The organism is Providencia sp. PROV210, from assembly GCF_028479445.1.
GTDB lineage: Bacteria > Pseudomonadota > Gammaproteobacteria > Enterobacterales > Enterobacteriaceae > Providencia > Providencia rustigianii.
The window spans coordinates 115344-226769 of sequence record NZ_JAMPNQ010000004.1 but is presented as its reverse complement, the minus strand read 5'-3'; the positions used below and the strand labels follow the sequence as shown (position 1 = coordinate 226769).

Below are 111426 nucleotides of genomic sequence, written 5' to 3'. Positions count from 1 at the left end.
ATTCCTACTATCCCATCTAGTGCTAATCAGGCTTCAGTGAGTGGTTTTCTGTTTTTTCAGGTATACTGCATCCCATAATGATCACGAAAAAGTGATTGCAGAAAAATCGCAAACAGGAAGAAACTCATGAACGAATTCTCAATCGTCTGTCGCATTTTAGGTACGTTATTCCAGCGTTCTCCAGACGATGCTCTTGTGAAACCATTGCTTGATATCATTGCGCAAGACAAGCTGAAGGCGTCTTGGCCTCTTGAACAGGATGATCAGTGGGAGAAAATGGCAAAGGCGGTCGATATCAAAGCTATTACGGCGGATTACCAAAGCATGTTTGGTAGTGAACTAACGGTTCCTCCATTCGCTCATCGTTATGATGAAGAGATCACCGAAGCGGAAATTCGTGAATTTCTCACCTCAAGAGGCATGCCCTTAACAGATGCACCAACGGATACTTTTGGGGCATTATTATTAGCGACTTCTTGGTTAGAAGACCAAGCCGCAGAGGATGAAACAGCCGCACAAACTGAACTACTCGATAGCTATATTTTACCTTGGTACGGTTCATTCCTTGGTAAAGTTGAAGCTCATGCCACAACGCCGTTTTATCGTATTTTAGCGCAAATTACGCGAGATGCAGTGATAGCATTACGTGATGAGTTAGAGTCTGAGGGCGATAGTGAATAAGTGACAGTGTCACTTAATTACTGTCCCATAAAATAGCTTAATAATATGGGTTGCTTTATATCTGTTTTTTAGAGTTTAAAAACGCATAATGCCCAGTAATGTCATTCTTCGTGAGATGTATTTTATAATTGCTAGTTTATCAACGTCAGGTAAATGGCTTTCAGTATAAGTATCGGTGATTAATTGGTGACTTTTAATCACTCTCAATAGTAATTTTTTAGCCAATTCGTTACGAATCCCTATACCTTGAGCAAGTAGAATAAAATCAGCCCCAGTATATTCTCCATACTGTGAATTAAGGCCAGGAGCAATATCAGAGTCATTCTCTTCTAGTTCAAGTAGTGGCAATGCTAAATATTCAGTAAATACAGATGGGTAAGGGACGATGCTCACAAAATCATAGATTGGTGCTAAAGAAGGTTTTTTATTTTGTGGAAGTAAAATGCTGATATTTCGAAGATGATAATCATTGTTGCCTAGTACATAAGCATAAATAATTCGAAGGAATAAATCTCGCTTACTTGCCAACGAGTCATCCACATTTTCAATAATAAACTTAGCGGCTTTTTCATAACTCACCGATTTAGTTCCATCAACATTACCATATTTGTCATTGATTCCCATTGCACCATCTAGCTGTTCTTGATGTAGCTTTTGGACATCATTACCCAAGCGGTCATAACGTTGAATGATAAACGCAAATTCTTTAGGCTTATCAAGGGAGCTTTGGAAAGGAATTAAACCAAAGGGAGGTGTAGGAAACTTTAGTCGCTTCATTACGGTCATTGTGGCATGCTCGTTTTCAGCGAGAAATGGGTAAGCTTCGGGGGAAGGTTTTAGGATGAATGTCCCTTTGTTATTAGCAACATATAATGAGCCATTTTCTAGACGTAAGGATAGTTTGGGCTGAAAGCCTGAAATACTCATTCCAGTTTGGTTTGCTGGTTGATCTTGAATAAACTGGCTACGAGTGAAAGGGAGCTCAAGAGTGAGGCTATTTTTGCCAAAAAGTTCGTTAATCCCTGCTTGAGAATAGCCGAATTCAAGTTCTTCGTTATTAAGCTTTTTAAGATTAATTAGGCAGTGTTTTTCATTCATGAGCGATCTCTTTAAATGTGATAGCACCTAATAAATCATTGCCATTTTGTATGAGCATACCAAATAAATCGTTGGGATCGATTTTTTGCAATTCGGAATAACGTTTTTTTAACCACCCTTCAGGTGCTAGCCCCTTAAAAAATGGATGTAATTCATCACATAAATAAGGTTCACTCCTGACGCCCATGCTTAAAGATACACTTTGACCATCATAATGTTGGTAGTATTGAAATGAGTAGCCATTAGTAACTTCAGCTAAGATACCAACAGGAATATTGTAAAGCCAAACTTCTACCTTTCGAGACATAATTCAAAACCTAATTCTTTAAGTAATAAATGTAAGTTTATTGCTTTGGTTGATAATGGATTTGCTACAATGCGTTTAAATGTTGCAATAGATACCCCAATCTGTAGCGCCATCTCTTCATAGGTAATTCTCTGTTTTTTTAGCTCTTGACTAATCAATTGGCTAAATTCACTTTGTTGAATTTGAGTTAGGTAGATAGTTTGCTTATCGTTGTTAGAGTGTGGTTTCATAATGTTATCAAGGTTCACTTTTGATACTTTTTTAGGGATAACGCATTTTTTTCATGCATAATAGTCTGAGTGTAGATCAAAAGTATCATAGTTGATACTTTTGTTTGTTATTTATACGCACTGTTATATTTAGAGGCTATAGAGGTGATTAAAGTATCAAAAATGACACTTTTTAGTTTGGAGAAAAAAGCAACCTGTAGCGAAGGTTGCTTTTTTATTTTTAGATTTATCAATCAAAAATATTTATGGTCACTAATCGACCATTGGGATAACCAGCTTTCCGGGCTTAATTTCTAATCCTTTGGCTAGCTTTTTAGCCGTAGCTTCAGCCGCACTGTTTTCAGGATTCAAAACATAGACGGGTTGATGCTCGAAGAAGGTTTCTAGAGAGCTATTTAAATAAGGAATGACGGCAGAGATAGCTGTATCCATATTTTGAGGTGTAATCGTATATTTGGTAATTTTAAGCTCTTTCAGATAGATAGAGCCAGAACTTACATCAAAAACAGGACGTGCGGTTAACGTCAACGCAATCTTTGCATCAGCAGCGCCAATGAATGAATTCAGTTTCACATTAGACTCGCCATTTAGGGTGATAATTCCTGGCTCACTACGTCCAATCTCAGTGGTTAAGTTACTTAATGTGATATCCGCATCAGCAACGCCGGAGACACCAATATTGTTTTCATATTTTACTTTGCTAGCTAAATAGCTATTAATTTGCGATTCGCTAATCGTAAACTCGGTTAATTTGTCACAACCCGTAAGAATAAATAAAAATCCAAATAGAGATGCCAATAAAATATTTTTCATAACCACTCCTTCATACAGTAATGGTGCAAGTGTAGCGTATTACTGTCCGCTCAACATGACTGTTTCAATTTTTTTACGATTAAACTGCTTATGAAGGGCCCATAAAGTGATGAATCCGATGATGCCAAGAAGGAACCAAGGTAATTGCGGCATATTCCACTGGTGCCCGATGTCATACATCCAGCCACCACCCGTGTAACCAACTGCACCACCGAGGGCTAATCCTAGACGGCTAAAGCCCATATAGCTGCCTCGGGCTCTCGGGTCAGCCAGTGATGCACTCAAGGTTTCTCGGGCTGGATCGGCGGTAACCGTGCCTAAATAAAATAGGCAGATTAAAGCAAATAACATATTCACTGAGGTTGTCATGCCAATCGGGAACATGCTGAGGCTCATCAGAAATAACCCCGCCATAAGACGTTGTTCTAAGCGGAAATGTTTTTCACTCCAGCGGGCAATAGGGTAGAGCAAAGTCAAAGAAATAGCGGCTTCTATGGCATACATCCACTTCACGGCTGCGGGGCTGCCTGCTAGTTCATTGACCACAATAGGGAACATTAACATCACTTGTACCGACAACATAAAATAGCCGGAAAGGGTGATCACGTAGGTAACGAAGCGCTTATCTTTTAATACGCGGCTCATTCCTTCACGAATTGGCGTTCTTACCGTAGAAATTCGGTATGCAGGAAGCAACCAAGCATTACAAATAGCCGTAATAATGAAAACACATGCACCAGCCCAACACACGTAATGGAAATCATATTGTAGTAACCAGCTACCAATAAGTGCGCCAATAACTGCGCCAGCGCTATCTTGCATCAATAGCAGGGAATAAAAACGGCCCCGCTCATAAGGGCGAGTAAGCTTAATGACTAATGCGGTTCGTGGTGGGTCAAATAAGGTTCCACCTAATGCTGAAAGTACACAGGATAGCCATAACACCCAAGGGTCATAGGCTAATGCCATCAAAACGAAACCAGCAGCACGCAATAACATACCAATGACTATCATGGGCTTAGCGCCGAAACGGTCAGCGATTGCTCCGCCAAAGATGCCTAAACCTTGTTGGACTAATTGTCTAAGGCCAAGCGCAAAGCCAACGACGACCGCAGCCCAACCAAGTTGGTCGACAAAGCGAATAGAGATCAGTGGAAAAACGACGAAAAAGCCTAGAACAACCAACATATTGTCTAGTAAAAGAAAGTATTTGCCGAGGCTTCTAGCCCGTGACACCTGCGCCATGCGACACCATCAAAAAAGTAGTAACGGAAGGAGTGATTCTTTATTAATAGTATCAGGGAATTAGGTGGTGTGTATGATGATATTTTTTTATCGATATCTTCTTCATATTTCAAACCACAGCGTTGTTGGCTACATTCCTGAATCCTAGTCACATACTTATGTATGCTCCTAGGAATTCACTCATTTTGCCGCCTAGCTGTGATATTGAACTATTTTGAAGATAAAACTTCTCCATATTTCAAACCACAGCGTTGTTGGCTACATTCCTGAATCCTAGTCACATACTTATGTATGCTCCTAGGAATTCACTCATTTTGCCGCCTAGCTGTGATATGAACTATTAAATTCAATTGATAATTAATTCTTCAGCATTCTCAATAATGGAAACATTTCCTTGTCAATATCGCTTAGGGGATCAAGAATGGCGATTTAATCGAGTTGGTAAAGGATAAGATATGGCACAAGGATTTTTTTTACGTGTAGGCGATAAAACAACGTGCGGTGGACAAATTTTAACGGGTGACCAGTCCATGCAATGGTATGGGGTTGCAGGGGCTCGAGAAGGTGATTTAGTCAGCTGTGGTAAGCACTCCGGGTCATATCGAATTCTCGGTGGCGTTAATAATATGTGGCTGGAGGATAGAAAACATGCTGGGTCATTAGAAAGTTTTAGCTCTTGCCCCTGCAAAGCTCGCTTTATACCATCTATTCCTGATAATTATGTGCCATCTAATGGTAATGAATCGTCAGCCTATTCTGAATATCAAAATAACACTAAAGACAATGACGATAGTGATGAACTGACGCATTGGATTGAATGTCTCCTTGTTGATGAACAGGGGAAGCCTTTAGTGGAAATGCCTTACACGTTGAAAGTGGGCAATGATATCGTTAGACACGGTGTAACAAGTGCTAATGGCTATTTTCGGCAAGAAAAATTGCCTCGCACTCGCGCAACACTAACCGCTTCCGCCCAAACGCTCACCGATGAAATGGAAAATCGCCTATTACGAACGTTGAGGGGGGAAGCGCATTCCCTCGTCAAACTGCAGGCAGAAGCTAATGGTTATCACTATCGTTACGCTGTGATTGGTGAGTTATGTGACAAAGCGCCGGATATTGTACGATGGGAGCAAGCGAAATTTGGGCTGCCATATTACCACTTTCCAAAGGAAGATGAATTTAATGGATTAGCATTTAATAATGTGCATTTTAATCAATGTAATGTGATTGAAGTTTGTCCTTTTAGGGCGTGGTCTTTAGTGCTTAACCATACGCCAGATTATGATATGGTCAATGCGTATAATTTAGGGTTAATGTCATTGCTAGTGTATAAAAATGAGGTCATGGTTGACCCCGATGAAGTCGAGGATATGCGTGAATTTATCCAGACACAGGATACGACGACGTCATTTTTCTATCAGCAGTGTTTTGATTTATCCCAAGCCCCCGAAATTAATGATGCTTCAGTTTATCCTGCGATTGTTACCGACGTACCGTTTGGCGCCCGTTATCGCCCGGCTATTTTTTTAGACGTTCAACAAGCCGATGGGGTTGATAAATTCGAGCATGACACGCAAATGTTTTTTGTGGAAAACAATACCCAAATTATTGCCGCATGGCGAGGTACTGCTAGTGCGAGAGATGCACTTACCGATGGAACCTATCGACCTATTCCTTGCCCAGAAAATATTATTTCCGCCGGAAAAGCGAAAGTGCATAAAGGGTTTTTAGAAGGATATCAGTGTATTGAAAAATACTTTCCAACTAAGATTACTGATGTTAAAAATAAGTCTGCAAATAAACAATTATTTATTACCGGACACAGTTTAGGAGGGGCTTTAGCCTTATTACATGCCTCAGAGCTAAGAAATAATAATCCTCTCCTTTATACGTATGGTAGCCCGCGTGTTTTTACCGGCAGCGGCGTTAAAGCGTTATCATCACTCAATCATTTCCGCCATGTTAATGATGCCGATACGGTCACCAGTGTCCCATTTGATACCAATATGGACAATTGGTTATTTGACGCTTATGGACTACTCGGCACGATTTTTGGGTTTAGCTGGACATTAGCAACATTGCCCACAATTCCATTGCAAAAAACGCTTCCCGATATTGGTGAAGTTTACTATCACCATGGTAATACGGTGAGTTTTTTTGAGGCCAGACAAATTGGTGACGAACAATTGCGTAGCCATACTGGCGCAACACTAGGTCATAAACGCTGGCGTATGAATGGGAGTTATAAGTTTTATTTGGTGCCTAGCCTAGCTAATACCTTAGATAAGGGACTGGAAAAAGAACAACAATCTTATGTGCAATCAATCAAAGGGGATACGGATATCATCAATGAAATTTTTCCGCAGTGGAACAACCCAACATTAGATACGATTGTCACCATGGCGACAGACCATTTTATGGGTATTAAGTATCAAGCAATCATTAATAACCAATTGCTCAGTGCATTAGCACCTTTAAAAACACCAATATTGGTCACATCCAGACAACGATTTAGTCAGTTAATCCATCATGAGGATGCTTACAAACTGAATGCTCAACGAAATATGACATTTATTGAACTCGAGAATGTTTTACATAATAGCTTGGCAAAAAATGTCAATCAAAATGAAGCAGTAATACAGGCATTGCTGCGATACAAGGAGAGTACCCATGAAATTTCTTTATCTTAAAACGGCGTTAGTTTCATTATTTAGTCTGTTGATTTTACAGGGATGCGCGAAAAGCCGCTCATTTTCACCGCCATTACATGGAGAGAGTGTTCATTTTGCTGCCACCGTTCCCAATGCATTAGAGGTTTTGCCCATTTCAGCAACTTATCGCTCTAAAATTTGTCGTAAGGAGCGAAGAAACGCTAATGGAGGATCGTACACTATCCCTGGAGTTCATCGAGCTATGTATCCGCTATCAATAGGGCAGCCAAATCAAGTAAAAGTCAGTATTCCTGAATTGGGTGGAGGTCAATGTGATTGGAAACTGAGTAATATAAAGTTTGAAGTGAAACTCAAAGACCCCTCTAAAATAGACCCTTTAATTACTGAAAATTTTGGTGTGGAAGCTACATTCGTATTTGATAATAATGCACCTCAAGTTTTTGATGGTGGGTATGAGAAGAAATCAGGAAATATTAATGAAACATTAATTTTATTTCCTTTAATTAGCGAATTTTTTTTAAATGGATATGTTAAACAATTTAGATTAATAGCAAAAAATGAAACCATAACTTATAAAGTAAAAAATGCGAAAAATATTAATATATTTGTAGATTATAAATCTAGTATGACCAGTTATTTTATTGGTGTGAAAAAGAAAGAGAATGATAAAATGGCAACGCTTATCTATCCTAATGGCAAAAAAGAGTACACCAGAGAAATTTTTCCAGACTACAAAAAACTGCTCGAAATATCAGAATCAAACAATATGAAATAATATATTACTCTCGCTATTTTTACGTCGATAAGCGTCATTTACTATGTTAAACGGGCTAGTTATATTGAAAATAGCCCGTATATTACAATTAAAAATAGTCATATCTGAGACAAATATAGGGATTGGGTGAGCTAATTCATCATGAGAATGCTTACAAACTGAATTCCAATCGAAACACGCACTGTTGCGTTATAGGGAGAGTATCAGTGAAATTTCCGCGTCTTAAATCAGCGCCGTCATTCCAACTGCATTGGAAGCCTTGCCCATTTCTGTCATGTATCGTTTTAAAATTTGTCGTATACAGTTTCTGAGCACGAATCACGCATCAATCAGTCAAACCCCAGCGTTGTTGGCTACATTCCTGAATCCTAGTCACATGCTGATGTATGCTCCTAGATACTTATTTATATTAATCGTCCAAAAAATAACTCAATTACGCTGAGAATTGAATTAGTTAAGCGATAAATTTGAGTTATACTTTAGGCTTCGAAAGTGGCGATATTATTAAATATAGATTAAGGGCTACGATGTTTGGTTATCGTTCAAATGAACCCAAAGTGCGTCTAATTACTGACCGAATGATTATCCGCTTAGCCTATGAGCGTGATAATTATCGACTCGCAGATTATTACATATTAAATAAAGACTTTTTGACGCCATGGGAGCCAACCCGCGACAATTCCCACTTTAACCCCTCAGGATGGAACAATCGACTGCATGCGATGAGCGAAATGCATCGCCAAGGTAGTGCATTTCATTTTCTACTACTCGATAAAGATGAGAATGAAGTTATTGGCGTCGCTAATTTCAGTAATATCTTGCGAGGGTCATTCCATGCCTGCTATCTAGGTTATTCATTGGGTGAAAAATGGCAGGGGCAAGGACTGATGTATGAGGGATTAACCCAAACCATTCGTTATATGCAAAAGCATCAAGGAATGCACCGTATTATGGCGAATTATATGCCTCATAATTTACGCAGTGGAAACCTACTCACTCGCCTTGGTTTTGAACGAGAAGGGTATGCAAAACAGTTTTTGCAAATTAACGGGGAATGGCGGGATCATGTCTTAACCGCGTTGACGGACGATACTTGGAAGCCGACCAAAGCCTAAAAACATTTACCTATCAATCGTAGTCAGTCAGGCTATCCGCTGCTAAACTGCTACGATTGTTTTCTTCTAGTCTAATTATCATGAATTTATTGAAATCCTTAGCCGCGATAAGCTCCATGACTATGATGTCTCGGGTGCTGGGCTTTATCCGCGATGCTATTATTGCCCGAGTATTTGGGGCTGGCGCTTCTGCTGATGCCTTCTTTGTGGCGTTTAAACTCCCTAATTTATTGCGTCGGATTTTTGCTGAGGGGGCTTTTTCTCAAGCCTTTGTTCCCATTTTAGCGGAATATAAAAATCAGCAAGGTGAAGAGGCGACTCGCACGTTTATTGCCTATATTTCAGGGATGCTGACGCTTGCACTCGCGATAGTGACTATCGCTGGGATGCTGGCAGCACCATGGGTGATTTATGTCACTGCACCAGGCTTTACTGATGATGCTGATAAATTTGCGTTAACCACCAATTTATTGCGTGTCACTTTCCCTTATATTTTCTTGATATCATTAGCTTCTCTTGCTGGTGCGATTCTGAATACATGGAACCGTTTCTCTGTTCCCGCATTTGCACCAACGCTATTAAATGTCAGCATGATTTTATTTGCTGCATTTGCTGCTCCATATTTCGATCCTCCGATTATGTCCTTGGCTTGGGCGGTATTAGTTGGCGGACTTTTACAGTTGGTTTATCAACTTCCTCATTTAAAAAAAATTGGCATGCTGGTTTTACCGCGCCTATCTTTCCGTGACAGTGGCGTATGGCGTGTGATGAGAATGATGGGGCCGGCCATTATTGGGGTATCTGTCGCACAAATTTCTTTGATTATTAATACGATTTTCGCCTCTTTTCTTCAATCGGGCTCAGTTTCGTGGATGTATTATGCTGACCGCTTGATGGAGCTCCCATCAGGGGTTTTAGGGGTTGCTCTCGGGACGATTTTATTGCCATCCCTTGCCAAAAGTTTTACTAGCGGTAATCACCAAGAGTATCGTCATTTAATGGATTGGGGATTGCGTTTGTGCTTATTGCTGGCTTTACCATGTGCGGTAGGATTGGCGATTTTATCTGAAGCCTTGACGGTATCTCTGTTCCAATACGGTAATTTTACCGCTCACGATTCATTAATGACGCAATATGCTTTAATGGCGTATTGCGTAGGCTTGACGGGAATGATTTTAGTGAAAATTTTGGCACCTGGTTTTTATTCTCGCCAAAATATTCGAACCCCAGTAAAAATTGCTATTGTGACCTTAATACTGACTCAGCTAATGAACTTAGCGTTTATTGGACCTCTGCAACATGCCGGTTTGGCCTTATCAATAGGTGTGGCAGCCTGTTTCAATGCGGGAGTGCTTTATTGGCAGCTACGCAAACAAGATATTTTCCAACCTTTAGCGGGATGGAAAGGTTTTATTTTTAAATTACTGATTGCGGTTGTTGTTATGGCTGCGGTGTTATTCGGTGTCTTGCACTTTATGCCTGATTGGCAACAAGGTAATATGCTGATGCGTATGTTGCGTTTAATGGGCGTTGTCATCGTTGGGGCTGGTAGTTATTTTATTGCCTTATATTTATTAGGTTTCCGTCCCCGTGATTTTATGAAACGTAGCATCGCGTAATTGATAAACAATCAAACTCCCCCCTCAATAGAGGGGGAGTAGACAACTACTGGTGATAAGCACTTTCACCATGGGACGTTAAATCCAAGCCATCGCATTCCTCTTCAGGGGAAACACGTAATCCCACCAATTTATCCGCCAATTTGAAGGCAATATAGGCCACAACACCCGACCAGATAATGGTAACCACGACGCTAAATAACTGAATAGAGACTTGATGGAGTAAAGTAACGCCTTCTTTATACCCGAGACCGCCGAGTAAAGCAGAAGTAAAGACTCCAGTTAGTAGGCAGCCAATGATGCCACAAGTTCCGTGAATACCAAAAACATCACAAACGTCATCTGCTTTTAACCAACGTTTTAATGTTACCACTCCCCACAGACCTACCACTCCACCCACGACGCCAATAACAAGCGCACCTATCGGACCTACCGTACCTGCTGCTGGTGTGATAGCGACGAGACCGGATATACAGCCTGAGCAACTACCTAACATAGAAGGCTTCCCACGAACAACCCATTCAGTGAATGTCCACGACAATATTGCACCCGCGGTAGCAATTACGGTATTGATCAAGGCTAGTGCAGCAATATTATTGGCACTACCTGCTGAGCCTGCGTTGAAACCAAACCAGCCCACATACAGCACCGCAGTGCCCATAAAGACCATCGGTAAGTTATGGGGTTTTAAGACTATTTGGCTATAATCGCTTCGTTTGCCTAGCAGATAAGCACCCACCAAAGCCGCGACGGCTGCATTGATGTGGACAACGGTTCCTCCTGCGAAGTCGATAGCGCCGTCATTAGCTAACCAGCCACCTTCGCCCCATACCATATGTGCGATAGGCACGTAGGAAAAGGTAAACCAAATTACCGTAAAGATCAGCAAGGCAGAGAAGCGAATACGTTCACCTAGCGCACCCACGATCAGTGCTACGGTGATCACCGCAAATGAACCTTGGAAGGCGACATGAATATATTGGCTGATCGAGCCAGATAAGTCCTCTAACGACATCGAATTTAGTAAAGTCAGTGAACCACCGCCAAAAAATTTATTGCCAGCGGTGAACGCTAAACTATAACCAAATAGCAGCCATAGAATGATCACGATACTGAAAATAAGCATCACTTGGGTAATCAATGACAATACGTTTTTGCTACGTAATAGCCCGCCATAAAATAGGGCAATTCCGGGGATGGTCATAAAGAAAACCAAAACGGTACAGATTAGCATAAAGGCGTTATCGGCTTTATCCGCGATGACTAGCTCAGAGGCATATGCGGGTAACGCGAAGCTGCTAATAGCTAAGAGTACAAAACTTAACAATCGTCGTTTCATGTTATTTTCTCCCTTATAGAGCGTCTTCGCCAGATTCGCCAGTGCGAATACGGACTGCTTGTAATAATTCGAACACAAACAATTTTCCATCGCCGACTTTGCCTGTTTCGGCTGTATTGGTAATTGCCTCTAGTACGGGCTCAAGTTGGTCGTCGCTAATGGCTAGCTCTATTTTGACTTTAGGCAGAAAATTCACTTCATACTCTGCACCTCGATAAAGTTCAGCATGACCTTTTTGCCTACCATAGCCTTTGACTTCACAGATAGTCATTCCCTGAATACCGAGCTCAGAGAGTGATTCTCGAACATCTTCTAACTTAAATGGCTTAATGATTGCGATAATGTACTTCATAAATCCCCCTGTCTTTTTGTAAAGGCAAAGAGATCAAAGCAAAAGGCGTGCCAAATGTTAATGTCTTGTTATGGCACGAAATAGCGGCGATAAGTGGTCAATTATGTGATGTATCTCACCAAATTAGTGCAATAAACAGCGTGGTTTTTCTTGATGGTGCAAAACAGTGCAGCATGAGGATGGGGTTCAGATGTAAAAAGCCCACTAAAAAAGTGGGCTAATAAGTAGGATGGGAAGAGCAAAAAATTACATTCTTTCGACTGTTTCGATACCTAACGTATCCAAACCTACTTTTAAAGTTTTCTGTGTCAGTAATGCTAGTTTCAGGCGGCTTTGGCGCTGAGCATCATTATCTGCGGACAGAATAGGGCAATGTTCATAGAAGCTAGAGAATAGACCAGCTAAGTCATATAGGTAAGCACACATTACATGTGGGGTACCATCACGGGCTACGGTTAGAATAGTTTCTTCAAACTGCATTAAACGGGTTGCTAGCACGATTTCGTGTGGTGCTTCAAGAACGATTGGCAGGGTTAAATCTGCTTCAGTAATATTCGCTTTTTTGAAGATGGAGGCAACGCGGGTATAGGCATATTGCATATACGGTGCAGTGTTACCTTCAAAGGCGAGCATATTATCCCAATCGAAAATATAGTCTGTCGTCCGGTTTTTAGACAGATCCGCATACTTCACTGCACCAATCCCAACGACATTCGCCAGATTCAATAATTCATCTTCTGGCATGTCAGGATTCTTTTCGCGGATCAGTGTTTGCGCTCGTTCAACTGCTTCATCCAACAAATCAGACAGACGAACAGTACCACCAGAACGCGTTTTGAATGGTTTGCCATCTTTACCTAACATCATGCCAAACATATGGTGCTCAAGCGCCATTGATTCTGGGATGTAACCGGCTTTACGGACGATGGTCCAAGCTTGCATTAAATGTTGATGCTGGCGGGAGTCGATATAATACAGGGAACGATCCGCATGCAGCGTTTCATAACGGTATTTAGCGCAGGCAATATCCGTTGTGGTATAAAGGTAACCGCCATCTTTTTTCTGGACGATAACTCCCATCGGTTCGCCTTCCTTGTTTTTAAATTCATCAAGGAAAACAACGGTAGCACCTTCACTTTCAACGGCTAAACCTTTCGCTTTAAGATCAGCAACAATTCCCGGTAGCATGCTGTTATACAGGCTTTCACCCATCACATCATCTTCAGTTAATGTGACATTTAAGCGGTGATAAGTTTCTTGGTTTTGTTGCATGGTGATGTCGACCAATTTACGCCACATTTTACGGCAGTATTCATCACCAGATTGTAATTTCACTACATAGCCGCGAGCGCGGACGGCGAAATCTTCATCTTCATCATAATGTTTTTTTGCTTCACGGTAGAACGCTTCGAGATCAGCCAGTGCCATATCGCTAGCATCTTCATTCTGGACTTTCTCTAGGTAAGCAATCAGCATACCGAACTGCGTACCCCAGTCACCAACGTGGTTAGCACGGATAACTTTATGGCCTAAAAACTCTTGGGTACGTGCGGCAGCATCACCAATAATGGTCGAGCGTAGGTGGCCGACATGCATCTGTTTTGCAACGTTCGGTGCAGAGTAATCAATGACGATAGTTTCTGGCTTAACTGGCGCGATACCTAGACGATCACTGGTCAACGCTTGCTCTGCATATGTAGCAACCCAAGTCGGGTCGATAAAAATATTGATGAAACCGGGACCGGCGATTTCAACTTTCGTTGCAATACCTTCAAGATCTAAATGGCTAACAATTTGCTCGGCCAGTTGTCGGGGAGGCATACCCATTTTTTTCGCTGCGCCCATCACACCATTGGCCTGATAGTCACCGAATTGCGCTTTAGCTGATTGACGCACAAGGGCATCACAGCCTTCTGGAGCTCCCGCTGCTAGCATTGCAGCACTCACTTTATCTGAAAGAATAGCCTGAATATTCACCGGATTACCTTAAATAACGAACATAGTTACCACATTGTGCCATCACATGCGCTGAACTAAAAGGTGGAAGAGAAAAATCGGCTGGTTTTATACCATATTTTGGGGGAGTCGTGCTACAGTCGGGGGAGTTTGTTTTCTTTTATTATTATCATTTCACTTGTTCTTAATGAGACAAATGATTTTGGCAGAGTAATTTTTAATGTTAGATTTCGATAAAATTCCCCAGTTGCAAGATCTTCAGCAGGACCTTCCACATTTTGAACGCAAGCTAACCAGTATGGCTCAAGCGTTAAATCTCTCTTTAACCGATTATTGCATCGATCATATTTCCGTACGTTGTCACCACATTGCAACCGCAGAACGTTGGCATGAAGGGCTCTTGCAATGCGCAGAGTTACTTTCGGATAATCTTATCAATGGGCGCCCAATCCGTTTATATGATTTGAAAAAGCCAATTCAAGTGGCGGGGCAGGATGTTTTTATTATCGAGTTACCATTTCCAAAGGATAAAATCTATCCCCAAGAGAGTTGGGAGCATATTGAAATGGTGATTGAGGTTGAGCCGGAAGTGTTAGAAAAAACAGCGCGATCTCTACTGCCGGAACCTTTGCCAGAAGGTTATTATTGTAAAGTCAGCCAGCCTAAAGGTCAGCAAGAAAGACTACCTAATCCTACATTAGCAGTGACAAATAACCTAATTACTATCAAATATCACCCATTTTCCCTTAGAAACATCGTTGAAAGCGAAAAATAAGTGATGGAATTAACGTTATTGATAATTACTTTTCGTTAACTCACCTACGGTGTGATGTTGCGCAGATAACATTTAACAAAAAGTGGCATATTAGCTGAATCGTTAATCGTAGAGTTATTTTTTGTAGTGACATTATTGGGTATTTTTAAGGAAGTGATCCTTACCACATTTTGGAGGTCTTCATGGCAAAACTGGAAATTTGCTGTTTTGGAATAGAGTGCGCACAAGTGGCTCAAGAATATGGTGCTGACCGTATTGAACTTTGCTCTGGAGCCGCAGATGGCGGGCTCACGCCGAGTTATGGATATTTAAAACTGGCTAGAGAAAAATTGCATATTCCAGTTCACCCGATCATCCGTCCTCGTGGCGGGGATTTTTGCTATAACATGAGCGAGTTCGATGCAATTCGCGAAGATTTGCTGATGATCAAGCAGATGGGGTTTCCCGGTGCGGTGATCGGATTGCTAGACCCTGAAGGGCGTATTGATATCGGAAGGATGCAGATCCTCATGGAAATTGCTGAAGGCATGGAAATCACGTTCCATCGTGCATTTGATATGTGCATTAATCCGTTACTCGCATTAGAGCAACTGAAAAACTTGGGCGTTGCACGTATTTTAACGTCAGGTCAGCAGCAAAGCGCTGAATTGGGTTTACCGCTATTGAAAGAGTTGCATGAAAAAAGCCGTGAAATTAATGGTCCCATTATTATGGCTGGAGCAGGGGTTCGCTTAGCGAATTTGACCAAGTTTATGGAGATTGGTTTAACCGAAGTGCATAGCTCGGCAGGAAAAACTGTACCATCGAGTATGAACTACCGCAAAGTAGGTGTCACAATGGCATCAAATAGTGAAAGTGATGAGTTTACGCATTATTGTGTGGATGGGTTGACGGTTGAAGCGATGAAAGGCTTTATTTCGATTACGGAAAAAGTATCGGCTTAAAAGGTAAATTCAGAATAGGACTGGCTGAATTTACAATAGAGAGCGTTAAAATTGAGGAAGGCTAAATTGTCTCCCTCATTTTTAAGACTATTTCGTTATTAGTCGATAAAAATACCGCAGTAAATTTTAAGGAAAAAATTATGTTGAAGAAAATTGTGTTAGCAACCTCCCTCTTTTTTATAACCACATCGACATTTGCTTTTTCACTAGCAGAAAAAGAAAAACACCAAAAAATTGAAACTGAAGTGGCTGCACAGGTTGAATTCGTCAATAAAATATGTGGGTCAAAAATTCAAGCCAGTTTTGATTGGGCAACGTTTTCAAAAGAACAGCTAGAAACTATAGGTATTGATGGTTATAGCAATGAAATGCTAAAGGGCATTACAAAGGTGTGTGAACGTTCAGAGTTAGCAAAACAATCGGTGAGCGAAAAAATTAAAAATATTACTTACTCATATGCGCAGCCTAGAGCCATTGAATTGAAAGAGGGAACGTTATATTTAGGTATTGATTTTGATGCAGCAAATGATGCGAAAGCAGTAGAAGAATATTTATTGAATAATTTGTAGTGAATTGTAGTGAATTGTAGTGAAAATCAAAAAAACGCCCATAATATTGGGCGTTCTCGTTTTTACGCTAATCCCTCAAATTAAGGTTTTTTCGCAATTAATATCGCTCTTAATGGTGCAGGATAACCTTCAATGGTTTTTGTTCCATCATTAGGATCTAAAAACTCAGCTAAAGACTCTGTTTTCATCCAGTCAGTACGGCGTTGTTCTTCTAATGAGGTCACCGCTTGGTCAACGATACGTACATCCACAAAACCACATTTCTCTAGCCAAACTTTTAGCATTTTAGCGGATGGAATAAAGTAAACATTGCGCATCTGGGCATAGCGGTCACCGGGGATCAAACATTGAAATTCATCACCTTCAACGACCAAGCTCTCTAACACTAATTCGCCTTCACTCACTAACTGATCTTTTAATTGATATAAATGGTCGAGTGGCGAACGGCGATGGTACAGAACTCCCATCGAAAAGACCGTATCAAAGGCTTTTAATGCAGGTAATTGCTCAATTCCTAAAGGTAACAAATGGGCGCGTTGATTATCGCCTAACAGTTTTCTTACGGCTTCAAATTGGCATAAAAACAGTTCTGTCGGGTCAATCCCCACCACAAATTCAGCCTGTTCACCGAGCATGCGCCACATATGGTAACCACTTCCACAGCCCACATCTAATACATAGCGGCCTTTAAGTGGCGAAATATGTGGCAGAACACGATCCCATTTCCAATCTGATCGCCATTCAGTATCGATATTCACGCCATACAGGGAAAATGGGCCTTTACGCCATGGTTTTAGCTGACCCAAAATATTATTTAGGCAGCGAGTTTCGCCGGAGGTTAGCTCAGGATCACGGGTTGCGGTAACACTGTTTTTTAAATCTAAATGGGTCGGGGTCATTGCTGGAAGGTTATCGAGCATTTTTTCCCATGAAGAGAACCCACCGTGCAGGCCTTGTTTTTTCCATTCAGCGAGTTGTGAAGGCAAGGTTTCTAGCCAGTGACTTAAAGGACCGATAGCAATTTGTTGATAGAAACGACCGAAATCTATCATGATTGACTCTCTTTTAACGCTAATAACGAACCAAAATTAAAACATTGGAACCAAACTTCACAATGGGCAAAACCAGCGCGCTTCAGACGGGCTTTGTGGGCTTCGACAGAGTCTGTCAGCATCACATTTTCCAACATACTGCGTTTTTGGCTAATTTCTAATTCGCTGTAGCCATTTGCCCGTTTAAAATCATGGTGCATATTGAACAGTAACTCGCCAATTTGTTGGTCTTCAAAATTAAATTTCTCCGAGAGAACTAAAATCCCACCCGGTAATAAACCTTGATAAATTTTAGCCAGCAACTGCTCGCGATCATCAGGATTCAAAAACTGTAATGTGAAGTTAAGGATAACCATTGACGCATTTTCAATATGAATATCGCGAATATCACCTTCGATTACATCCACGGGAGTTTGTGCTTTGTAAGCATCAATATGGCGGCGGCAGCGCTCGACCATAGCGGGGGAGTTATCGACAGAGATAATCTTACAGTTATCTACAGAAATATTGCGGCGTACCGATAAGGTTGCGGCACCGAGGGAACACCCGAGATCATAAACGTGACTATTGGGTGTGACAAAACGATCCGCAAGCATCCCAATCATGGTGATGATATTGGAGTAACCCGGTACAGAACGCTGGATCATATCGGGGAAGACTTCAGCCACTTTTTCATCAAAACTCCAATCACCTAAATTGGCAATTGGTGCAGAGAAAAGGCTATCTTTATGGTTTGGATCCTGACTTGACATATGATTTGTATTAAATAAGTAAAACAAAAGTAGTGGCGGATTGTAGCAGAAATCATCATGACCTGAAAACCAATCCGCACTGAGGGGAAAATTAAAGGGTAAAAGAGATCATTTGGACCCAAGGAAGATAGTAAGCATTGGCAATAATCATTAATGCCATTGAAAGATAAGTTCCAATCATGCCCATTCGACGATAGCTAACATCGTGGTTTTTAAGGCCATAAGAGTGCAGTAAACGACCAGCAATCAGAATAATGCCACACACATGGATCATCCAGACTTGCGCGCCATTCATCTCCATCAGTAGCAATAAAATAAGTGAGATTGGGATGTATTCAATGGCATTGCCATGTACCCGGATGGCTGTCTGCAATTCGTAAAAACCACCATCACCATAAGCCACACGGTACTGTGTCCGTAGCTTTACTACATTTAAAGATAATCTTAATAGCAGTAAGGCACCTAGTACAGCGTATAAGGAGCTGACCATTTTTTACACCATCCTCAAACATTTCAAAAAGTGAAAATGACTGAACATGTCGGTTATCGTAATGGATATAAATGACATTTCTTAAATTCTAAAACCTAATAGGTAAATCTACAAATGAAAATATGTATTTGCTTATTGTTTATCAGCGAATTATTCAATCAAACCATCGTTCTTTAACTGCGTTAAAATGGTTACCGCTGTTGATGAACAGCGTGAAAAATCTTGAGTTCCTAACCAAGCCAATTCAGCGATTTCAGCCGCGGGCTGAGGAGCACCTTGATAGTCGGCAAAATAGCAACGAATACGCACTTGAGTGCCATCTTGCTTACCATCGGCTAGCCCAGTGAATTCGCCATAAAAACGTAATGTTTCGGGGAGTAATACCAGCATCAATTCTTCATCAATTTCACGACAAAGTGCCTGTTGGTCGGTTTCATTTTGCTCACGTTTACCGCCCGGAATATAAAACAGGGTTTTATTGTGAGACCGCACCATAGCAACTTTACCGCCAGATAGCGTAATCAATCCTAATTTATCAATAATTTTAGCGTTCATAATCAATACCTTGCGATGGTCGTAAAAGAGCAGGTGCTGAACACCTGCTTATAGACTATTTTTTCTCGATGATTTTGACCAATTCATAGCGAACGCTAGGTGCATCTGCGGGAGGGTTTGGTACATCAAACTGTTGAACTTCTAGGACGTAATTATAGCCTGGCTCATAAGTGAAACCTTGAATAGAACCATAAAAATATTGCCAATCATCAGCAGGTTTTTCTTTCACTTTCATGCATTTCATTGGTGCAACGCCGACACAATCAGCAAGAGATGAGTCCACATAAAATGTTTTATTGTTGGTAGTAGGCTTCATTGTGTTGGTTGAGGCTCCAGTTTGGCATCCTGCAAGCAGAAAGATGACCGATGACGCGAGTAGCAGTTTTTTCATATAATTTCCTTTGGTTTCAGGCGATAAATGTCTGAATCGGAATAATTATAGCAAAGAGGACAGGGTAATAACTCCGAAAGAGGATAATAATTTAATAATCATTAAAATTTGATAATAAAAATTGATGTGGCCTATTTTATTGGATCATTTTCGCGGTTAAGCTACATAGCCAACTGTTTGTCTAGCAGAATTTCCTGTATAATGTCTGCCTTTTTTGACATTCTGAATTTTCAGCTAAATGTTCAGCAAAATGCCAAATTCCCGCAGCAAGCAAAAGCACAACAAGCTGAGTAAAAAGGATATTGTATGCGTACTAATTATTGTGGGCAGTTAAACATTGCTCATGAAGGCCAGAAGGTCACTCTTTGTGGATGGGTAAACCGCCGTCGTGACTTGGGTGGTTTGATTTTTATCGATATGCGTGACCGTGAAGGTATCGTTCAGGTTTTCTTCGATCCAGAGCGTAAAGACATATTTGAAAAAGCTTCAGAACTGCGTAATGAGTTCTGTATCCAAATCACAGGTACTGTACGCGCTCGCCCAGATAGCCAGAAAAATAAAGATATGGCGACGGGTGAAATTGAAGTCTTTGCTGAAGATCTGTTTGTCTTTAACAAATCCGAACCTCTGCCGTTAGATAGCAACCAAACCAATACGGAAGAGCGTCGTTTAAAATATCGCTATTTAGATTTACGTCGTCCTGACATGTCTGAACGGCTGCGTACTCGTGCGAAAATCACCAGTTTTGTTCGTAACTTTATGGACAACGAAGGTTTCCTGGATGTTGAAACGCCAATGCTGACTAAAGCGACACCAGAAGGTGCTCGTGACTACTTAGTACCAAGCCGTGTGCATAAAGGTAAATTTTATGCGCTGCCACAATCACCACAGCTGTTCAAACAGTTGCTGATGATGTCGGGTGTTGACCGTTATTATCAAATCGTAAAATGCTTCCGAGATGAAGATTTACGTGCTGACCGCCAACCTGAATTCACCCAGATCGATGTGGAAACTTCATTCATGAGCGCGGAACAAGTTCGCGAAGTGATGGAGCGCATGATCCGCAATTTGTGGCTTGAAGTGAAAGGTGTAGATCTAGGCAACTTCCCAATCATGACCTTTGCTGAAGCAATGCGCCGTTACGGTTCAGATAAACCTGACCTGCGTAACCCAATGGAACTGGTTGATGTTGCGGATATCGTGAAAAATGTCGAGTTCGCCGTGTTCTCTGGTCCAGCTAATGATCCTAAAGGTCGTGTTGCTGCCCTGAAAGTGCCGGGCGGTGCTGCAATGACCCGTAAACAAATTGATGAATACGGTAGCTTTGTTGGCATCTACGGCGCGAAAGGCTTAGCGTGGATGAAAGTTAACGAGCGTGCGAAAGGTTTAGAAGGTATTCAAAGCCCAGTTGCTAAGTTCCTTAGTTTAGACGTTATTGAGCAACTGCTGGAGCGTACAGGTGCCGCTGATGGCGATATCATTCTGTTTGGTGCCGGTGCGAAAAATGTGGTGACTGACTCAATGGGTGCACTCCGCTTGAAAGTTGGACGTGATTTCGAACTGACCAACTTGAATAGCTGGCAGCCTCTGTGGGTTATCGATTTCCCAATGTTTGAAGAAAACGGTGAAGGCGGCTTAACCGCAATGCACCACCCATTCACTTCACCAAAAGATTTATCACCTGAAGATCTGGCAAAAAATCCAGAAGATGCAGTGGCAAATGCCTATGATATGGTAATCAATGGTTATGAAGTCGGTGGGGGATCTGTACGTATTCACCGTGGTGAAATGCAGCAAACTGTCTTTGGGATTTTAGGTATTACTGAAGAAGAACAACGTGAGAAGTTCGGCTTCCTGTTAGATGCTCTGAAATATGGTACACCGCCACATGCTGGTTTAGCATTCGGTCTTGACCGCTTAGTTATGTTGTTAACAGGAACAGATAACATCCGTGATGTTATTGCATTCCCTAAAACAACCGCTGCGGCATGTTTAATGACCAATGCACCAAGTCATGCAAATCCTGATTCATTAACTGAACTGGCTATCGCTGTTGTGGCGAAAGAAGAAGAGTAATGAAAAATTATAAGCGCCCAGAATCTGTGTTAGTCATTATTGTGGCTGAAAATAGTGGGCGGGTGCTTATGATGCGGCGTAAAGACGACCCTGACTTTTGGCAATCTGTTACCGGAAGTCAGGAAGTTAATGAAAATACTTTTGATACAGCGCTTCGCGAAATTAAAGAAGAGACGGGTTTTGACCCGCAACCGAATCAGTTACATGATTTGTCGAAAAGTATCATTTTTGAAATTTTCCCGCATTTCAGGCATCGTTATGCACCCGATGTGACTCATTGTACAGAGCACTGGTTTAAATTGGTGCTCACTGATGAACAAACGCCATTGCTGACTGAACACACTGAATTTCGTTGGTTATCGCCGCAGCAAGCGGCTGATTTGACGAAGTCGTGGAGCAACAGCCAGGCTATTCTAGAATTTGCTGTTTAATTATTTATTGACGTTTTTGGAGATATTTCATGGCAGGTCATAGTAAATGGGCCAACACCAAACACCGTAAAGCGGCACAAGATGCTAAACGCGGTAAAATTTTCACTAAAATTATTCGTGAGCTGGTTACTGCTGCGCGTTTAGGCGGCGGAGACCCAGCAACTAACCCTCGTTTGCGTGCTGCTATCGATAAAGCATTATCTAACAACATGACTCGCGACACTTTAAACCGTGCTATCGCGCGTGGTGTGGGTAATGATGACAACGATAATATGGAAACCATCATTTATGAGGGTTACGGTCCAGGCGGCACCGCCGTGATGGTTGAATGTTTAAGTGACAACCGTAACCGTACTGTATCTGAAGTGCGTCATGCCTTCACCAAAACAGGTGGTAACTTGGGGACTGATGGTTCCGTTTCTTATCTGTTCACCAAGCGTGGTGTTATCACTTACGCACCGGGTGTTGATGAAGATGCGCTGATGGAAGCAGCACTTGAAGCTGGTGCTGACGACGTTGAAACGTATGATGATGGTGCAATTGATGTTTACACCACTTTTGAAACGTTCGGTGCTGTTAAAGACGCATTAGATGCTGCTGGTTTCACTAGCGAAGCCGCTGAAGTTTCTATGATCCCATCGATTACGGCAGAACTTGATGTTGAAACGGCACCAAAATTAATGCGCCTGATCGACATGTTAGAAGATTCAGATGATGTGCAAGAAGTTTATCACAACGGTGATATCTCTGATGAAGTTGCTGAGCAACTGTAATTAAGACGATGTCTGCGTAGAGAAAGCAGGCTGACCCCAGCCTGTTTTCTCTAACGCCTCTCAATCCTCATTTTCTCTTTTATTTGCTATAGTTATTGGTAGCAATGGTCCCTATTCGTTCGTTTTTCCTCCCGCGGTGTGGTTAACATCTGCTATCTCTCAAGATTGGATTGTGGTGAAAATTAGATGGGGATAAGATGATATGAATATTAATGAAGGACAATTATAGGTTTTATATGGCGATTATTCTGGGTATTGACCCTGGTTCACGGATCACAGGGTACGGTGTTATTCGCCAGCAAGGTAGGCAGCTACTGTATTTGGGGAGTGGGTGTATTCGTACTCAAGTTGATGATTTACCAAGCCGTCTGCAACGTATTTATGCGGGAGTCTCGGAAATTATCACCCAGTACCAACCGGATGTTTTATCTATCGAACAAGTTTTTATGGCAAAAAATGCGGATTCTGCATTGAAACTGGGGCAAGCTCGTGGGGTTGCCATTGTTGCTGCGGCTAATCAAAATATCCCGGTGTTTGAATATGCTGCACGTCAAGTAAAGCAGACAGTAGTGGGAACGGGAGCTGCGGAGAAAAGCCAAGTTCAGCACATGGTTAAATCGATTCTAAAATTATCAGCGAGTCCACAAGCTGATGCGGCAGACGCATTAGCGATTGCCATCACTCATTGCCATTTTAATCAAAACTTATTGAAGGTTGGGGATCCTCGCCTCGTATTGACCCGCGGAAGATTAAGATGAAGACTGGATATGCATCCAGCTTTTTTTGTGGTATAAACAGCGTTATGAAAAAACGAGATTTATTCATCTCGGTTCAGTCATTTAATTTGAGGGTATCAACGTGATTGGTCGTCTACGTGGCATCGTATTAGAAAAGCAACCTCCCATTGTTTTATTAGAACTTCAAGGTGTTGGTTATGAAGTTCATATGCCAATGACCTGTTTCTATGAATTACCCGACATTGGTCAAGAAGCGATTGTTTTTACGCATTTTGTCGTGAGAGAAGATGCCCAGCTTCTGTATGGCTTTAATGACAAACAAGAGCGCGCACTATTTAAAGAATTAATTAAGGTCAATGGCGTTGGCCCCAAACTGGCATTAGCCATTTTATCCGGTATGTCTGCTCAGCAATTTGTATCGGCGATTGAGCAGGAAGCTATTTCCTCATTAGTTAAATTACCGGGTATTGGTAAGAAAACGGCTGAACGTTTAGTTGTTGAAATGAAAGATCGTTTCAAAGGATTAAATGGTGACTTGTTCAACCCTATAAGTGACATTGATTTGCCAAGCGTGAAGAGCAAAGGTCCAAGCCAAGCTGATATTGAAGCGGAAGCCGCAGCAGCATTAATTGCTCTGGGTTATAAACCGCAAGAGGCTAGCCGAATGGTGAGTAAAGTTGCTAAACCAGATAGTGATTCCGAAACCCTGATCCGTGACGCCTTACGCGCAGCACTTTGATTGAGAGATTATTACGATGATTGAAGCCGATCGCCTAATTACCGCAGAAGTGTTGCATTCTGAAGAAGAAGCTATCGATCGCGCGATCCGACCGAAACTACTTGCTGAGTATATTGGGCAGCCGCAAGTCAAAGATCAGATGGAAATATTCATTCAGGCTGCCAAAATGCGTGGCGATGCGCTTGACCACCTGTTAATTTTTGGCCCTCCAGGATTAGGGAAAACAACCCTAGCAGGCATTGTTGCTAATGAACTTGGGGTAAATCTTCGTACAACATCGGGGCCTGTTTTGGAAAAAGCAGGGGATCTAGCTGCGATGCTGACTAACCTAGAGCCTCATGATGTGCTATTTATTGATGAAATTCATCGTCTCTCTCCGGTCGTAGAAGAGATTTTATATCCTGCGATGGAAGATTATCAATTGGATATCATGATTGGTGAGGGCCCCGCAGCTCGTTCCATCAAGATTGACTTGCCGCCATTTACGTTGATCGGTGCAACTACCCGAGCGGGTTCCTTAACATCTCCATTACGTGACCGATTTGGTATCGTCCAACGCTTAGAGTTTTATCAAGTTGACGATTTACAGCATATTGTGAAACGTAGCGCCCAATATATGGGGCTGGAAATCACGGAAGAGGGGGCATTACAAGTTGCGATGCGTTCTCGAGGCACGCCGAGGATCACTAACCGATTACTGCGCCGTGTACGCGATTTTGCTCAAGTTAAGGGTGATGGAACCATTGATGAAGCTATGGCAAATAAAGCGCTGGATATGCTCAATGTGGATGCCGCAGGTTTTGATTATCTCGACCGCAAATTATTGGTAGCAATCATTGATAAATTTATGGGCGGACCTGTAGGGGTAGATAACCTTGCCGCAGCGATTGGTGAGGAGCGAGAAACCATTGAAGATGTTCTTGAGCCTTATTTGATCCAACAAGGGTTTATTCAACGGACACCGAGGGGGCGTATGGCAACAGCTCATGCATATTCCCATTTTGGTTTAAAACCCAAAGAGATTTAAGTTTATTCCCCCTTATTGGGAAGGGGGATTAATTAAATATTAATTTGAATTTGGATCGAAAGTATAAGGTCCATCTTCATCAGGATCAGTTGGAATACCGTAGTCTAGCAGGCTATACAGATTTAAATTAGAGTCAGGTTTGCACGATTTCTTATTAACCAGCTTACCGTTTTTATAAACAGCAATCCCCTGAAAATACCAGCCCCTACCTTCCCCATCATAAAGCAAATAGCTAAATGGTCCATTTTGGAAACGGATATATATCGAGCCACCAGCGCTGAATGTTCCTTGCCCTACATAAATAGATTCTTGCCCTTTCGCATTGATTGGAAGTGTTATTTCAGTTTTACCTAAAGTCCCATAGCGATAAACAGGCACTTTTCCTGTCTCAACGACGACGCTGACCGTTTTGTTATTTTCTAGCTGGCAAGTATATTCAACTGCACTAGCAGATGCAGTAAATAATCCTAGTGCTAAACAAACGGCAATTTTCTTATACATATCAATAATCCAATCAATCCATATTAGGCTATAAGTATGGCGATGTATGGCGGGAAATGCGACAGAATAGTACGAAAATGGTGATGGCAATATGATTTTTCATTAATGTAACATGGACAAAAAAGCCCTAATTTAAAACAATTAGGGCTGGGTGTTGTAGGCGTCTGTAAATATTAATTTTTAGTTTTCACGCAAAGACTTAATACGAATAAGATTGCTGATGTTAATACAACAGAGGGACCGGCTGGTGTATCGTAAAATGCAGATAAGGTTAAGCCACCGGTTACTGATACCATGCCAATCAATACTGCAATTAACGCCATTTGTTCCGGTGTTCTAGCAAAACGTCTTGCAGTCGCGGCGGGAATGATTAATAGAGACGTAATAATCAAGGCGCCAACAAATTTCATGGCAATACCGATCGTTAATGCGGTCACCATCATTAATAATAGGCGAGAGCGTCGTAGGTTTATTCCGTCTACAAAAGCCAGTTCAGCACTGACCGTCATTGATAAAAGTGCCCGCCAACGATAAAAAAGCAACCCACAAACGACAACAACGCCAATCAAAATCGTTATAATATCTTCGTAAGTTACTGATAGTAAGTCACCAAATAAATATGCCATGAGGTCAACACGGACATTCGCCATTAAGCTAACAACAACTAGACCTAATGAAAGTGAACTGTGAGCCATAATGCCGAGTAGGGTATCGACCGCCAGTTGTGGACGTTTTTCTAACCACACTAAAATCAATGCTAACAGTAATGTGACGGCGATAACGGCATAGAATGGATTAATGTTCAGTAACAAACCGAATGCAACGCCTAATAGAGAGGCATGAGCGAGAGTGTCGCCAAAATAGGACATTCGACGCCAAACAACAAATGAGCCAAGTGGGCCCGCAGCGATAGCGAGCAACATACCTGCAATCCATCCAGGTAACAATAACTCAATCATGGCGGCAATCCTTGCTATGTTGATGGGATAAAATCACGTTACCTTCTAAATCATGTTGATGATTGTGCTGGTGGCGGTATACCCCAAGCTGTTGGGCTCCACGATAGCCGAACATAGCGACAAATTCTGGGTGATTGGAGACGACATCGGGTGCTCCAGAGCAGCAAATATGCCCATTAATGCACAAGACTTGATCAGTTTTTGCCATGACTAGGTGAAGGTCGTGGGAAACCATAAGAACCGCGCAACCAAGTTCGGTTCTAAGTTGGTTGATTAAATCATACAGAGCAACTTGCCCGTTGATATCCACCCCTTGAGCGGGTTCATCGAGAACAAGTAAGTCAGGTTTATTGAGAAGGGCACGAGCAAGAAGAACGCGTTGAGTTTCGCCTCCGGATAATTTTTGCATTGGCTGACCAATTAAATGAGTGGCTTTAACGCGTTCAAGTGCAGGTAATAAATGTTCTGAGCGGACACCTTGTTTAAGCATCATAAACCGTTTTACGGTTAAAGGTAGAGTGGTATCCAAGTGGAGTTTTTGCGGTACATAACCGATAGACAAAGATGACGCTCTATCTACGACGCCTGACGTAGGTGCTAATAGCCCCAAAACGACGCGCACAATTGTGGATTTTCCAGCGCCATTGGGACCTAAAAGCGTTAAGATTTCGCCTTTATTGAGAGTAAAGGAGACATCGTTTAAAACGACTTTATCGCCAAAAGAGACAGATATTTTATTTAAAGATAATAATGGTTGCATATAGGAAATATCTTGCAGAAATCAAGTTATGTTATATTATAACATTTTGAAATTAAGATCACGGAAAAATGTTCATGATACACAAAACGAAATTTATTGCCCGTAAATTCCTCTGCAAAGCTGCTGTAGCCACTGTATTAACAACAACTTTATTACCGATGGCAAATGCTGATGTAGTGGCATCTATCCGTCCTTTAGCATTTATCGCAGCAGGCATTGCGGATGGTGTGACTGGAACGCAAGTCTTATTACCTGATGGTGCTTCACCACATGATTATGCACTGAAACCATCAGATTTAAAAAAAATTAAACAGGCAGATTTGTTTGTCTGGGTAGGACCGGAACTAGAAATGTTTTTAGAAAAGCCAATCAGTACGTTACCACAGAATAAACGTCTGGCATTGGCTGAACAGAAAAATATTCATTCATTATTAATGTCAGAAGCTCACGAGGAGGAAGAAAGCCACGAACATGCTAGCGAAGCTAACCATGATGAGGATCACGGTCATCATCACCATGGTGAGTATAATATGCACATTTGGTTATCACCAGAAATTGCAAATTTGGCAGCATTAGATATTTATGAGCGTTTAGTAGAGCTTTATCCTGACCAAAAAGATAAGCTGGACGTAAACCTTCGTAAATTCAAAGAAAACATGGCGCAAAGCGATAAAAAAATTGCTAGTATTTTAGTATCGGCTAAGAATAAAGGATATTTTGTTTTTCACGATGCCTATGGCTACTTTGAAAAACACTATCAGCTGGCTCCTTTGGGGCATTTTACGATAAATCCCGAGATTCAGCCCGGTGCACAAAAATTGCATCAAATACGAACACAACTGGTTGAGCATAAAGCGCAATGCGTTTTTGCTGAGCCACAATTCAGGCCTGCTGTTATCGAAAGTGTAGCGAAAAATACGGGAGTCAAAATGGGTACTCTCGACCCGCTCGGTAGTGGGCTGGCAATCGGTCCAGATAGCTACATGAAATTTCTGACTCAATTGTCAGAGCAATATGCAAGCTGCCTGAATTAAGAATAGAGGAATAGTTTAAAGTGCAGCAAATGGTAAGTGGTATTGTACAAGCCTTTAGCGGGCTGTCCAAAACCCATAAGATTGTGTTAAGCACACTCACCGTCGCAACAATGGCCGTCGCAATATGGCGGCCTGTTCATATACCAGCTAACCACGAAAGTGACATTTCACCTGACACGGTCATCCCTTTTTCGCAATTTGCTACTGAACTTGAAGGGGATGACCTTATTCAAGATAGCAGTGAACAGTTGCCTGATGAGGGGGTTGCCGATGCAGATAGTGATGCAGCCGATGGCACGCCGCTCGCTCATGAATATGTTGTCTCAAGTGGCGATAATCTAACTTCCATTTTAACTCAGTTTGGTATTGAAGCTGGGGATGTTGCAACGCTTTCTAATCAACATAAATCATTACGTAATCTCAAAATTGGTCAAACACTCAGCTGGACATTGACGGCTGACGGAGAGTTAGAATCTTTAACTTGGGATGTCTCTCGCCGTGAAACTCGCGTATTTAAACGCATCGGTGCGACGAATAAATTTGAAGAAGTTAAAGAAATTCGCACGGGTGACTGGGTTAACAGTGTGATGACTGGCTCTATTAATGGCACATTTGCTCAAAGTATAAGCAAGGCAGGCTTAACACGTAATGAAGGCCGTGAAGTGACAAAAGCACTCCAGTGGCAAGTTGAGTTCAGCAAATTGAAAAAAGGCGACAAATTTACTGTTCTAATGAGTCGTGAAATGCTTAATGGTACCCATGAGCAGAGCCAATTAGTTGGGGTTCGCTTACAAACCGGCGGCAAAAATTATTATGCATTCCGAGCGGAAGATGGTCGTTATTATGACAGCGAAGGTAATGGTTTAGAACGCGGTTTCTTACGCTTCCCAACCGTGAAACAATTTAGAGTTTCTTCCCACTTTAATCCACGTCGAGTGAACCCTGTGACGGGGCGAGTCGCTCCTCACAAAGGTGTCGATTTCTCAATGCCTGTAGGTACGCCGGTTCTTGCTGTCGGTGATGGAGAAGTCATCGTGGCGAAATACAGTGGTGCAGCGGGTAACTTTATTGCAATTCGTCATGGTCGCCAATATACGACTCGTTATATGCACTTACGCCAATTATTGGTAAAACCGGGTCAAAAAGTTAAGCGTGGTGACCGGATTGCATTATCGGGTAATACAGGGCGTTCAACAGGGCCCCATTTGCACTTTGAAATGTGGGTTAACCAACAAGCAGTGAATCCGTTAACGGCAAAATTACCAAGCTCTGGTGGCTTATCAGGTAAAGACCGTAAAGAGTATTTAGAGCTTGTGAAAGAGACTAAATCTCAGCTTAAATTGAAATAATAAGTTTAGTTTTTCATTGTAATAACTGGCAGATACTTGTGTCTGCCAGTTTTTTTTGTAATGCTTTCATAACGACACTGATAGGTTATGAAAGATAGCCATAATTCTTTGGGTATAAGATGAATAAAGAAAAAGATACCGATAGCAAAAAAGGCTATGTGCCAACATTTCATAAATCGTATTTATTACCAAAATATTGGGGAGTGTGGCTAGGTGCTGCGGTCTTTGTGGGGCTCTCTTATATTCCGGTAAAAGTACGAGATCCAATGTTAGCAAAAATCGGTAAATGGGTCGGAAAGTTGGCAAAAAGTGCCCGTCGTCGAGCTAAAATCAATTTACTCTACTGTTTTCCTGAATATACAGAAGAGCAAAGAGAGCAATTGGTCGATAGGATGTTTGAAACGGCACCACAGTCATTTGTTATGCTAGCTGAATTATGTATTCGAGGATCAAAACGCACTTTAGAACGTACTCAGTGGCACAATATGCAGATCATTGAGCGATTGAAAGAGCAGAAAAGTAATGTGATTTTTATGGTTCCCCATGGATGGGCGGTTGACGCTCCTGCCATGTTGTTGGCAGCAATGGGCCAAAATATGGCAGCGATGTTCCACCATCAAAAAAACCCGGTTGCAGATTATTTATGGAATAAAGCCCGCTATCATTTTGGCGGTCGCCTACATTCACGGGAAGCGGGTATTAAACCATTCATAGCCTCGGTTAGGCAAGGTTTCTGGGGGTTCTATCTGCCTGATCAAGATCATGGAGCAGAGCATAGTGAATTTGTGGATTTTTTTGGTACCTATAAAGCAACATTACCGGCTATTGGGCGCTTAATGAAAGTTTGTAAGGCTAAAATTGTTCCGCTGTTTCCGGTGTACGATCATATTAATCACCAACTCCATATTTATATTCGTGAACCTATGGATGATATCGATGGCCAAGATGATACATACATCGCTCGCCGTATGAATGAAGAGCTTGAGTATTTAGTTGAGCCACATCCTGAACAGTACACGTGGATACTTAAATTATTAAAAACGAGAAAAGAAGGGGAGATAGAGCCTTATCAACGCAAAGACCTCTATCGATAACATCCATTACTGTTAAATAAAAAACCACGATATTAATAAATCGTGGTTTTTTTTCGTAATTAATATTTGTATTAATTAATAATATAAATTGAATATAAAATATGGTTCAAGGTCGATATCCCATAGATGATATTTAAATCTTATTGTTATATTCTTTTGGAATAAAATCATCCGGGATATTGGCTTGGAGATATGATGGAAAAAACAAAAACAACGTTAGACCAATGGTTTACCTTACAAGCAATAGTAGACTATGGTGGTTTTGCTCAAGCGGCGGAAGCATTACATAAAACACAATCATCGATTAGCTATACAATAAATAAATTAGAACAAACATTAGATACTAAAATATTTGTATTAGAAAAACGTCGAGCGATACTGACTAAGCAAGGTGAACAATTACTCGAACTATCTAGAGAGATGACGAATAAAGCCATTTCATTAGAAACGACAGCTAAATTTCTCAATAAAAACATTAATAACAAAATTAAAATAATTACAGATACATTATATAAAAATGATGAATTAATTAAGAGGGTTGGGGGGTTAATTAAAAGTAAAAAAAACTATGATATTGAGTTAGATAAGAAATTATTAACGAAATCAAATATCATGGCATTGAAGGATTTTGATCTTCTTATTACACATCATTATATAGAGTCATTAAACCCCATCTTATTAGGGGAGGTTGAGGCTGTTTTAGTGATTGATTCTAATAATAAGCTGAAGTTGCATCAAATGGATAAAGTCGTTCAGGAACTTGAATATATCCCTCAGATTGTATTGTCTTCTTCATTTCAAGATACAATAAAAAGTATACAGATGGTTAAAGTAGATAGTATAGAAACGGCAATTACACTGGTAAAAAATTCAGTTGGTTATGCTTGGTTACCTAAAAATAGAATCAATGAGGCTATTAATGATAAATCATTAATAGCCTTGGAAAATACATTTGGAAGAATGAGCTATAAATTCTATATGTATATGAATAAGAATTCATCGATAAATGACATGATAATTAATTATCTTTTCTATAGTAAGTAAATCAATCAGGCTAGGTTTTAAATTTTAAATACAAAAATCATAAATTTTTTTGATGTAGTTTGAAAATTTTCAATGTAACCATTCTTTAACTTAATTAACTTCTGGTGTTATATTTCCATCCGGCATCATTACTCATATTCAGTTATTCATGGAAGCTTTATGAATAATTTAAAATTTATCTATAGGAAATATTATGTACATTTTAAATAAAATATTAATGGTTATAGGGATTAGCTTAACTATGGCAATGAATACAGTTGCTTTTGCCTCTGGGACGATCAATTTTACAGGGGAAATTACTGAGAAAGCCTGTACCGTTGATAGCCAATCTCGTAATTTAAATATCGATCTTGGAACTGTTTCAACTAAAAGTTTATCAGCACAAGGGAAAGTTGCTGGTTTGAATAATTTTATGATCAAGCTGGTTGATTGCCCTGAAGACAGCAAAGTTACTGTTAAATTTGGAGGTACTCGTGATACGGCAGATCATGACCTTCTCGCACTGAATCAAGGTGATGGAACGGCTAAAAATGTAGGGATTGCACTTTATGAAAAAGATGCGGTTTCACAGATTAAGCTTTACCAAGACACCAAAGAAGTTACAGTGAAAGGCGGAGCTGTAGATTTGGAGTATGTTGCTTTGTATAAAGCAACAGGAGCGGCAACTGCGGGGCAAGCGAATAGTAGCACAGTATACAGTATTCAATATCAATAATATTAGGGGTGGCGGCTGTCACCCCTAACCTTTCGAATAGGTCATAACAGGCTACTCATGCATTTTTTAACATTATTTTTACTATCTTGTTTTTCTCTATCTGTACTTGCTTCAGGAATCAGTATAGGAGGAACACGGTTTGTGTATGTCGATAATAAGCGGGAAATAATCATTCCTATATTGAATAGTAATAAAGAAAAACCATTTTTAATTCAAAGTTGGGTGACGGGTTTTGAAAATGAGACTAAAGCGCCATTTATTGCGACGCCCCCATTATTTAGAGTTGAGCCTGATAGCCATGGGACTGCTCGAATTGCTTATCTGGGGGAATCATTATCCTCTAATGAAGAGAAATTGTATTTACTAAATATAAAATCAATTCCTCCTAAGCGTGATGATATTGAAAATGAATTGCAAATTATTATTAATTCCCAATTTAAATTATTTCTACGCTCTAAGGATATACAGCCGTTAAATTTTGATGATGTGAATATTATCAGGAAAAAAAACAGATTATGGATTAAAAACAATACACCATATCATTTATCAATTAAAAGTGTATTCATTGATAGCCACAACATCCAAACTTCCAAGATGGTATATCCATGGGAAGAAAAACAGATTTCCAATAAAAATATTGGCACAGAGCAATCAGTAACAATTGAATTTATTAATGACTATGGAGCGATCATTGAAAAAAATTAAGGAAGAGTATAAAGAATGGAAATACATTATTTAAAATTTAACTTATTGAGTCATCAGTGGATTGTTTTTGCTAGTACATTATTATTTCCTGTTTTGACAAAAGCGAATGAAGAGTTTGACATTAATGCAATAAATACAGGAGTAGAAAATCAAGTTACTGATGTGTCAACATTAGATTATTTTTCATATCCACAAGGTCAACTTCCCGGAACATATCAACTCGATATTTTTATTAACAATCATAAAATCGACAATGACAAAATCGAAATATTCTATGATAAAAATACCACTAAATTGATTCCTAAAATTACAAAAAAACAGCTAATCAAGTGGGGTATAAAATCATCAGTGAGTACTTCATTTGAGTCTTTATCTCTAGATGAAGATATTCATCCTATAGAAAACGTAATTGTAGGCGCTAATATTTATTATGATTTTTTTCTAAATCAACTGCATTTAAGCATTCCTCAGGTTGGGATAAATTCAGTCTTTCGTGGGTATGTAGATCCTGCGGAATGGGATGATGGAATAAACACCCTGTTTACAAATTATAGTCTGCGTTACAGCCAGTATTGGGGAAAAACCAATAAGAGCCAAAATATTTTTTTGGGACTACATAGCGGCATAAATTTTGGTGCATGGCGAGCAAGAAATCAAAGCCATTATAGCTATGGAGGAAATAACGCAAATCTAAATAGTTTACAAACTTTTATTGAACGAGATATACGCACACTAAATAGCCATTTTACGATGGGAGAAATTACAACGGATAATGGTGTGATGGAGGTTTTTCCTTACCTTGGTATGCAGTTAATGTCTGAGGAAAGTATGTTAGCCCAAAGTCAAAGGGGATTTGCACCGATAATCAAGGGAATTGCACAAACTAATGCCCATATCACCGTTACTCAAAATAACCAGCTAATTTATCAAACGGATGTACCCGCGGGAGAGTTTGTTATTAATGACCTTTATTCCATGGCTAATAGCGGTGACTTAAATATCAGTATTGAAGAAATGAGTGGCACAACTAGAAATTATACTCAGCCATTTTCTGCACTTCCTATTATGCAAAGAGCGGGAACACTAAAATACAGCATCGACATGGGGAAATATCAAGGGGAGCAAGGTGTAAGGTTTCCGTACTTTGCCAAATTGATAGGGACATATGGTTTACCGAATCATCTAGCACATTATGGTCATCCATCTGTACTGGGTGGCGTATTAATTTCCCAAGATTATCAATCCTATATATTAGGTGGCGGGCTTAATTTAGGGAGACTTGGCGCTGTATCTACGGACTTTACTTATTCCTCATCAGAATTTATTAACAAGGTTAAAATAGCAGGGCGGGTTTACCGAGTACAGTATGCTAAATATCTGCAAAATAGTGGCACAGGTATTAATTTATCATTGCTTCATTATGCTTCAGCAAACTATGTCAATTTTGTGGATTCTAATTCTCGTTTTCGTGAAGGACGGGGACGAAAGCAACGATTACAGGCAGTAATGACCCAGTCAGTGGGTTATACGGGGTATTTGTCACTGAATGGTTTTCAGCAGTCTTACTGGGGGCATGATGGCGTTGATAATAGTATTACTGCCAATTTCAGTTCTCAGTATCAAGGGATGAATTTAAGTGTTTCCTATAGTTATACACAACAATATGATCAACAGGATAATGATGGGATATTAGCCTTTAATCTGAATATGCCATTTTCATGGAAGAAACAGCATTATTGGGGAAATGCTAGTTATCAAACGAGTCGACATGGTGATCCCTCCAGTGTTCTGAGTATTAATGGAATTGCTTTCGATGACGATCAATTACATTACGATTTATCTCAACGATATAACCATAATAACCAGCAAGTGGGTTACGGGCTTAGAACTCACTATCTGAGCTCCAAAGGTGAATATGGGCTTGGTGTGGATTATAGCTCTGACCATCGTTCTATTAATGGAACCGTTTCTGGTGGGCTTTTATTGCATAGCGGTGGACTCACTGCATCCCGTAATTTTTATGACTCTGCTGTATTAGTTAACGCCCCCAATATTCCCAACTTAAAAATTACCAATGTCCCTTCGCTCTATACCAATACCCATGGATATGCATTGATCCCAATGGCAAGTCGCTATGAGCGTAATAACGTGAGTATCGACGCTTCAACACTCGCAGGTAACTATGATATTCCGATAAATACCAAGACCGTCGTGCCGACTCAAGGAGCCATTGTTCTTGCTGATTTTGAGGTTAAACGTGGGGGGAGAATTTTACTTAAACTAAAGACCAAGGGGAACCAAGTTGCCTTGGGTTCACAGGTTAATGCGTTAGTGAGTGAACAGGTGGTGGCAACGGGGATGGTCGCGAATGATGGCGAAGTCTACCTCAGCGGGGTACCTGAACAAAGCGTAATCCAAGCAATATGGGGAGTGGGAACGGAAAATCAATGTCAACTTTCTCTCACAATTGATATGGAAAATACAAATATTCAATTTATTGAAGGGGAATGTAAATAGGAAACGTCATGAACAAATGGATAATTTATATTACAGCACTATTTTATTGTCCTTCTGTGTTTGCAGAATATCGAGCTGAATTTAGTTCCTATACAGTATCTATCCCTAAAACTTTGTATGTACCTAAAAATACGCCAATAAATACATTGTTGGCGACGGTTGATTTGGGGACGTTTACACCATGGGTATGGTGGAATGAACAGGGTATAACGCGGGTTGGAATTAATTTACCGGGTATATTTGATGACCATTACAGTATTTCTGGTGTTGGCGCGATTAAAGAAATTGGGGATTCAGGAATTGGTTTTGCATTGCATGGTGTGGTGAATAGCCCTTGCTCTGGGAGAGGTTATGTTAATGGGCGCAACCAGCGCGATGGCAATCCAGCTAATCGATTGTTATGCCCTTCAACGTTATCAACTAGCCACTATAATATTAGTTTGAAAGTCGCATTTTATAAGGTCCGTCCGCAAGTAAAAACACAGTGGATTCCTAGTACGAAGGCGGCTATGTTGATATTATTTAATGATAAATTCATTGCACAAGATAGCTATGGAAATTTTGAACCGACAATTTGGTTGAGCCCGATTAATGTTATCTCTAATGGTTGCGAGGTCAAAAATCCATTGATCAGTGTCTCGCTGAATAAAGTAGAAAAAAGCGCTTTTAAGGGTGTCGGAACGACGAGCTCTGATGAGCGAAAACGATTTAAGATTGAACTGGAGTGCGACGCAGGATCCGCGATTAAAATCACCTTTATTGGCAACCAGGACCTAAGTGGAATCGCGGGAACGATAGCTTTAAATAATCGTTCTCATAGGGAGACGGCGAAAGGATTTGGAATTCAGATTAAACATAAAGGGAAACCGATTAAACTCAACCAAAAGATGCTAATAACTCGCTCAAATCAGACGGTGCAATACAGTATTCCTCTTGAAGCGGCTTATGTTCAAACTGAACAGACAACACGGGCGGGTAAAGCTGAAGGGACATTGCAATTTAATCTACAATACGAGTAAGTAATACAAATATTAAAGGGAGCAAATTGCTCCCTTTTGGTGCGGAATGATTTATTGATAAATCATTCAACAACTAAGATACGACAAGTATTGGTGCTTCCAACGGTTCCCATTTGGTCACCTTGGGTAACTAATACAATATCACCAGCCATCAGGTAGCCATTATCGCGCAAACGCGTTACAGCCTCGCTTGCCGCAGCAATACCATCAGTATGGGTGTTACAAAATACTGGTGTGACACCACGGTACAGAGAGCATTGATTCAATGTTTTTTCATGGCGTGACATAGCAAAAATAGGTAAGCCAGAACTAATACGAGACATTATGCGTGCAGTGCGTCCTGATTCGGTCATAGCGATAATAGCTTTGACTCCTTTCAGGTGGTTAGCGGCATACATAGTTGACATCGCAATGGCATCTTCTGAGCTTTCGAATTCAGCATCTAAACGGTGTTTAGAAATATTCAAGCCCGGCATTTTTTCTGCGCCAAAACAAACCTGAGCCATTGCGGCTACAGTTTCCGCTGGATATTGTCCTGCCGCAGTTTCCGCAGATAACATAACGGCATCTGTACCATCTAATACAGCGTTCGCGACGTCCATAACCTCTGCACGAGTTGGCATTGGGTTAGTGATCATCGATTCCATCATCTGAGTGGCAGTGATGACGACACGGTTGAGCTGGCGAGAACGGCGGATCAGTTTTTTCTGTACAGCGACCAATTCAGGGTCACCAATTTCCACACCTAAATCGCCACGGGCGACCATGACAACGTCGGAAGCGAGAATAACTTCATCCATGACTTCATCGGTAGCAACGGCTTCTGCACGTTCAACTTTAGCCACTATCTGACATTCACAACCCGCATCACGAGCTAAACGACGAGCGTAATCTAAATCTTCACCTGAACGAGGGAATGAAACTGCTAAGAAATCAACACCAATTTTAGCCGCGGTTTTAATGTCTTCTTTATCTTTTTCAGTCAGCGCTTCAGCTGAAAGACCGCCACCAAGCTTATTGATGCCTTTATTATTTGAAAGTTGTCCACCAACAGTGACTTCAGTAAATACTTGTAACCCTTTGACTTCGCGAACTTTGAGTTGAACTCGACCATCATCAAGAAGCAGGATATCACCTGGAACGACATCAGCAGGAAGACCTTTATAGTCAATGCCCACTTTTTGTTGGTCGCCTTCACCTTTACCGAGTGACGCATCTAACGTGAATTTATCGCCAATATTGAGGAAGACTTTACCGTCTTTGAAAGTAGAAACACGAATTTTTGGACCTTGTAGATCCCCGAGGATGGCTACGTGGCGACCTAAGCGGGCTGCAATCTCTCGCACTTTATTCGCGCGCGCCATGTGGTCTTCAGGAGTTCCGTGTGAGAAGTTGAGACGCACAACGTTAGCACCAGCATTGATAATTTTTTCTAGATTATTATCGCGATCGGTTGCTGGACCAAGGGTTGTAACAATTTTAGTTCTTCTAAGCCGTCTAGACATGTATTACTCCGTGACCTGTAATGGTACAAATATAAGTGAAACCATTTCACTCCATTTCGAAACCTATTTACTGCAAATAAGGGTGCTGACACGAGCACAGCTATTATATACAGCAAATTTGTTAATGCTATCAGGCGAACAAAAGTATTTGGCCTGACAGTCTTATATCGTGCTCTTCAACATTGTTATTTCTTTCAGACGTTATCAAACCGCGAATCGCGTAATGCTTCTTTGACGCGTTTCAAGTTATCTCTAAATTTTTCGCCTCTTCGCAAAGTAAATCCAGTTGTCAAGACGTCGATCACAGCAAGTTGAGCCATTCTAGAAACCATTGGCATATACATATCAGTATCTTCAGGGACATCGATAATAATCGATAGGGTGGCTTCGAGAGAAAGAGGGGAATCTTCAGAAGTAATTGCAATCACGGTTGCATCATTACTGCGAGCAAGTTGCGCCATATCAACCAATGCTTTAGTTCTTCCTGTGTGTGAGATAAGCACAATCACATCTCCGTCACCACTATTCATACAGCTCATGCGTTGCATCACAATATCATCGAAGTATATGACTGGAATATTAAAGCGAAAAAATTTGTTCATAGCATCATGGGCGACAGCCGCGGAGGCGCCAAAGCCAAAAAAGCTAATTTTTCGTGCTTGAGTTAACAAATCGACGGCTCGGTTAATGGCGCTAATATCTAACGTGTGTTTCACGTTGTCTAATCCCGCCATCGCCGATTCAAAAATTTTATGGGTATAGGTATTAACCGTATCTGTTTCTTCAATATGACGATTAACATAAGGTGTTCCATTAGCAATATTTTGTGCCAATTTTAATTTGAAATCGGGGAAACCCTTGGTTTCCATTTTACGGCAAAACCGATTGACGGTAGGCTCGCTGACTTCTGCCAATTCTGCCAAGGCCGCAATACTCAAATGAATGGCTTTTTGGGGCATACCTAAAATTACTTCTGCCACTTTTTTTTCTGATTTACTTAAAAAATCGAGGCTGGTTTTCATTTGTTCTAAAATATTCATATAACAAAAGTGCCTATTTCAGCGAAAGGAGAAATTTTTATGCCATCAGGGTATTGTGGCGTTACTATTTCAATAAGAGTGAAAATATACTACCTCTTAGAGGTAAGCCATCTAAACACGTAGGGCAATTAAGGGCTTTTTTACGAAAGTATGACCCGTATCTAATTTTCGGCTCAGTAAACTCACTACAAAATCGGTTATTTTCTTACAAAGGCTGTAACCATTCAGTTATTTAGTTTTCTAAAATTCAACGTGGTATGCTGGATTTTTCAGCATAAAAACTGTGACCAGTATCATCAATATTTACGGAACAGAAGCAAAAAGGTACATTAGCGGGCAACGGTCAATTTTTCATAACAATAATGCTCAGAGCCTATCCCATTAGACAGACATAAATTCGCAGGCTAATGGGATAGATTCTAAATTCCGCAAATTGAGGAGAACCAACATGGCGGTACATAATGCTGCTCAAGCTTGTGACTTGATTATATTCGGCACTAAGGGTGACCTAGCCCGTCGCAAGTTACTTCCTTCGCTATATCAATTGGAAAAAGCAGGTTATATCCATCCAGATACCCGCATTATCGGCGTTGGTCGCGCTCAATGGGAACAGAACGACTATATAGAGTTTGTCGAAAAAGCGTTAAATGAATTCTTAAAAGAAAAATTAGACCCCGAACTTTGGCGTCGATTAAGTGCGCGTTTGGATTTTTGTAACCTAGACGTCAACGAGACAGATAACTTTGTCCGCCTCGCTGAGATGTTAAAGCAGGATACTCAACCTGCCATCCATTATTTTGCAATGCCACCGAATACATTTGGCGCAGTGTGCCATGGTCTGGGTCATGCAGGTCTGAATAAACAGCCAAACCGCGTTGTAATGGAAAAACCATTGGGTACAAACTTGGCTTCTTCTCAAGAAATTAATAATGAAGTGGCTAAATATTTTGAAGAGAACCAAGTTTACCGAATTGACCATTATCTTGGTAAAGAAACCGTATTAAACCTGTTAGCGCTACGTTTTGCGAACTCACTATTTATCAACAACTGGGATAATCGCACGATTGACCATGTGCAGATTACCGTTGCGGAAGAAGTGGGTATTGAAGGGCGTTGGGGTTATTTTGACCAAGCTGGCCAAATGCGTGATATGGTGCAAAACCATTTACTGCAAATTTTAACCATGATTGCGATGTCTCCTCCTGCGGATTTAACCACAGATCGTATTCGTGATGAGAAAGTAAAAGTTTTGCGCTCATTACGCCGTATTGACCATACTAACATTCGTGAAAAAGCGGTTCGTGGTCAATATACAGCGGGTTTTGTTCAAGGTAAAAAAGTGCCTGGCTATTTAGAGGAAGAGGGTGCTAATAAGCAGAGTATGACCGAGTCCTTTGTCGCACTGCGTGTTGACATTGATGACTGGCGTTGGGCTGGCGTTCCTTTCTACCTACGTACAGGGAAACGTTTACCAGCAAAATGTTCAGAAGTGGTGGTGTATTTTAAAAAGCCTGCGCTGAATATTTTCTCTGATAGTTACCAAGATTTACCGCAGAACAAATTAACCATTCGTCTGCAACCAGATGAAGGGATTGATATCGAGATCATGAACAAAGCACCGGGCTTGGATCATAAGCACCGCTTACAAACCACCAAACTGGATTTAAGTTTCTCTGAGACCTTTAATCAAACTCATCTCGCTGATGCTTACGAACGTTTATTATTAGAAGCCATGCGTGGTATCCAGGCATTGTTCGTTCGCCGTGATGAAGTTGAAGAAGCATGGAAATGGGTTGATTCCATCATGGAGGCTTGGGCGATGGATAACGATATGCCAAAACCTTACCAAGCGGGAACATGGGGACCGATTGCTTCTGTTGCGATGATTGCTCGTGATGGTCGTTCATGGAACGAGTTTGAATAAAATACATTGAGTTTCATTGTGAAGGCCCTAGTTAAATATAGGGCCTTTTTTATACCACGAAGAACTAGAGTACTAACTCGCTACGTCCTGTCGCTGCCATATGAATGATCCCTTGTTCGATACGCAAACATGCCATTTTAGCCGCATCAGGAACGGACAAACCTGCTAATAATTGAGCGGTAAGTTCTGCACCAAATAAATCACCAGTGCCCTTTGGCGTGACAGGGTAACGTTTATGACGAATGACGGCCACATCTTGTTTGGTAACACACACCACTTCAATGCTCTCATCATCTGGCTGAAAGGCGCTAGTAATAATAACCCACTGGGTATAACCCTTTAATAATGATCGAGCTGCTCGAGTCGCATCCTCAAGGGTATGAATTTGTTGCCCACTGAGCGTTGAAAGCTCAAATTTGTTGGGAATAATGCCTGTGGCAAGCGGAATGACTTCATGGCGATAGACATCAGCAATTTCAGGTGGAATATAAAAGCCACTATCTTCATCTCCCATCACAGGATCAACAATTACCGGTATTTTTGGATGTTCTTCACGAACTGAAGCTAACCAATCGGCTAAGTCATGCGCTTTACTTGGTGAGCCTAAATAGCCAGTCAAAATTGCTCTTACAGACGGTAAGCTGCCTCGCTCAACGAATCCTTGCAGATAACCACGAAACCACTCGCTCGGCAGTTCTCCACCATAGCAGGTGCTGTAATGAGGTGTATTGCTCAAGATAACAGTAGGAACTGCCGCAACTCTCAACCCTTGTTTGGTCAATGCGGGAACTGCAATGCTATTACCAACGCTACCATAGACAACTTGGGATTGAATGGAAACAACATCATAAGGAAGGGGGGTTGCGTCAGTAGAGTTTTGAAAGCTATTAGACGTTAGGCTGAAGGTATCCATGTATCTCTCTTATTTATTCTTTTCACATATATTGACTATAAGAAGCCTGTTGTTAAGGGTTGTCAATGGTAACGTGGAAAATGGATATGAAGTTAATTTAGCGCAGCATAAAAGAGGGTAAAATAATTTTTTTTCAATCAAATTTTCTAAAAAGAAATGTGGGATAAATCGGTTGGTTATTCGACAAAATAGGGCGCTCACTAGGGTTGGTTAGCATATTAATGAATAATTATGCAATAAAGTAGTCAATGGAAAAGGTGTTTGTATTCATTGACTTAATATTTTTGGCATGATAAAAAGGAATTCGATCAATTAACTATATGAGGGTTCGGAGTAACTTGGATGGATGTCCATCTGATGAAATGAATGTGATATCATGCTTATCGCGACTAATGTCAAGATCAGTAAGTCCCAAAGAAGAACAACACACAAACTTTTCCTTTCTGCCATTCTGTCCAGTGAATACCACTGGTGCGGTGCGTTATAGCGTCTCTCTCGATTATTCATTCTGCTGAATAAAAACAGCAATTCGTTGTTATTGTTTGAATTTTTAACAGCTTCATGCCCAAGAACTAAGCTAATTATTATTTTTTGCTGTGCAAAAAGCAGGCTATGGCGTGGCTGTATCGTGAGGGATTATATGATGATTTATTGGATATTTTTAGCATTAGCTATTGTCACTGAAGTAATAGGTACATTATCAATGAAACATGCCAGCGTCAGCGGTGATTTTACCGGTATGGCGGTGATGTATGTGATGATTGCGACCTCCTATATTTTGCTTGCTGTAGCGGTCAAAAAAGTCGCCCTTGGTGTTGCTTACGCCATGTGGGAAGGTGTGGGAATTTTATTGATTACCACCTTCAGCGTGCTTTGGTTTGATGAGTCTTTGTCACCGATGAAAATTGGTGGGCTGGTCTTTCTGATTGCGGGTATTGCTTTAATAAAATCCGGTACCAAGAAAGCCACAACCAGCCAATCGGCACAGAAAGTAAAACATGCTACCCAAAAAGTAGTGAGTGCAGCGAAGGCTCGAGCATTAACAAGTAAACCTATGAAATCAGAGGTGAAACATGGATAACCAATTTGAATGGTGGCATGCGGCATTCCTGATCCTTGCGGTTGTACTGGAAATTATTGCTAACGTTTTATTAAAAATGTCGAATGGATTTAAACGTTATTGGCTAGGAATTTTGTCACTTGTCGCTGTATTAGGTGCATTTAGCGCATTAGCACAAGCTGTCAAAGGCATCGAATTGTCTATCGCTTATGCACTGTGGGGCGCGTTCGGTATTATTGCGACGGTAGCCGCTGGCTGGATTTTATTTAATCAACGCTTAAACTACAAAGGTTGGGGCGGAATTGTGTTCCTACTGGTAGGAATGGTATTGATTAAAATGTCGTAATCGATAATACAATTCTTAAAGCTATTAGGACTATATTCAATAATATAGTTTTAATAGCTTTTCAATATACAATCACATCTGAAAATTTCTCACCAGAATGGGTAAAGTCGGTTTTTATGGGCGACATATAATCAAATTTGTCAGTCCGTTTTGAGAGAGGAGTGGATCTTATGCTGGGAGCAAGTGACCTTATAATACATATTTAATTAAGTTTACTTAGGTCATGGTTATCAATAATGCTGTATTATATCGTTTTCGTACAGTAAACAGGTAAACAAGTATGGATGGATGGGAAAAGCCCCTTACATTGGCAGAACAGATACAGTTAGCTTTGAATTTAGGTTATGAGGCAGTACCAGACCAAGATGCTTACACGGGGGCATACTTCATTAAAGGTGGTAAGAAGTGGATTTTTAACATTATCGGTCTCAAAAAGACGTTGAATGTAACTTCAGATGATGAACTAAGAATGCAGGATTATGATGTTGATATGTATTTCGAAATTAGTCAAAACTGGTCGCAATACCAAGATATGATTTTTGGAAGCGACGATATTTCGCCTTCGCCCGAAAACGAACTTACTTCAATTTACCATGACCTGCAGTTAACAAATGATCCTGGGGAGATGGTGTATTTGTCTGATGGAATGTGGTTGGATTCCAACGGTCGGATTGTACAACGCTAGCACTCAAACTCTCTTAGTGAGCTTCTTTAAGACCAGCAATCGATAATTGGCTATTAGTTTGCTGGTCTACCCCATTAAATTGTCTTCTTGTACTTTCTGCAAAGCGTTGACATTTTCCTTTTTAATCAACACATGACGGTGTTAACAGCATCATTTTTTGGCGCTCATCACTCAGAACGATTTTAGGGCTGCTCTGAGCGAGGAGCGAAAATCATTCAGTTTGCAATACAACTCGGAGAAAAGTCTGTTGTATACAAACGATCATTTTTAAGTCATTGCTAGACATAAGCATCCGTATTAACGCAGTGTATGCGTTATGTTACAATACACTTTTATTTTTAGTATCTTGCTAAAAGGGATTGCAAATGACACCTGAGTACAGAATCGATGCTGAAAAAAGAATTACTGAATATTTAAAATCTCAAAATCTAGAAAACATAAAAAATATGCAAGTTGAAAAAACATTTAATGATTTAGGTTTTGAGGTTAACATTTGGAACGTCAGAACAAAAAATGACGGTAACTGGTGGGTTGCTGAAGGTGAAAACGTTCCTTTAAACTTATACACTCAAGATGAGTTTTTCTTTTCTGCTGATGAAGCATATTCTTTTCATTTGGGTATAACTCAACGATTACAAGCAAGGCATCAAAATGGTTTCAAACATGTTATTGATGAGTTACCTTTAGATATAGATATGCTTTGTTCCATTAGCAGGAGGTTAAATGCTTCTGCTATTGTCCTGAATAACATTAAGGCTCCTGAAGATATTCAAGGTATTGGACTAACGTGTAGAGAGAGTATGGTTGAGCTCGCTGCTCATCTTTATAAAGCTCATGAGGATATATTAAAAAGAGAACAGATCAAAGCTGCTGATTTTAAAAATATTTGTCGAGTTATTATTGGGTTATATGCCGCAGGAAAACGCAATTCAAGCCTCAGAAAATATTGTCGCTCAACAATAGAGTCTGCTTGGGATTTTTCCGCAGAGACAGTACACTCTTCAAATAAAAATACTCCCGATGCTAAAATTTGCCTTATACTTACTTGCACCGCAGTTTCATTAATTCAAAACTTATTCCTTAAATTCATAGGCTTTGATAACGAAATAAAATGTCCTAACTGTCATAGTCTAGTAAGTGAAATTTACGAGTCTGAAGAAGATAGTCAACTACACGTAGTATGCGGAGAATGTGGGCAAGTAGTACAAGTGCTTTCAGAAGAAACTGATGATCAATCATAAACACTTTTGATAGTTCTTAATTCGGGTGGTTTTATTTTAATTTATTAATCGACTCAAAATGAAGAATGTCTAATTCTGCCACAAAACCACCTATAGTAATACTTTTAGGCGACTGCGGCGATAAGTGAAAATATAAGGTCTATAGCGTTTGTAATGTCCGCCGTTGGCACAAAGCTGACTGTCTGATTACATATAGCCCCGTAAACGCAGAAGATGAAAATTAAGTGACAGTGTTCAGCTAAAGCTCAAAATATCCAGTTAAAAATAATGCCGTTCACGTAAGGTGACCGGCATTAGGCAGATGTTCTTTTCAAGTATCAATCAAGACTAATCAATCGCGGCAACGATTTTAATCTCTACTTTATATTCTGGCTTCATTAGTGCCGCTTGTACGGTGCAACGGACAGGGGCGCTACCTGCAACAACCCATGCATCCCACGCTTGATTCATTCCCGAAAAATCGGCTTTATCTGCGAGAAAAATCGTCGCATCTAAAATCTTGCTTTTATCTGAGCCGACACGCTCTAACATCACATCAATCGCGGCTAATGTGTCTGTGGTTTGAATAACAATATCACCATCCAGCTTCTCAGGGACACTGGTGTAATAAACGACGCCATTATGGATGACGGCTTCAGACCAACGGATATCTGGGTCAATACGTTCAATAGTCATAACTGTTCCTTATTATCAATATGCATAAAGAATATCAGGTTGCCACAGTGATGAAAATCAGTTCGTTAAGGAAAGTATAATTAGCGCAGCAGCCAGTTAGAACTCATGTTAAAGTATCTTTATCAAAATTAATCAACGTAGGTTTGTGGTGTCTAACGACTTTTCAGCTGATGGCTTTCTAGCAAAAACAATCCCCGGGTTTCAACCTCGTGCGGCGCAGGTCACTATGTCTGAGGCTGTCTCTCAGTCTATTGAACAGCAATATGTGCTGGTGGCAGAAGCGGGAACAGGAACCGGGAAAACATACGCGTATTTAGTACCCGCTTTGCGGAGTGGTAAAAAAGTGATTGTTTCCACGGGGTCGAAAGCATTACAAGACCAACTTTATCACCGTGATTTACCGTCTATTATCGACGCGATGAACTACCAAGGTAAAACTGCATTACTTAAAGGTCGGTCAAACTATCTATGCTTGGAACGGTTAGACCAACAATCTTTAGGTGGAGGAAGCCTTGAACCAGAGATTTTAACTGCGGTAGTTAGACTGCGTAGCTGGTCAATTGAATCCGAATTAGGGGATGTCAGCACTTGCCATGATATTGCAGAAGATAGCCCAGTTTGGCCATTAGTCACGAGCACCAATGATAACTGTTTAGGCAGCGATTGTCCGCGCTATCAAGAATGCTTTGTACTTAAAGCGCGCCGCAAAGCATTAGATGCGGATATTGTTGTCGTTAACCACCACTTATTTATGGCGGATAGAGTGGTAAAAGACACGGGTTTTGGTGAATTAATTCCCCAGGCCGACGTGATGATTTTCGATGAAGCCCATCAGATCCCAGATATTGCGAGTCAATATTTTGGACAACAATTAAGCAGTCGCCAGCTATTGGATTTGGCTCGCGATATGGTCATGACATACCGTACTGAGCTAAAAGACCAAGCGCAATTACAAAAAAGCGCAGATAGGCTAACCCAAAGTACGTTAGATTTTCGATTGAATCTCGGGGACAACAGTTTTCGGGGTAATTTACGCGAATTACTCAAATTATCTGAAGTACAGCGTTCTTTAACCTTGCTCGATGATGCCCTTGAACTGTGTTATGAAGTGGTCAAAACCTCATTGGGTCGTTCTCAAACGTTAGATTCTATCTTTGAACGAGTGACAATTTATCGAAATCGACTTAATCGATTGAAAGATGTGACGATACCGGGCTATAGCTATTGGTTTGAAAGCTACGGTCGCCATTTTTTATTAGCGTTAACACCATTAACGGTTGCGGACAAATTCAGTGAAATGATTGCTGGCACGCCTGCCAGTTGGGTTTTTACGTCTGCCACATTATCTGTTAACGAAAAACTGAGTCATTTTACCGATCGATTAGGGCTAAACTCCGCGAAAACATTGCTATTAGCCAGCCCGTTTGATTATGAAACTCAGACGTTACTGTGTGTTCCTCGTTTTCTACCTGAACCAAACCAACGGGGAAGTGCCCAAAAATTAGCCACGATGCTAAGACCGTTGATTGAAAAAAATAAAGGTCGCTGTTTTTTCCTTTGTACTTCCCATTTAATGATGCGTGAGCTGGCTGAAGAGTTTAAAGCTTCCTTAACCTTGCCAGTATTGATGCAAGGGGAAAGCAGTAAAAATAAATTGTTGGCGCAATTTATTGCTGCGGGAAATGCAGTTTTAGTGGCAACAAGCAGCTTTTGGGAAGGGGTTGATGTCCGGGGGGATGAACTCAGTTGCGTCATTATCGATAAATTACCCTTTACAGCCCCCGATGACCCTTTATTACGTGCCCGTATTGAAGATTGTGAGTTACGTGGCGGCGACCCCTTTGCAGATGTGCAGTTGCCTGACGCGGTGATTACCTTGAAACAAGGTGTAGGGCGTTTAATTAGAGATACCACCGATTATGGCGTTATTGTGATTTGCGATAACCGATTGGTGACCCGTCCGTATGGTGAAGTTTTTTTACGTAGCTTGCCGCCATCTCCAAGAACAAGAAGCATAAATAAAGCCATTGAGTTCCTTGAGAAAAAACGGTCTGAACACAACTCAGAAGACTAATTTTCTGCGATCGGGCGGGTAGTTTATGCTAATATATCGCCCATCTTTCAGGTTGCCGCCAAGACGGTGGTAACAACAAACCTAATATTTGCCGGAGTTTAGGCATGTCGAGTTATATTCTAGCTGTTGATACAGCAACTGAAGCTTGTTCCGTTGCGCTGTGTTGTGCGGGTGGGCAACATGACGCTGAAATTATTTCGCGTTTTGCCATCTCTCCACGAGAGCATACTCAAAAAGTATTGCCAATGGTTGAAGAGGTATTAGCGGAAGCGGGTATCACATTAAATCAATTAGATGCTTTAGCCTTTGGGCGTGGTCCGGGGAGTTTTACGGGCGTACGAATTGGCGTGGGGATTGCTCAAGGACTCGCACTTGGTGCAGACCTGCCAATGATTGGTGTCTCATCACTGATGGCGTTAGCCGAAGGTGCATACCGTTCAACGGGACAAACGCAGATCCTTGTTGCTATTGATGCTCGTATGTCTGAAATCTATTGTGCTCAATACCAACGAGATGCCCAAGGCTTTTGGCTAGGTGAAGAGACTGAAGCTGTAATGATGCCCGCAGATTTTAAAGCACAATTTTCGACATTAACGGGGAATTGGTGTCATGCTGGTACTGGCTGGTTGGCATACCCTGAACTTCTTTCTGGTTCATTAGTAATTAGTGATAGCCAAATTACATTACCCGATGCGCAAGATATGTTGCCTATCGCAAGGCAACTTTGGCTCGCAGGGAAAGTGACCGCAGTTGAGAATGTAGAGCCTACTTATCTGCGCAACGAAGTTACGTGGAAAAAATTACCCGGGCGGGAATAATTTCCTTCCTTAAATATTTTATCAATGGCTATATGAATAATCATCATATAGCCATTTTTTTAATCTACGATATAGAATCGATGGTCAAATAAGCTATTATTATAGTTAATAATGTGACCAGATATTAATTTACTGAACATATCGTGTGATGCTATTCATTCACAGTTTTAAAGCACATATTCTAACTCTATAATGATGGCTAATTGGAGGTGGTAAATGAAACGTAAATTTAGCTACCGCTTTGCGATTAAAAGTATTTTAATTGCGGGCATATTAGCACTGACAGGCTGTGTATCCATTCCACAATCTATTAAGGGCTCAGTACCAAACCCAGCGGATAATCTTAAATCCATACAGAATGCGCCTGAAATGTATGTTGGTCAGGAAGCGCGTTTTGGAGGAAAAGTACTTTCAGTTTTAAATGAACCAAAAAGAACCCGAGTCGAAATTGCGACCATGGTACTGAACAAATATGATGCGGCTCCTGAACTTAACTCCCCATCTGTTGGGCGTATTTATGCCTACATCAATGGTTTTGTTGAGCCAAGCGATTTTAATAACCGCTACTTAACTGTGGTTGGTAAGATCACAGGAGAGCAGGCAGGCAAGATAGGTGAAGTACCCTATAACTACGTTACGATGGATGTGACAGGGTATCAGCGCTGGAGCCTTGCTCAAAGTGTTATGATGCCGCCACCTGCGGGTCCATGGGGTTATGGCTACTATGGATCACCATATTATTATAACCATCCTTGGGGATGGGGTTATGGTTATCCAGCAGGTCCCGCACAGGTGCAAACTTATCTGACAGAAGATTAAGTGAATGAAGTTTAAGCGTTAAAAACGGGCTTAACGCTCCAAAAAACCTGTATTGCGGTGTATAATCTGAAAATCTTATACAGATTAAAATCTGATAAATTGAAACCAAGTTAAATAAGGCGGCATTGTCCGCCTTATTTTTATCTTGAAGGAATGAAAATAATTTAGTGATAGAGCTCTCAACCTTAACATTGTTTATTTTTCAAACTGGTACAATGAGTTAATAATTTGTTAAGAGGTTGTGTGGAAAAATAATAACTCACTAAATTCAGGAGTAACATTTTGGAAAAAATCTGGCTAAAAAACTATCCTGCTGATGTACCTGAAGAAATAAGCCCTGATGACTTCGCCTCATTAGCAGAGTTACTTGAAAATGCAGTTTCTCAATATGCGGATCAGCCTGCGTTCATTAATATGGGCGCGGTAATGACGTATCGCAAATTAGAAGAAAGAAGCCGAGCATTTGCCGCATACCTACAAAATGGCTTAGGTCTAAAGAAAGGTGACAGAGTTGCCTTAATGATGCCAAACCTTCTGCAATATCCTATTGCCCTGTTCGGCGTATTGCGAGCTGGGATGGTGGCCGTCAATGTGAACCCTCTGTATACCCCTAGAGAGTTAGAGCACCAACTGAATGACAGTGGGGCTACCGCGATTGTGATCGTCTCTAACTTTGCCCATACATTAGAAAAAATCGTCTACAACACTAAAGTTAAACACGTTATTTTAACCCGTTTAGGTGATCAACTTTCTCGCCCAAAAGCTACCATTGTGGATTTTGTGGTGAAATATGTGAAACGCTTAGTACCTAAATACAATTTACCTGATGCGATTTCGTTTCGCCGTGCCATGCATCAAGGGTATCGGATGCAATATATAAAACCGAATATTACAGGTGACGATCTGGCTTTTCTTCAGTACACCGGCGGAACAACCGGTGTAGCTAAAGGTGCGATGTTGACTCACCGTAATATGTTGGCGAATATTGCCCAAGCAAGAGCGGCATATGGACCAGTTTTACATTTTGGAAATGAAGCTGTGGTGACGGCATTGCCGTTGTACCATATATTTGCACTAACCGTTAACTGCTTATTATTCATCAATGTGGGCGGCGTAAACTTGTTGATCACTAATCCGCGAGATGTACCGGATACGATAAAACAGCTTGCTCGCTATCCGTTTACCGCGATAACGGGTGTAAATACATTATTTAATGCATGGCTCCATAATCCAGAATTCCATAAGTTGGATTTTTCCCGCTTAAGACTTTCGGTCGGTGGCGGCATGCCAGTGCATAAAGCGGTAGCGCAAAAGTGGCAAGAGTTAACGGGACGTCATTTATTAGAAGGTTATGGTTTAACTGAATGTTCACCTTTAGTCACAGGGAACCCATATAATCTGACGGCTTATAGTGGTAGTATCGGTTTACCTGTTCCATCCACAGACGTAAAATTCCTTGATGACCATGGTCATCAAGTTCCGTTTGGTGAGCCAGGCGAAATGTGGGTGAAAGGTCCACAGGTAATGAAAGGCTATTGGAATCGTCCTGATGCAACGAGTGAAGCCATTGTGGACGGCTGGTTAGCAACAGGGGATATCGCTGAGATAGATACAGAAGGCTATATTCGTATTGTTGATCGTAAAAAAGATATGATTATAGTCTCTGGTTTTAACGTTTATCCTAATGAAATTGAAGATGTCATTTCTGCTCATCCCGATGTTATTGAGTGTGCTGCCATTGGTATTCCCAGTGAAAGCACCGGGGAAGCAGTCAAAGTATTTATTGTGACGAAGAATTCAAACTTGACTGCGGATGAGTTAAAAACGTTTAGTCGCCGTTCGTTAACGGCGTATAAAGTACCAAAAATTTTCGAATTCCGTGATGAGCTACCAAAATCTAATGTAGGCAAAATTTTACGTAAAGATTTACGTGCTGAAGAGCTACAGAAGAAGGAAAAAACCTCCGAATAAAGGGGGAGTAGTATCAAAAGTAAAGTGTGTAACGCCGGTTTTTACCGGCGTTACTGTGATCAGTCAAAAATATTTAGTCAAAATATAATAAAGAGAAACTTGTTTTGAATTATCGTTTAGTAACTACAGATAGCGAATTAGCTCAGGTTTGCCAAGAGGCCAGTGATGCTCCATGGTTAGCACTGGATACCGAGTTTGTACGCACAAGAACATATTACCCTCAGCTGGGTCTGCTACAACTGTATGATGGAAATCAGGTTTCATTGATTGACCCTTTATTAATGACTGACTTCAGCCCATTTAAAGCGCTGTTAACCAATCCAAATCAACTTAAGTTTCTCCATGCAGGTAGTGAGGATCTTGAAGTTTTTATCCATGATTTTGGTTGTGTGCCTGAGCCAATGATCGATACTCAAATCGTTGCAGCCTTTCTTGGTTATCCAATATCCTGTGGATTTGCGACACTAGTGGTGGAACATTTAGGTATCGAGCTAGATAAAAGTGAATCTCGTACAGATTGGCTTGCTCGCCCATTAAGCGCTAAACAGTGCGATTATGCGACCGCCGACGTGCTGTATTTATTACCACTGGCCAAAATTTTAATGGAAAAAGTGGCTGAAGCGGGTTATCTGGATGATGCCAAAGATGAATGCCAGCGTGTTGTAGCACGCCGTCAGAAAGTGGTAAAACCGGAAAAAGCCTATTTGAACATCACTAATGCGTGGCAATTACGTGATGAACAATTAGCCTGCTTGCAGCTATTAGCGGCGTGGCGATTAGATCAAGCTAAAGCTCGTGATATGGCGATTAATTTTGTCGTCAGAGAAGAAAATCTGTGGAAAGTGGCTCGTTATTTACCAAGCTCTTTAGGTGAGCTGGATGCTTTGGGGCTATCAGGGCAAGAAATTCGCTGCCACGGCCGACGTTTATTGAGTATTGTTGAGGATGCTAAGAAACTGGATGCTAGCCAATATCCAGCTCCAGTGGCAAATATCACGGAACATAGCCAATATAAAAGCATCTTTAAAGAGATTAAAGCATTAGTGAAAGAGGTTGCTGAAAATGAAAAATTTAACCCTGAGCTGTTAGCCTCCCGTCGCCAAATTAACCAACTATTAGCCGTTCATTGGGGGCTGAAAGAGAAATCATGTGAGCCAGAATTACTGGCGGGCTGGCGAGGTAAGTTACTGGAAGGCCCTCTAACAACCTTACTTAGCCAAGTCTAATATGCTCAAAGGTACAAAAAATAGTGAATTTTTTGTACCTTTGACAAACATTTAAAGTAAATTTTTATTCCGTCCTTTTTTATTCTACTTGATAAGTTTTATTTCAATGTAAGTTTACCCACCAAAATATGAATAAACTTTATAATAAAATTATTTTTATATAAACGATATTTAAAATCAATATTGTAATTATTCCTAAAATACAAATTAATTAAGCATAATAAAAGTAAATCTAATCGATTATAGATCCCTTTAACGTTCAATAGAATGCATCCATTATTTAATTAATTGAATTTAAAAGATAAAAATAAATCAATGAATACAATGATTTTTAGTTGAATTATGACCACGGCATTTGTAAATGAAACTCATTTGCATATACTCATTTTCGATTTGTGGCACTCACAAATTTTTATCTAAAAGATAAAATTCTATTGTTTTATTAATAACATCGTATATTTAATATAAGGACATAATTATGTTTAAATTTAATGTATTAGTATCAGCTATATTATTTGCAGGTATCTCTTCATTTTCTGGGGCTGCAACAGAATCTGCGCAGAGCCAAACGTATGAAACAGAAAGATCGGATATCACGGTGGGGGAAACTCAGTCAATGGGGGGACCTCATGGAGGTTCTATGGGGGCTCCAGGGATTGGTTATCGCCATAAAGCTGATGGAAAAAGAATATCATTTTCAGGCTTAACAAGAATGATTATGTTTCCAAAAGAAGGCAATGTTTATCTTGTCAATGGAACTCCGCACCGTGATGTAGATATGGGTAAATTTCAATTTTCTAAAGTAGCGGATGCCGAAGTCTATTATGGGGATTGGTCACAAACTGGAACGGCAGACGATGCTAAACATACGGCATTCTTCTCTGGTCTAGACGCCACAACGGCAGTACCTACCGAAGGTAAAGCAACTTATACCATTGCAGGGATCAACCAATATGATGGTGAGAAAAAGCTCACCGGTGTATTTGAAGCCGACTTTGGTGATAAGGATTACACTGGTTCATTACAGGGCGAAGATCTAAAAATTGCTCTCGAGGGGAAAATCCAAGATGCAGGCTCATTCTCTGGTCAGGCAATTGCCAATGATACAGTATCGGGTATGAGTTATGGGCGTTTCTTTGGCGAGAATGCGGAACATGTGGGTGGTGTCGCAGTGTTTAATAGTGACCATCAATATGATACGGCATTTGCTGGTAGCCAAACCGAAGAGTAATCTCTTTATTTAACAATCTTTGTTTAGCAATATCGTGATTATCAGGTAGGCAAAAGTGATTTTGCCTACCTGTATTTTTATGAAAAAAGAAAAGAGAAGTGAGATGAAAAAAATAATCAACAAGATTGAGGTATTAATTCTATTATTGTTTTCTGCAAATTCATTTTCTGAACAAAATTATGGGCATCAACAATATGAACAAATAATTGAAGTTTTAAATGAAATAAATAACACAAGAAATAAATCACCAATTATAATCCCTCTTAAAATTAATAAAACTGTCGACGACCTTGGTTTTATTCTTTATGATTTAGTCAATCGGCAGCAATTCCAAAAAATTGATGAATTATTACCTGTCTATCTGAATGATAAAAATCACGATAAAGGTATGGTGGATTATATTTCAGCAGAAAGAGCTTATTTTAATGGTGATTACCCATTGTCACTGAAGTTTTATTTAAAAATAGTCACTGAAAACCCGAGTTCAGTGTTTTCTGAAATGAAGCTAGCTCATGTCTATATAAAAAATAGCTATCATCGTGAAGCATTAGGTTTATATAAAAAGATAAAAAATAAATATCGAGTAAATTTACCTGAAGACCGAATAAAACAGATAGATAATGAAATTACAGCATTAGAAAATCGCGCTCATTGGCAAGGGAATTTCAATGCTGACTTAAAGTATGACACGAACTATACGGAGGCTCACGGTAATGATGAACAGCAATGTGGTGCTATCTGGTGCATGCAAGGTAGTAAAATTAAATCCGGTTTGGTGTATGGCTTCTCTGGAAATGCCAATAAAATCCTTTGGCAGAATCGAGGGCATTCACTGTTAGCCAGTATTGGTGGAAATGTATGGGAATATCCTCATCGCTCAGTAAAACGGCGTTTTTCAAGTTATTCATCAGTAAGCTATCAGTATCTTTACGGGAATAAAAAGATCACGTTTTCACCTATTGTAGATATTAATTGGCGAGGGCATTTATTTGACCATTACAGTGTAGGTGCAAGCATTACTAGTGCATATTCTCCCAACAGTAAACTTTATTTACTATCTAACATAATGTATAAAAACCAAACTTTCTTTGGAAAACGAGACTCACGTTCAGGTTATGATATTAATTACAGTATAACGGCAATTTATTCGGTTAATCCGCAATGGAGTTTATTCTCAAATTTATATGGTGGTAAAAATATTGAGCAATATAAAAGTGACAGCTATCAAGTATCAGGGTTAACCGTGGGGTCAATTAATGTATTTGGCACGAACAAGTTAGTCAATAAATTAACAAGCAGCAATCATGATTTTTTTGATTTCGACAGTTCACTTAATACAAAGCGACACGATGAGTCATGGACGTTAAATAGCCAAATAACGCTATTAGGTCACACATTTTTATCATTAATACCAACACTCTATATTAATTATAAATTCAACGATAGTAGTGCAAAAATAAGCTATTCCTATAATAAAAGCGAAGTGGGCATTAATTTTAGTAAAACGTTTTAATCTGTATTGAGATGGTTTATGAAAGTAAAAGCGATAGTGGCAATACAAATTGCTACAGGGTTATCTATGGGTATTATTTCTGTTTCTGCTTATTCAAGTTTACGTGAGCAAGTTGGTAATATTCAGGTACAAGACAAGACGGATACGATTAAACTGCGGGATCAAAAAGGCAGTGATGATCAATATGATAGGGATGAGTCAAATATTTATATTAGCAAAGAGGCTGTAGAACGCTATAAAGGAACTAATCCTGCGGATGTTCTTAATCACGGGGTTGGTGTCTATAGTGGCGATGCCCGTAATAGCGGGGCGTTAGACCCGAATGTGCGAGGTATTCAAGGTCAAGGGCGTGTACCTGTTACAGTGGATGGTACGGAGCAAGCCATTACCGTATGGCGTGGCTACAACGGGGCGAATAATCGTAACTATGTAGACCCCAATATGATCAGCAGTATTACCGTAGTAAAAAGCCCGATGTTAGATCGTGATATCCGTACCTCTATTGGTGGTGGGGTATCCGTAAAAACCCTCAGTATTGATGATGTCGTTCCATCAGATGAACGTTTTGCCATCGACCTTAAACTGGAAACACGAACTAATTCGACAAAACCCCGAATCAATCAATTACATCTTGGAAGCGATTATAGAGATGACTCTGAACTCATGGATAGTTTAGTCAATCACTATAATGACAGTTTGTCGTTAGTGATGTTCCGTGACCCAGAGACAGCGATAGAGCCAGACCAACCGGGAAGTTCCAATTTTTTTAATTTAAAAGACAGTGCGATGAGAGTGGCACTTGGATTACGACAAGAGAAATTTAATCTGCTATTTGCTTATAGCCACCGAAACCAAGGAAACTATTTTGCAGGGCGCCATGGTGCAAACTATTTTCGAGAGCCTATTATCACTAGAGATAATAGATATCCAGCGAAAACGCTAGATCCTAATATCCCTTTTGTTGCCAATGTTTACTTACCAACCAAAGAAGTGGGGAATACCTCCAGTAATATCGAAACTTTTCTGCAAAAAATGAATATGCAACTCTCTGAATCGCAGAATATATCCCTTGGCTATGTGCATACAAAAAGCCATTATGGGGAAATAATGCCCTCACAGATTCGTTTTCATGATTTGGCAGGGGAAATTCCCCAATGGCCTTTGGCAAATCTTAGCTTAGGCTCTTTTTATGTTAACTATGGATTTAAACCAAGAGATCAGCCGTTATTAGATTTTCAGTTAAGTTATTGGCTAACGAAAATGGATTTAAATTCGAATACAGCCGGCGCTATACCTAGGCAAGCGATAGAGTATGACTGGTCTACTGATATGACTTACAGAAATCCATATATTAATGGAAAGCTAGTAGATGGTATAAAACTTAATCAGCTCAATGATAGACAAGGTATTTCTTTATCTAATAAGACCCAGTTAATGCCTAGTTTTGATGTGACTTTTATTGGTAATTTTATTGATGAAAGAATTAAGAGCCATGATGATATCTATGACCCTAATACTGAAGTGCCTAAATATAACGTATTTCGAGCGATTCCGCGTGAAGGAAAGCGCCAAGAATACAGCGGAGCAATTAAACTGGATTGGCGCCCCACTGATTGGCTAAATGTGAATGCAGGTATTCAGTATCAAAATTATTGGTCAAGGGATTTATTAAGAGAACGCCGATTAAAAGCAAAAGATACTCGGTTTGCTGTCCATAAAGTTCCGCAAGCCATGAATTTCGAATATTCTCGACCGTTTACTGAAGAGGAAGCACGTAAGGTTAAAAAGTATGTGGATAGCAAAGGGCGCACTTTTGAAGGCTACAATGAAACAGGTCTCTGGCCGGATAGTAGTATGGGTGTTTCTAAAATAGAGTGGTTTATTGCCGAAGCGTTATCAGCTCCTGAATATTCACTAAAAAAAGCCGAACACTATTATACGATCGAAGAAGAGTACGAAGGCTTTCGAATCATCGGTTCCGAATATATTAAATGGCGAGTGGATGAAGACGGTAAGCTCACTGCGGAGAATAACCCATTTTATAACGGGGAAATTGATCTCTCGGAAGAGGTGATTGACCCTATTAGCCAGAAAAAAGTAAAAGCGATTATTGCTTACCGTGCTCCAAATAAAGAATGGGATGAGATCTTAGTTAGTGAGGACGAAAAGTATAAAAACCCCGGTAAGCGCATTAACTCTGCATGGAGCCCATCTATAGGAGGATCTGTCTACCTCTCTGATAATGACCGCGTGTTTGCACGCTACGCTGAAACCGTCAGAATGCCCAGCATTTTTGAAGATACTATTGGGTTTTCAGGGGCTGGCGATGGTGTCATAAGAACACGTTCATTTAAACCAGAACGCAGCCATACTTTTGAAATTGGTTATGTGCGTAATTTACAAAGTTGGTTAAACGCTGAAAATGCTGCTGATTTTAGAATCAACTATTACCATAATATTATTGACAACGCGTTTGATCGTGATGGCAATTTGGTCTTTTCACAAATGGATAAGCACCGAACTGCCGGATTAGAAGTGCTAGCTCGCTATGATAATGGACATTTCTTTGGGGATTTAGGAATTGATTACCGATTAAAAAATGAAGTTTGCGATAACGCCTCTATGGCACGGCTAGACCCTCTCAATAAATTTAATGCTTCAGTATGTACGGAAGGCGGATTTCCATTAGGTTACCTTCGCACTCAGTTGCAACCTAAGTACAGTATTCACACTAATGTGGGGATGCGCTTCTTTAATGAAAGCTTGGAAGTCGGTGGGCGTGTGCGATATCACGCCAAAACAGAGAATAAAGATGAAGCTAATATGATTCGTCGATTTGGCCCTTCTTATGCACCACTAAACAATAATCCGATGAGTTGGAATGCGGTATTTGTCACAGATGCATATGTCACTTATCAAGTGAATAAAAATCTGTTAGTGGAACTGTTAGCCTCTAACGTATTAAACGAATATTACATTGACCCGCTGACACGTAGCATGATGCCAGCACCGGGGAGATCCCTTCGTTTAAGTGTGACCAGTCACTTCTAAGGCTCAGCCCCAGTAATTTCTGCTGGGGCTGATTAGGAATATCGCCATGAAATATTCTCGAATTTATTATGGATTACTGCTTTCCGGCTTATTACACTGCGCCATCATTTATTTTTGTTTTTTTGCATTTAATTCATTGTCATTCAAAATGACCGCGCCGTTAATTTCGCCAGTAGTAACCGTCGCTTTAAGCCAATTTTTAATTGAACAACAAGTGAGCATTCCCAAAGAAACAGAATCAGTAGTCGGAGGTGAATTCAATGCCATTGAGGAGTTTGAGTACGCGAATATCAAGGTTAGCAAGCAGCATAGCCATCAAAATAATGCATCAAATACCATCGCTGAAAAAACACCCAAAGAGGTAAAATCCGAAAAACGCAATCCTTTAAAAAATAAGGAAAAACCAGAAGAAAATACCAAGAAAGAAAGCCCTTGGGATGACTTACAAACCCAAAGAGCAAAAGAAGGAGAAAGCAAAGTAAATTCCTTAGCAGCAGGGCTGCATGGTGACCTTTCTCATTTTTCTGATGGTGAAAATAACACCAATACCAAACAACGCTATTTAGACAAGATCAAACGGGAAATTGATAGCCACAAACAGTATCCACGTAGAGCCAGAAAAATGCGTATACAGGGAGATGTTCAGATACGTTTTCAACTGACGTCACAAGGTGAAATCGTCAATGCCTCGGTGGTTAGCTCAGAAAAAAGCCAATTTTTTGAGAGTACAATTTTGGATGCCATACGCCGTTGTAAACCTCTCGGTCCTCCACCAAAGGGGCTAGGAAGAAATATGGATTTACAAATCAATTTCAGCTTAGATTAAGCCAGAAGATTAAAGCCGCTATCGTATTATAGCGGCCTTACTCAATATTACTGCTCTACAGGTTTTACGTCATCGTTCTCTGGAAGCGTAACGTTTAACTCAAGGACAGAAATATCATCCCCTTTTTGTTCAAACTGGACGGTTAACATTTCTGGATCTACTTGAATATACTTGCAAATAACCTGCAAAATATCTCGCTTCATATCTGCAAGATACGGGGGTTCACTATCACCACGGCGACGTTCTGCTACGATGATCTGTAATCGCTCTTTGGCGATATTTGCTGTCGGTTTTTTTCTCGACAGAAAGAAATCCAATAAAGCCATTATTTACCCCCCAAATAGGCGTTTTAAGAAGCCTTTTTTCTCTTCTTCAATGAATCGGATAGGGCGATCTTCACCTAAAATACGATCAACACAGTCACTATAAGCTTGTCCTGCATCGGATTCTGTATCCAAAATAACAGGTTCACCTTGGTTTGATGAGCGTAGTACGGATTGATCTTCCGGAATAACCCCAATCAGAGGAATACATAAGATCTCTAGCACGTCTTCCATGCTTAACATATCACCACGAGTTACGCGGCCTGGATTATAACGAGTTAAGAGCAAGTGTTCTTTGATTGGTTCTTGGCCTTTTTCAGCACGGCGAGACTTTGACGCTAAAATACCTAAGATTCGGTCAGAGTCACGAACGGAAGAGACTTCAGGGTTAGTAGTAATAATGGCTTCATCAGCAAAATACAGCGCCATTAACGCACCACTTTCAATACCTGCGGGTGAGTCGCAAACAATAAAGTCAAAACCAAGCTTATCGCCTAACTCATCGAGAACTTTTTCAACGCCTTCTCGGGTTAATGCATCTTTATCGCGGGTCTGTGAGGCAGGAAGAATATATAAATTCTCTGTGCGTTTATCTTTAATCAACGCTTGATTTAAGCTTGCATCACCTTGAATCACGTTCACGAAGTCATAAACTACTCGACGTTCACATCCCATAATAAGGTCAAGGTTACGCAAACCGATATCAAAATCGATAACAACGGTTTTTTTTCCTTTTTGTGCTAGGCCAGTAGCTATGGCCGCGCTTGAAGTGGTTTTACCAACACCACCTTTACCAGAAGTAACAACGATTATGCGTGCCATGAATAATTCCTTGTAAATAAGGTCTAATTTAAGTATTCAATATTAAGTTTGTTATCAACTAAACAAAGTTTAGCTGCTTTGGCGAGAAATTCAGTAGGTATCTGATCACTCAGCCAATACTCACCAGCGATAGACACTAATTCGGCCTGCAAATGAGTACAATAAATCTGACTTTCAACATCACCAGACGCACCAGCAAGGGCACGACCTCTCATAACGCCGTATATGTGAATATTACCATCTGCTAATAATTCTGCACCTGCACTCACGTTACTTGTGACGATAAGATCACTATTTGGCGCATAAATGCGCTGACCAGAACGTACAGGAGTATTAATAATGCGTGTTTTTCGATAGGCAGATTCGACGGGAACTGATTGAGAAGCTATGTCAGATTTTGCATATGTGACGTCAGTACTAACGGTATTTGTTGCTTTTTTGCTTTTACCTTCAATAAGTACCGGCAAACCCGCTTCATTAACTTTTTGCTTTAAAATAGGGTCGGTACAGCCACTGACACCTACAATTCGCAGACCCGCAGAAACGATCGCTTTATGAATACTATACATATCCGCATGATGCGTTAATTCTGCGATATTAATGACGACAGGTGCATTTTTGAGAAAATCAGGAGCCTGACTTACTTTATCTTGCAGCGCTTTTTTGATGAGTTTAGGCTCTTCACTATGTAAGTGAATGACTGAAAGAGTAAAACTGCTGCCTTTAAGTTCTATTGGCGATTGTGGCATCTATCTAGACTCAGCAAATTAAAATTTCCGAAACAATCCTCGGGTGAAGATACTCAGTAAAACAATAGCATGTTATAGTTACTGTATACTTCAAGCAAGCTCATGAACTAAGAAAAAGAGTTAAATATAATGATTTGTGCAATTTATCGAAGCTCTAACCGCGATCAAACTTATTTGTATGTCGAAAAAAAAGATGATTTTTCACGGGTACCTGAAGAACTATTAAAGCAATTTGGTAAACCTCAGTTTTCAATGCTTATTGCGTTAGATAAGCGTGAAAAGCTGGCAAATGCTGACATTGAACGCGTTAAAGCTGACCTTAAAGAAGTTGGTTATTATCTACAATTCCCACCTCCGGTCGAAAATTTGCTTTCTGAATACCGAGAGTTAAACGATTAATACAAATTAGGATATTTCGCAAAAGCCATTATCGTCAGGAGGATAAAAATGAGGCCAACGTTATTATATACATTAGTCGCTGGTGTATTTTTAGCAAGTTGTAGTTCCCAGCAACCGCATTCAACTACCACACAAACTAATACAACTCACACACTGACAATGGCGCAGGAAGCGGCGATTGAAAAAGAAGTTATCGCATTAGATAAAGCGTTTCCGATTGAACAACGTGACCCTTCGCAATTTCCTGCTTATGTGGAATTGTTGAAACAACATGCTGCGGTACAAGGCATTAAGCAATCTACCATTGACCGTGGCTTTGCCAATATCTATTTTCTTGAACGTGTTGTGAAAGCAGACAAAGGTCAGCCAGAAAAACGTGCCACAGTGACGCTGGCAAGTTATCTTAAGAATGTACTGCCTCAATCTCGCATTAATGCCGGAGTTGAAAAATATAAAGAGAATCAAGCCACTCTCGATGCGACTAGCCAAAAATATGGCGTTCCACCTCAATTCATTGTCTCCTTGTGGGGCCTAGAAAGTGGCTTTGGGCGTTCTCAAGGTAAAGAAGACGTCATTTCAGCCTTGGCAACGCTATCATTTGAAGGGCGCCGTGAAACGCTATTTAGTAAACAGTTATTGGCGGCCTTAGAAATCATGGATAAAGGTTATATTCCTGAAGAACAACAACTGAAAGGTTCTTGGGCTGGTGCTATGGGACAAAGTCAGTTTATGCCAACATCTTATTTATCCTATGCCGCAGATGGTGATGGCGATGGGAAAATGGATATTTGGAATAATAAAGCGGACGTTTTTGCATCTATCGCCAACTATTTATCTACGGAAGGTTGGCAGGCAGCTTTACCTTGGGGCTATCAAGTTACGTTACCCGCTGACTTTAATCGTAATCTTGAAGGGGTAAAAACAGAGCAAGGTAAGAGCGTGCAAGAGTGGGAAAAACTCGGAGTTAAATTACCTCAATTTGCTCAACTTGCGCCAGACGTGAAAACATGGGTTGTTATTCCTGATGATCCAGAAGGTCGAACGTTCTTAGTGACACAAAACTTCCGCACTATCATGCATTGGAATCGTTCATATTATTTCGCGCTCAGTGTTTGTATGATGGCGGATGGTATCGCTACTAAAATACAATAACGATAATAGGAGTTACCATAATGTATCAACATCGCGATTGGCAAGGTGCCTTATTAGATTTTCCGGTAAACAAGGTGGTTTGTGTTGGTAGTAATTATGCCAAGCATATTAAAGAAATGGGATCTGCTCATCCTGAAGAGCCTGTTATTTTTATTAAGCCAGAAACTGCATTATGTGATGCGAATCAGCCGATTGTTATTCCTAAAGATTTAGGTTCAGTTCACCATGAAGTGGAAATGGCTATTTTAATTGGCATGCCGCTGAAAAATGCGGATGAAGATCGAGTGTCTCGTTCAATTGCGGGTTTTGCTGTGGCTTTAGATTTAACGCTTAGAGACCTACAAGCTAAGTTTAAGAAAGCAGGGCAGCCTTGGGAAAAAAGTAAAGCGTTTGATGGTTCATGTCCAATTTCTGGCTTTATCCCGGTTAGTAGCACTAATGACCTCCAAAATGTACAGTTAAGCTTAGAGATTAACGGGGACGTTCGTCAGTCTGGTTCAACCCGTGATATGATCACGCCAGTGTTACCTCTTATTAGCTATATGTCCCGTTTCTTTACCTTGCGTGCAGGGGATGTCATTTTGACTGGGACGCCAGAAGGTGTTGGTCCATTAGTTTCTGGTGATATGTTAAAGCTATCTATTAATGATAACTCGCTGACCACTCGAGTAATTTAAGCATAGGATTTGGCAGTATTATGTCTGAGTTTTTCTGGCAGGTTAAGACATTAGATGAAATGACAGATGAAGAATGGGAATCTCTGTGTGACGGTTGTGGGCAATGCTGCCTGCATAAGTTAATGGATGAAGATACTGATGAAATCTATTTTACTAATGTTGCTTGTAATCAGTTAAATATTAAAACCTGTCAGTGTAAGCATTATGCCGATCGTTTTAAGTACGAAGATGATTGCATCAAACTGACTCGTGATAATTTGGAAACATTTCAATGGTTACCAAATACTTGTGCTTATCGTTTATTAATGGAAGAGAAGCCATTACCAGCATGGCATCCATTGAAAACCGGATCAAAAACGGCTATGCACAATGAAGGCATCTCTGTTCGGCATATTGCTGTTAGAGAAATCGATGTAGTTGATTGGGAAGATCATATAATGAATCGGCCTAGTCCCCGTTGATATCAAGTATGCTTTATCAAGCGACCCTCAATAGTGAGTAAACTATTGAGGGTTTTTTTATATCTAAATATATTCCTATCTATTTGAGACTCAAATTATGGAGCTTCAATCTGTATTACCGAAGAATTTTCTATCACCCATCTAGGTATTTTCACCTAATTTAATATCTGCTTTATCGTTAATAGATGGTTGATGAAATGTAATTTTATGTTGGTGGTTGATTTTTATTTTCATTATTAACTTTTACTCTATTATTTGGCGATTATTTTTAAAGTTTTAGAATAAAATATTATTTCTACTATACATTTCAATATTGTCATATTGTCGTTCTAATATAGATATTGTACGGATATGTTATGTAATTAGAGGTGTTGTTAACGTTATTCTAACGATTGATTTGTTAGTCATGAGGTAAGGTACTTAGCTAAAAAATAACTACACACGTAGCAAAAAATGCTTTTTTCATCAAAATCTGAACTTAAGTCAAATGAAAAACACGCATTAGGTGTTTTTGGGAATATTCCTAATGGTATTTTTTGTTAGAGAAATTGTTCTGTTTGTAAAATACCCATTTTTTCAAATAATCTTAAATATCACTAAGTTAGATTGTAATTTTGATTTTTTGATAAAGATCAAGTTTTTGAGTTAAAAGTACTACTTATTTAGTATTGCGCTAAGTCTAATGATTATTTCCGCTTACTTAGATTACGTGTTAAAGAGGTTCAATACAGTTGAATTATCAAAAAGTCATTATGTAATAAGAGCATTATATTGCGGTTTTTGTGATTTTTTATTATTTATATCTTCATCTAACGTTTAAAGTGTTTTCCATATCTTATCCAGCCTAGACTCTTCTGCTGATAAAATGCATATTATTAAATTTTTATTTTATCTTAAGTGTGTATTTATCTTTCTTAAATCAATTTACTCTCCACTCGAGTTAATAGGTGTTGAGAATAACAATTCGATATTAAATTTTATTAATTTATCAAAGCCCTAATCTGATTCTCAAGTAAATATATAAATTTAATTTATTAATTTCGGTTTTTTTTAGTTGTTGTAGCTATATTATTTTGTAATGGAATTACTAGAAAAAGTGTCTAAATGTAAATAAAATAATTAAATTTGACTTAAATGTTAAATATGTATTTTTTATTTAAATCTAAAATAAAGTAATATAATGGTTTAATTCACTATATGTTACGTTATTGCATTAGTGTTCATCTGCTTTTGGCTCTCAATATGACTTATTAGGTGTGTATTGTATATTGAAAAATTCAATCGATAAGCCACTTACAATAGGTGTTATCTATTAATCAATTGATTGATGAAAGTAAAAAACGATTTAATGTTCCTTAAGTTTTTATGTATCCTCTGCTCCGAATTATATGGTCGCTTAGATTGTTGGTTCAAAAATAGAATAAGTTAAGTCATACGTCTTCGTGCATTTAAAGCTATTCACTAAAGATAAAAATATGCTTACTTCTGACTGTATCTAAATACGGTCGGTTTCTGTTTTTGCATTTACCGTACGAGATAAAAGGCCATGTAATAAATTTTTTCTAAACAAATAAAAAAATCATATTAGGAATTAAAAATGAAAAAAGTATTACTGACCGCTATCACAGCAGCAGTTTTTGGTGTTACTACAGCAAACGCAGCAACAGCAGTTGGCGGTGGTCAAGTTAACTTCAACGGTAAAGTTATGGATGTATCTTGTACTGTTTCTGTTGATGGGCAAGGCAGCGATGCTACCGTTTATTTGGCGCCAGTTTCTTTAAAAGAAATTAAAGAAACTACAGCAAGCACCATTTTAAAACCAAAAACGTTTGCTATTGAAATTGGTAAATGTTTACAAGGTACTCAAGCTGTGACCGATACCGCTAAGCTGGGCGTTAGATGGACCGGTGGTAACTTAGCTGCAAATACTGGCGGTAACTTAGCAAATACCGTTGTTAATGGAGCTCAAAAAGTTCAATTAGCACTGTCAACTGACGGTAAAGCAAACAAGAAAATCTATCCTGGTGATGCTGGCCAACCGCTTGTTACGGGTGAAAAAAATGGTGAAAATGCACGTTTCACTTATTTCGTCGGCTACATCTCTGAAACCCCAACTGAAGCAACTGCGGGTGAAGTTCAAAGCTACGCAACCTACGAAATTACTTATAACTAATTCATAGGTTAGTTTTTATCTTATTTTTTGATAAAAACGTTGAGTCTGTAAGCGGTGGATATACAGCCGCTTTTTCTTTTTAGAGGTCTACATGAAAGCCATCCTTTTTTGTGTCTGTTTACTGTCTAGCATGACCGTCTTTGCGAATAATATTATTGTTAATGGAACACGTTTTATTTATTCGGGTGATGAAAAAGAAATTACGGTACAGCTAAATAACAGTGCAGACCGCCCCGCAATGGCCCAAGCATGGCTTGATACTGGTGACGCATCTGAAACTCCAGACACCATAAAAACTCCATTTCAGCTTACTCCACCAATTTCACGCGTTGAAGCGAAAGGTGGACAAACTATTCGTATTAAATTGATGGATAAGTCTGCCATTCCACAGGATAGAGAATCCTTATGGTGGCTGAATATTTTAGACATTCCACCGATGGTTAAAAATAAAGCTGAAGAAAATCAAAATGTACTGCAACTGGCGATCCGTTCTCGTTTTAAATTTTTTTATCGCCCAGTAGGACTTGGTAGCCGCGAGCTGGCACCAGAACAGCTGGTTGTTAAATCAGTTGGCAGCAACCTTAATATCGACAATCCAACGCCATACTTTATTACTATTACAAAAATTTCTACAGATGGTGCTAATGGATTAAATGATAAAACAATTTTTTTAGAGCCTAAAAGTCAATTAACAGTTCCGATTAAAAAGCCTTTAGGGTCAGGAATGGCAATTATTATCAATAATATCAATGACTATGGTTCTGATGTTACGGTAAAAACCACCGTAAAATAGGATTAAGAAATGATTCAGAGAGAGTTAAAAAATAAATATTCAAACATACTCTCAGTGGCTAGTGTGGTCACAGTCTGTGCGTTGCCGACTTTTTCTGCTTGGGGTGAAGAAGAGACAGCCTATGAATTTAACAGCGGTTTTATCATAGGAAGCCAAGAAAACGTCGACTTAGAGCGCTTCAATGCCACAGGTATTAGTCCAGGAAAATATTCTGTTGATGTGTATACCAATGGTAATTGGAAAGGGCGTTTTGAACTCGATTTTGTGGCTAAACAAAATGGGCAGCTTGGTGCATGTTATACCCCTGCCTTATTAGCTGATTTTGGTATTAATGTTGAGCAGTTTACCTCCAATCCAGATGTGAAAACCCAACAATGTTTATTCCTGAATGAGTGGAATAGTGACCAAGATGTGGTGGATACATTTCACACATCGACATTGCGTGTTGATATTTCAGTACCTCAAATTTATGAGCAAAAATCATCTCGAGGCTATGTTTCTGAACAATTTTGGAATACAGGGATCCCTGCGTTAAATCTAGGTTATATGAGCAATTACTATAACAGTCACTCTAATGGTTCTAATGATGCAAGTGCCTATCTAGGATTAAATGCAGGCTTTAGCTACGATGGTTGGTTACTTAAACATATTGGTCATTTAAGTTGGCAGCGGAGTAATGGCGCCCAATGGAACAGTAACCAAACTTATCTACAAAGACCTATCGCATCGTTGAAGTCAAAGGCGACAGCCGGTCAGTTTTATACTGATGGTGACATGTTTGATAGTGTGAGTTTATTAGGTGCCAAAATTGCTACCGACGATACGATGTATCCCGATAGCATGAACTCGTTTATCCCGGAAATTAGAGGGATTGCCCAAAGTAATGCTTTAGTAACAGTAAAACAAAATGATGTCGTTCTTTATCAAGCCTCGGTGCCTCCAGGTCCATTTAACCTCACTGATGTTTACCCATCGGGGTCGGGTAATGACTTAGTCGTGACTGTGAAAGAAGCGGATGGAAGTGAATCATCATTTAGCGTGCCTTATACCTCATTAGCCCAGCTAGTACGTCCAGGTTATACCCGTTATCAGTTTTCAGGAGGAAAAGCAGATACCGATGGTTTGAGCAATCGACCCTTTATTATGCAAGGTACGTTACAGCACGGACTAAATAATACGTTCACATTATATGGTGGCGTTACCGCATTTGATGATTATCAAGCTTATTTGATTGGTACAGGGGTGAATACGGTTATTGGTGCAGTGGCGTTTGATCTTACCCAATCTCGAATCGTGTTCAATAATAAAACAGAATTGGGGCAAAGCTATCGTTTTACGTTTAACAAAATGTTTTCGCAAACAGATACTAATCTGGTTTTAGCTGCTTACCGTTATTCAACTGAAGATTATTACAGCCTGTCAAATGCATTATATGCGATTGATTATGATAAAAATGGTAAGGATAGATCACTAGGTCGTGAAAAAAATGGTTTCAGTTACACAATTAACCAAAATCTACCTTATGATTTAGGCAGTTTCTATTTTACGGGGCGTATTTCGAGTTATTGGGATCGCTCAGGGATAGAAAAACAATTTCAGTTGAATTATAATAACCAGTTTGATCGTCTTTCGTACGGTATTTCATTAATGAGAGTGTATGCAGACAATTCAGAAAGAAGCCAAGATGACCGAGTAAGTTTAAACCTCAGCTTTCCTCTTTATTACGGTAATAGAAACTATACCTCAATTACCTCAAATACAGTTTTTAATAACGAAAAATTTGGTTCCTCTCAAGTTGGGGTCAGTGGCGCACTTGATGCGGATAACTACTGGACCTATGGTCTGAATACATCATTAGAAAATGGTGGCAATAATAATTTTGCAGTGAATACTGGCTACCAAACTTCATTGGTGAATACAAATGCCAACTATAGCCAAGGACAAGGTTATCGCCAATATGGTGTCTCAGCAAATGGTTCGATGATCGTCCATTCGGGAGGGGTGACGCTATCCCCAAATACATCATCGACAGTTGCATTGATTGAAGCTAAAGGTGCTGAAGGGGCATTAGTTATCGGGGCTCATGGAACCGCAATCGATAGCCACGGTTATGCTATTGCTCCCTATGTTAGACCTTATCGTACTAATAATATTGAGATTGATCCAAAAGGTAGCTCTGATGACATCGTATTCAGCAATACGAATGAGCAAGTTGTCCCTTATGAAGGCAGTGTGGTGAAAGTGACATTTAACACAAAAGCTGAAAAAACAACTGTTTTTCATGTTGTCAGATCCGATCATAAACCGGTGCCTTTTGGTGCAAATGTCGTTAATGCGAACGATGAATATATCGGTATTGTTGGGCAAGGTGGCACCGTCTTTATTAACAATGAAGATGCAAAAATAGCAACGATTAAGTGGGAAAATGGGCAATGTTCATTTTCACTAGAGGCTGGAAATAGTCAGGAGAGTTTATGCCACTAATAAATCAATGGCGTTTGTTGATTGGAATGGGGGCTCTCTTTGCGGCAAGTCATGCCTCTGCGCATATGACCGGATATAGCCATTGTGATAGGACGCGTGAACCTACCTATAAGCTGGATATGGATATGGGACGAATTGTTGTTGACCCAAATTTAGCTGTAGGTGGGGTGATTGCGAGAAAAAGCTGGCCGTTACGTTCATCCTCCAATGACGTTTATCTTACTTGCTATGGTCGTAATGACCTTGATGCTGAAATTGTCATGCCTGGATTAAGAGATATTGGTAGTCGTATTTATCAATCGAGTGTTCCGGGGATTGGCATGAGATTTGAACGTGCTGGCCAAGTAAGCATGACATACCCTGATACATATACTGTTAATGGTGGTAGATGGGGAACAAACTACTACTTAGCGGGTTCAACATTTACTTTAACATTGATAAAAACTGCAGCAGTAACAGGATCTGGCTCAATTGCGAAAGGGGAATATACTCGGTATGGTGATAGAAATAGTTATAGCCCTATTTTAACAACGTCATTAACAGCAAATGCAATTACAATTGTGTCTCCTTCTTGCATGATTGAAAGTGGTAAAAATCAAAATGTTTATCTTGAAACAATTAAACGATCTCAATTGACTGGACGAGATACTGTTGCGGGAACAAAGAATTTTGATATTGTTTTAAGATGCAGTGGTGGAACAACAGCCTCTGGCTACGCAAATATTAAAATGGATTTTAGTGGTAATCATTCAGTAAGTGCAGTGGAAGGTGTATTAAAAAATGAAGCAACAGGCTCCAATGCAGCTAAAGGTGTCGGTATTCAAGTTATTGAAAGAAAAAGTTATGCCCCAATTAACTTTGGGAAAATTTATGATGTTGGAAGATTAACGAATACTCAAGAAAGAACCTATGTTTTGGAATATGCTGCACGCTATTTTCAATATGATAGTTATGTCTCAACAGGGGAAGTGAGATCTCATATGGTTTTTGATATTACTTACGATTAATATGGTTATTTTCTATTTTTAGATATTCAAATAAACAATTTAAATAAAACCATAAAAGTGGCCTATATAAATATAGGCCATTTCTTTTTCTAAATTTAATATCTAAATTCGATTATTTATATTTGATGTTTTGTTGAAACGATGACGCTTTCTGCTGCATATTGTAATTCTTTATTCGTTATATCAAAAGGGACTTGTTCGTTATCATTATCTTCATTCTTATATCCTTTGAAAAACCACTCAATAGGACACATTAAAATGTCTGCAATATCAAGTAGATGGTCTATTGGGATTTTGTTTATTCCATTTTCATATCGGGATATTTGCTGTTGACTTAAATTTAATTTACTCGCTAAATTTGCACCTGACAAACCTAACTCTTTTCTTCGGTTTTTAATTCTAGTACCGATGATACTATGAATGTCCATATGACATACTCAACTTATTATAAAGGTTTTTATTATTCGTTTGTGTTATATATTATATTAAATTAAAAGAGAATTTAAAAGCTATAGATATAACAAAAACGGTTTTTATTTTTTTTAGGAACTATCTGTTGATTATATGTTTCATTATGTAACACATAATTATTTCAGGGTTATTTTGAATAGTCTTAATGGGATTAACAATAAGAATATACCGCTATAATTATAAGGTTAAACCTGTTTGTTAAGCGATTAGAAACGAATTTCTCCATGTAAAAAACAAGTTTTTTTGTCTATTTATATAGATAACGCGTTTCATTTTGAAACTAATTGCATTGGAAAATTTCACTGATTTATTTTTGAAATTAAAATAATCTAATCAATGATATATATAATTTTTATTAAATGGATGAGGTCTTACCACTATTATTGTATTTATAATAAAAATTATATTTTGTTGCGTCCGTTATGATTGAATGCTTTATTTTTTATTTTTTTGTTATTTTAAAAAATAAACTAATGATATTAGCGAATGAAACTTTATTTATTACTACAATAAATGTAAATATAAAGTATACTGTAATGAGATCGTTGGTTTTTTATCACATAATTAGTGAGGTTCTCATGAAATTGTATATCTATGATCATTGTCCTTTTTGTGTACGTGCGAGAATGATTTTTGGTTTTAAAAAAATAGCAGTTGAGGAAATTATTTTACTCGATAGTGATATAGAAACACCAACTAAGATGATCGGGCGTAAAATGGTACCTATTTTACAAAAAAATGATGGTAGCTACTTACCTGAAAGCCTAGATATCGTTCGCTACATTGATCAATTAAAAGAGCCTCAATATGCAAGCGGTGAAATGAGCACTGAAATTGATAACTGGTATAAAGCCGTATCATCGACAGTATCAAAACTAGTCACTCCACGTTTCACTGAGTCTGAATTTCCAGAGACAAATACCCCTGAGGCTAAAGCGACCTATATCCAGCGCGTGAGTAAGTTTCATGGGGATTTAGACGTGCTGAGAAAGGAAACTCATACATTACTTATCGAGCTTGAACCGCATATGGATTTATTAGATTTGTGGTTAGAAAAACGAGATGTAAATACCGTGGATATTAATGACTTTATTATCTTTCCAGTACTGCGTAGCTTAAGCATTGTGAAAGAAATTTCATTTAGCACAAACATTCATAATTATATGAATAAAATTTCTAAAGCCACAGAGATTAATTTGCTTTTTACACAGGCTAGGTAACATTTTTATCTAGTACAGAATAAAATAAAAAAAACCACATTCTTTAGCTGGAATGTGGTTTTTTATTTTTTTATAAATTAAAAATCATTGCATATAGTCACTTAATGTATACACAAGTTTATAATGACCTTGTAGGAGAACTAATCGATTCTTGGTTAATTCCACTGTAGCACCCTCCGTTAACATGCGATTTATTATCGAATCCCAGCGCGAGAGATCTTCATCAACACATTGTAACTCTGTCTTAGTTAGTGACTTTACTTTTAGCGTAGTATTATCAAATGTCCCCATGCCATTAAAGTCATTACACATAGAAGCAGAGACAAACATTTTCTCTCCAAATGAAATGGCTGGGGCTATTTGCTTATTTCTTACTTTTTTACCATTAACTTCAGTAAGCACAAAATTATGGTGCATTAACTGTTGCTCTAGGGATTGATGACTATTACCCGCATTGACTTGGTGCGTCTGGCACGCACCAAGTAGTAAGCCTAATAACGTAAGAGGGATTAATCTTTTCATCCTAACTTGTCCAACTAAGGCTTAACAATATTTGGGCAAATCTCACCGCGGCTGACTTGCTGGATATTATTTAACGTTGTTAAACTGATGCTCGTTAAGGCTTCTTCAGTTAAAAATGCTTGATGTCCAGTGAACAAAACATTATGACAGGATGATAAGCGACGGAAGATATCATCTTGAATAACGTCATTTGACTTATCTTCAAAGAACAGGTCGCGTTCATTTTCGTACACGTCCATGCCTAATGAACCGATTTTTTGCGATTTTAATGCGCTAATTGCAGCGACTGAATCAATCAATGCACCACGGCTAGTGTTAATGATCATAACCCCTGGTTTCATCTTATTAAATGCCTTTTCATCTAATAAATGATGGTTTTCTGGTGTCAAAGGGCAGTGTAGGGAAATAACATCGGATTGTTGGTATAGCGTGTCCAGATCGACATATTCTGCACCAAGATCCAAGACAGCTTGGTTTGGATATGGGTCATGGGCAAGCAGGCGCATTCCAAAGCCTTTTAAAATTCTCAAGGTTGCTTGACCGATTTTGCCTGTACCGATAATTCCCGCTGTTCGGTTATGCATGTTAAACCCGGTCAAACCCTCTAAGGAGAAATTGGCATCTCGGGTGCGCTGATATGCACGGTGAATTCGTCGATTCAAGCACAGCATCATACCAACAGCGTGTTCTGCTACCGCTTCTGGGGAGTAAGCTGGAACACGAACAACATCAATACCTAGTTCATTAGCAGCATCTAAATCAACGTTGTTAAACCCTGCGCAGCGCAATGCCAAAATTCGAATATTGAGAGCAGCTAGCTCCTCTAAAACAGCACGGTTAGCTTCATCATTCACAAAAATACACACTGCATCGGCACCAACGGCGTTTTTGGCAGTCTGAACAGTTAGTGGGAAATCAAAGTATTCAATATTAAAATCAAATTTTGATTGACGATTAACCTGTTCCATATGCTTGCGATCATACTGTTTGGTACTATAAGAAACAATTTTCATCAGAGGGACTCCATAATTCATAGGAACCAATAAATAACAGGTAGGTAAAAGTAAAAACCTACTAATAGATAAGTTCAGAATAAGACAATTGGTAGTGTAAATCATCTATAAATTCAGAAAATATCTATCTGTTTACTTTCGATTTTCGTTTATGCTTTATGTTTAACAATGCAATACTATTATTGAGTTAAAAGTAGCCAAGCCATAAGAAGTATTAACATACGAGTGAAGTATATGTTTAAACAAGGACGCAGTTAATGATCAGGGCTCTTAAAATACTACTCTGTTTACTTGGAGTTAGCTTTGCGCTCTTAGTCTTACTGTGGACCACGTTTTCTCGCTGGGTACCCATTGTCGCAAATCACTTTTTACCGCATCCCGTGACGCTGTCACTTTCTGATCCTCAGTTAGTGGGGAGGCAAATACAATTCCCGCAGATAAGAATAACGGTAGACAATTGTTCTATCGCCAATTTGGACAACACTCGTATTTCATTTTTTCCACTACGTATAAATATTGATGGTTTAAACCTTGCAGCAGAGTGCATGGATAAAATCAAAACCGATGATAATTCATCAACAGAACCCACCAATATTTCTGACCTATTGAATTCAATCCCAAAGTTTTCACTGGTAATAGAGAGTATTAATTTACAGTCATGGGAAAAATACCAAGGTAGTCTTTGGTTGCGTCGTACAGATGACGCTAAATTAGCGCTAGATTATCGAGGAAAAAATATATCCTTATCCTCATTAATTACACCGTCGGGACAACTCTTGATCAATGAGTTTTTTATAAATTTGCCTCAAGATACACTCCCGAACGATCCGCTTAACCCAACTAAAGTATCGAATATTGAACCTCAGCGCATTGAATTAACAGCTCAACTAGCGTTACCTCTAACCAGCGAGCAAATGCCTGAAACGGGAGATATTACTGCACATTTTAAATTGGTAGAGCTGGGTAAACGTTTAGAAGCCAAACTTCATTGGCAACGCGACCAAGGTTTACTCTCAGTCACAGATGTGGAGTTTCAGCGAGAGTTATTTTACCTACCTTGGCAAATATCGGCTTCTCAATTGATCGTTTCAGATGGACGATGGAACTGGCAGGATGCGGAAATTCCGTTGCATGGCGGCATTGCATTTCAAATTGACCACTGGAATCAAACTATCAATGAAATGAAGGTTTCGGGTCGATTAAATATGCTGACGGATGCTAAAAAAGGTAAAGCTAACGTTGTACTAACGGTTGAGCCTAGCCATATTAATTTACTCAATGCGGATATTAACTTCAGGCTATATGGACAAGTTAAATATGATGACATGGTGCTGGACATTAATTTACCTGCAAAAATTGCAGGTCAGATAGTTTCTCCGACGGTTGCATTTTTGCCCGGTTCTTTAATGAGAGCCTATGGACAAGTGACACCGACAATTTTACTCAATGAAATACGTTTACCGCTAGCGGGCACTCGTTTGAGTGCCGAGGGAATTTCAGGGCGTTTACAGGCCATTGTGAAAGTGAAAGAACAGTATTGGGGGGATTTTGTCGTTCATTTAGATGGAACTGCAAATAGATTCAATATTGATAAAGGAAAGTGGTTTTGGAATTATTGGGGAAATGCGCAATTACCGACATTGGCTGCTCGTTGGGATATCAAAGGAAATGGAAGCTGGCAAGATACACAACTAACGCTAAATAGCCTAACAACGGGATTTGACCAGATCAAATACGGCTTACTTTCGATGAGCTCGCCACGTTTAATTCTTACACAACCTCTAATTTGGCAGCGGGATGAAAGTAAAGCTAATTTCCACGGTTCATTACAATTAACCAGCGACAAAATGCAATTTGGCGTAGACAGTTATTTACCGAAAACAACGGTCAATGCTGACCTAACAGGTCAATCTCCTGCAAGTTTTCAATTAAAAGGGGATTTAAGTACTCAACAAGTTGGGCCTATCGTAATATTTGGGCGTTGGGATGGCGAGCGTCTAAGAGGGGAAGCGCGTTGGCCTGAGCAATCGGTCACTGCATTTCAGACATTAATTCCTAAAGATCTTGGAATAGAATTACGGCAAGGAAAGCTATTCTCTCAGGCTGCATTTTCTATCGCTCCTGAGAGTGGATTTATTGCAGGCGGACACTGGCGTGTTGCGAATACCAGTCTCTGGTTAAAAGATGGTGAATTAAATGGATTAGATTTTGTCCTCCCATGGAAATTGCACAATAGCACTTGGACGCTGGGTGAAAAATCTCCGGTTGAATTACGGATTAAACATGTTTCTAACTTGTTTGAGTTTACAGATATTAAAGCTGATTTATCCGGAACCTATCCACCTACTGAAACAACGCCAATACAGTTAAGTAATGTGGGTTTTAAAATGCTGGGGGGAGAGGTTAATTTAGATTTATTACGTTGGCCTCAAAATAAACCCGCTACCATTAGTGTTCATGACGTGGAACTCAGCGAATTATTTACCAAGCTTAAAGTTTCTCAGTTTGCGGTTTCCGGTCGAGTTAATGGACAATTGCCTTTTTATTTGAACAACCCTGAATGGATTGTTCGGGGTGGCTGGTTGGAAAATAGTGGCCCACTAACACTGCGTTTAGAAACAGATTTTGTTGAATCTATTGCTAAAGATAATATCTCTGCGGGTTCAGCGATTGGTTGGTTGCAATATTTAGAAATAGAAAAAAGTCGCACTGATGTTAATTTAACCAACTTGGGGCTATTAACAATGTCGACTATTCTTGAAGGATATAACGCCCGTGAGGCGAAGAAACGTGAAGTTCACTTAAATTACCACCATGAAGAAAATGTTTTTCAATTATGGCGTAGCTTACGCTTTGGTAGTGGCTTAGAAGAGTGGTTGGAAAAAAATCTGTGATTCTGTAATAAAGAAAGGATGAACGTGAAAACATTAAAATTAGTAACAGTGATGGCAATGGTTGCAGGGTTGACAGCTTGTTTACGGGTAGAAGTTGCAACACCAGATAAACCTATTAATATCAATATGAATGTTAAGATTGAACATGAAATTCAGATCAAAGCGGACCGACAAGTCGAGGAACTGCTGAAAGAAAATAGTGACTTATTTGGTGAGGTTCACAGCAAATGATGAATTTGATTAAAGTGATTATATTATTCTCGGCCTTTAGCATATTTTCTGCATTTGCTCTGACCGTGGACGAAGGTAAAAACCAAGGATTAATTGGAGAAACATTCTCGGGATATTTAGCCATTGTCGATCCCAATAACCCAGAGGCGAAGGTATTGATTGAACAAATCAACGCAGAAAGAAAAGCAAAATACGATGAAATCGCAAGAAAGAATAACTTAAAAACCAACGATGTTGCGAAACTTGCAGGGCAAAAGCTGGTGGATCGTGCAGACAAGGGAGAATATGTACGAGGCATTAATGGGCAGTGGGTAAAGAAAAAATAAAAATGCGCACATCATTGTGCGCAGATAGGTAACAGACTAAATCTAACAAGGCGTTTTGTTATGCAATCAGAGCATCAATATGAGATTTAGCTTGTAACTGAGCAGTTTCCGCTGATTCCGGGCCTAATGCAGTTCCTTCAGCAAAAATAAATTCAATATCAGTAATCCCAATAAAATTTAAAAACAGTGTTAAATAAGGCACGATAATATCGGTTGGGGTATCTCTATAAATACCACCACGACTCGTCAAAATATATGCACGCTTACCCTTTAATAGCCCGACAGCACCTTGTTCTGTATATTTAAATGTTTGCCCAGAGCGAGCAATAAAATCAAAATAATGTTTCAGTTGAGATGGGATCGTAAAATTGTACATTGGCGCGGCAATCACAACGACATCACTTTGCTTAAGTTCAGCAATTAATTGATTCGACAGCTCCAAATGTGCTTGTTGTTCAGCGGTTTTAGTGTCACTCGGTGCAAAAGCTGCTAAAATTTCACGATCAATGGCTGGGACGGGGTCATTAACTAAATCTCGAACAGTAATCTCATCAGCCGGATTTTTTGCTTTCCATTGCTGAATAAAATAATCAGCCATTTTGTTACTGTGCGAATAGTCTGCCAAAATGCTGGATTTTAATAATAATACGTTACTCATTGTTTCCCTCGAAATCGGTGTAACTCTCTATCTATTAACGATAATGATACTCGACATAGGGTAGATTGATAGGAAGATTTTTAGAAGACTAGGTTCAAAAAAATTGATGGTATTTTCATGAAATAACTAAAATTACAAAATAAAACTAAATATTATCTTTAGTCAGCGTAGGGGAAGTTTAACTTGCTGATGATGTAATGAATTGAAATATAAGGATTAGAGAATGGACCCCATTCTATCGACACTCAATGCTGAAATTGAACAAACTTCAATACGTGACCAATGGCTGCTCAAAAAAAGAATCCATGGAATTGCTAAAATACAAGATCAAAAATCGCGTATGGCGGTTATTGAAGTCATTAAAGGGGATATTGAAAAGGCTAAGCAAAAAGTTGAAAAAAAATGCCTTAATGTCCCCAAAATTATTTATCCCGATAATTTGCCCGTTAGCCAGAAAAAACAAGTCATTCTAGAAGCAATACAACATCATCAAGTGGTGATTATTGCAGGTGAAACTGGCTCAGGTAAAACGACTCAGATACCTAAAATTTGTCTTGAATTAGGTCGAGGAATTAAAGGCTTTATTGGGCATACTCAACCAAGGCGACTCGCTGCTCGTTCAGTTGCCTCACGATTAGCTCAAGAGCTAGAGTGCGAGCTGGGTACTAACGTAGGTTATAAAGTTCGTTTTAGTGACCAAGTTGGTGAAACAACTCAAGTTAAGTTGATGACCGATGGTATTTTACTCGCTGAATTACAGAATGATAAATTACTCCTGCAATACGATACAATTATCATCGATGAAGCCCATGAACGTAGTCTAAATATCGATTTTATATTGGGATATTTACGTCAATTATTACCTAAACGCCCTGACCTTAAAGTGATTATTACTTCTGCGACGATTGATCCTGAGCGTTTTTCTCGTCATTTTGGCCATGCGCCAATTGTTGAGGTTTCAGGGCGTACTTATCCTGTGGAAGTCCGTTATCGCCCAATTATGGGGGATGACAATGACAGTGAGCGGGATCAAATTGATGGCATTATCGATGCTGTGAATGAGCTAGGTCGAGAAAGCCCTGGCGATATTTTGATATTTATGAGCGGAGAACGAGAGATCCGCGATACCGCTGATGCACTAACTAAGTTGCAATTACGTCACACGGAAATACTCCCATTATTTGCGCGACTGTCTAACAGCGAACAAAATCGGATTTTCCATCCTCATGGTGGGCGCCGCATAATTTTGGCAACTAACGTTGCGGAAACCTCATTAACAGTTCCAGGTATCAAATATGTGATTGATACCGGTTATGCTCGAATTAGCCGCTATAGCTATCGTACTAAAGTACAGCGCTTACCCGTTGAAGCTATTTCTCAAGCCTCAGCGAATCAACGTAAGGGGCGTTGTGGACGTGTTTCTGATGGTATCTGTATCCGATTGTATTCTGAAGAGGATTTTCTTTCTCGTCCTGAATTTACCGATCCTGAAATTTTAAGAACTAACCTAGCATCGGTCATTTTACAGATGACTTCGATTGGTCTTGGCGATATTGCTGCTTTTCCATTCGTAGAGGCACCGGATAAACGTAATATCCAAGATGGTGTCAAACTGCTGGAAGAGTTAGGGGGAATTCAGCCACATAAAGAGGCTGATAAAGGTTATCGTTTAACGGATGTAGGACGCCAATTGGCGCAACTGCCCGTAGACCCACGTTTAGCACGTATGGTGATTGAAGCCAGAAAATATGGTGCAGTGAGAGAAACCATGGTGATTGTATCGGCATTGTCGATCCAAGACCCACGTGAAAGACCTCTTGATAAGCAGCAAGCGGCTGATGAAAAGCATCGTCGTTTTCACGATAAGCAATCCGATTTCATGGCATTTTTAAACCTATGGGACTATCTAAAAGAACAACAAAAAGCATTGTCCAATGCTCAGTTTAGAAAAATGTGCCGTCAGGATTTTCTCAACTATCTACGAATTAGAGAGTGGCAGGACTTGTACACTCAATTAAGACAAGTCGTTAAAGAACAAGGTATTGCAATCAATAGTGTGGAGGCTGACTTCCGTAGTATTCATGTTTCTCTATTAGCTGGTTTGCTATCGCATATTGGGCAAAAAGATGCGGAAAAACATGAGTTTATTGGGGCAAGGAATGCTCGCTTTACGATATTTCCAGGTTCTGGATTATTTAAAAAACCGCCAAAATGGACAATGGTTGCAGAGCTAGTTGAAACTTCGAAACTTTGGGGGCGAATTGCGGCGGCGATCGACCCTGAATGGATTGAACCACTTGCTGGGCATCTCGTTAAGCACCATTATAGTGAACCTCATTGGTCAAAATCAGAAGGCGCGGTAACGGCTTCTGAAAAAGTGACATTGTATGGCTTGCCTATTGTTGCATCCCGCCAAGTGAATTATGGATCGATTGATCCATTATTATGTCGTGAATTATTTATTCGCCATGCACTAGTTGAGGGTGATTGGAATACTCGCCACGCCTTTTTTAAAGCGAATTTAAAGTTACTATCTGAAGTTGAGGATTTAGAACATAAATCGCGACGTCGCGATATTCTCGTGGATGATGAAACGTTATTTGCGTTCTATGACCAGCGAATTCCTAATGATGTGATTTCATCTCGTCACTTTGATAAATGGTGGAAAGATGTCTCAAAACAGCAACCAGACTTGCTTAACTTTGAGAAAAATATGCTCATTAAGGAGGATGCGGGAAATGTGTCATTACTCGACTATCCTAATTATTGGTACCAAGGTGAATTAAAATTCCGCTTAAGTTACCAATTTGAGCCGGGAACTGATGCTGACGGTGTCACGGTACATATCCCATTAGCGATTTTAAATCAGGTTCAAAATATTGGTTTTGACTGGCAAGTTCCGGGGTTACGTCATGAATTAATTGTGGCACTGATTAAATCATTACCTAAACCGATTCGCCGTAACTTTGTTCCAGCACCGAACTATGCTTCAGCATTTCTAGAGCGAGTACCCAATCCAGAGGGCAGTGTGCTGGATAAGCTTGAACGCGAATTGCGTCGCATGACAGGTGTGACAGTTGAAAGAGAAGCTTGGCAGCTAGATCAATTGCCTGTGCATTTAAAAATGACGTATCGAGTTGTTAACGATAAAAATAAAACCATCGCGGAAGGGCAAGATCTTGATGCACTAAAAGATAGTCTCAAGGAAAAAGTGCAAGAAACCTTATCTGAAGTGGTTGATGACGGTATCGAACAGAGCGGTTTGCATATCTGGAGCTTTGGTGAATTACCCCAACGCTATGAGCAGAAACGAGGTGGGTACTCGGTGAAAGCTTATCCAGCGTTGGTGGATGAAAAAAACAGCGTTGGTATTCGTGTTTTTGAAACTGAATTTGAGCAACAACAAGCCATGTGGGCTGGAGTGCGCAGATTACTGTTATTAAATATTCCTTCACCAATTAAATATCTCCATGAAAAATTACCTAATAAGTCAAAATTAGGTCTCTATTTTAACCCGTATGGTAAAGTGCTGGAGCTGATTGATGATTGTATTGCTTGTGGTGTCGACCAACTGATTGATAACTATGGTGGCGCAGTTTGGAATGAAGAGCAATTTGAAGAATTGAAGGAATATGCCCGTGCTGAACTTAACGATGTCGTGGTTAACATTGCGAAGCTAGTTGAACAAATTTTAACATCGGTGTTTGCTATTAATAAGCGCCTAAAAGGTCGTGTTGATTTCTCGATGGCGTTAGCCTTATCTGATCTAAAAGCACAAATGTCAGGGTTAGTATTTAAAGGTTTTGTGACAGAGCAGGGCTGGAAACGATTACCAGATATCCTTCGTTATTTGAACGGTATTGAACGTCGTTTAGAAAAACTGGCCATTGATCCGAATCGTGACCGTGCGCAAATGAGTAAAGTTGAGCATGTGCAAAATATGTGGCAGCAATGGATGGGCAAATTAACTCCTCTACAGAAAAAATTACCCGAGGTTCAAGAAGTGCGTTGGATGATTGAAGAGCTACGGGTGAGCCTATTTGCACAGCAATTAGGGACGCCATATCCAATCTCCGATAAACGGATTATCCAGACGATGGAAAGCTTGAGCCAGCAATTATAGGTCATTGATTTAATCTCATTAAAACGCACCGGCTTTCAATAAGCAGGTGCGTTTTTTATTCTTGCTTACTTATTTATTGTGGCTGACATTCCGGCTTTTTAGTTACAACATGCTTGTTGTTTTTTAAACAAAAGATACCTGCAACACCGTAATTGATTTTACGATCTCAAGTTAACCAGTAAAGCATGGGCGTTTAGAAAAATAACTAGAAGTAAAGACAGCTAAATAGAGTCCGGAGTGAAGGGCGTTTGAAATATAGGAGGGTACTAAGTCCAAATGAGAACTTAGTACCTTTTAAACTCAAAGCTAGGTTAAGAGATAATAGAGAGCGGGAACAGATGCGACAGCGATAGCTATTATCAATATTTTCTCAGCGAGTTTCAGTGGGGCTTTAGATGTTTGCTGGGAACGAGCATAGAGAAACAGTAAGATGCCTGGTGCATACAAAACAACGGATAGCATCAAGTTAATCAAACCAGAAGCATATAATAGCCATAAACCATAAATGCTAGCGACTAAGCCGACTGCAAGTAATGCTTTACTATGACGACTATAGGCTACTTTAACCAAGAATGCCCCGACTAAAAAGTAGGGAACTAAAATCATTTCAGAGGCAATAGTTAGCAATGTATTGTAGTTGCTGCCACTTAGCCAAATTAAAACCAATGACAACTGTACTGCACCATTGGTGAGCCATAAAGAAGATGACGGCGCATCATTTTTGTTGAGTTTATTGAAAATTCTTGGGAATGATTGATATTGAGCGGCAATATACGGTACTTCTGCCGCCATAATTGTCCAGCTCAAATAGGCGCCACAAACGGAGATAATCAAACCCGCAGCAATAATGATATCGCCGCTAGACCCAATCAAGCTCACCATCAGGGTTGCCATTGATGGGTTTTTGATCTCAGCAAGATCAGCTCTAGGCATGATCCCTAGGGAAAGTAGAGTAACTAAGATATAAATAATCAATGCAGAGCTAACGGCAAAAATGGTAGCAAGGCCCACATCACGGCGATTTCTAGCTCGGGCAGAAACGACCACCGCACCTTCAATACCGATAAAAACCCACAACGTGATGAGCATGGTATCTTTGACTTGTTGCCAGACGGGAATTCCAAGTTCTATGCCGCTAAAATCAGCATCAAAAATATCTAATTTGAAAGCAAGAAAAGCCAAAACAATGAATAAACCGAGGGGGATGAGTTTTGCCATTGTGGCAAGTTTATTGATACCCGCAGCAGTTTGTACGCCACGTAAGACCAAATAATGAACGACCCACAGTAAAATAGACTCCCCAATTAAAGCCTGCCATGTATTACCATCACCAAATACAATGTTATCTGGCGTATCGGTAAAGAAGCTAATCGCAGCAAAGACAATGACTAAGTAAGATACGTTGGCAACGACGGCGCACAGCCAGTAGCCCCAGGCGGAACAAAAGCCAATAAACTCGCCAAATCCAACTTTTGCATAAGTGAATATTCCGCCATCAAGATCTGGACGTATCCTAGAAAGAAATAAAAGAGAAAATGCAAGGAATAGGATCCCGACGCCTGTGATGGACCATCCAATGATTAATGCTAATGGACTCGCCACTTCAGCCATATTCTGTGGAAGGCTAAAAACACCGGCACCAACCATTGAGCTGAGAACTAGCGCGGTTAGGGCGGTAAGGCTTAGAGTGTTTTTCAATGTATATCCTGGTTGTTCTGCAATCAAAAGTTAAAATGACGTTAAGATAGAGACTGTCGTAACTAGATTCACTATAACTGAGGATAAATCCAGTGAGATCGCCTACTAAATTAGTGTGTGGATTCTACGAATGAAATGAACCAGATGCAATGGAAAAATATGCACTTAAGCAGAAGTTTTATTCACTTTTGGTTACTAAAGGTAAACAAGTGGATACGATCGGGGGAGAATGCATTGTTTGCTTAAAATAGAGGGTACAAAAAAGCCAGTTTGTATCACAAACTGGCTTTTAGAAGAGTCTTATTAACGATTACTTAAATAGATCCGCACTAATGGTTACGCTGCCACCATTAGACTGCCATTCTCTCGTAATATGATAATATTTAGCACCTTTCGCTTCAGCACGTTTCGCTATTTGATAACGAACTTCTGGCGTATTGGTGTAATAACCAGAGAACGTGATGGAATCAAAAGGAACCATCATTGCTGCTGCGGTTTTGTTCACTTCTTCAATGACATAACCGTTAGGCAATGTCACGCTAGTGCGACCAGGTTGGCTAGATGATGTCTCAAAGAAACGACCGACCGCTTCGGTTGGCTCATCTGAACTGGCAACACCAGGAATTAATACTTTATCAGCGGCTTCGCCACCTTCCGCTAACATTGCTCGTCCGGCTTCAGAGTCAGCAGGAACAACTGCATCTTCTTTTTGAATTTGGCGTACAGGAGCGTCTTTTTTATAGATATAAGCCGTTGCTAGCGTATTACCACCATCATTCATGGCAACGTTACGCACTAAGTAGAAAGACGCAGCGCCTTTCTCTTTTGCTTTTTTAGCTAATGCTTCATATAGATCTGGTTGAGACGGGTAGAAACCACTGACAGTGACAGTATCAAAAGGTTGATATATTTTAGCGTCTGCTTTGGACATCTCTTCTATGCCATCAAATACTCGACGTTTTGATTCTTCAATCTTAGGTGCATCTTTTGCATACACATCCGCAACAACACGCATGTTGCCACTATCACCGATATCATCAAGGCTTTGAATGTAAAAGGCATTTGCCCCCATTTTATCAGCCCTACGGGAAACAGCATCGGATGCTTCATAGATAGCATTAAAACGCCCGGTGACTGTTATACGCTCATAAGGTTGTAATTCTTTAGCCTGTTTTGGCGTCAATTCAACAGCCGCTTGAGTCGCAGTTATACTTGTTAATGATAACACCGCGGCTGCGATGACCGTAGTTTTCAGCTTCATACAAAATCCTTCCGACTTGCGTAATTTATTATAAACATGCTGAATAATAGTTGTACCACATAGGCGAGATTATTACACGTAACTGTCTATGTTGTCGCATTATTTTATTTAGCGAGGACACAAATATTGGTTGACTAGTCAAATTTACCAGTTTTTTTTAAGTATCCAGTGTTTTATTGACCTAAAACTAAGATTTTCACGGTGAATTCCATTTACTGTCTTAGAAACGTGATCAATTATGGATCAATCAAGTTAATTTCAGTAGGTTATTAGAACATTTTAAAACGGTTTAACGACAAAATAAGACTTTTCTTTTTAACTAGATAGTCATATTTTGCTAATTAACTTACATACTAGATTACTTCATGCTTTAAAAAGGGAACATTATGCGTATTGGTATACCAAGAGAACGACTTGCCAATGAAGCGCGTGTTGCTGCTACACCTTCTACGGTAACTCAATTATTGAAATTGGGTTTTTCTGTGTGTGTAGAACAACAGGCGGGACATCTAGCAAGTTTTGACGATGCTGCGTATGAGCAAGTAGGCGCTGAAATTGTTGATCGTGAAACGGCACTGGCAGCAGATATTGTATTTAAAGTAAATGCACCGCAAGCCGATGAGATCTCATTATTAAAAGAAGGGGCGACTTTAGTCAGCTTTATTTGGCCGGCACAAAATCCTGATTTAATGGAGTCTTTGAAAGCACGTAATATTAATGTCATGGCTATGGATGCAGTTCCTCGTATTTCTCGAGCGCAATCTTTGGATGCATTAAGCTCGATGGCAAATATTGCAGGTTATCGTGCCATTGTTGAAGCAGCTCATGAATTTGGTCGCTTTTTCACGGGGCAAATTACTGCGGCAGGAAAGGTACCACCAGCCAAAGTGATGATTATCGGTGCTGGGGTTGCTGGATTAGCGGCCATTGGTGCAGCGGGAAGTTTAGGTGCGATCGTTCGTGCTTTTGATACACGTCCAGAAGTTAAAGAACAAGTGCAAAGTATGGGCGCAGAATTCCTTGAACTTGATTTCAAGGAAGAGGCTGGCAGTGGTGATGGTTATGCTAAAGTCATGTCGGAAGCGTTTATTAAAGCAGAAATGGAATTATTTGCAGCACAAGCTAAAGATGTCGATATTATCGTCACCACGGCATTAATACCGGGTAGACCAGCGCCAAAGCTGATCACCAAAGAAATGGTTGCCTCTATGAAGCCGGGTAGTGTGATTGTTGACCTTGCTGCACAAACAGGGGGTAACTGCGAATTAACTCAAGCAGACAAATTGGTTGTGACTGACAATGGTGTAAAAATCATTGGTTATACGGATTTACCTAGTCGCCTACCAACGCAATCATCACAGTTATATGGCACAAACCTTGTTAACTTGATGAAATTACTCTGCAAAGAAAAAAATGGCGAAATTGACATTGATTTTGATGATTTAGTCATCCGAGGTGTCACTGTCATTAAGCAGGGAGAAATTACCTGGCCAGCTCCTCCAATCAAAGTTTCTGCGCAACCACAAGTTAAACCTAAAGCCGTAGAAAAAGTAAAAGCACCAGAGAAAAAAATGTCCCCGGTGACCAAATTTAGTCTTATGGCGTTAGCTATTATTCTATTTGGTTGGTTCGCTAACTCCGCACCTGCAGAGTTTTTATCACATTTTACGGTCTTTGCATTGTCCTGTGTGGTGGGTTATTACGTGGTATGGAACGTAACTCATGCATTGCATACGCCGTTAATGTCGGTCACTAATGCTATCTCGGGAATTATTGTTGTCGGTGCATTATTGCAAATCGGCAGTGGTGGTTGGGTAAGTTTCTTATCCTTTATTGCCATATTGATCGCCAGTATCAATATTTTCGGTGGGTTCACAGTGACCCAACGCATGTTAAAAATGTTTCGTAAAGGATAAGGGGTAACTTATGTTGTCGAGTGGAGTTGTGACAGCGGCATATATTGTTGCTGCTATCCTATTTATTTTCAGCCTTGCAGGACTATCTCGCCATGAAAGCTCCCAACGTGGGAATACTTACGGCGTTATCGGAATGGCGATTGCATTGATTGCTACCATCATGGGACCCCATAGCGCTAATGTGGGTTGGATGATTACTGCAATGGTTATTGGTGCTGTGATTGGTATCCGCTTAGCGAAAAAAGTTGAAATGACTGAAATGCCAGAGTTAGTGGCGATTCTACATAGCTTTGTGGGTCTTGCTGCGGTACTTGTTGGCTTTAACAGCTTTATTGCAAGTGAAGGGCATGCCAATGCGGTGATGGAGAATATTCACCTAACGGAAGTCTTTTTAGGTATTTTCATTGGTGCGGTAACCTTTACTGGCTCAATTGTTGCTTATGGAAAATTATCTGGAAAAATGTCATCAAAACCGATGATGTTGCCAAATCGTCATAAATTGAACCTTGCTGCATTAGTCGTTTCATTCATTCTGTTGGTTATTTTTGTTAAAACTGACAGTGTGGGCCTGCAAGTCTTCCTGATGCTTATCATGACAGTGATTGCATTAGCTTTCGGTTGGCATTTGGTTGCCTCTATCGGTGGGGCTGACATGCCAGTCGTTGTTTCGATGCTGAACTCTTATTCAGGTTGGGCAGCTGCGGCGGCAGGTTTTATGCTGAGCAACGATTTATTAATCGTTACGGGAGCATTAGTTGGTTCTTCTGGTGCAATTCTTTCTTACATTATGTGCAAAGCGATGAATCGCTCATTTTTCAGTGTGATCGCCGGTGGCTTCGGTACCGATGGTTCTTCAACGGGCACAGAAGAAGAAATGGGAGAATACCGAGAAACAACGGCGGAAGAAGTGGCTGAAATGCTAAGAAATTCCACTTCAGTGATCATCACTCCGGGGTATGGACTAGCAGTGGCTCAAGCACAATACCCAGTTCACGATATCACAGCGAAATTACGTGAACGCGGTATCAAAGTACGTTTTGGTATTCACCCTGTAGCAGGGCGTTTACCCGGTCATATGAACGTATTATTAGCAGAAGCCAAAGTCCCTTACGACATTGTATTAGAAATGGACGAGATTAATGATGATTTTGCTGAAACGGATACGGTTTTAGTTATTGGTGCAAATGACACGGTGAACCCTGCGGCGCAGGAAGATCCAAATAGTCCAATTGCGGGAATGCCAGTATTGGAAGTTTGGAAAGCAAATAATGTCATTGTCTTTAAGCGTTCGATGAATACTGGATATGCGGGTGTACAAAACCCATTATTCTTTAAAGAAAATACCCAAATGTTATTTGGGGATGCAAAAGCCAGTGTCGATGCAATTTTAAAAGCATTGTAATAGTGAATAAAAGTTTTGATTAGAATAAACGCCCTGAAATCAGGGCGTTTTTATATCAAAATATCATGATCATTATTAATCGGATTTCGAGTAATAATAGGAGAAAATAAAAAAGCCCATAAATATGTCGATTTATGAGCTTCTACAGATTAATAAATTAATCTTTTTAATTAGTCATTTTCAGATGCATTAATTGGGCAAACAAAACCATCCGGTTTTATCGCCAATAAATCACATTTTAGTTTATCAACGACATGTTCTGCAGTATTACCAAGAAAAGCAGCTGATAGGCCTGTACGTCCTAAAATCCCCAGAACGACAACGCCTGCATGTAGCTCTTCGCACATATCGGGAATGATTTTTTCCGGCAGACCTTCACGAACATGGGTAAATTTCTCATCAATACCAAATTTTTGGCGTAAGCTTTTCATGGCAATCAGATGCTGACCACGTAACGCGTTATTGTACAAACTCGGGTCAAAATCCGGTAGTTCGATAGCAATATTCATGGGGGCGATAGGGTACGCACTGACTAAATGGATATCTTGATCCTTGATAACGCGTCGAGCTAAATCTTGCGTTTTTTCGACCAATTTAATATTGAGGTCATCATGGTAAGATTCTTCATTCGACAGATTAACCGCAACCACCACGGAGCCATGGTCAGGCCAAACTTTATCTTTTACCATCCACACAGGACATGGACATTTTCTGAGCAAATGCCAATCTAACGGTGTGAAAATAATGGATTCCAAATTGTCAGTTTGGTGTGCCATTTTCAATAGTAAATCATGTTGACCGCTGATGACTTCCTGAATGATGGCTTCATAAGGCTTGTTATGCCAAATGACTTTAATTTCAATTTCAATTCCGGCTTCAATATAGAAGTGTGCTTGCTGTTTTATCCATGCTGCTTTTTGACTGATGACGCCTTTGCGCATTGCATTACGTTCTTCAGGAGAAAGTAGGGTCGTCATATCATAAGATAAGTCATAGATAGGTAAGAACGCCTTTATCCGTCCCCCATTACGCTGCACGATATAAACAGCTCGTCTTAATGCAGGTTGATCATCCTGATTTGGGTCGATTGCTACTAAAAGATTTTTATAGTCAGCCATACAGATATCCTCTTAATAAACGGATAGTTCCATATCATTAAACTATGTTATTGGGGATAAATAGGCAAGATGTGTGCTGAAAAAATAACAACGGATCACCAAGTTTGTGATCCGTCTAGAAGAGGTTAGCAAGAAACGGAAGAAACTTTTCCTGCGATATCAGTCAGTTTAGTCATGTCATCGATAGTGATATATTTACCTTTAACGCTGAGCATGCCACTTTTTTGGAAACGACCTAATAAACGGCTGATAGTTTCAACGGTTAAACCAAGATAATTACCGATATCACCACGCGTCATGGTCAATCGAAACTCTCTTGGTGAAAAGCCACGTTCTGCAAAGCGATGTGAGAGGTTAAGAATAAATGCAGCTAAACGTTCTTCCGCATTTTTCTTGGATAATAAGAGGATCATTTCTTGATCTCCCTTAATTTCACCGCTCATCAGACGCATAATTTGCTGACGTAGGTTAGGCATTTTGCCAGATAAATCATCTAGCGTTTCAAATGGAATTTCGCAAACCATTGAAGTTTCTAAAGCTTGAGCAAAACTTGGGTGCTGAGTATGGATAATTGCATCAAATCCAACAAGGTCACCAGCTAAGTGGAAGCCAGTAATTTGTTCATCACCTTCTTCGGTGATGGTATAGCTTTTTATTGTGCCTGATCGGATAGCATATAAAGAACGTAATTCATCACCCGCTTTAAATAAGGCTTGGCCTTTTTGAATCGGTTTTTTACGTTCGATAATATTGTCTAGTTGATCCAGTTCATGTTCATTCAGCGTAAAAGGAATGCAAAGTTGGCTAATGCTGCAGTCCTGGCAATGAATTGCGCAACCACCAGACTGGATACGACGAACAACTCTTTTTTCTGGGATCATATTAAAAGCTCAATCAGATTAAAATTATTGATATGAGTCAATTTTAGCATAAGATATGACGACTGGTAAGTGCTATATAAGGCAGAATTGGCTTATTAAATAAAAAAGCAAAAGAAGCTAAATTTGCTAACTAAATAAGCTTAGAATTAAATGCTAATCTAAAAGATATTATTAATTCTAAAAATTGGAATATATTAAATGAAGGTATTTAACATTCAGAAAGTCGCACAAAAACATCAATTGAGTAAATACTTTCTTTGAGCAGTTTATTAGCATTAAATTAACACAAGAATAAACAAAAAAATATCATTTTATCCTATTAACCTATAAAAAGAGGACATAATGAGTAACATTTTCTCACCGTTACCCCCATTAATGACAGCCGTAGATATTATAGAGCCAGGCGATGCGGATAAACTGCAATTAATAAATATTCCACTGCCAAAACTCTCTGCTGGTTACATGATTGTAAAAGTTGAGGCAGCAGGAGTGAATCGGCCTGATATTTTTCAGCGAAAAGGCTCTTACCCACCACCTGAAGATGCTTCACCTATTATGGGCCTTGAAGTTTCAGGAACAGTAGTTGCAATGGCTGATGATGTCACACAGTGGCAGATTGGCGACCGTGTATGTGCATTAGTTGCTGGAGGGGGTTATGCAGAATATTGTTTAGTTCATCAAGATATTGCATTACCTCTCGGTAATTTAACCTTTGAAGAGGGCGCTGCAGTTCCTGAAAACTTTTTTACCGTTTGGGCCAATATGTTCCAAATTGGTCAATTAAAGCAAGGTGAAACTGTATTAATTCATGGCGGAACTTCAGGGATTGGTAGCGTTGCTATCATGTTAGCGAAAGCATTTGGAGCAACCGTGATTACGACGGTGGGGTCAGATGAAAAAGTGTCAGTCGCTAAATCTTTAGGTGCAGATTGTGTCATTAACTATCGCAATCAGGATTTTGTTTCCGTCGCACTTGAGTTCACTGCTTCTCATGGTGTGGATATCGTCGTTGACATCATCGGTGGAGACTATGTCTCTAAAAATTATATGGTGGCGGCTAAATTTGGTCGAATCATCCAAATTGGCATGATGAAAGGTAACCCAACAAACCTTAATATGATGCCGATGATGGTTAAGCGCTTACAACATACTGGGTCGACGATGCGTTCTCGTAGTATTGATGAAAAAATTCATATTGCGAAGGAGCTAAAACAGCAGGTATGGGGAATGTTACAAAAAGGTGAAATAAAACCAATCATTAACAAAGTGTATCGATTGGAACAAGTGACTGATGCTCATAATCATATGGAATCAGGTGATCTTTTTGGTAAAATTATCTTGATTAACAATTAAATAGATGGTTATTTTTTTGAATTAGCTATTTGTCAATATAATCCATTGAGAATGAAATTATTTTTCATTTATAACAAATAATTTACATTATCAAGTCTTTTTAGCGTAAATATCTCTTTACAGATAATTAATTTTTGAATTTTTGTACCTGTCCACAAATCCGAACGAAATTGAGATGTGTTTGTTAATATTTTAATGAAGATGGATTATATCTATAGACAAGTTGGCTCATTAACGGCTTGTCTACCTTTCAATATAGGTTAAGCGATATATCTCTTCGATATCATTAACAAGTTGTCATTTGACAAAGACATTCCCCCGTTATTGCACTTTCCAATGATAATAAGTTGGTCACTTAAATACGGTTGGCATTAGCCAACTGTAGTTTGAAGGTGTAGCGATAATGAATAATTTTAACAATAAAAACATGAATGTAGATGCACTATTTCTCGGTCCTAAATCTGAAAATGCGGTTTTTTTCAGAGAAATGATGGAATATGCAATATCCGAACACATACACTGGCGGTCAGGTTATCATCCTGAAGATCCAGACTTAACAACTACAGTCGATAGATACGCACCAGAGTATAGAGATACCTTATACCGCACGGAAGGTATCCTGAATCAGCTCTCCTCTAAATTGAAATCAACATCAGTTCCGTGGTTTTCTCCCCGTTATATGGGGCACATGAATGCGGATACGCTCATGATTTCAAATCTCGCCTATGTTATGGCGATGATGTACAACCCAAATAACTGCGCCCAAGAATCCTCACCAACCACAACGGTATTAGAGATTGAGGCTGGGTTAGACCTGTGTGCCATGTTTGGGTATGACGTGCAAACATCGTGGGGACATATTACTTCCGGCGGAACAGTCGCTAACTATGAGGGACTATGGGTAGCACGTAACATTAAAACGCTACCGTTAGCAATGTCTAAACACCCTCAAGCGAAAGTTTTGCTTACTGAGACGTCTGAAACTGCCTTATTGAATATGCGTACTTGCGATGTTCTCGATTTAATCGATGAGCTAAAAAAGTTGGGATTATTCGAAGAAATTCGTGATTTGACATGCCGAGGCGCTGGCGTTGAGCAGGGCAAACTCGGAAAATTGTTAGTACCTCAATCCAAACATTACTCATGGATGAAGGCGATGGATATTTTGGGACTAGGTCAACAAAATATTGTTCAATTACCCGTCAATAAAAATTATCGTACCGATGTAATGAAAATGCGTGATATCGTTTTTTCATTGATTGAACAAGGTGAGCCGATTCTTGCAGTGGTTGCTGTTGTTGGCACAACGGAAACTGGCGCTATTGATAACGTTGCCGAAGTGATAAAACTACGTCAAGAATGTGAACAACGCTTTGGTGTTTCTTTCTATGTCCACATCGATGCAGCCTATGCGGGTTATGCGTGTGCGATGTTCCGAGATGAGAACAATCAATTCCTTGAGTATGAAGCCCTAATTAAGCGCTATCATAATGACGGTATTTTTCCTGTGGACATGGTTTGGCCGAAACAGGATGTCTATGAAAGTTTTAAGGCACTTAATCAAGCCGACTCGATTACTGTAGATCCCCATAAAGTTGGATTTATTTCTTATGCTGCAGGCGCTATCTGCATGAAAGACAAACGCATTGTGGATTTAATATCCTACCACGCTGCGTATGTTTTTGAGGAAGTTAAAGAGAGCAGCCGTAAAACGGATAAACAGCAAAATGTGCTACTGGGATCGTCGATTATGGAAGGTTCTAAAGCAGGTGCAACCGCCGCCGCTGTTTGGGCTGCTCATCGGTTAGTTCCATTGAACTTATTGGGGTATGGAAAAGTGATTGCCGCGGGTATCACAACCGCCAACTGGATGATTGATAAAATCAATAGTAGCCCGTCTTTTGTGATTGATGGGCGTGAGTTTACGCTAGTTGCGATGCCAGCCCCTGACTTCCATATGATTAACTTTATGTTCAGGGAAACGGGAAACATCTCGCTGGAAAAGCAAAATCAGCTTAATAAGCGTTTATACGAATTATGTTCTTATGCGGCTGGGCGGACTTACGCTAATGATTTTTTAACCTCATCAACATCACTGACTTATGAAGAGTATGGTGATAACCCTCAAAATCTGTGTCTAGATGCGAACTTCAAGGAAGAAGAATGGCATAAGGTTCGTTCTATTTATGTCCTTCGAGCCGCAATTATGACCCATTGCTTGAGAGACAAGCAGCACTTTGAAAACTACTGGAATGAGCTGAAAAACATCTTTGAAGACAAACTACAACAACTCATTGATGAAGAAAACAAACACAGTCATTCCCTACAAAAAGTTAGTCTTTAATTGATTGGCTAGGATCTCAATATGAAAAATCGTACATTTGGTAGTGTTTTTATTGTTGCAGGTACTACGATTGGTGCAGGAATGTTAGCGATGCCGATTGCTGCTGCTGGCAATGGTTTTATGGTTAGTTTGGCGATGCTATTAGGGCTATGGGCTTTGATGTGCTACACCGCATTATTACTTGTTGAGGTTTATCAACATGAATCTCATGAAACGGGCATTGGGAGCGTTGCTCAACGTTATTTAGGGGCTGGAGGTAAATTCATTACAGGCTTCAGTATGATGTTTCTAATGTATGCACTAACGGCAGCGTATGTAACGGGTGCTGGTGAAATTATTACGTCAAACTTAAAGGGCAGTTTTTCTGTTGAAATGGCAGATTGGTTAGGAATTGTCATTTTTACTGTTATTGGCGGTGGTGTTGTGTGCTTTGGTACCTCGTCGGTGGACTTTATTAACCGTATTTTGTTTGCAGCAAAAATCATATTTTTAGTGATTATTTTGGCATTAATGTTACCCCATGTAGAACAGGTTAATTTATTATCATCACCAACAGAAAAAATACTTATTTTAGCGGCGATACCGGTATTTTTTACCTCATTTGGCTTCCATGGCAGTGTGCCAAGTATTGTAAAATATATGGGCGGAAACGTTAAAAAATTACGCCTTATTTTTATTGTAGGTAGTGCTATCCCATTAGTTGCCTATATTTTATGGCAGATAGCCACATTAGGCAGCATAGGAACGCATACATTTGTAGGAATTCTTGCGGAAAATGCGGGGCTAAATGGTTTACTTGATGCCATCAAAAAAGTGGCACAATCCAGTCAAACCGAGTTTGTCGCCCAAATGTTTATGAGTTTGGCTCTGGCGACATCATTTCTTGGTGTGGCATTAGGGCTATTTGATTTCTTAGCTGATTTATTTAAGCGTTCAGATAATGCATCAGGGCGAATCCAGACAGGGTTAATTACATTTTTACCTCCACTGATCTTTGCGTTATTTTATCCAAAAGGCTTTGTTATGGCCTTAGGGTATGCGGCGATCGCCTTATCTGTTTTGGCATTATTATTACCAAGCGCAATGGCATTAAAATCCCGTCATGCTAATCCGCGTAAGTATCAAGTTTTGGGAGGGACTCCCGCATTATTCATTGTTTTTTTATGTGGTATTGCGGTGATTACCATTCAACTTGGGATTGTATTTAATTTATTGCCGAATATAGGCTAATACAATCGAGTTATATTCTTGCCTTAGAAAGTCAGTTCTCTCCCAGAACTGACTTTTTTCTTATATTTATACGGCTAAAAACATTTTTTGCGCTGTCTTTTACTTATTTTCTCGCTACCATCTGAATGGTAATAATTATCATTAGCACGCATTGCAAAAAACCGATATATCTAAAGCTAGCATTTTTCTAAAAAGCCTCTATGATATTAGATATATCGGTTTTTACCGTGCTCAACGACTGAGAAATGTCATGGAAAACAAGCAATCTGTAGAAAACTGTTTATGTGATGGCAAAAGTGTTCGGCGAATGTTTAATCCAAAGCAATTGCGCATTTATATTTTGCATTTACTCGTAGATAGAGCGAATTATGGTTATGAGCTGATCAAAAAAATCAGTGAGTCAACGGCAGGGTTATATTGTCCTAGCCCTGGTGTGATTTACCCTACGTTGACGCTATTAGAAGAACTTGGTTTTATTTCAATCGGCGAGGAAACAGCTAAAGGGCGTAAGTGCTATGAGATCACGCCGGAAGGACGTTGTTTTTTGCTGCTAAAAGTTGAAATTCTTAATGAAGTGAAAGCTAAACTAAAATATGCACAAGAGTTAAGGGCTGGAAATCAGTTTGCAAATGAGATTGAGTCTGCGGTAGATAAGTTTAAATCACTACTCAGACATAAAATTGTGTTGCAACAGCTATCAAAAGGAGAGGCTGCCAAGGTAGTTGAAATTATTAACCAAGCAGTTAACCGAATTGAACAAGTAAATGCTAGTCTATTAGTAGGGGAAGGAAAATAACATGGCAAAAACAAGCCGAATTATTCAAGCAAAAGAGCAAACTTACATGAAAGAAACGATATCGATGAATCAAACTCAACAAACTGAAATAACGGAAGAAAAATTAGCATTAGCAACAAAAAAACAAGGGAAATTTAAAGAGGTTGTTTGCCCTAATGTTCCTATGTCTTACTTTAAGCGTGCTAAAAAACAGAAATCTTGAGCTAAATAGTGGCAAAACAGTTATTCATAAATTGACCACTAAAATGCTGGGTAATCACTAGACTCACAGAAAAACATTGCGTTACTTTATTAATAATTATTTTGCTGAACACGCCTCAGGCGAAAAATCCCCCTCTGACCTCATTGATGAGCAGAGGGGGGATTTATTAAAGTCCTAACTGTGATTGAATTTTAGCTATTTCATCAATCCATTCTTGCTGAAGTAACGGTTTTTGATGAGCCACTTTACGTTGTTTGTCGGCTTGTAGCTTATCTTCTAATATCAACAACTGTTCTAATAATACATCTTGGTGCGAGGGTAACTCTACGAAGTCTATTTTTTTAGAAAATAGGCTTGTACCAGTAAGATCAGTCAAGTCCTGCTGTGGTGAATAAGACTGACACTCAATCTGTTGATAAATATCTTCAAGATTAAGATATTCTTCAAGCTGGTTATTGTGAATATACCAATAACGCTGGCAGCTATTTTCGATGAGCCATTTATCGTGGCTGACAACCAATAATGCGCCGTTGAACTGCGAAATTTGCTCACTTAAGGCTTCTTTACCTTCAAGGTCAAGGTGGTTTGTCGGTTCATCAAGCAGAATAAGTTCATATTCAGCCAGACTTAATCCGATAAACAATAACCTTGCTCGTTCACCTCCGCTCAGTGTTGCCACTTTCTGTTGGTGCCGTGAGTATCCAAAACCAGCACTAATTAGTGCCATTTTTCTCTGCTCATCGGTTAATGGTGCAAAATCTCGTAGTGCATCGCTCAGGCTATCCCCACCATGCAACTGAGCAAGTTGCTGGTCATAGTAGCCCACAGAAATTGCAGGATGAAATTTGAGGTGCATTTCATTGCGCAAATTCTCTTGGTATTTTTGCCAGATTAAACGTAACAACGTGGATTTCCCACAGCCATTTGCGCCAATAATTGCGATGCGGTCACCGCTTTTTATTTGATGAAACTTACTAGCAAATAGCAAGTTACCGTCCGGTGTTGTGACTTTGGTACCATTCAATTCTAGAACACGATCGGCGGGAATAGACTTACCATTCAATTGTAACTGCCAGTGATAACCCTCAGAAAGATCTGTTTGATCATCTTTCAAACGGTCAATTTGCTTTTCCATTTGCTTTGCTTTTCTGGCAAGCCCTTCATTGTCATAAACTTTCCCCCAGATAGCTAATCGCTTAGCAGTGGTAGCAATACGGTCAATTTCCTTCTGTTCAGCTTGATAGCGATGCTCATCTGCACGATCGGTTTCAGCTAAAGCTTGTCGAGCTAAGCTGCAGGGTAAACGGTAAAAATGCAGTGTTTTATCACGTAAAATCCATGTGCTATTGGTGACTTTATCGAGTAATGATTGGTCATGGGAAACCAATACAAAGCTTCCTTTCCAGTTTCCTAAAAAATTACCTAACCAAATTAAGGTAGGTAAATCCAAATGGTTACTCGGTTCATCTAGCAGTAACAGGTCAGGTTGGCTGATCAGTGCGCGTCCTAATAACAAACGGGTATGTTGTCCACCACTAATTTCATTAGCTGATTGCGCCCATTGATGGGGAGCAAAGCCTAATTCAGATAACAACACTTCAGCTCTCCAGCGTTCTGAAACTTGTTCTTGCTCTGGGAGTTTTTGGAGTAAAACATCGATGAGTGTTGACTGTGCAACATCAATTGGCAAATGCTGCTCAATATAGGCGGTTACACAATGATTAGCATAGGTGATATACCCACTGTTAGGTGTTAATTGTGACGTTAATAATTTTAGTAGGGTACTTTTTCCACTGCCATTATGGCCAATTAACCCAATACGATCCCCTTGCTGTAGGGTAAAGCTGATGTCTGAAAGTAGTGATGTGGTGGATGTATCGTAGTTTAATGATTTTACAGATAATAATGTGCTCATAGCTTACTCGAAATTTAGGCGTAACAACGCCATGGTATTGTCATCACGACAACCCAGTAAGCTGAGAAAAGACTCTTTAGCTGCTTTGCTCAGGCAGGGTTATCGCAGTATAAAACTGTGAAAGCCTGAGCACTGGCGATTACCAAAGAAGTGTGAGTATTCAATAAGATCACACAACAGCATAAGATTAACCTCCTTTTTATTTTGATTATTTTGGTTGAACAATGGCCGCATGATAGCAAACAGGATGGTTTTAGAACAACAGTAATTATCTGGTTAGCTTATTCATGATTAAGATCCATTTGGTTTTGAGAATACTGAAAAAGTAACTAAACGATAACTAATAACGGCATTTTTTAATGAAAATTAAAATGATTTAATGCTTTATTAATTATTTATTAAAAATAAAATTAACGGAAAAATAATGTTTTTTTTACTAAAGTAATAGAGGTAAATAACGTTATTGATTTTATTGTTACTTTTTTATATTCAACTCTACATTTTTCATTCTAAATTAAGCGTGAGTCGCCTTTTTGTGATACAGGGTGCTTTAACTTAAGCTAAACTTTGATAAACTTATATTAAATAATAAGATAGGTAGAGTTTGCGTGCTGTTTTTACAGTCTTTCGTTTGGGAAATAATAAATATTTACGTGATATTTATTTCAAGTGAAAACTATTTTGTAATGTGACTAATTTTTAGGGTAATAATCAAAATAACAACAGTAACTTACTCATTTATTCTATAAATAGAAAAGGGATGGTATGAAAACAAATAATCGCAAAATAGTGTTTTATATTATTTTGGTTCTCGTGATAGTCGCTGGAGGCTTTTATTATTGGAGTATGAATTCTAGTGATTTGTCTGGTGGTTTTGCTCAAAGTAACGGAAGAATCGAAGCGACAGAAATTGATATCGCAACAAAAACTGCTGGTCGAATAGATACCATCTTAGTTAAAGAAGGTGATTTTGTTCAGCAAGGGCAAGAGCTGGCTCGGATGGATACCCGAGCATTACAGGAACAACTTCATGAAGTTCAAGCACAATTGCGTCAAGCAATTAGCGCTGTAGTTACGGCTGAATCTGGATTAGTGCAACGTAAAAGTGAAAAATTGGCAGCACAAGCGGTTGTTCGTCAGCGTGAAGCTGAATTAGATGCCGCACAAAAAAGGCTAAACCGTTCTCGTGTATTAGTGAAAACAAATGCAGTATCTCAACAGCAAGTTGATGATGATACGGCACAAATGCAGGGGGCAAAAGCTGCGTTAGAAGCCTCGAAAGCACAGGTCGCTGCATCAATAGCCGCCATTGATTCTGCTCAAGCGGGAATTGTGCAGGCAAAAAATCGCGTAGAAGCTGCCACCGCGACCGAAAGGCGGATTACTGCAGATTTAGAAGATAGCATTTTAAAAGCGCCTCGTAATGGCCGTATTCAGTACCGAGTTGCTGAACCGGGTGAAGTTCTCGGCTCCGGTGGTCGAGTACTTAATATGGTGGATTTAAGCGATGTTTATATGACGTTCTTCTTACCAACAGAGCAAGCGGGCAAAGTGGCTTTAGGTAGTGAAGTTCATATTATTCTTGATGCGGCTCCACATATTGTGATCCCAGCTAAGACAACTTTTGTCGCCAGTGTTGCACAATTCACGCCTAAAACAGTTGAAACCCAGAACGAGCGATTAAAGCTCATGTTCCGTGTACGAGCGCGCATTTCACCTGAACTTCTAGAAAAACACTTAGAATATGTCAAAACCGGTTTACCGGGTAAAGCGTATATTCGTTTAGACCCGCAAGAATCTTGGCCGACAGAACTTGAGGTGAGACTACCACAATGACCGATAAATTGATGGATGATGTGATTGTTGATTTACAGCATGTCAGCCAACATTACGGTGATAACTGTGCGTTGGATGACATCACTCTTGCCATTCCGGCCAGAAAAATGGTGGGGCTAATTGGTCCAGATGGCGTAGGGAAATCAAGCTTAATGTCACTGATCGCTGGAGCTAGAGTGATTCAGCGAGGGCAAGTTATTGTACTCAATGGTGATATGCACGATGCTGAGCACCGCAGAAATGTATGCCCAAAAATTGCGTATATGCCTCAAGGTTTAGGGAAAAACCTTTACCATACGCTATCCGTATATGAAAACGTTGATTTCTTTGGGCGACTATTCGGTCAATCGAATGAAGAGCGGGAATATCGGATTCAAGATTTGCTTGAAAGCACAGGACTCGCTCCTTTTAAAGACCGACCTGCGGGTAAATTATCCGGAGGAATGAAACAAAAACTCGGTTTATGTTGTGCGCTGATTCATGATCCGGATTTACTGATACTTGATGAACCTACAACGGGTGTGGATCCATTATCGCGTGCTCAGTTTTGGGATCTCATAGACCGCATTCGAGAACGGCAAACAAATATGAGTGTTTTAGTTGCAACGGCCTACATGGAAGAAGCGGAACGCTTTGACTGGCTTGTAGCAATGGATGATGGCAAAGTCATGGCAACAGGACATGCCTCTGAATTAAAAGCACAAACTGGTTGTGATGATCTTGAAGCGGCATTCATTGCCTTGCTGCCTGAGGAAAAACGCAGTGGTCACCAGAAAGTCATCATTCCCCCTCGGGATACTAGCAAAGATGATGTGATTGCCATTGAAGCTCAAGATTTAACCATGCGGTTTGGCAATTTCGTGGCGGTCGACCACGTTAACTTCGAAATCCCCAAAGGAGAAATTTTTGGTTTCTTAGGCTCTAACGGTTGCGGTAAATCCACGACGATGAAAATGTTGACGGGCTTATTGCAAGCAAGTGAAGGGCAAGCATGGCTCTTTGGCCAAGAGATTGATCCAAAGGATATTGAAACCCGTAAGCGGGTTGGATATATGTCCCAAGCTTTTTCGCTGTATAGCGAATTGACTGTTGAACAAAACCTTGTATTACATGCCAAACTTTTTCATATCCCAGAAGAGAAAATAGCGCCTCGCATCGATGAAATGTGCCAACGTTTCGATCTTGAAGAAGTGCGAAATACGCTGCCAGATGATTTACCTTTAGGTATCCGTCAGCGGCTTTCTCTAGCTGTTGCTGTTATCCACCAGCCTGAAATGTTGATACTAGATGAACCAACTTCTGGGGTAGACCCTGTTGCACGGGACATGTTCTGGAACTTGATGGTCGATTTATCAAGACGTGACGGTGTCACTATTTTTATTTCAACGCACTTTATGAATGAAGCAGAGCGCTGCGATCGAATTTCACTAATGCATGCAGGAAAGGTACTAGATTGTGATACACCAGAAAATTTGATCAAAAAACGTGGTTTAGAGACGCTAGAAGCCACATTCATTGCCTACTTACAAGATGCGGTTGGGGATAGTGGCGCTGGAAAAGAGAGTGCACCTGAATTCCATGTTGATGCTGGATTAAAACAGCAAACTGCAGAATCTTTAAAAAAACGCTTTAGCTTTCGTCGACTATTTAGTTATAGCATTCGGGAAGGCATGGAATTACGTCGTGACCCTGTGCGTTCTACTTTAGCGTTACTCGGCACAGTGATCCTGATGTTTATCATGGGATATGGGATTAGCATGGATGTTGAAAACTTACGTTTTGCCGTGTTAGATCGTGACCAAACTGGGCTGAGCCAAGGCTATACTTTGAATTTAGCGGGATCTCGGTATTTTATCGAACAACCTCCGCTACAAAATTATGAAGAGCTTGAGTTAGGCATGCGAAGTGGGCAAATTACGGTGGCTATTGAAATTCCACCTAATTTTGCTCGAGATATAGCGAAAGGAAACAAAGTTAAGCTCGGGGTATGGATTGACGGTGCAATGCCCAATCGTGCTGAAACGGTACGTGGTTATGTTCAAGCTATGCATTTAGCGTGGTTAAGCTCCATGGCGGCTCGTCAACCTGCCGGTGTTGCGAGTGTGCCTGCCGTAGATATAGAAACCCGTTACCGTTACAATCCGGACGTACGTAGCCTTCCTGCCATTGTTCCTGCGGTTATTCCTCTATTATTGATGATGATCCCAGCCATGCTTAGCGCATTAAGTGTGGTACGAGAAAAAGAGTTAGGGTCAATAATTAATCTATATGTTACCCCGATCACCAAATTGGAGTTTTTACTAGGTAAACAGATTCCTTACATTATTTTGGGAATGTTTAACTTTGTTTTACTCTGCATTTTATCTGTGTACGTATTTGGGGTGGAGTTTAAAGGTAGTTTCTTATCCTTGAGTTTGGCGGCATTTCTCTATATCACGATTGCTACGGGAATGGGGCTATTGATTTCCTGCTTTATGAAAAGCCAAATTGCGGCTATTTTCGGAACTTCAATTATCACATTGATCCCTGCGACGCAGTTTTCAGGAATGATTGACCCTGTATCTTCTTTAGAGGGGATTGGCCGTTGGGTGGGAATGGTATATCCAACGTCCCATTTTCTGACGATCACTCGAGGGATATTCTCGAAGGGATTAAGTATCTTTGATTTGCAAACCTCATTTATTCCCTTAGTCATCACCATTCCAATCGTGATTGGATTAAGTGTCTATTTCCTGAAAAAACAGGAGTCTTAGGGATGATCCAAAAAATACAAAATATCTTTAATCTGGGAGTAAAAGAGTTACGTAGCTTAGGGCGTGATAAAGCGATGCTGGCATTGATTGTGTTTGCTTTCACCGTCTCTATTTATTCCTCGGCGACAGTGACACCTGGCTCATTACATAATGCTCCGATTGCGATTGCTGATCAGGATAAATCTCAGCTCTCTAACCGGATTATTAATAGTTTTTATGAACCGTATTTCTTGGCGCCTGCGGATATCACTCCGAATCAAATTGATGGGCTACTTGATCGCGGGGCTTATACTTTTGCCATTGATATTCCACCTAATTTTCAACGTGATGTCCTAGCAGGGCGTCATCCTGCTATTCAACTGAATATCGATGCAACACGAATGAGTCAGGCTTTTTTGGGAAACAGTTATATCCAAAATATTACCCTCGGTGAAGTTAACGAATTTCTTGCGAAGTATCGTAGTCAAACAAGCTTACCTGTGGATCTTGAAGTCCGTATGCGCTTCAACCCCAATCTAACTCAATCATGGTTCGGTTCAGTGATGGCGATCATCAACAATATCACCATGTTATCCATTGTATTAACCGGAGCAGCGTTGATTCGTGAGCGGGAACATGGAACTGTCGAACACTTGATGGTAATGCCGCTAACACCCTTTGAAATCATGATGTCAAAAATCTGGTCAATGGGATTGGTGGTTCTGATTGCTTCGGGAGTTTCATTGTTATTGGTAGTTAAAACTTTGCTACAAGTTCCGATTGAAGGCTCTATTTTATTGTTTATGTGTGGGGTCGCATTGAGTCTATTTGCAACAACATCGATTGGTATTTTTATGGGAACGATAGCACGGTCGATGCCTCAGTTTGGGTTATTAATGATATTAGTTTTATTACCGCTAAATATGCTTTCTGGGGGAATGACGGCGAGGGAAAGTATGCCGCAACTGGTTCAAGATGTGATGCTGACGATGCCTACCACACATTTTGTTAACTTAGCTCAAGCCATTTTATATCGTGGGGCGGGTTTCCAGATTGTTTGGCCACAATTTATTATTTTGATTGTGATAGGTAGTGTTTTCTTCAGTTTTGCCTTAATGCGCTTTCGAAAAACCATTGCCACTATGGCTTAACTCAATTATTTCTGTCGATATATCATAAAACGCTTGCTGATTAGTTTAGTAAGCGTTTTAATGCCCGGCCTATTAATTTTAAATTAATGATTAGATTATACCTATCAAATCGATAGTGACGACTGATTGGATTAAGTTACTAGAAAACAGTAACTTAATAGGCAACCAAACAGGAGAATATCAAATGTCATTAATTAATACTCAAATCAAACCTTTCACTAATCAAGCTTTTAAAGACGGTAAATTTATCGAAGTGACTGAGAAAGATGTTGCTGGTAAATGGAGCGTTTTCTTTTTCTACCCAGCTGACTTCACTTTTGTTTGCCCAACTGAATTAGGTGACATTGCTGACCATTATGCTGAATTCCAAAAAATGGGCGTAGAAATTTTTTCTGTTTCTACTGACACCCATTTTACTCATAAAGCATGGCACGAAAGCTCTGAAACTATCGGTAAAATCAAATACGCAATGATCGGTGACCCAACAGGCGCACTGACTCGTAACTTCGAAAATATGCGTGAGAATGAAGGTCTGGCTGACCGTGGTACTTTCGTTGTTGACCCACAAGGTATCATTCAAGCTATTGAAATCACCGCTGAAGGTATTGGTCGTGATGCTTCTGACTTACTGCGTAAAGTTAAAGCTGCTCAATATGTTGCAAGCCACCCAGGTGAAGTTTGCCCAGCTAAATGGAAAGAAGGCGAAGCAACACTGTCTCCATCTTTAGATTTAGTCGGCAAAATCTAATCAATAAATATTGATTAAGTAAATTGCAAAGTAAGCCAAGTTGCAGGCACCAAACATAATAATGTATAAGCCTGCAACCTGGCTATACAACGGGTAAATGTACCCGAATTTATAGACAAGGGGATTACATGCTCGATAATAATTTACAGGCGCAATTAAAAGCCTATCTAGAAAAATTAACCAAACCCGTAGAATTAGTTGCAAATTTAGATGACAGCGAAAAATCTAACGAAATAAAACAATTACTTGAACAAATTGCTTCGTTGTCTGAGATGGTGTCTATGCGTGTAGAGCAAAATAGCGCTTTGAGAACACCATCATTCTTAATCACCAACCCAGGGACCAATATTGGCATTGGCGTGCGCTTTGCAGGCTCTCCATTGGGCCATGAATTTACCTCTTTGGTTCTGGCTCTACTGCAAGTCGGTGGACATCCATCCAAAGAAGCCCAAGAATTATTGGATCAGGTGAAAAGCTTAGACGGCGATTTTCACTTTGAGACTTATTATTCATTATCTTGCCATAACTGTCCGGATGTCGTTCAGGCGCTAAACTTGATGGCAGTTCTGAATCCAAACATCTCACACACGGCAATTGATGGTGCATTATTTCAAAATGAAATCGACGAACGCAACATCATGGGTGTTCCAGCCGTTTTCTTAAATGGTAAAGAGTTTGGCCAAGGCCGCATGACACTGAGTGAAATTGTTAGCAAAGTTGATACTAATGCTGATGCCCGCGCTGCGAAATCGCTCAGTGAACGTGAACCATTTGAAGTGCTAATTATTGGTAGTGGTCCTGCTGGCGCTTCGGCAGCGGTATATACTGCACGTAAAGGCATCCGTACGGGTATGGTCGGTGAGCGTTTTGGTGGCCAAGTTATGGATACTGTAGATATCGAAAACTATATTTCGGTATTGAAAACAGAAGGGGCTATTTTAGCAGGTGCCCTGAAGAATCATGTAGATAGTTATAATGTGGATGTCATTGATGGCCAGTCTGTGACTAAATTAATCCCCGCAGAACATGTGGGTGGCTATCATCAAATTGAAACTGCCTCCGGTGGTGTGATGAAAGCACGCAGTATTATTATTGCAACAGGAGCCCGCTGGAGAAATATGGGTGTACCGGGTGAGCAAGAATACCGCACCAAAGGTATCACTTTCTGCCCACACTGCGATGGCCCATTATTTAAAGGCAAACGCGTGGCTGTAATCGGCGGTGGTAACTCTGGTATTGAGGCTGCAATCGACTTAGCGGGTATCGTTGAGCATGTTACGGTTCTTGAGTTTGCTTCAGAATTAAAAGCTGACTCAGTGTTACAAGAAAAAGCACGAAGCTTAGGTAATATCGATATTATTTTAAATGCTCAAACCCTTGAAGTGAAAGGGGATGGCAGCAAAATGACTAGCTTAGAGTATAAAGACCGTACCGATGACAGTGTACATTCTTTAGAGGTTGCTGGGGCATTCGTTCAAATTGGCTTGTTACCAAATACAAATTGGTTAGGCGATACAGTTGCTCGTAACCGTATGGGCGAAATAGAAATTGATGCACGTAACGAAACCAATGTAAAAGGTGTATTCGCTGCGGGCGACTGTACTACAGTGCCATATAAACAAATTATCATTTCAGCCGGAGAAGGTGCAAAAGCCGCACTTAGCGCATTTGACTACCTAATCCGCACAAGTACCAGAACCGCTGAATAGTCGTATTTGTCTATAAATTCAGTAGGTTGTAGTCTAAAGGCACTCGGGGGCGAGTGCCTTTTTTTTGTGTGTATTTTAATCAAAAAAGGCTCAAAAGTGCCTAAAAGTGTTCAAGTGTGGACAACTTGTGGACGATCTAAACGCTGATTTGGTGGTACTTACAGCGGAGAAATGCATCCCAGTGTGGACAATTTGTGGACATGCAAAAGTTAAATTTGCATCGTTTCTCGTCGTCAAAATCATCCTAAAACGAACAATCTATTAAGCTAACTCTGTTCCTCCCTTTAATGGATTATATGTAATCGCATCTTGAAGAAAGTCCGGTGCAAAGTGCGCATAGGTCAATGTTTGCTGTAATGTTGAGTGACCTAAGATCCTCTGCAAAGTAATAATACTGCCGCCATTCATCATAAAATGAGTTGCGAAAGTATGCCGTAATGCATGTGTGGCTTGGCCTAGCGGCATATCCGGCTTAATGGTCTTTATGTGCCTTCTAAACATGTGATAAGACGTTTTCGGGAATAGTAGCCCCGATTTTTTCTCACAAATCATATCCGCAACTTCTTGAGAAATTGGTACAATTCGCGCTTTGCCTGTTTTGGTAAAGGTGAATCGAATTTTATTTTGAATAACGTGGTCGCGTTTTAATTTAACGGCTTCTCCCCAACGCGCGCCGGTACTCAAACATAAAATCGCCACTTTTTTATTATCGCCTTTCAGCAAATTAAGCAGCAGCTCGATTTCCTCGCTAGTTAAATACGACATTTCGGTCGCTTTTTGCCTTAACCGAGCTAATCCACGTATTGGGTGCTGCCCCCTAAATAAATCGGTGCGCTTTAAGGCGGTAAAGATGCCGCTTATTGCGGAGAAATCACGATTTATTGTGGAAGGCTTAATTCCCGCCGCGAGTCGGAGTTCACGATATAACGCGAGTTGCTTATCGCTTAATAGGCACATTGGCGGGTTATCGAGCGCAGTGGCGATGCGTGTCGCTCTAAATAACGTATCTCGCCCATAAGCATTGTTTTTACCAAATGTATTCCACCACAAGTCAATTAAGTCTTGTAACGGGCGAATATCATTGGATTTATCCAACCAGTCTTTTTGCATTTTGTCTGATAAGGCATAACGTTCAAACAAAACCGCTTCATGTTTCGTTCCAAATCTACGTCTGACGCGTTTTCCTTGACGGCCAGCCGGTCTAATGTCCACTTCATATTGACCTTCTTCGAGTTTCTTAATAACCATAAGAAAGCCCTCCAAGGGTCGATTGGCTTTGTGAATTGGCTTCACAAAATGCCTGATAAATTGTTAACCAGTTTTCTTGTCTGAGCGGGGTGATTCTGAATTTTCGAGCCCAGTGTGTGCTAAGGCCGGTGCGATTTGTCCAGCCTCTGGGTTCACTTCGTCGAACATGAACCAGTCTCGATATTTTCTGAATTTAGGATGTTTGAAAAATTTCATAGCCGACTCTAAAGACATTTTGGCTTTTCCACTTTCATATCCGTGATAAGTAACATAATTAATACCTACTAAATCAGCAGCTTGCTTGACATTGAGCCTTTCTGATTCACGTATAAGCTTTAGTCTTTCGCTATCGTACGTTGACATTATATAAGAGATCTCTTATTTTATAAGTAAGTTGATATTTCCTTGCAGCGATGCAAAGAGTCCTAAAGCGCTAGAAAGCGCCTGATATTAGAGGGTAGCAGATGAGAGAGAAAATCGTAAGTCTGTCAGATGGTGTGACAGAGGAAAAGTTTGCGGAAATGATTGGTAAGCCAACAAGTGCAGTGGCCGATATGCGTAAAGCGGGTAAGTTACCCATAGTGCAAATGAAAAGGCCCGGCTCTAGTCGTGCTGAGAATTATGTGTATTTGCCCGCTTGGAACAGTGGTTTAAGGCTAGCCTATGAGTCGTTACCGGTAGAAATGCGCGACGGCTGGTTGGTGTGGTTAGGTTTGGGTAAACCGCAATGAGCCGGATTGTTGGTGTGAGCCGTCATTGTGCGGTGTATCGCGGGTTTACGATTATTACGTTGCCTCGCAAGACATGGACACCAATCACTCGTTATCACGTTTGGCATGTCGGGGAGTCGTTCGGTAAGTTCGATGCAATGGCTGAAGCGACAAAATATATTGATGGGCTGTGGAGGGCGAAAGATGGAAAGTAATTTAAACGCTAAGCATACACAAAACGGGGTATATATTTGTATTGAAGATAAGTATTCGCCAATAAATAGTATTGTTTTTGAATTATCACAATTAATACATTTTCTTCCCGTGAATAATGTTGGTAATACCGTTTTGATTTCTGTGAGTGGAATGGCCGACTTTAGCCCAAGTATTCCGTTTGCCAAGTTTTTAAGTTTCTTTCGTTATGTTATAGAGCAAAGTCAGAAACAAAATAGCCATTCACATTTGTTCACGATAACAATAAAAGAAGATTTGTTTTGTGAATGGCGGAATTAGTTAATTAAAAACGTTTACGACGTGCTGATGGGTGTGAGTCACCAATATTAAATTTAGACGAAAATGCTTTTGAAAAATGCATATTGGGAATCAATACACCGGCAGAATCAACAATAGGTGATGAAATGATTTTATCTTTGAAAGCTTCAGCTCTTAACCGTGTTTCTTTATATGAAGGTAGGTGTGTTTCTTGTTCGATACCTAAATTACTTATGCCATTAAATGTGGTGAAGGCAGTCCAGTGCCAGTCGTTGGTAGTTTCTTCAATTTCAAAGTATATAAGGCTTTTGTCATCATGTGCTTCTAAATCAGCTTGTTCAGTATACAAAATAATTTCTTCTAAATTATCAAACGATTCTATTCTAGAAGAAAAACTAGGACTAGTTATTTTGAACTCTTTATACACAAGCTCCCAATAAGAACTTTGTTTATCTGCATGAACATAAAATTTCATTGCATTTTCCTTTTTTGAAGTGGCCGTTATGCCTGATTCCCGTCAAGAAATTGCAGGCATAGCAAATATACCACACACCATGTTGCCGATCATGGTTAAAAAAATCGGATTAAATATCGTAAGGTGATTATTAATATAGAAAATAATTAGAGTTAGATAGCAATTAAATAATCAAATTAATAAACAGTGACCTTTATCGGTCAGGGCTTTTTATTACCTAAAAATGAGGTTTTAAAATGAGACATATTCCAGAACCTATATTTACCCCTGTGGCTGAAAATATAAAAGCAAATAGGGAAGATGAGCGTAAATCATTAATGAACCGATATGCCGATCGTCAGCGTCAATTAGCCGACAAAGTATTAACAGAGAAATTAGATTATGCGCAAATTCATCAATTATTAGTCGATGAAGCGGATAAATTCGAATCGCAAGCGGGAGATCTTAATTATGTCTGATGTTATTGACCGTGCCAATGACCATGCGGCGCTAGTGCTGGAACAGAATATTCAAGCAGCTAGAAAGCCGGTAAATGGCGTATCTGCATTTGAATGTGAGAATTGCGATCATCCGATACCTGAGGCAAGGCGTAAAGCGGTAATGGGCTGCACGCTCTGTATTGACTGCCAAACGCTATTTGAGCTGAAAGAAAAACATTATCACAGCGTATGAGAAATCATTCTATATAAGTAAATAGCACACAATCAATGCCTATCTCGTGGGTTGTGTGCTCAAAGGTTATCACATGAAATCATATCATATTCAGGCGTTATTACCTCGCCTCGTACACGACTTTCAATTTAAAGAGCAAAACGGCTATTTTCGCCAAGGTGTATGCCCTAATTGTAAGAAAAAAGAGTTGTTTACTTCGATTGAAATGCCGTTTGTATTGCGCTGTGGCCGTGAAAATAAGTGTGGTGCTGAGTTGATTGTTAAAGAAATCTATCCTGACATATTTGATGACTGGTCAGCACACTATCCTAAAACGCAGCAAGCGCCCAATGCCGCAGCCGATGCTTATTTACAGCACGCCAGAGGGCTTGATGTCGCACCGTTAAAGGGGCTTTATTCGGAATCTAGTTATCATGCCAATGGGTTGGGGGCGGCAACGATTAAATTTGCCTTACCTGAAGGGGCTTATTGGGAGCGTATTATTGATAGGCCGTCACGGTTTGATCGCAAAGCTAACTTTTTTGGTTCTTATAAAGGGCATTGGTGGACACTGCCGCAACAGGATTTAACTAAGGCCAAAGAGATTTGGCTAACAGAAGGCATTTTCGATGCGTTAAGCTTGATTCAAAATGGCATTGCGGCGGTATCGTTAATGACTTGCCATAATTACCCTGAAGTTGCTTTGAATACACTGAAAGCTGCGCTAGGCAATACTAGAAAGCCGTTGTTGGTTTGGGCGTTAGATAATGGCGCAGCCGGCGAACGAGCTATGAAAAAGTTTGTTGCCCGCAGTATCGATGATGGATGGAAAGCCACGGCCGCCAGACCCGCGGAAAAAGAGTGTGGTAATGATTGGAATGATTTATTGATGCGGGGCAAGTTAACGGAGCGCGATATTGCCCGTTATC

The 111426-nt window shown here is 40.0% G+C and carries 102 protein-coding genes (1 of these 102 cut by a window edge); 67 read left to right on the top strand and 35 right to left on the bottom strand.

What is annotated here, in order from left to right; all coding sequences use genetic code 11:
• The first annotated feature begins 126 nt into the window (after positions 1-126).
• Positions 127-681 (top strand): TorD/DmsD family molecular chaperone, encoded by a 555-nt coding sequence (locus PR761_RS04165; RefSeq protein ID WP_154611057.1) that lies wholly within the window; start codon positions 127-129, stop codon positions 679-681.
• Positions 682-756: 75 nt separating this feature from the next.
• Here PR761_RS04165 and PR761_RS04160 read toward each other — a convergent pair whose 3' ends face one another.
• From PR761_RS04160 to mdtH, 5 genes are all read right to left on the bottom strand, one after another.
• The gene (locus PR761_RS04160; protein ID WP_115164270.1) at positions 757-1779 is read right to left on the bottom strand and encodes a type II toxin-antitoxin system HipA family toxin; all 1023 of its coding nucleotides are present in this window, start codon (positions 1777-1779) and stop codon (positions 757-759) included.
• Positions 1772-2086 (bottom strand): HipA N-terminal domain-containing protein, encoded by a 315-nt coding sequence (locus tag PR761_RS04155; RefSeq protein ID WP_006813160.1) that lies wholly within the window; start codon positions 2084-2086, stop codon positions 1772-1774. Before PR761_RS04155 ends, PR761_RS04160 begins: the two co-directional genes overlap by 8 nt.
• The gene (locus tag PR761_RS04150; protein WP_006813159.1) at positions 2071-2316 is read right to left on the bottom strand and encodes a hypothetical protein; all 246 of its coding nucleotides are present in this window, start codon (positions 2314-2316) and stop codon (positions 2071-2073) included. Before PR761_RS04150 ends, PR761_RS04155 begins: the two co-directional genes overlap by 16 nt.
• A gap of 252 nt (positions 2317-2568) precedes the next feature.
• The gene (locus PR761_RS04145) at positions 2569-3129 is read right to left on the bottom strand and encodes a lipoprotein (protein WP_006813158.1); all 561 of its coding nucleotides are present in this window, start codon (positions 3127-3129) and stop codon (positions 2569-2571) included.
• Between the two features lie 39 nt (positions 3130-3168).
• Entirely contained in the window at positions 3169-4374 is a 1206-nt protein-coding gene (mdtH, locus tag PR761_RS04140) for a multidrug efflux MFS transporter MdtH (RefSeq protein WP_006813157.1), read from the bottom strand.
• Between the two features lie 455 nt (positions 4375-4829).
• On the opposite strand from mdtH, the gene PR761_RS04135 reads away from it, so the two are divergent.
• The 4 genes from PR761_RS04135 (at position 4830) to murJ (ending at position 10558) form a co-directional block, all read left to right on the top strand.
• Positions 4830-7067, top strand: a complete 2238-nt coding sequence (locus PR761_RS04135) for a lipase family protein (RefSeq protein ID WP_006813156.1) — start codon at positions 4830-4832, stop codon at positions 7065-7067.
• The gene (locus PR761_RS04130; protein ID WP_006813155.1) at positions 7048-7824 is read left to right on the top strand and encodes a hypothetical protein; all 777 of its coding nucleotides are present in this window, start codon (positions 7048-7050) and stop codon (positions 7822-7824) included. Before PR761_RS04135 ends, PR761_RS04130 begins: the two co-directional genes overlap by 20 nt.
• A gap of 527 nt (positions 7825-8351) precedes the next feature.
• Entirely contained in the window at positions 8352-8939 is a 588-nt protein-coding gene (rimJ, locus tag PR761_RS04125; RefSeq protein WP_006813154.1) for a ribosomal protein S5-alanine N-acetyltransferase, read from the top strand.
• An 80-nt stretch (positions 8940-9019) separates the two neighbouring features.
• Positions 9020-10558 (top strand): murein biosynthesis integral membrane protein MurJ, encoded by a 1539-nt coding sequence (gene murJ / locus PR761_RS04120; RefSeq protein WP_039854108.1) that lies wholly within the window; start codon positions 9020-9022, stop codon positions 10556-10558.
• A 46-nt stretch (positions 10559-10604) separates the two neighbouring features.
• Here the strand turns inward: murJ and amtB are convergent, their stop codons facing one another.
• From amtB to argS, 3 genes are all read right to left on the bottom strand, one after another.
• The gene (amtB, locus tag PR761_RS04115; RefSeq protein WP_006813152.1) at positions 10605-11897 is read right to left on the bottom strand and encodes an ammonium transporter AmtB; all 1293 of its coding nucleotides are present in this window, start codon (positions 11895-11897) and stop codon (positions 10605-10607) included.
• Positions 11898-11910: 13 nt separating this feature from the next.
• Positions 11911-12249, bottom strand: coding sequence for a P-II family nitrogen regulator (glnK, locus tag PR761_RS04110; RefSeq protein WP_006813151.1), 339 nt, complete (start codon positions 12247-12249; stop codon positions 11911-11913).
• A gap of 246 nt (positions 12250-12495) precedes the next feature.
• Positions 12496-14226 carry an arginine--tRNA ligase gene (gene argS, locus PR761_RS04105; RefSeq protein ID WP_006813149.1) on the bottom strand — a complete coding sequence of 577 codons (1731 nt, stop codon included), beginning with the start codon at positions 14224-14226 and terminating at the stop codon, positions 12496-12498.
• Between the two features lie 199 nt (positions 14227-14425).
• On the opposite strand from argS, the gene PR761_RS04100 reads away from it, so the two are divergent.
• The 3 genes from PR761_RS04100 (at position 14426) to PR761_RS04090 (ending at position 16493) form a co-directional block, all read left to right on the top strand.
• Positions 14426-14980 carry a VOC family protein gene (locus PR761_RS04100; RefSeq protein ID WP_112836692.1) on the top strand — a complete coding sequence of 185 codons (555 nt, stop codon included), beginning with the start codon at positions 14426-14428 and terminating at the stop codon, positions 14978-14980.
• A gap of 182 nt (positions 14981-15162) precedes the next feature.
• Positions 15163-15924 (top strand): copper homeostasis protein CutC, encoded by a 762-nt coding sequence (gene cutC, locus PR761_RS04095; protein ID WP_112836694.1) that lies wholly within the window; start codon positions 15163-15165, stop codon positions 15922-15924.
• A gap of 140 nt (positions 15925-16064) precedes the next feature.
• Positions 16065-16493 (top strand): hypothetical protein, encoded by a 429-nt coding sequence (locus tag PR761_RS04090; protein WP_112836696.1) that lies wholly within the window; start codon positions 16065-16067, stop codon positions 16491-16493.
• Between the two features lie 80 nt (positions 16494-16573).
• Here the strand turns inward: PR761_RS04090 and cmoB are convergent, their stop codons facing one another.
• The 5 genes from cmoB to PR761_RS04065 form a co-directional block, all read right to left on the bottom strand.
• Entirely contained in the window at positions 16574-17545 is a 972-nt protein-coding gene (cmoB, locus tag PR761_RS04085) for a tRNA 5-methoxyuridine(34)/uridine 5-oxyacetic acid(34) synthase CmoB (RefSeq protein ID WP_112836698.1), read from the bottom strand.
• Positions 17542-18297, bottom strand: a complete 756-nt coding sequence (gene cmoA, locus PR761_RS04080) for a carboxy-S-adenosyl-L-methionine synthase CmoA (RefSeq protein ID WP_006813144.1) — start codon at positions 18295-18297, stop codon at positions 17542-17544. Before cmoA ends, cmoB begins: the two co-directional genes overlap by 4 nt.
• A gap of 91 nt (positions 18298-18388) precedes the next feature.
• Positions 18389-18787, bottom strand: coding sequence for an MAPEG family protein (locus PR761_RS04075; RefSeq protein WP_006813143.1), 399 nt, complete (start codon positions 18785-18787; stop codon positions 18389-18391).
• Between the two features lie 150 nt (positions 18788-18937).
• Positions 18938-19342 carry an NUDIX hydrolase gene (locus tag PR761_RS04070; protein WP_126436788.1) on the bottom strand — a complete coding sequence of 135 codons (405 nt, stop codon included), beginning with the start codon at positions 19340-19342 and terminating at the stop codon, positions 18938-18940.
• A 55-nt stretch (positions 19343-19397) separates the two neighbouring features.
• Positions 19398-19733 carry a DUF4377 domain-containing protein gene (locus PR761_RS04065; protein WP_006813141.1) on the bottom strand — a complete coding sequence of 112 codons (336 nt, stop codon included), beginning with the start codon at positions 19731-19733 and terminating at the stop codon, positions 19398-19400.
• 306 nt (positions 19734-20039) lie between these two features.
• Between PR761_RS04065 and aspS the strand changes: the two genes are divergently transcribed.
• The 6 genes from aspS (at position 20040) to ruvB (ending at position 25516) form a co-directional block, all read left to right on the top strand.
• A complete protein-coding gene (gene aspS, locus PR761_RS04060) occupies positions 20040-21809 on the top strand; it encodes an aspartate--tRNA ligase (protein WP_112836702.1) in 1770 nt (589 codons plus the stop codon).
• Positions 21809-22240, top strand: a complete 432-nt coding sequence (gene nudB, locus PR761_RS04055) for a dihydroneopterin triphosphate diphosphatase (RefSeq protein WP_126460137.1) — start codon at positions 21809-21811, stop codon at positions 22238-22240. Before aspS ends, nudB begins: the two co-directional genes overlap by 1 nt.
• Before the next feature lie 29 nt (positions 22241-22269).
• Positions 22270-23013: a YebC/PmpR family DNA-binding transcriptional regulator gene (locus tag PR761_RS04050; RefSeq protein ID WP_006813138.1), complete on the top strand. Its 744-nt coding sequence runs from the start codon at positions 22270-22272 to the stop codon at positions 23011-23013.
• Between the two features lie 236 nt (positions 23014-23249).
• Positions 23250-23771 (top strand): crossover junction endodeoxyribonuclease RuvC, encoded by a 522-nt coding sequence (gene ruvC, locus PR761_RS04045; protein ID WP_036948281.1) that lies wholly within the window; start codon positions 23250-23252, stop codon positions 23769-23771.
• A gap of 100 nt (positions 23772-23871) precedes the next feature.
• Positions 23872-24489 (top strand): Holliday junction branch migration protein RuvA, encoded by a 618-nt coding sequence (gene ruvA / locus PR761_RS04040; RefSeq protein WP_006813136.1) that lies wholly within the window; start codon positions 23872-23874, stop codon positions 24487-24489.
• 16 nt (positions 24490-24505) lie between these two features.
• A complete protein-coding gene (gene ruvB, locus PR761_RS04035) occupies positions 24506-25516 on the top strand; it encodes a Holliday junction branch migration DNA helicase RuvB (RefSeq protein WP_006813135.1) in 1011 nt (336 codons plus the stop codon).
• Between the two features lie 39 nt (positions 25517-25555).
• Here ruvB and PR761_RS04030 read toward each other — a convergent pair whose 3' ends face one another.
• From PR761_RS04030 to znuC, 3 genes are all read right to left on the bottom strand, one after another.
• Positions 25556-26017 (bottom strand): hypothetical protein, encoded by a 462-nt coding sequence (locus PR761_RS04030; RefSeq protein WP_006813134.1) that lies wholly within the window; start codon positions 26015-26017, stop codon positions 25556-25558.
• A 173-nt stretch (positions 26018-26190) separates the two neighbouring features.
• Positions 26191-26976: a zinc ABC transporter permease subunit ZnuB gene (gene znuB, locus PR761_RS04025; RefSeq protein WP_154611058.1), complete on the bottom strand. Its 786-nt coding sequence runs from the start codon at positions 26974-26976 to the stop codon at positions 26191-26193.
• Positions 26969-27736, bottom strand: coding sequence for a zinc ABC transporter ATP-binding protein ZnuC (gene znuC / locus PR761_RS04020; protein ID WP_006813132.1), 768 nt, complete (start codon positions 27734-27736; stop codon positions 26969-26971). Before znuC ends, znuB begins: the two co-directional genes overlap by 8 nt.
• Positions 27737-27810: 74 nt before the next feature.
• Between znuC and znuA the strand changes: the two genes are divergently transcribed.
• From znuA to PR761_RS03980, 8 genes are all read left to right on the top strand, one after another.
• On the top strand, positions 27811-28770 hold the full coding sequence (gene znuA / locus PR761_RS04015; RefSeq protein WP_039854103.1) for a zinc ABC transporter substrate-binding protein ZnuA: 960 nt from the start codon (positions 27811-27813) through the stop codon (positions 28768-28770).
• A 20-nt stretch (positions 28771-28790) separates the two neighbouring features.
• The gene (gene mepM / locus PR761_RS04010) at positions 28791-30119 is read left to right on the top strand and encodes a murein DD-endopeptidase MepM (protein ID WP_412033762.1); all 1329 of its coding nucleotides are present in this window, start codon (positions 28791-28793) and stop codon (positions 30117-30119) included.
• A gap of 119 nt (positions 30120-30238) precedes the next feature.
• On the top strand, positions 30239-31213 hold the full coding sequence (gene lpxM, locus PR761_RS04005; RefSeq protein ID WP_006813129.1) for a lauroyl-Kdo(2)-lipid IV(A) myristoyltransferase: 975 nt from the start codon (positions 30239-30241) through the stop codon (positions 31211-31213).
• 195 nt (positions 31214-31408) lie between these two features.
• Positions 31409-32257, top strand: a complete 849-nt coding sequence (locus tag PR761_RS04000; protein WP_230083594.1) for a LysR family transcriptional regulator — start codon at positions 31409-31411, stop codon at positions 32255-32257.
• Positions 32258-32450: 193 nt separating this feature from the next.
• A complete protein-coding gene (locus PR761_RS03995) occupies positions 32451-32972 on the top strand; it encodes a fimbrial protein (protein ID WP_006813127.1) in 522 nt (173 codons plus the stop codon).
• Positions 32973-33029: 57 nt separating this feature from the next.
• Positions 33030-33677, top strand: a complete 648-nt coding sequence (locus PR761_RS03990) for a fimbrial biogenesis chaperone (protein ID WP_039854099.1) — start codon at positions 33030-33032, stop codon at positions 33675-33677.
• Between the two features lie 15 nt (positions 33678-33692).
• Entirely contained in the window at positions 33693-36194 is a 2502-nt protein-coding gene (locus PR761_RS03985; RefSeq protein WP_154611060.1) for a fimbria/pilus outer membrane usher protein, read from the top strand.
• Positions 36195-36202: 8 nt separating this feature from the next.
• The gene (locus tag PR761_RS03980; RefSeq protein WP_154611061.1) at positions 36203-37213 is read left to right on the top strand and encodes a fimbrial protein; all 1011 of its coding nucleotides are present in this window, start codon (positions 36203-36205) and stop codon (positions 37211-37213) included.
• Positions 37214-37275: 62 nt separating this feature from the next.
• On the opposite strand, the gene pyk is transcribed toward PR761_RS03980, so the two are convergent.
• Both pyk and PR761_RS03970 read right to left on the bottom strand, forming a co-directional pair.
• Positions 37276-38718 carry a pyruvate kinase gene (pyk, locus tag PR761_RS03975; RefSeq protein ID WP_006813123.1) on the bottom strand — a complete coding sequence of 481 codons (1443 nt, stop codon included), beginning with the start codon at positions 38716-38718 and terminating at the stop codon, positions 37276-37278.
• A 194-nt stretch (positions 38719-38912) separates the two neighbouring features.
• On the bottom strand, positions 38913-39758 hold the full coding sequence (locus PR761_RS03970) for a MurR/RpiR family transcriptional regulator (RefSeq protein ID WP_006813122.1): 846 nt from the start codon (positions 39756-39758) through the stop codon (positions 38913-38915).
• Positions 39759-40206: 448 nt separating this feature from the next.
• Between PR761_RS03970 and zwf the strand changes: the two genes are divergently transcribed.
• Positions 40207-41682: a glucose-6-phosphate dehydrogenase gene (gene zwf / locus PR761_RS03965; RefSeq protein ID WP_006813121.1), complete on the top strand. Its 1476-nt coding sequence runs from the start codon at positions 40207-40209 to the stop codon at positions 41680-41682.
• A 64-nt stretch (positions 41683-41746) separates the two neighbouring features.
• On the opposite strand, the gene pdxK is transcribed toward zwf, so the two are convergent.
• On the bottom strand, positions 41747-42595 hold the full coding sequence (gene pdxK / locus PR761_RS03960) for a pyridoxine/pyridoxal/pyridoxamine kinase (RefSeq protein ID WP_006813116.1): 849 nt from the start codon (positions 42593-42595) through the stop codon (positions 41747-41749).
• Positions 42596-43238: 643 nt separating this feature from the next.
• Here pdxK and mdtJ point away from each other — a divergent pair.
• The 4 genes from mdtJ (at position 43239) to PR761_RS03940 (ending at position 45927) form a co-directional block, all read left to right on the top strand.
• Positions 43239-43676, top strand: a complete 438-nt coding sequence (gene mdtJ, locus PR761_RS03955) for a multidrug/spermidine efflux SMR transporter subunit MdtJ (protein WP_112836716.1) — start codon at positions 43239-43241, stop codon at positions 43674-43676.
• Positions 43669-44001, top strand: coding sequence for a multidrug/spermidine efflux SMR transporter subunit MdtI (gene mdtI, locus PR761_RS03950; protein WP_006813114.1), 333 nt, complete (start codon positions 43669-43671; stop codon positions 43999-44001). The genes mdtJ and mdtI overlap by 8 nt, the downstream gene beginning before the upstream one ends.
• 280 nt (positions 44002-44281) lie before the next feature.
• Positions 44282-44686, top strand: coding sequence for a hypothetical protein (locus PR761_RS03945; protein WP_154611062.1), 405 nt, complete (start codon positions 44282-44284; stop codon positions 44684-44686).
• A gap of 365 nt (positions 44687-45051) precedes the next feature.
• Positions 45052-45927 (top strand): hypothetical protein, encoded by an 876-nt coding sequence (locus tag PR761_RS03940; RefSeq protein ID WP_154611063.1) that lies wholly within the window; start codon positions 45052-45054, stop codon positions 45925-45927.
• 327 nt (positions 45928-46254) lie between these two features.
• Here the strand turns inward: PR761_RS03940 and PR761_RS03935 are convergent, their stop codons facing one another.
• Entirely contained in the window at positions 46255-46602 is a 348-nt protein-coding gene (locus tag PR761_RS03935) for a RidA family protein (RefSeq protein ID WP_154611064.1), read from the bottom strand.
• A gap of 148 nt (positions 46603-46750) precedes the next feature.
• On the opposite strand from PR761_RS03935, the gene PR761_RS03930 reads away from it, so the two are divergent.
• From PR761_RS03930 to PR761_RS03890, 9 genes are all read left to right on the top strand, one after another.
• Positions 46751-48676: an ATP-dependent DNA helicase gene (locus tag PR761_RS03930; RefSeq protein WP_265694138.1), complete on the top strand. Its 1926-nt coding sequence runs from the start codon at positions 46751-46753 to the stop codon at positions 48674-48676.
• Positions 48677-48780: 104 nt separating this feature from the next.
• Positions 48781-49494 (top strand): tRNA (adenosine(37)-N6)-threonylcarbamoyltransferase complex dimerization subunit type 1 TsaB, encoded by a 714-nt coding sequence (tsaB, locus tag PR761_RS03925; RefSeq protein WP_154611065.1) that lies wholly within the window; start codon positions 48781-48783, stop codon positions 49492-49494.
• 216 nt (positions 49495-49710) lie between these two features.
• Positions 49711-50313 carry a Slp family lipoprotein gene (locus PR761_RS03920; RefSeq protein WP_115164286.1) on the top strand — a complete coding sequence of 201 codons (603 nt, stop codon included), beginning with the start codon at positions 49711-49713 and terminating at the stop codon, positions 50311-50313.
• Between the two features lie 282 nt (positions 50314-50595).
• Positions 50596-52284, top strand: coding sequence for a long-chain-fatty-acid--CoA ligase FadD (fadD, locus tag PR761_RS03915; RefSeq protein ID WP_154611066.1), 1689 nt, complete (start codon positions 50596-50598; stop codon positions 52282-52284).
• Positions 52285-52388: 104 nt separating this feature from the next.
• Positions 52389-53510: a ribonuclease D gene (gene rnd / locus PR761_RS03910; RefSeq protein ID WP_154611067.1), complete on the top strand. Its 1122-nt coding sequence runs from the start codon at positions 52389-52391 to the stop codon at positions 53508-53510.
• 478 nt (positions 53511-53988) lie between these two features.
• Positions 53989-54741 carry a Slam-dependent surface lipoprotein gene (locus PR761_RS03905; RefSeq protein ID WP_115164289.1) on the top strand — a complete coding sequence of 251 codons (753 nt, stop codon included), beginning with the start codon at positions 53989-53991 and terminating at the stop codon, positions 54739-54741.
• Positions 54742-54844: 103 nt separating this feature from the next.
• Positions 54845-56254 (top strand): surface lipoprotein assembly modifier, encoded by a 1410-nt coding sequence (locus tag PR761_RS03900; RefSeq protein WP_230083595.1) that lies wholly within the window; start codon positions 54845-54847, stop codon positions 56252-56254.
• An 18-nt stretch (positions 56255-56272) separates the two neighbouring features.
• Entirely contained in the window at positions 56273-59305 is a 3033-nt protein-coding gene (locus PR761_RS03895) for a TonB-dependent receptor domain-containing protein (RefSeq protein WP_154611068.1), read from the top strand.
• A gap of 46 nt (positions 59306-59351) precedes the next feature.
• Entirely contained in the window at positions 59352-60131 is a 780-nt protein-coding gene (locus PR761_RS03890; RefSeq protein ID WP_230083596.1) for a TonB family protein, read from the top strand.
• A gap of 47 nt (positions 60132-60178) precedes the next feature.
• Here the strand turns inward: PR761_RS03890 and minE are convergent, their stop codons facing one another.
• Genes minE through minC form a run of 3 tightly spaced genes read right to left on the bottom strand, consistent with a single transcriptional unit; the run spans position 60179 to position 62025 of the window.
• The gene (gene minE / locus PR761_RS03885; protein WP_006813099.1) at positions 60179-60457 is read right to left on the bottom strand and encodes a cell division topological specificity factor MinE; all 279 of its coding nucleotides are present in this window, start codon (positions 60455-60457) and stop codon (positions 60179-60181) included.
• A gap of 3 nt (positions 60458-60460) precedes the next feature.
• Positions 60461-61276, bottom strand: coding sequence for a septum site-determining protein MinD (gene minD / locus PR761_RS03880; protein ID WP_006813098.1), 816 nt, complete (start codon positions 61274-61276; stop codon positions 60461-60463).
• A gap of 23 nt (positions 61277-61299) precedes the next feature.
• Positions 61300-62025: a septum site-determining protein MinC gene (minC, locus tag PR761_RS03875; protein WP_006813097.1), complete on the bottom strand. Its 726-nt coding sequence runs from the start codon at positions 62023-62025 to the stop codon at positions 61300-61302.
• A 129-nt stretch (positions 62026-62154) separates the two neighbouring features.
• Between minC and PR761_RS03870 the strand changes: the two genes are divergently transcribed.
• The 8 genes from PR761_RS03870 to PR761_RS03835 all read left to right on the top strand — a co-directional run bounded on the left by PR761_RS03870 (position 62155) and on the right by PR761_RS03835 (position 71171).
• Positions 62155-62424, top strand: coding sequence for a YcgL domain-containing protein (locus PR761_RS03870; RefSeq protein WP_006813096.1), 270 nt, complete (start codon positions 62155-62157; stop codon positions 62422-62424).
• A gap of 48 nt (positions 62425-62472) precedes the next feature.
• Positions 62473-63576: a lytic murein transglycosylase gene (locus PR761_RS03865; protein ID WP_112836726.1), complete on the top strand. Its 1104-nt coding sequence runs from the start codon at positions 62473-62475 to the stop codon at positions 63574-63576.
• A gap of 20 nt (positions 63577-63596) precedes the next feature.
• Complete coding sequence (locus PR761_RS03860) at positions 63597-64253, top strand: fumarylacetoacetate hydrolase family protein (RefSeq protein ID WP_154611069.1); 657 nt, start codon at positions 63597-63599, stop codon at positions 64251-64253.
• Between the two features lie 20 nt (positions 64254-64273).
• A complete protein-coding gene (locus PR761_RS03855) occupies positions 64274-64714 on the top strand; it encodes a YcgN family cysteine cluster protein (protein WP_006813093.1) in 441 nt (146 codons plus the stop codon).
• A gap of 1597 nt (positions 64715-66311) precedes the next feature.
• Positions 66312-66887, top strand: coding sequence for a fimbrial protein (locus tag PR761_RS03850; protein WP_006813092.1), 576 nt, complete (start codon positions 66312-66314; stop codon positions 66885-66887).
• 91 nt (positions 66888-66978) lie between these two features.
• Positions 66979-67680, top strand: a complete 702-nt coding sequence (locus tag PR761_RS03845) for a fimbrial biogenesis chaperone (protein WP_039854089.1) — start codon at positions 66979-66981, stop codon at positions 67678-67680.
• A gap of 9 nt (positions 67681-67689) precedes the next feature.
• Complete coding sequence (locus PR761_RS03840) at positions 67690-70164, top strand: fimbria/pilus outer membrane usher protein (RefSeq protein ID WP_154611070.1); 2475 nt, start codon at positions 67690-67692, stop codon at positions 70162-70164.
• Positions 70155-71171, top strand: a complete 1017-nt coding sequence (locus tag PR761_RS03835) for a fimbrial protein (RefSeq protein WP_154611071.1) — start codon at positions 70155-70157, stop codon at positions 71169-71171. Before PR761_RS03840 ends, PR761_RS03835 begins: the two co-directional genes overlap by 10 nt.
• Before the next feature lie 116 nt (positions 71172-71287).
• On the opposite strand, the gene PR761_RS03830 is transcribed toward PR761_RS03835, so the two are convergent.
• On the bottom strand, positions 71288-71599 hold the full coding sequence (locus PR761_RS03830; protein WP_006813088.1) for a helix-turn-helix domain-containing protein: 312 nt from the start codon (positions 71597-71599) through the stop codon (positions 71288-71290).
• A gap of 621 nt (positions 71600-72220) precedes the next feature.
• Between PR761_RS03830 and grxB the strand changes: the two genes are divergently transcribed.
• Positions 72221-72862: a glutaredoxin 2 gene (grxB, locus tag PR761_RS03825; RefSeq protein WP_039854087.1), complete on the top strand. Its 642-nt coding sequence runs from the start codon at positions 72221-72223 to the stop codon at positions 72860-72862.
• 84 nt (positions 72863-72946) lie between these two features.
• On the opposite strand, the gene PR761_RS03820 is transcribed toward grxB, so the two are convergent.
• Positions 72947-73384 (bottom strand): META domain-containing protein, encoded by a 438-nt coding sequence (locus tag PR761_RS03820; protein WP_006813086.1) that lies wholly within the window; start codon positions 73382-73384, stop codon positions 72947-72949.
• A 14-nt stretch (positions 73385-73398) separates the two neighbouring features.
• Positions 73399-74397, bottom strand: coding sequence for a 2-hydroxyacid dehydrogenase (locus tag PR761_RS03815; protein ID WP_039854085.1), 999 nt, complete (start codon positions 74395-74397; stop codon positions 73399-73401).
• Positions 74398-74654: 257 nt separating this feature from the next.
• On the opposite strand from PR761_RS03815, the gene PR761_RS03810 reads away from it, so the two are divergent.
• From PR761_RS03810 to PR761_RS03800, 3 genes are read left to right on the top strand one after another with little or no spacing between them, the layout of a single operon-like run.
• Positions 74655-77291 (top strand): YdbH family protein, encoded by a 2637-nt coding sequence (locus PR761_RS03810; RefSeq protein WP_154611072.1) that lies wholly within the window; start codon positions 74655-74657, stop codon positions 77289-77291.
• Between the two features lie 18 nt (positions 77292-77309).
• The gene (locus PR761_RS03805) at positions 77310-77522 is read left to right on the top strand and encodes a YnbE family lipoprotein (protein ID WP_006813083.1); all 213 of its coding nucleotides are present in this window, start codon (positions 77310-77312) and stop codon (positions 77520-77522) included.
• Positions 77519-77848, top strand: a complete 330-nt coding sequence (locus PR761_RS03800) for a YdbL family protein (RefSeq protein ID WP_126460207.1) — start codon at positions 77519-77521, stop codon at positions 77846-77848. The genes PR761_RS03805 and PR761_RS03800 overlap by 4 nt, the downstream gene beginning before the upstream one ends.
• 58 nt (positions 77849-77906) lie before the next feature.
• Here the strand turns inward: PR761_RS03800 and PR761_RS03795 are convergent, their stop codons facing one another.
• Positions 77907-78506, bottom strand: a complete 600-nt coding sequence (locus tag PR761_RS03795) for an FMN-dependent NADH-azoreductase (RefSeq protein WP_039854083.1) — start codon at positions 78504-78506, stop codon at positions 77907-77909.
• Between the two features lie 223 nt (positions 78507-78729).
• Between PR761_RS03795 and hrpA the strand changes: the two genes are divergently transcribed.
• Entirely contained in the window at positions 78730-82629 is a 3900-nt protein-coding gene (hrpA, locus tag PR761_RS03790; protein WP_154611073.1) for an ATP-dependent RNA helicase HrpA, read from the top strand.
• A 306-nt stretch (positions 82630-82935) separates the two neighbouring features.
• Here hrpA and PR761_RS03785 read toward each other — a convergent pair whose 3' ends face one another.
• Both PR761_RS03785 and ydgH read right to left on the bottom strand, forming a co-directional pair.
• On the bottom strand, positions 82936-84327 hold the full coding sequence (locus tag PR761_RS03785) for an amino acid permease (protein WP_039854080.1): 1392 nt from the start codon (positions 84325-84327) through the stop codon (positions 82936-82938).
• A 310-nt stretch (positions 84328-84637) separates the two neighbouring features.
• Entirely contained in the window at positions 84638-85588 is a 951-nt protein-coding gene (gene ydgH, locus PR761_RS03780) for a DUF1471 family protein YdgH (protein ID WP_006813078.1), read from the bottom strand.
• Positions 85589-85974: 386 nt separating this feature from the next.
• Here ydgH and pntA point away from each other — a divergent pair, with 386 nt between their 5' ends.
• On the top strand, positions 85975-87504 hold the full coding sequence (gene pntA / locus PR761_RS03775) for a Re/Si-specific NAD(P)(+) transhydrogenase subunit alpha (protein WP_115164299.1): 1530 nt from the start codon (positions 85975-85977) through the stop codon (positions 87502-87504).
• A gap of 13 nt (positions 87505-87517) precedes the next feature.
• Entirely contained in the window at positions 87518-88906 is a 1389-nt protein-coding gene (gene pntB / locus PR761_RS03770) for a Re/Si-specific NAD(P)(+) transhydrogenase subunit beta (protein WP_039854394.1), read from the top strand.
• A gap of 170 nt (positions 88907-89076) precedes the next feature.
• On the opposite strand, the gene uspE is transcribed toward pntB, so the two are convergent.
• Both uspE and PR761_RS03760 read right to left on the bottom strand, forming a co-directional pair.
• On the bottom strand, positions 89077-90024 hold the full coding sequence (gene uspE / locus PR761_RS03765; protein WP_006813074.1) for a universal stress protein UspE: 948 nt from the start codon (positions 90022-90024) through the stop codon (positions 89077-89079).
• A gap of 125 nt (positions 90025-90149) precedes the next feature.
• Positions 90150-90905, bottom strand: a complete 756-nt coding sequence (locus PR761_RS03760; RefSeq protein WP_112836739.1) for an FNR family transcription factor — start codon at positions 90903-90905, stop codon at positions 90150-90152.
• 342 nt (positions 90906-91247) lie between these two features.
• Here PR761_RS03760 and PR761_RS03755 point away from each other — a divergent pair, with 342 nt between their 5' ends.
• From PR761_RS03755 to PR761_RS03735, 5 genes are all read left to right on the top strand, one after another.
• Complete coding sequence (locus PR761_RS03755; protein WP_154611074.1) at positions 91248-92258, top strand: NAD(P)H-quinone oxidoreductase; 1011 nt, start codon at positions 91248-91250, stop codon at positions 92256-92258.
• A 403-nt stretch (positions 92259-92661) separates the two neighbouring features.
• The gene (locus PR761_RS03750; protein ID WP_006813071.1) at positions 92662-94602 is read left to right on the top strand and encodes a pyridoxal phosphate-dependent decarboxylase family protein; all 1941 of its coding nucleotides are present in this window, start codon (positions 92662-92664) and stop codon (positions 94600-94602) included.
• Between the two features lie 81 nt (positions 94603-94683).
• A complete protein-coding gene (tyrP, locus tag PR761_RS03745; RefSeq protein ID WP_248696618.1) occupies positions 94684-95832 on the top strand; it encodes a tyrosine transporter TyrP in 1149 nt (382 codons plus the stop codon).
• A 250-nt stretch (positions 95833-96082) separates the two neighbouring features.
• Positions 96083-96628, top strand: a complete 546-nt coding sequence (locus tag PR761_RS03740) for a PadR family transcriptional regulator (protein WP_039854075.1) — start codon at positions 96083-96085, stop codon at positions 96626-96628.
• Between the two features lies 1 nt (position 96629).
• Complete coding sequence (locus tag PR761_RS03735) at positions 96630-96830, top strand: hypothetical protein (RefSeq protein WP_006813068.1); 201 nt, start codon at positions 96630-96632, stop codon at positions 96828-96830.
• A gap of 166 nt (positions 96831-96996) precedes the next feature.
• Here PR761_RS03735 and PR761_RS03730 read toward each other — a convergent pair whose 3' ends face one another.
• Complete coding sequence (locus tag PR761_RS03730) at positions 96997-98745, bottom strand: ABC-F family ATP-binding cassette domain-containing protein (RefSeq protein WP_154611075.1); 1749 nt, start codon at positions 98743-98745, stop codon at positions 96997-96999.
• 765 nt (positions 98746-99510) lie between these two features.
• On the opposite strand from PR761_RS03730, the gene PR761_RS03725 reads away from it, so the two are divergent.
• From PR761_RS03725 to ahpF, 5 genes are all read left to right on the top strand, one after another.
• Entirely contained in the window at positions 99511-100581 is a 1071-nt protein-coding gene (locus PR761_RS03725; protein ID WP_006813066.1) for an HlyD family secretion protein, read from the top strand.
• The gene (rbbA, locus tag PR761_RS03720; protein ID WP_006813065.1) at positions 100578-103334 is read left to right on the top strand and encodes a ribosome-associated ATPase/putative transporter RbbA; all 2757 of its coding nucleotides are present in this window, start codon (positions 100578-100580) and stop codon (positions 103332-103334) included. The genes PR761_RS03725 and rbbA overlap by 4 nt, the downstream gene beginning before the upstream one ends.
• 2 nt (positions 103335-103336) lie before the next feature.
• On the top strand, positions 103337-104464 hold the full coding sequence (locus PR761_RS03715) for an ABC transporter permease (RefSeq protein WP_006813064.1): 1128 nt from the start codon (positions 103337-103339) through the stop codon (positions 104462-104464).
• A gap of 184 nt (positions 104465-104648) precedes the next feature.
• On the top strand, positions 104649-105212 hold the full coding sequence (gene ahpC / locus PR761_RS03710; protein WP_039854074.1) for an alkyl hydroperoxide reductase subunit C: 564 nt from the start codon (positions 104649-104651) through the stop codon (positions 105210-105212).
• A gap of 128 nt (positions 105213-105340) precedes the next feature.
• Positions 105341-106921: an alkyl hydroperoxide reductase subunit F gene (ahpF, locus tag PR761_RS03705; RefSeq protein WP_154611076.1), complete on the top strand. Its 1581-nt coding sequence runs from the start codon at positions 105341-105343 to the stop codon at positions 106919-106921.
• A 261-nt stretch (positions 106922-107182) separates the two neighbouring features.
• On the opposite strand, the gene PR761_RS03700 is transcribed toward ahpF, so the two are convergent.
• A complete protein-coding gene (locus PR761_RS03700) occupies positions 107183-108169 on the bottom strand; it encodes a phage integrase (RefSeq protein ID WP_154611077.1) in 987 nt (328 codons plus the stop codon).
• Between the two features lie 63 nt (positions 108170-108232).
• Positions 108233-108532, bottom strand: a complete 300-nt coding sequence (locus PR761_RS03695) for a helix-turn-helix transcriptional regulator (RefSeq protein WP_154611078.1) — start codon at positions 108530-108532, stop codon at positions 108233-108235.
• 101 nt (positions 108533-108633) lie between these two features.
• Here PR761_RS03695 and PR761_RS03690 point away from each other — a divergent pair, with 101 nt between their 5' ends.
• Genes PR761_RS03690 through PR761_RS03680 form a run of 3 tightly spaced genes read left to right on the top strand, consistent with a single transcriptional unit; the run spans position 108634 to position 109392 of the window.
• Positions 108634-108900 (top strand): Cox family DNA-binding protein, encoded by a 267-nt coding sequence (locus PR761_RS03690; RefSeq protein WP_154611079.1) that lies wholly within the window; start codon positions 108634-108636, stop codon positions 108898-108900.
• Positions 108897-109094, top strand: a complete 198-nt coding sequence (locus PR761_RS03685) for a hypothetical protein (RefSeq protein ID WP_154611080.1) — start codon at positions 108897-108899, stop codon at positions 109092-109094. The genes PR761_RS03690 and PR761_RS03685 overlap by 4 nt, the downstream gene beginning before the upstream one ends.
• On the top strand, positions 109084-109392 hold the full coding sequence (locus PR761_RS03680; RefSeq protein ID WP_154611081.1) for a hypothetical protein: 309 nt from the start codon (positions 109084-109086) through the stop codon (positions 109390-109392). The genes PR761_RS03685 and PR761_RS03680 overlap by 11 nt, the downstream gene beginning before the upstream one ends.
• A 4-nt stretch (positions 109393-109396) precedes the next feature.
• On the opposite strand, the gene PR761_RS03675 is transcribed toward PR761_RS03680, so the two are convergent.
• The gene (locus PR761_RS03675) at positions 109397-109846 is read right to left on the bottom strand and encodes a hypothetical protein (RefSeq protein ID WP_154611082.1); all 450 of its coding nucleotides are present in this window, start codon (positions 109844-109846) and stop codon (positions 109397-109399) included.
• Positions 109847-110082: 236 nt separating this feature from the next.
• On the opposite strand from PR761_RS03675, the gene PR761_RS03670 reads away from it, so the two are divergent.
• From PR761_RS03670 to PR761_RS03660, 3 genes are all read left to right on the top strand, one after another.
• Positions 110083-110304, top strand: a complete 222-nt coding sequence (locus PR761_RS03670) for a hypothetical protein (protein ID WP_154611083.1) — start codon at positions 110083-110085, stop codon at positions 110302-110304.
• Complete coding sequence (locus PR761_RS03665; protein ID WP_154611084.1) at positions 110297-110518, top strand: TraR/DksA family transcriptional regulator; 222 nt, start codon at positions 110297-110299, stop codon at positions 110516-110518. Before PR761_RS03670 ends, PR761_RS03665 begins: the two co-directional genes overlap by 8 nt.
• 73 nt (positions 110519-110591) lie before the next feature.
• Positions 110592-111426, top strand: the 5' end (the start) of a protein-coding gene (locus PR761_RS03660) for a toprim domain-containing protein (protein ID WP_154611085.1). 1826 nt of this gene lie beyond the right edge of the window; only the first 835 of its 2661 coding nucleotides appear in the window; it begins with the start codon at positions 110592-110594; its stop codon lies beyond the right edge, outside the window.

Excerpts from the sequence above, each read along its gene's own strand:
- PR761_RS04165 (WP_154611057.1), top strand. The coding sequence starts at position 127 with ATGAACGAATTCTCAATCGTCTGTCGCATTTTAGGTACGTTATTCCAG.
- PR761_RS04160 (WP_115164270.1), bottom strand. The coding sequence starts at position 1,779 with ATGAATGAAAAACACTGCCTAATTAATCTTAAAAAGCTTAATAACGAA.
- PR761_RS04155 (WP_006813160.1), bottom strand. The coding sequence starts at position 2,086 with ATGTCTCGAAAGGTAGAAGTTTGGCTTTACAATATTCCTGTTGGTATC.
- PR761_RS04150 (WP_006813159.1), bottom strand. The coding sequence starts at position 2,316 with ATGAAACCACACTCTAACAACGATAAGCAAACTATCTACCTAACTCAA.
- PR761_RS04145 (WP_006813158.1), bottom strand. The coding sequence starts at position 3,129 with ATGAAAAATATTTTATTGGCATCTCTATTTGGATTTTTATTTATTCTT.
- mdtH (WP_006813157.1), bottom strand. The coding sequence starts at position 4,374 with ATGGCGCAGGTGTCACGGGCTAGAAGCCTCGGCAAATACTTTCTTTTA.
- PR761_RS04135 (WP_006813156.1), top strand. The coding sequence starts at position 4,830 with ATGGCACAAGGATTTTTTTTACGTGTAGGCGATAAAACAACGTGCGGT.
- PR761_RS04130 (WP_006813155.1), top strand. The coding sequence starts at position 7,048 with ATGAAATTTCTTTATCTTAAAACGGCGTTAGTTTCATTATTTAGTCTG.
- rimJ (WP_006813154.1), top strand. The coding sequence starts at position 8,352 with ATGTTTGGTTATCGTTCAAATGAACCCAAAGTGCGTCTAATTACTGAC.
- murJ (WP_039854108.1), top strand. The coding sequence starts at position 9,020 with ATGAATTTATTGAAATCCTTAGCCGCGATAAGCTCCATGACTATGATG.
- amtB (WP_006813152.1), bottom strand. The coding sequence starts at position 11,897 with ATGAAACGACGATTGTTAAGTTTTGTACTCTTAGCTATTAGCAGCTTC.
- glnK (WP_006813151.1), bottom strand. The coding sequence starts at position 12,249 with ATGAAGTACATTATCGCAATCATTAAGCCATTTAAGTTAGAAGATGTT.
- PR761_RS04100 (WP_112836692.1), top strand. The coding sequence starts at position 14,426 with ATGTTAGATTTCGATAAAATTCCCCAGTTGCAAGATCTTCAGCAGGAC.
- cutC (WP_112836694.1), top strand. The coding sequence starts at position 15,163 with ATGGCAAAACTGGAAATTTGCTGTTTTGGAATAGAGTGCGCACAAGTG.
- PR761_RS04090 (WP_112836696.1), top strand. The coding sequence starts at position 16,065 with ATGTTGAAGAAAATTGTGTTAGCAACCTCCCTCTTTTTTATAACCACA.
- cmoB (WP_112836698.1), bottom strand. The coding sequence starts at position 17,545 with ATGATAGATTTCGGTCGTTTCTATCAACAAATTGCTATCGGTCCTTTA.
- cmoA (WP_006813144.1), bottom strand. The coding sequence starts at position 18,297 with ATGTCAAGTCAGGATCCAAACCATAAAGATAGCCTTTTCTCTGCACCA.
- PR761_RS04075 (WP_006813143.1), bottom strand. The coding sequence starts at position 18,787 with ATGGTCAGCTCCTTATACGCTGTACTAGGTGCCTTACTGCTATTAAGA.
- PR761_RS04070 (WP_126436788.1), bottom strand. The coding sequence starts at position 19,342 with ATGAACGCTAAAATTATTGATAAATTAGGATTGATTACGCTATCTGGC.
- PR761_RS04065 (WP_006813141.1), bottom strand. The coding sequence starts at position 19,733 with ATGAAAAAACTGCTACTCGCGTCATCGGTCATCTTTCTGCTTGCAGGA.
- aspS (WP_112836702.1), top strand. The coding sequence starts at position 20,040 with ATGCGTACTAATTATTGTGGGCAGTTAAACATTGCTCATGAAGGCCAG.
- nudB (WP_126460137.1), top strand. The coding sequence starts at position 21,809 with ATGAAAAATTATAAGCGCCCAGAATCTGTGTTAGTCATTATTGTGGCT.
- PR761_RS04050 (WP_006813138.1), top strand. The coding sequence starts at position 22,270 with ATGGCAGGTCATAGTAAATGGGCCAACACCAAACACCGTAAAGCGGCA.
- ruvC (WP_036948281.1), top strand. The coding sequence starts at position 23,250 with ATGGCGATTATTCTGGGTATTGACCCTGGTTCACGGATCACAGGGTAC.
- ruvB (WP_006813135.1), top strand. The coding sequence starts at position 24,506 with ATGATTGAAGCCGATCGCCTAATTACCGCAGAAGTGTTGCATTCTGAA.
- PR761_RS04030 (WP_006813134.1), bottom strand. The coding sequence starts at position 26,017 with ATGTATAAGAAAATTGCCGTTTGTTTAGCACTAGGATTATTTACTGCA.
- znuB (WP_154611058.1), bottom strand. The coding sequence starts at position 26,976 with ATGATTGAGTTATTGTTACCTGGATGGATTGCAGGTATGTTGCTCGCT.
- znuC (WP_006813132.1), bottom strand. The coding sequence starts at position 27,736 with ATGCAACCATTATTATCTTTAAATAAAATATCTGTCTCTTTTGGCGAT.
- znuA (WP_039854103.1), top strand. The coding sequence starts at position 27,811 with ATGATACACAAAACGAAATTTATTGCCCGTAAATTCCTCTGCAAAGCT.
- lpxM (WP_006813129.1), top strand. The coding sequence starts at position 30,239 with ATGAATAAAGAAAAAGATACCGATAGCAAAAAAGGCTATGTGCCAACA.
- PR761_RS04000 (WP_230083594.1), top strand. The coding sequence starts at position 31,409 with ATGGAAAAAACAAAAACAACGTTAGACCAATGGTTTACCTTACAAGCA.
- PR761_RS03995 (WP_006813127.1), top strand. The coding sequence starts at position 32,451 with ATGTACATTTTAAATAAAATATTAATGGTTATAGGGATTAGCTTAACT.
- PR761_RS03990 (WP_039854099.1), top strand. The coding sequence starts at position 33,030 with ATGCATTTTTTAACATTATTTTTACTATCTTGTTTTTCTCTATCTGTA.
- PR761_RS03985 (WP_154611060.1), top strand. The coding sequence starts at position 33,693 with ATGGAAATACATTATTTAAAATTTAACTTATTGAGTCATCAGTGGATT.
- PR761_RS03980 (WP_154611061.1), top strand. The coding sequence starts at position 36,203 with ATGAACAAATGGATAATTTATATTACAGCACTATTTTATTGTCCTTCT.
- pyk (WP_006813123.1), bottom strand. The coding sequence starts at position 38,718 with ATGTCTAGACGGCTTAGAAGAACTAAAATTGTTACAACCCTTGGTCCA.
- PR761_RS03970 (WP_006813122.1), bottom strand. The coding sequence starts at position 39,758 with ATGAATATTTTAGAACAAATGAAAACCAGCCTCGATTTTTTAAGTAAA.
- zwf (WP_006813121.1), top strand. The coding sequence starts at position 40,207 with ATGGCGGTACATAATGCTGCTCAAGCTTGTGACTTGATTATATTCGGC.
- pdxK (WP_006813116.1), bottom strand. The coding sequence starts at position 42,595 with ATGGATACCTTCAGCCTAACGTCTAATAGCTTTCAAAACTCTACTGAC.
- mdtJ (WP_112836716.1), top strand. The coding sequence starts at position 43,239 with ATGATTTATTGGATATTTTTAGCATTAGCTATTGTCACTGAAGTAATA.
- mdtI (WP_006813114.1), top strand. The coding sequence starts at position 43,669 with ATGGATAACCAATTTGAATGGTGGCATGCGGCATTCCTGATCCTTGCG.
- PR761_RS03945 (WP_154611062.1), top strand. The coding sequence starts at position 44,282 with ATGGATGGATGGGAAAAGCCCCTTACATTGGCAGAACAGATACAGTTA.
- PR761_RS03940 (WP_154611063.1), top strand. The coding sequence starts at position 45,052 with ATGACACCTGAGTACAGAATCGATGCTGAAAAAAGAATTACTGAATAT.
- PR761_RS03935 (WP_154611064.1), bottom strand. The coding sequence starts at position 46,602 with ATGACTATTGAACGTATTGACCCAGATATCCGTTGGTCTGAAGCCGTC.
- tsaB (WP_154611065.1), top strand. The coding sequence starts at position 48,781 with ATGTCGAGTTATATTCTAGCTGTTGATACAGCAACTGAAGCTTGTTCC.
- PR761_RS03920 (WP_115164286.1), top strand. The coding sequence starts at position 49,711 with ATGAAACGTAAATTTAGCTACCGCTTTGCGATTAAAAGTATTTTAATT.
- PR761_RS03905 (WP_115164289.1), top strand. The coding sequence starts at position 53,989 with ATGTTTAAATTTAATGTATTAGTATCAGCTATATTATTTGCAGGTATC.
- PR761_RS03900 (WP_230083595.1), top strand. The coding sequence starts at position 54,845 with ATGAAAAAAATAATCAACAAGATTGAGGTATTAATTCTATTATTGTTT.
- PR761_RS03895 (WP_154611068.1), top strand. The coding sequence starts at position 56,273 with ATGAAAGTAAAAGCGATAGTGGCAATACAAATTGCTACAGGGTTATCT.
- PR761_RS03890 (WP_230083596.1), top strand. The coding sequence starts at position 59,352 with ATGAAATATTCTCGAATTTATTATGGATTACTGCTTTCCGGCTTATTA.
- minE (WP_006813099.1), bottom strand. The coding sequence starts at position 60,457 with ATGGCTTTATTGGATTTCTTTCTGTCGAGAAAAAAACCGACAGCAAAT.
- minD (WP_006813098.1), bottom strand. The coding sequence starts at position 61,276 with ATGGCACGCATAATCGTTGTTACTTCTGGTAAAGGTGGTGTTGGTAAA.
- minC (WP_006813097.1), bottom strand. The coding sequence starts at position 62,025 with ATGCCACAATCGCCAATAGAACTTAAAGGCAGCAGTTTTACTCTTTCA.
- PR761_RS03870 (WP_006813096.1), top strand. The coding sequence starts at position 62,155 with ATGATTTGTGCAATTTATCGAAGCTCTAACCGCGATCAAACTTATTTG.
- PR761_RS03865 (WP_112836726.1), top strand. The coding sequence starts at position 62,473 with ATGAGGCCAACGTTATTATATACATTAGTCGCTGGTGTATTTTTAGCA.
- PR761_RS03860 (WP_154611069.1), top strand. The coding sequence starts at position 63,597 with ATGTATCAACATCGCGATTGGCAAGGTGCCTTATTAGATTTTCCGGTA.
- PR761_RS03855 (WP_006813093.1), top strand. The coding sequence starts at position 64,274 with ATGTCTGAGTTTTTCTGGCAGGTTAAGACATTAGATGAAATGACAGAT.
- PR761_RS03850 (WP_006813092.1), top strand. The coding sequence starts at position 66,312 with ATGAAAAAAGTATTACTGACCGCTATCACAGCAGCAGTTTTTGGTGTT.
- PR761_RS03845 (WP_039854089.1), top strand. The coding sequence starts at position 66,979 with ATGAAAGCCATCCTTTTTTGTGTCTGTTTACTGTCTAGCATGACCGTC.
- PR761_RS03840 (WP_154611070.1), top strand. The coding sequence starts at position 67,690 with ATGATTCAGAGAGAGTTAAAAAATAAATATTCAAACATACTCTCAGTG.
- PR761_RS03835 (WP_154611071.1), top strand. The coding sequence starts at position 70,155 with ATGCCACTAATAAATCAATGGCGTTTGTTGATTGGAATGGGGGCTCTC.
- PR761_RS03830 (WP_006813088.1), bottom strand. The coding sequence starts at position 71,599 with ATGGACATTCATAGTATCATCGGTACTAGAATTAAAAACCGAAGAAAA.
- grxB (WP_039854087.1), top strand. The coding sequence starts at position 72,221 with ATGAAATTGTATATCTATGATCATTGTCCTTTTTGTGTACGTGCGAGA.
- PR761_RS03820 (WP_006813086.1), bottom strand. The coding sequence starts at position 73,384 with ATGAAAAGATTAATCCCTCTTACGTTATTAGGCTTACTACTTGGTGCG.
- PR761_RS03815 (WP_039854085.1), bottom strand. The coding sequence starts at position 74,397 with ATGAAAATTGTTTCTTATAGTACCAAACAGTATGATCGCAAGCATATG.
- PR761_RS03810 (WP_154611072.1), top strand. The coding sequence starts at position 74,655 with ATGATCAGGGCTCTTAAAATACTACTCTGTTTACTTGGAGTTAGCTTT.
- PR761_RS03805 (WP_006813083.1), top strand. The coding sequence starts at position 77,310 with ATGAACGTGAAAACATTAAAATTAGTAACAGTGATGGCAATGGTTGCA.
- PR761_RS03800 (WP_126460207.1), top strand. The coding sequence starts at position 77,519 with ATGATGAATTTGATTAAAGTGATTATATTATTCTCGGCCTTTAGCATA.
- PR761_RS03795 (WP_039854083.1), bottom strand. The coding sequence starts at position 78,506 with ATGAGTAACGTATTATTATTAAAATCCAGCATTTTGGCAGACTATTCG.
- hrpA (WP_154611073.1), top strand. The coding sequence starts at position 78,730 with ATGGACCCCATTCTATCGACACTCAATGCTGAAATTGAACAAACTTCA.
- ydgH (WP_006813078.1), bottom strand. The coding sequence starts at position 85,588 with ATGAAGCTGAAAACTACGGTCATCGCAGCCGCGGTGTTATCATTAACA.
- pntA (WP_115164299.1), top strand. The coding sequence starts at position 85,975 with ATGCGTATTGGTATACCAAGAGAACGACTTGCCAATGAAGCGCGTGTT.
- uspE (WP_006813074.1), bottom strand. The coding sequence starts at position 90,024 with ATGGCTGACTATAAAAATCTTTTAGTAGCAATCGACCCAAATCAGGAT.
- PR761_RS03760 (WP_112836739.1), bottom strand. The coding sequence starts at position 90,905 with ATGATCCCAGAAAAAAGAGTTGTTCGTCGTATCCAGTCTGGTGGTTGC.
- PR761_RS03755 (WP_154611074.1), top strand. The coding sequence starts at position 91,248 with ATGAGTAACATTTTCTCACCGTTACCCCCATTAATGACAGCCGTAGAT.
- PR761_RS03750 (WP_006813071.1), top strand. The coding sequence starts at position 92,662 with ATGAATAATTTTAACAATAAAAACATGAATGTAGATGCACTATTTCTC.
- tyrP (WP_248696618.1), top strand. The coding sequence starts at position 94,684 with ATGTTAGCGATGCCGATTGCTGCTGCTGGCAATGGTTTTATGGTTAGT.
- PR761_RS03740 (WP_039854075.1), top strand. The coding sequence starts at position 96,083 with ATGGAAAACAAGCAATCTGTAGAAAACTGTTTATGTGATGGCAAAAGT.
- PR761_RS03735 (WP_006813068.1), top strand. The coding sequence starts at position 96,630 with ATGGCAAAAACAAGCCGAATTATTCAAGCAAAAGAGCAAACTTACATG.
- PR761_RS03730 (WP_154611075.1), bottom strand. The coding sequence starts at position 98,745 with ATGAGCACATTATTATCTGTAAAATCATTAAACTACGATACATCCACC.
- PR761_RS03725 (WP_006813066.1), top strand. The coding sequence starts at position 99,511 with ATGAAAACAAATAATCGCAAAATAGTGTTTTATATTATTTTGGTTCTC.
- rbbA (WP_006813065.1), top strand. The coding sequence starts at position 100,578 with ATGACCGATAAATTGATGGATGATGTGATTGTTGATTTACAGCATGTC.
- PR761_RS03715 (WP_006813064.1), top strand. The coding sequence starts at position 103,337 with ATGATCCAAAAAATACAAAATATCTTTAATCTGGGAGTAAAAGAGTTA.
- ahpC (WP_039854074.1), top strand. The coding sequence starts at position 104,649 with ATGTCATTAATTAATACTCAAATCAAACCTTTCACTAATCAAGCTTTT.
- ahpF (WP_154611076.1), top strand. The coding sequence starts at position 105,341 with ATGCTCGATAATAATTTACAGGCGCAATTAAAAGCCTATCTAGAAAAA.
- PR761_RS03700 (WP_154611077.1), bottom strand. The coding sequence starts at position 108,169 with ATGGTTATTAAGAAACTCGAAGAAGGTCAATATGAAGTGGACATTAGA.
- PR761_RS03695 (WP_154611078.1), bottom strand. The coding sequence starts at position 108,532 with ATGTCAACGTACGATAGCGAAAGACTAAAGCTTATACGTGAATCAGAA.
- PR761_RS03690 (WP_154611079.1), top strand. The coding sequence starts at position 108,634 with ATGAGAGAGAAAATCGTAAGTCTGTCAGATGGTGTGACAGAGGAAAAG.
- PR761_RS03685 (WP_154611080.1), top strand. The coding sequence starts at position 108,897 with ATGAGCCGGATTGTTGGTGTGAGCCGTCATTGTGCGGTGTATCGCGGG.
- PR761_RS03680 (WP_154611081.1), top strand. The coding sequence starts at position 109,084 with ATGGAAAGTAATTTAAACGCTAAGCATACACAAAACGGGGTATATATT.
- PR761_RS03675 (WP_154611082.1), bottom strand. The coding sequence starts at position 109,846 with ATGAAATTTTATGTTCATGCAGATAAACAAAGTTCTTATTGGGAGCTT.
- PR761_RS03670 (WP_154611083.1), top strand. The coding sequence starts at position 110,083 with ATGAGACATATTCCAGAACCTATATTTACCCCTGTGGCTGAAAATATA.
- PR761_RS03665 (WP_154611084.1), top strand. The coding sequence starts at position 110,297 with ATGTCTGATGTTATTGACCGTGCCAATGACCATGCGGCGCTAGTGCTG.